The sequence below is a fragment of the Comamonas nitrativorans genome (genome assembly GCF_042654765.1).
Lineage (GTDB): Bacteria > Pseudomonadota > Gammaproteobacteria > Burkholderiales > Burkholderiaceae_C > Comamonas > Comamonas nitrativorans.
This window is the reverse complement of record NZ_JBHSEW010000008.1, coordinates 117,302-199,203: the sequence shown is the minus strand read 5'-3', so window position 1 is coordinate 199,203 and position 81,902 is coordinate 117,302. Positions and strand designations below refer to the sequence as shown.

The window sequence follows — 81,902 nt, the reverse complement described above, 5'->3', positions numbered from 1 at the left end:
TCTTGACTATTTTGTATTGTTCGACGGATTGCCTCCGTCGTCCTGGCGCTCCCGTGCAGAACCTGGCCCATAGCGCTTCCTTCCATTCAAGGGAAAAGATTGCACCATTAAAACCTGGGATCAAACAAGGCCGCTGCTGGATTCCCGCCTGCGCGGGAATGACGAGAGAAAGTGCCGAGATGACTGATGACTGAATTGGGCGATGGCCGCCAGCGCATCGTCCAATTTCTGCCGATACCAGTCGCTGGTTCGCCAGCGTGCGCGACAACAGGCTGACGGCCTGCTCGAACTCGATGCCGCGCTCGCGCAGGCGGCGTTCGTTGAGTGTGTAGCCCTCGACCAGATGCTGGCGCAGCACGCGGGTAGCCCATTGGCGAAATTGCACGCCACGCGGCGATTTGACCCGGTAGCCCACCGAAATGATCACGTCGAGGCTGTAGAAACGCACCGGCTTGTCGGAACCTGCAATGTGCAAATTCTGCACATTGCTTTTCTCGTCCAGTTCTTCCTCCTTGAACACATTGCCGATGTGGCGCGTGATGACGGATCGGTCACGCCCGAAAAGTTCAGCCATTTGCTCTTGACGCAGCCAGACGGTTTCCCTATCTAGCGCAACTTCAAGCCGTGCCTGGCCATCGGTGCTGGTGAAAATCTGAATCTGCTGCTTCATTTTCCATCCTTGAATACAAAAAAAGAGCTGCTACCGCTTTATTCTCAACATTTTCAAGGTAATTTGACTATAAAAACATTGATAAATAAGCGGTAGCAGCTCTCCTTAATGAAGCTTGAAGTGTTTTACCGCCCCATCACCCCGTATTGCGCAATCCGGCGGCAATGCCGTTGATGCTGATGTGGATGCCGTTCTTCAGGCGGTCGTCGTTCTGCCCGCTGCGCCAGCGGCGCACCAGTTCGACTTGCAGCAGGTGCAGCGGGTCGATGTAGGGGAAGCGGTGGCGGATGGAACGGGCCAGCGCCGGGTTGCTGGCCAGGCGGTCGTCCTCGCCCGTGACCAGGGCCAGCATGTCCACGGTGCGCTGCCATTCGGCGCTGATGGCGTCGAAGATACGTGTGCGCAAGGCCGTGTCGGCCACCAGTTCGCTGTAGCACGAGGCCAGGGCCAGATCGCTCTTGGCCAGCACCATGTCCATGTTGGACAGCAGGGTGCTGAAGAACGGCCACTGCCGGTACATGGCTTGCAGCAGTTGCAGTTGCCCTTCGCGCGTGGTGCCGGGCTGTTCCAGGAAGGCTTGCACGGCCGAGCCGAAGCCCAGCCACCCCGGCAGCGTCAGCCGGCACTGGCCCCAGCTGAAGCCCCAGGGAATCGCCCGCAAATCCTCGATGGCCTGCGTGGCCTTGCGCGAGGCGGGGCGCGAGCCGATGTTCAGCTCCGCAATCTCGCGGATGGGCGTGGCGGTGAAGAAGTAGTCGGCAAAGCCGGGGGTGTCGTACACCAGATGGCGGTAAGCGGCCATGCTGGCGTCCGAGAGCTGCTGCGCGGCGGCCAGAAATTCCGGCGTGGCCGGCTTGGTCGGTTGCAGCAGGGTGGCTTCGAGCATGGCGACGGCCAGCGTCTCCAGGTTGCGCCGGCCAATGTCGGGGTTGGCGTATTTGGAGGCGATGACCTCGCCCTGCTCCGTCAGCCGGATTTGCCCGCGCACGGTGCCCGGCGGCTGCGCCAGGATGGCCTGGTAGCTGGGGCCGCCGCCGCGCCCCACGGTGCCGCCGCGTCCGTGGAACATGCGCAGGCGCAGGCCGTAGTCGGCTTCGAGCCGGTCGAACACTTCGACCAGGGCCAGCTCGGCGCGGTACAGCTCCCAGTTGCTGGTGAAGATGCCTCCGTCCTTGTTGCTGTCGCTGTAGCCCAGCATGATGTCCTGCTCCCCGCCGCTGCGCTGCATGAGCTGGGCGACGCCGGGCACGGCGTAGTAGTCGCGCATGATGCTGGCGGCGGCCCGCAGGTCGCCAATCGTCTCGAACAGCGGCACGACGATGAGCTGCGCCTGGGACTCGGCACTGTCCAGCGTGCCCTGCATCAGGCCCACTTCCTTTTGCAGCAGCAGCACTTCGAGCAGGTCGCTCACCGTTTCGGTGTGGCTGATGATGTAGTGCAGGATGGCCTCGCGCCCGTAGGTTTGCAGCATCTTGTGCGCCATCTCGAAAATGGCGATTTCGCTGACGGTGAGCGGCGCGTACTGCGCACCGACCACGCGCAGCGGCCGGGCATCGCACAGCAGGCGGTGCAGCAGGGCGCAGCGCTGGGCTTCGTCCAGGCTGCTGTAGTTGTCCTCGACGCGGGCGGTGCGCAGCAGGTCGGCCAGCACTTCCTCGTGCTTGTCCGAGCTTTGGCGCAAGTCGACCGTAGCCAGGTGAAAGCCGAACACCTGCACGGCGCGGATCAGCGGGCGCAGGCGGTGCAGGGCCAGCGCCTCGCCGTTGTGGCGCGACAGCGAGGCGTCGATGGTCTGCAAGTCCTGCAGGAACTCGGCAGCACTGCCATAGGGGTTTTGCGCGGCGACGGCGTGGCGCTCGGCCTCGCGCCCGCCGGTCAGTTGCGTGAGCGTGGCGGCCAGCCGGGCATACACGCCGGTCAGGGCGCGGCGATAGGGCTCGTCCTGGCGGTGCGAGTTGGTGTCGGGCGAGGACAAGGCCAGCACCTGCATGGCGGGCGTGACCTTGACCAGCACGCTGGACATGGACAGCTCTGCGCCCAGGGCGTGGACTTCATTCAGGTAGTGGCGCAGCGCCACCTCGCTTTGGCGGCGCAAGGCCAGCTCCAGCGTGGGGGCGGTGACGTTGGGGTTGCCGTCGCGGTCGCCGCCAATCCATTGGCCCATGCGCATGAAGCTGTGGATGTCCTGCCCCGGCAGGGCCTCTTCCAGGCTGGCGTAGAGCTTGGGCAGTTCGTGCAGGAAGGTGGTTTCGTAATAGCTCAGGGCGTTTTCGATTTCGTCGGCCACCGTCAGCTTGGAGTGGCGCAGCAGCCGCGTCTGCCACAGCTGCTCGACGCGGGCACGCAGTTGCGCCTCGTTGGCGGCCAGCTGGCGCGGGGTCAGGGCATCCTTGCTGCCGGCAAACAACTGGGCGCGGGCGCTGATGTCGTCGCGCTCGGCCAGCAGGCGGGCGATGTCGCGCTCGGCCTGCAGAATGCTCTGGCGCTGCACCTCGGTGGGGTGGGCGGTGAGTACCGGGGCCACATAGGCCTTGGCCAGCGTCTGCGCGATGGCACCGGGCGTGATGCCGGCCTGCTGCAAACGGGCAAAGGCCACTTCGATGCTGCCTTCCTGGGCGCTGCCCGCACGCTCGTGGATGGCACGGCGGCGCAGGTGGTGGCGGTCTTCGGCCAGATTCGCCAGATGGCTGAAGTAGGTAAAGGCGCGGATGACGCTGACCGTCTGCCCGGTACTCAGGCTGGTGAGCAGGGCTTTCAATTGCCGATCGGCCTCCGGGTCGTGGTCGCGGCGAAAACCTACCGAAAGCTGGCGCACCTGCTCGATCAAGGTAAACGCTGCCGCACCCTCTTGCTCCCGAATGATGTCGCCCAGAATCCTGCCCAGCAGACGGATGTCTTCCTGCAAAGGCTTGTCCTTGTCCTGGGATGGGGGGGGTGTCGTACCCGCAGCGCTATGGATGGCTTGCATTGTTAGAAATACTCCAAAGTCCGGATGTTGCAGCGCCACATGCTAGCATCCCAGGTTGCTTATTCTGGCCTGCGCTACTGAACAAAATGCACCCATCGCTGAAAAATACCCCCCTCGTCATCGCCACCCGGGAAAGCCGTCTGGCCCTGTGGCAGGCCGAACACGTCCAGGCACTGCTGCGCCAGATGGGCCATGCGGTGGAGCTGCTGGGCATGACGACCAAGGGCGACCAGATTCTGGACCGCACCCTGTCCAAGGTCGGTGGCAAGGGCCTGTTCGTGAAAGAGCTGGAAGTGGCCCTGGAAGAAGGCCGCGCCCACATTGCCGTGCATTCGCTCAAGGACGTGCCCATGGAACTGCCCGAGGGCTTCGCCCTGGCCTGCGTGATGGAGCGTGAAGACCCGCGCGATGCCTTTGTCTCGCCCCGTTACGCCAACCTGGCCGAACTGCCGCAAGGCGCAGTGGTGGGCACCTCCAGCCTGCGCCGCCAGGTGCTGCTGCACGGCCTGCGCCCGGACTTGCAGATCGTGCCCCTGCGCGGCAACCTCGATACGCGCCTGCGCAAGCTCGACGAAGGCCAGTATGACGCCATCGTGCTGGCCGCTGCGGGCCTCAAGCGCCTGAAGATGGACGAGCGCATCCGCAGCATCTTCGAACCGGAAGAAATGCTGCCCGCCGCCGGCCAGGGCGCCCTGGGCATTGAAATCCGCAGCGACCGCGAAGACCTGCGCACCGCCCTGGCCCCGCTGGTCGACATGCCGACGTGGCTGCGCGTGACGGCGGAACGGGCCGTCAGCCGGGGCATGGGCGGCAGCTGCTCGGTGCCGCTGGCCGCCTACGCCACGCTGGAGGGCGACACCCTGTCCATCCGCGCTGCCTGGGGCGATCCGGAAGGCCAACAACCCCTGGTGCGGGCGCAGCAGCAGGCCAGCGTCACCACCCTGGCGCAGGCCGACGCCCTGGGGCTGGCCGTGGCCCAGGCGCTGCAAGCGGGCGGCGCCAAAGTGCAAAGCCACTGAACCGCCATGGCCGCCCTGCCCCTCATCGTCACCCGGCCCGAACCGGACAACCAGCGCTGGGTGCAAGCCTTGCAAGCCCGGGGCTACCGTGCCGAGGGCCTGCCGCTCATGGACATCGGCCCCAGCCGCAGCCCGCAGGCGCAAGCCGCCCTGCAAGCAGCGCTGGCGGGCATGGCGCATGGCCTGCACTACCGGGCGCTGATGTTTGTCAGCGCGAATGCCGTGCGCTACTTTTTTGCCCATCCGCTGGTGCAGGCCGCCGCCGTCACGCCGACGACGCTGGCCGCGCGTTGCTGGTCGCCCGGGCCGGGCACCACGCAAGCGTTGCGCGAAGCCGGCGTGGCCGCCGCACAGATCGACGCGCCCCCGGCCGATGCCGCGCAGTTCGAATCGGAAACCCTGTGGGCCGTCGTCGCCCCCCAGGTGCGCCACGGCGACCGCGTGCTGATCGTGCGCGGTGCCGACGGGCTGAACAATCCCGAACCGGCCCAGGGCACGGGCCGCGCCTGGCTGGCCACGCAATTGCAGGCCCGAGGCGCCCAGGCCGTGTTCGCCCCGGTGTATGAACGCCATGCGCCCGCGGCCACGCCCGCCTGGCAGGCCCGGCTGCACCAGTTGCACGCCCAGGGCGCGTGCTGGCTGTTCAGCAGCAGCGAGTGCCTGCAGCATCTGGCCGCCCTGGCCCCCGAACTGACCTGGCAGGCGCACGCCGCGCTGGCCACCCACCCCCGTATCGCGCAGCAGGCGCAGGCCCTCGGCTTTGGCCGGGTGCTGACGACCCGCCCGGCACTGGACGACATCCACCGCTTTATACAATCGCAGTCATGAGTGCTGACGGCCCCACCATCCCCTCCCACGCTGTGCCCTTCGACGCTGCAGCGCCCCGCACCCCGGCCCCGGCGGCCCCCGGCTGGACGTGGCTGGCCCTGTTGCTGGCTGCCGCCGGATTGGCCAGCAGCCTGACGGCCTGGAACAAGGTGCAGACCATGCAGGAGCGGCTGGCCCAGCAAAGCGCCCAGGCCAACGCCCAGGCGCAGGAAGCCCGCACCCTGGCCAAAGAGGCGCAGGAGCAGGTGCTGGCTGCCAACGCCCGACTGACCGTGGCCGAAGCCCGGCTGGCCGACGTCAGCCTGCAACGCGGCCAGTTGGAAGAGCTGGTGCATAACCTGTCGCGCTCGCGCGAGGACACTTTGGCCCTCGATCTGGAAGCGGCCATGCGTCTGGCCGTGCAGCAGGCCCAGCTCACCGGCAGCACCGCCCCGCTGATCGCCAGCCTGAAAAGCGCCAGCAAGCGCATCGAAGGCGCGGCCCAGCCCAGTCTGGCCCTGGTGCAACGCGCCATGGAGCGCGATCTGGAGCGCCTGCGCCAGACCCAGTCGGTCGATACCGCCAGCCTGCTCACCCGCCTGGACGAGGTGCTGCGCCAACTCGACGAGCTGCCCCTGCAAAACGGCAAACCCACCACGGCGCAGGAAGCCCTTCCGCCGCGCCACGCCACGGCCCCCCGTACCGATGCCGACGCTGCGACGGCCACCGCCCCGTCCTGGTGGCAAGGCTGGCAGGCGCAGGGCCGGGCGCTGTGGGGCAGCATCCGCGCCGAAGCGGGTGACCTGCTGCGCGTCAGCACCATCTCCGGCCCGGAAGCGGCGCTGCTGGCCCCGCAGGAAGGCATCTTCCTGCGCGAAAACCTCAAGCTGCAACTGCTCAACGCCCGGCTGGCCATCCTCGGGCGCCAGTACACCGCCGCGGCCTCCGACCTGGGCGTGGTGCAGGCCAGCATCGGCAAATACTTCGTGGTCAATGCCCGGCGCACCCACAGCGTCCAGGCCACCCTGGCCCAGTTGCAGGAGCAGTTGCGCAACAACCAGCAGCCCAGCCTGGACGACACCCTGACCGCCCTGGCCAACGCCACGGCCCGCCGGGAATAACGAGAAGGAAATCACCGCAATGATGCGTGCCGCACTGTGGTTTGTGGGCCTGTTCGCCCTGGCCGTCGCCCTGGCCCTGTTTGCGGGCAACAACCAGGGCATGGTCAGCCTGTTCTGGCCGCCGTACCGGGTCGATATTTCACTGAACATGGCGCTGCTTGCGCTGCTGGCCCTGTTCGTGCTGTGCTACGCCAGCCTGCGCGGCATCGCCGTGCTGGGGCAATTGCCCGCGCAGACGCGGCGCTGGCGCCAGCAGCAAAAGGAGCGCCAGCTCTACGCCGCCCTCATCAGCAGCCTGGCCCACCAGCAGGCCGGGCGCTTCGTGCGGGCCGGCAAATCCGCGCAGGAGCTGCTGGCGCACAGCGCCAGCCTGCACCACAGCAACGCCGCCGTACCGCTGGATAGCAGCCTGCGCTCCATCGCCCACCTGCTGGCCGCCGACAGCGCCCATGCCCTGCAAGACCCCGGCGCCCGCGACCGGCACTACGCCCAGCTTCTGGAGGACACCAGCCAGCAGCCCAGCCCCCTGGCCCAGGAAGTGCGCGAAGGCGCCCAGATGCGGGCCGCCCGCTGGGCTCTGGACGACCGCAACCCGCAGGAAAGCCTGCACCGCCTGGCCCAGTTGCCGCACGGGGCGGCCCGGCGCACGCTGGCGCTGCGCATCAAGCTCAAGGCCGCACGGCTGGCGCGGGACAACGCCACTGCCCTGGAAACCGCCCGCCTGCTGGCCAAGCACGGCGGCTTCACCCCGGACAGCGCCAGCAGCCTGATTGCCAGCCTGGTCGGCGAGGAAATCCGCGCCTGCCACGATACCCAGCAGCTGGAAAAACTCTGGCGCAGCCTGCCCGCCACCGAGCAGCAACATCCGGACATTGCCCTGCCCGCCGTGCGCCGGTGGATCGCCCTGGCAGGCGATGCTGCCCAGGCCCGGCAATGGCTGCTGCCCATCTGGGAGGCTTACATCCAGGGGCAACTGCCCCACTACCAGGCCCAGCGCCTGTTCCTGGCCTTGCAACACAGCCTGGAAGACCTGGACGGCGCCTGGCTCAAACGCATCGAACAGGCCCAGCACCAGTACCCCAAGGAAGCCCTGCTGCAATACCTGGGCGGCATGGCCTGCGTGCAGCGCCAGCTGTGGGGCAAGGCTGAACAATTGCTGCGCCAAAGCCTGCCCCGGTTGAACGACAACGCCCTGCAGGCCAGTTGCTGGCGGGCGCTGGCCGTGTTGGCCGAGCAGCGCGGCGACCCGGCAGCCGCCGCCACTGCCTGGCGCAAGGCAGCTTTGGCACAGGATTGATAAAAGAAGTAGCTTCTTCCGCCCGATATACAAGGGTTTCAGGTATTTTTATATCTGAAACCTTCTATTTATCAGCGCAAAAAGCTTCATTTTTTATAAACAACTGCCGTTTTCAACGCTTCTGCGCTTCGGGGAACCGCATCTGCGCATAACGAACGAAGCGCGTCTTTTTCACCAGCCTGTAGCCCAGCCACACCGCCAGGAACAGCGGAATGCCGATGTAGGTGGCGATCACCTCGGCCCAGTTGATGCTGTCCTGCAGAAACGCCTGGTAGTTCTGCCCCAGCGAGAAGTCAGCGCTGGGCTATGGCCGCACCAGCGTGCTTTGGCCAAACAGGCTTTGCACCAGATCGACCACCAGCTCGGCCGTCTGGTTGCGCAGGTCCAGGGCCGGGTTCAGCTCCACGATGTCCAGTGACCCCAGGCGGCCCGTGTCGGCAATCATTTCCATGCACAGCTGGGCCTCGCGGTAGTTGGGGCCGCCGCGCACCGGGGTGCCCGTGCCGGGGGCGATCTCGGGGTCGAGAAAGTCCACGTCGAAGCTCAGGTGCAGGTGGTCGTCCGGCCCCAGGTCGGCCAGGGCGCGGCGCATGACTTCGCGCATGCCCAGCTCGTCGATGGCCCGCATGTCGTACACCTCCAGGCCCAGCTCGCGGATCATGTGTTTTTCATAGGCATCCACGCTGCGCAGGCCGATCTGGCAGAAGGCCGATGCGGGCAGCGCCGGCAGCTGGCCGGACATTTCGGCCAGCGCACGCGGCCCCAGCCCGCACAGGCTGGCCACGGGCATGCCGTGCATGTTGCCGCTGGGCGAGTTGTCGGGCGTGTTGCAGTCCGAATGCGCATCCAGCCACAGCACGCGCAGGCGCTGGCCCTTGGCGCGGCAGTGGCGGGCCACGGCGCTGATCGAGCCGGTGGCCAGCACATGGTCGCCGCCCAGCATGATGGGCAGGCGCCCCTGCTGCAACGCCTGCCACACGGCATCGTGCGTGATCTGGTTCCAGGCCAGGCATTCGGCCAGGTTGCGCATCCCGGCATCGTCGCGCTCGCCGCGCGGGTTGGGCGGGCCGGCCAGGTTGCCGATGTCGTGCGCCTGCACGCCCAGGTGGGCCAGCGCCGAGCCGAGCTGGGCCACGCGCAGGGCGTCCGGCCCCATGGCCGCGCCCAGGCGCGATGCGCCGACATCGGTGGGGACGCCGATCAGGGCGACCTGGGTTGCTTGCTGGGATGGTTGTTGGTGGTTCATGGCGTAACTCCAGAGTGGCGTGTTCGACAAATTCAGGCGGCCTTGCGGGCGGCATTCAGGCTGGCCTGCGTGGCCTGGGCTTGCCGCACCACGGCAAACAAGTCCTTGGGGTCATCCAGCGAGGGAATCAGCTCGATCTGCGCCAGCAGCCCGGCGCTGCGGGCCAGGGCGTGCATGGAGCGCAGGGCGGAGTAATCCTCCAGCGCAAAGCCCACCGAATCGAACACGGTGACCTGCTGCGCCGAGGTGCGCCCCGCTGCCAGCCCCTGCAACACGCGCCAGAACTCGGTCACGGCGAAATCGGCAGGCATTTGCTGCAATTCGCCCTCGATGCGCGTTTGCGGCTCGTATTCGACGAACACGTCGGCGCGGTGCAGCACGTCGGCCTCCAGCTCCGTCTTGCCGGGGCAGTCGCCGCCCACGGCGTTGATGTGCATGCCCGGCTCGACCATGCTGGCGGGCAGGATGGTGGCGTAGGCCTTGTCCGCCGTCACCGTGGTCACGATGTCCGCGCCGCGCACGGCCTCCTGCACGCCGGGGTAAACCTGCGCCGTGGCGCCGAACTCGTGCAGGAAAGGCTCCAGATTGCGCAGCAGCTTTTGCGAGGTGGCCGGGTCGATGTCGAACAGGCGCAGCTCACGCACGCCCAACAGCCCCATGAAGGCCAGCGCCTGAAACTCGCTTTGCGAACCGTTGCCGATCAGCGCCATGCTGCGGCTGTCCGCGCGGGCCAGGCGCCGCGCCACCATCACCGACGTGGCGGCCGTGCGCAGCGCGGTGGTCAGCGTCAGTTCGCTGACAAAGCGCGGCATCCCCGTCGGCACGTCGGCCAGGGCGCCGAAGGCCATCACCGTCGGCAGGCCGTGGCGGGTGTTGATGGGGTGGCCATTGACGTATTTGAAGGCGTAGTCACGCGTGTCGGCCACGGGCATGAGTTCGATCACGCCGTTTTCCGAATGCGCGGCAGTGCGGGCGGACTTGTCGAAGTCCTGCCAACGCAGGTAATCGTCTTCGATGGCCTGGGCCATCATGCGCAGCACGCTGACGATGCCCACGCGGGCGACAAGCCGTGCCGCATCGCTGGCGCTGAGGAAATCGGTCTGCACGGACGGGGTGGGTTTGGTTTGAATGGTCATGGAAGTCTCCTGCTGTGTATCGACCACAAAAGTCTCCCACAGGCCCACGGCAATTCAAATCGGCAACACTGCACCATAATGCAGGCCTTTCTGGCAGATTGCACAAGGAAAATTGACACAATGAACAATCTGGATGCCATCGACCAGCGCCTGATCGCCATGCTGCGCCACAACGCCCGCGAAAGCGTCGCCACCCTGGCAGCGCGGCTGGGCGTTTCGCGCGGCACCGTTACCAACCGGCTGCGCAAGCTGGAAGACAGCGGCATCATCGTCGGCTACACCGTGCGCCTGCGCCCCGCCGTGGCCACCACCGCCCTGCAAGCCTGGATGAGCATCACCATCGAAGGCAACGAGGCCGGGCGCGTCGCCACCAGCCTGCTGGGCGAACCGGGCGTGCAGGCGCTGCACGCCACCAACGGCCAGTGGGATTTGCTGGCCGAATTGCAGGCCGACAGCCCGGCAGGCCTGTCGCGCGTGCTGGAGCGCATCCGGCTCATCAAGGGCATCCGCCATACCGAGACGAACATCCACCTGGAAACCCTGCGGGCCACGCAGGGCGACGGTGAATAAATACTTAGGCAGCCTGTAGGCGCAAACCTTGAATTTTTCGCAACGTCAATACAATTCCCAGTATACAAACCGCAAAACCGGCCATTTCCAGTATGGTTGGCAATTTCCCCTTATAGAGAAATACATATACCAACCCCAACAAAGGTTCCATAACGATAAATTGACCTGCCAACGTGATTGGTAATTTTTTCGCCCCTATATTCCACGCCATCGTACCGAGCCAGGACGATACGATGCCCAAAGAAGCCGTCCACAAGCAAAATGATAAAAAATCCTTGGTGGCAATGGAGGGAATCTGCGTATATCCAAAATAAAAATAATCCACTCCTCCCCACATCAGCACTTGCACCAAGGACATAATGCCAATCATATTCGTCCATGTTGAAGAATTGATGTCACTATTGCGCTTCAAAAAAGCTGCATTCGTCACACCGTACCAAGACCAAAGCATGAGTGATGCACAGCTCGCCAGGATTCCAAAAACAGCCCCACCAGACACCCCTTCTCCAGCAGGCAGATAGGTGAAGTTCACGAAAAGCAACCCCACAAAGGATACAGTGAGTGGCATCGCAATCTTGGACAACGGAAATTCTTTCAGCAACCAGTTCCCAAGAATTGCAACCGCAACCGGCATCATGCCCCCAATCGGAATAGCGATCTCCGGCCCGGTGAGGTTGATTCCAATAACCAAAAGATAATAATATAAAACATTGCCTGTCAGGCCAAGGAAGAACGCCATCAGCCAATATTTCAAAGGAAAGCGTTTTCTACCACTGGCGGTAAAAAACAGGACGACCGACAACATTCCATAAAAGAAATATCTGGCAATCGCAATTTGCGTTGGACTATAGCCATGTAAAAAAATTGGTACGACAAACGCATATGCCCAGCAAGCACAAGCGACTGATACGTACATAACTCCAGCAAGGAGATGTCTTGTATACATATATATCCTGAATCATCCAAAGCCGCCATTGAAACGCATCGCATCCATACTGTGAAATACCAATATATAGTTCATCGATTTAAAATTGATATATCGTTGTGCGCCTGCCCTTGCTTTCCGCCACTCCCTCAACGGTGAAGGGCCAGCAGCAGCGCAGCGGCAAAAGAGATAGCGAACAGGCTCTCGAAGGCATGGCGGCTCCTCAGAGGGTTCCTCAGCTCGCTATGAACACGCTCTAAAATCCCGCCATCCGTCTCCCCTCCTTTCCCATCATTCGGCGGCATCCTGCGGGATGCCGTTTGCATGTATTACGCATACGAAGACAGCACCCATGAGCGATACCCCTGCCCAACCCGGCCTGGAGAGCCTCTCCAAATCCTTTGAACCCGCCGCCCTGGAAGCCCATTGGGGGCCAGAGTGGGAAAAACGCGGCTACGGCCACGCCGGTGTGCGCGGCACGGGCCAGCCGGATGCCGGCGCACCGGCCTTCGCCATCCAGCTGCCGCCGCCCAACGTAACGGGCACGCTGCACATGGGCCACGCCTTCAACCAAACCATCATGGACAGCCTGACGCGCTACCACCGGATGCTGGGCTGCAACACCGCCTGGATTCCCGGCACCGACCACGCCGGCATCGCCACCCAGATCGTGGTGGAGCGCCAGTTGCAGGAACAAGGCATCAGCCGCCACGACCTGGGCCGCCCCGAATTCGTGAAGAAAGTGTGGAAATGGAAGGAAAAATCCGGCAACACCATCACCACGCAGATGCGCCGCCTGGGCGACACGGTGGACTGGAGCCGCGAATACTTCACGATGGACGACAAGCTCTCCAAAGTCGTCACGGAAACCTTCGTCAAGCTGTACGAACAAGGGCTGATTTACCGCGGCAAGCGGCTGGTGAACTGGGACCCGGTGCTGCAATCGGCGGTGTCCGATCTGGAGGTGGAAAACGAAGAAAAAGACGGCTCGCTGTGGCACATCGCCTACCCCCTGGCCGATGGCTCGGGCCAGCTCGTCGTTGCCACCACCCGCCCGGAAACCATGCTGGGCGACGTGGCCGTGATGGTGCATCCCGAGGACGAGCGCTACCGGCACCTGATCGGCAAAAGCGTCAAGCTGCCGCTGTGCGAGCGCGAAATCCCGGTGATTGCCGATGAGTACGTCGATCGCGCCTTCGGCACCGGCGTGGTGAAAGTCACCCCCGCGCACGACCAGAACGACTATGCCGTGGGCCAGCGCCACGGCCTGCCGATGATCTGCGTGCTGACGCTGACCGCCACCATCAACGACAACGCACCGGAAAAATACCGGGGCCTGGAGCGCTTTGCCGCCCGCAAGGCCGTCGTGGCCGACCTGGAAGCGCTGGGCCTGCTGGTCGAGACGAAAAAACACAAGCTGATGGTGCCCATCTGCACCCGCACCGGGCAGGTGATCGAGCCGATGCTGACCGACCAGTGGTTCCTGGCCATGAACAAGGTCGCCAAGGACGGCACGGGCGACGCCACCGGCAAATCCATCGCACAAAAAGCCATCGACGCAGTCGCCAGCGGCCAGGTGCAGTTCGTGCCTGAAAACTGGGTCAATACCTACAACCAGTGGATGAACAACATCCAGGACTGGTGCATCAGCCGCCAGTTGTGGTGGGGCCACCAGATTCCCGCCTGGTACGACGAGGACGGCAAGGTCTACGTCGCCAAGAACGAACAAGAAGCCCAGGCGCAAGCCCCCGGCAAAACTTTGAAGCGCGATGCCGACGTGCTGGACACCTGGTACTCCAGCGCCCTGGTGCCCTTCTCTACGATGGGCTGGCCCAACCAGGGCGATGCGGCCACGGACGACTACAACCTCTACCTGCCCAGCAGCGTGCTGGTCACGGGCTACGACATCATCTTTTTCTGGGTCGCCCGGATGATCATGATGAGTACGCACTTCACCGGGCGCGTGCCGTTCAAGCACGTCTACATCCACGGCCTGGTGCTGGACGCACAGGGCAAGAAAATGAGCAAGTCCGAAGGCAACGTGCTGGACCCGGTGGATTTGATCGACGGCATTGCGCTGGAGCCCCTGCTGGACAAGCGCACACAAGGCCTGCGCCGCCCGGAAACCGCGCCCAAGGTGCGCAAGGCCACGGAAAAAGAGTTTCCCGACGGCATCCCCGCCTACGGCGCCGACGCGCTGCGCTTCACCTTTGCCGCGCTGGCATCGCTGGGCCGCAGCATCAACTTCGACAGCAAGCGCTGCGAGGGCTACCGCAACTTCTGCAACAAGCTGTGGAACGCCAGCCGCTTCGTGCTGATGAATTGCGAGGGCCAGGACTGCGGCCTGGACACCACCCAGGGCTGCCATGACGGCTACCTGCACTTCAGCCAGCCCGACCGCTGGATCGTCTCGCGCCTGCAAAAAGTGGAGGCGCAAGTGGCCCAGGGCTTTGCCGACTACCGCTTGGACAACGTCGCCAACACCATCTACGACTTTGTCTGGAACGAGTTCTGCGACTGGTACCTGGAAATCGCCAAGGTGCAAATCCAGACCGGCACCGAGGCCCAGCAACGCGCCACGCGCCGCACCCTGATCCGGGTGCTGGAAACCATCCTGCGGCTGGCCCACCCCATCATCCCCTTCGTCACCGAAGCGCTGTGGCAGGTGGTGGCCCCCATCGCCGGCCTGCAAGGCGCATCCATTGCCATTGCCGCCTACCCGCAATCCCAGCCGGAAAAAATCGACGAGGCCGCCGAAAGCTACGTGCAGCAGCTCAAGGCCATGGTCGATGCCTGCCGCACCCTGCGCGGCGAAATGGGCGTCTCCCCCGCGCAGCGCCTGCCGCTGCTGGCCGTGGCCGATACGGCGGAAGATGCGCAATTCCTGCGCACCAACGCCGCCGTGCTGAAGAACCTGGCCAAACTCAGCGACGTGAAAGTCTTCGACGATGCCGCCGCCTGGGAAAAAGAAGCGCAGAACGCCCCGGTCAGCGTGGTCGGCAACGCCCGTCTGGCGCTGTTCGTGGAAATCGACGTGGCCGCCGAAAAAGCCCGCCTGGGCAAGGAAGCGGCCCGCCTGCAAGGCGAAATCGCCAAGGCCAACGGCAAGCTGTCCAACGAAGCCTTCTGCGCCAAGGCCCCCGCCGCCGTGCTGGAACAGGAGAAAAAGCGCGTGGCCGATTTCAGCGCCACCCTGGCCCGCATCCAGGAACAACTGGCCCGCCTGGGTTGATCTATAAAAACAGGAGCTTCTTGCGCTTGAATACCCTGGATTTCAGCATTAAAACCATCTGAAGTCCTTATATATTCTGCGGAAACAGCTCCCTTTTTCATAAAGAAACATTCATCATGAACACCACCCGCGTACGCAAAGCCGTATTCCCCGTTGCCGGGCTTGGCACCCGTTTCCTGCCCGCCACCAAGGCCAGCCCCAAGGAAATGCTGCCCGTGGTCGATAAACCGCTGATCCAGTACGCCGTGGAAGAAGCCTACGAGGCCGGCATCCGCGACATGATTTTTGTCACGGGCCGCAGCAAACGCGCCATCGAAGACCACTTCGACACCGCCTACGAGCTGGAAAGCGAACTGGAAGCCGCCGGCAAAACCGCCCTGCTCGACCTGGTGCGCAGCATCGCCCCGCAGGACATGAACTGCCTGTTCGTGCGCCAGCCGCGCAGCCTGGGCCTGGGCCACGCCGTGCTGTGCGCCGAGCCGTTGGTGGGCAACGAAGCCTTCGCCGTGCTGCTGGCCGATGACTTGATGGTGGGTGACTCGGGCGGCCCCGGTGTCATGGCACAAATGACTGCGGCCTTCGAAAAACAGGGCCGCTCTTTACTGGCCGTGCAGGAAGTGCCGCAGGAACACACCAAGCGCTACGGCATCGTCAAGGGCGAGGCCGCAGGCGGGCCGCTTATCCGCGTCGATGAAATCGTCGAAAAACCCGCCCCCGAAGTGGCCCCCTCGCGCATGGGCGTGGCCGGGCGCTATGTGCTGACGCCGCGCATTTTTGAAGAAATCCGCAACCAGCCGCGCGGCGTGGGCGGCGAAATCCAGTTGACCGACGCCATCGCCCGCCTGATGGCGCACGAAACCGTCTACGCCTTCCAGTACGCAGGCAAGCGCTACGACTGCGGCAGCAAGGAAGGCTTTCTGGAAGCCACGGTGGAACTGGCCTTGCAGCATCCGCAAGTGGGCGAGGCCTTCCGCCAGTACCTGAAAACACTGGCGATCTGAAAGCCCCGGAACACTGCCCCCTCCCAACGCAACAAGCCGCTTTTCAGCGGCTTGTTTTTTGGCGCTTGTCGCGCAGTTGCCAACCGTTTCAGCGGCGGCGCAGCAGGTGGATGAACTCCCCGCCCACGGTCTTTTGCTCCAGCAGCTCATTGCCGGTCTGCTTGGCAAAGGCCTTGAAATCGCTGAGTGAGCCGGTGTCCGTGGCAATCACCTTCAGCACCTGGCCGCTTTCCATCTGCGCCAGGGCTTTCTTCGCTTTCAAAATGGGCAGCGGGCAGTTCAGGCCCCGCGCATCAACTTCTTGGTGGATATCCATGGTTCGAACCTTCTCTGTGCAATGCGGGCGTTATACCGGAAACACCCCGGTGGAAAGGTAGCGGTCGCCCCGGTCGCACACCACGAACACGATCGTCGCATTCGTCTCGCGCCGGGCGATCTGCTGGGCCACCCAGCACGCGCCTGCAGCGGAAATCCCGGCAAAAATCCCCTCCTCCCGCGCTAGGCGGCGGGCCATGTCCTCGGCATCGTCCTGGGTGACGGTCACCAGCTCATCGACCAGGCTGGCGTCGTAAATCTTCGGCAGATACTGCTCGGGCCACTTGCGGATACCGGGGATGCGCGAACCCTCGGCAGGCTCGGCGCCGATGATGCGGATGGCCGGATTTTTCTCTTTCAGGAACTTCGCCACGCCGGTGATCGTGCCCGTCGTCCCCATGGCGCTGACGAAGTGGGTGATCTGTCCCTCGGTCTGCGCCCACAACTCCGGCCCGGTGCCGGTGTAGTGCGCCAGCGGGTTGTCCGGGTTGGCAAACTGGTCGAGAACCACGCCCTTGCCCTGGGCCACCATCTGGTCGGCCAGATCGCGGGCGTACTCCATGCCGCCGCTCTTGGGCGTCAGCACCAGTTCCGCACCATAGGCCTTCATGGTCTGCGCCCGCTCGATGGACAAGTCCTCCGGCATGATCAGCACCATGCGGTAACCCTTGATCGCCGCAGCCATTGCCAGCGCAATGCCGGTGTTGCCCGAAGTGGCCTCGATCAGCGTATCGCCAGGACGGATTTCGCCGCGTGCCTCGGCCTGCTGGATCATGGACAGCGCGGGCCGGTCCTTGACCGAACCGGCAGGGTTGTTCCCCTCCAGCTTGCCCAGCAACACGTTGCCGCGCTGCGCATTTTCCGGCGCACCCAGGCGCTGTAACGCCACCAAAGGGGTGGCCCCGATCGTCGATTCAATCGTTGGGTATTTTTTCTGCATACCCGTAAATGTGCCATAATTGCCGCTTGTCTGATTGATCGCCCGGGTGGTGAAATTGGTAGACGCAGGGGACTCAAAATCCCCCGCCGCAAGGCGTGCCGGTTCGATTCCGGCCCCGGGCACCAGATCGACGGATGGAAAAAACAGCCGCAGGTTTAATAACTTGGCGGCTTTTTTGTTTCCCATCATTCCATAGCGGCAATTGCTAAAAATAAAAACCGCAGATTCCAAGATCAAGGTCGATGCCGCCCAGCGATTTTTTTACGCTTGGGTTTTGCCGTAGCTGGCCGATAAGGAAGAGGCTTTCCTTGCCTGCTCCACGCCCATGCCATCCACGCCCGTTCACACCGTCGCCCATCCTGCACTGCAGGCCATGTATACCCCGCGCATCACCGATCGCCATGGGGCTGCCGCCACGCAAGCCCGTGCTGACGGTACCGACACCGAGCGCCAGGAGTCTGCAACGGGGGTCGTCCTGCATCTCTCCCCCGCCGGGATCAAGCAGGCCCAGGCCAGTCAGAAAAACCAGGACATCGACGACAGCGACCTGCCCGACACCATCAAGGATTTGCTGAAAATGATCCGCGAACTCAAAGCCAAGGTGCAGGAACGCACCCAGGCGCTGCAGCAACTGATGGCGGACACCAGCCTGTCCGACGAGGAACGCAGCCTGCAAACCCAGCAGCTGCAGGCCGAAATTGCAACCCTGAGCGGGGCGCTGGCCACCGCCATGGGACAGCTGACCAAAGCCATCAAGGAGGCCAACCTCTCCGATACACAGGCCAGTGAAGTGGCCAAGCTCCTGGCCTAGAAAACGGGCGGATGGCTAGGGAAATTCCCTGACTACCCTGCAACGGAATTGGCGCAAGCGGGGCAAACCACGGTTTTTTACTGCCCAACCTTCCCCGATTGCACAACATCCGTGCAAACCGCAGGTGGGAGGGTGAACGCAAACTCTTACAATGGCCCGCATCCCGCGCCCTGTGCAGCACAGGGCCGGAATTTTTCCTTCTTTCCATACCCGCACCAAAGGAAGACAACACCATGACCAAAAAACTGCTGGGACTGGCATTGCTGGCAGCCTGCACCTTCTCCGCACATGCGGCGGACGGCAAGCCCCTGAAGGTCGCCATCGACCCCACCTACGAACCCTTCACCTACAAAACTGCCGACGGCAAGCCCACGGGCTTTGACGTGGACATTGCCGAAGCCCTCTGCGCCGAGATGAAGCGCAAGTGCGTCTTCGTCGAGCAGGTGTGGGACAGCATGATTCCCGGCCTGCAAGCGCGTAAGTACGACGTGATCGTCAGCTCCATGTCGATCACCGACGAGCGCCGCAAGGTGGTGGACTTCTCCGACCGCTACTACAAGACCCCCAGCGCCATCGTGGTGAAGAAGGGCACGGAATACACCGGCCCGGCCTCGCTCAAGGGCAAAAAGATCGGCGTTCTGAAAGGCAGCACGCAAGAGAAATGGGCCATGGGCGAGTTGAAACCCGCCGGTGTCACCGTGGTGCCCTATGAAGCGCAAGACCAGGTGTACCTGGACATCAACGCAGGCCGCCTGGATGGCACCGTGGCCGACAAGGTGGAAGTGCATGGCGGCTTCCTGCGCAAGCCCGAAGGCCAGGACTACGGCTACGTCGGCCATGACCAGTACGAAACCAAATACTACGGCGACGGCATCGGCATCCCCGCACGCAAGGGCCAGAAGGAGCTGATCGGCCAGATCAACGCCGCCATCAAGGCCATCCGCGCCAACGGCACCTACGACCGGATCGCCAAAAAATACTTCGACTTTGACCCCTACGGCAACTAAACCCTGACCGGCCCCGCCACAGCCCGCCGCTTGCCTGCAAGCTGGCGGGCTACGTTGTTTTTACTGACCGCATCACGCATGGACAGCATGAGCAGTTACTACTATTCCATCTTGCAAGGGGCGCTGCTGACGGTGGCCGTCTCCCTGGCCTCCCTGTTCGTCTCCACCATCCTGGGGCTGCTGGGCGCAACGGCCAAGCTCTCGGGCCGCCGCCCCCTGGTCTGGCTGGCCACCCTCTACACCACCGTGGTGCGCGGCATCCCGGAGCTGGTGCTGATGCTGCTGGTGTTCTACGGCGCGGCCATCGGCATCAACAACCTGTTCGAGGCCATGGGCTCGGACTACGTGCTGGACCTCAACCCCTTCATCGCCGGCGTCGCCACCCTGGGCTTCATCTACGGCGCGTACATGACCGAGACGTTTCGCGGCGCCATCCTGTCCATCCCCAAGGGGCAGATGGAAGCGGCCTGGGCCTTCGGCATGGGGCCGGTGCGCACCTTTTTGCGCATCACCCTGCCGCAAATGGTGCGCTACGCCCTGCCCGGCTACACCAACAACTGGCTGGTACTCATCAAGGCCACCGCCCTGGTCAGCCTGATCAGCCTGCACGACATGACCTATATGGCCAAACAGGCCAGCGCCGCCACGCGCGAGCCGTTCATCTTCCTGATGTTCGCCGCCGCCCTGTACCTGGTGTTCACCAGCATCTCGCTGAGTGTCCTCAAGCGCATCAACGCCCGCTACAGCCTGGGCACCGAAAAAGTCCAACTCTGAGTCCCTGAAGACCTGAAGAAAGCGCCACACCATGAGTTGGGAAATCGTTTTTGAGACCGAGCAGCTGCTCGCCTACTGGCACGGCCTGCTCACCACCCTGTCGCTGCTGCTGTCCAGCCTGGGCATCGGCGCCGTGCTGGCCGTGGCCTGCGCCCTGGCGCTGACCAACGGCCCCTGGATCGTGCAGAAGCTGGTCGGCAGCTTCACCTACTTCGTGCGCGGCACGCCGCTGCTGATTCAGGTCTACCTGATCTACTACGGCCTGGCGCAGCTCGAATGGATTCAATCGCGCTGGGACGACGTCTGGCCCTGGACGCACTTCAAGGAACCCTTCTTCTGCGCCCTGCTGGCCTTTGCCCTGAACACCGGCGGCTACACCGCCGAAATGCTGGCCGGTGCCATCCGCGAAACCGATCCTGGCGAAGTCGAGGCCGCCCGCGCCATGGGCATGGGCCGCTGGCAGATCATGGCCCGCATCGTCCTGCCCAGCGCCATCCGCCGCACCCTGCCGCCCTACAGCAACGAGGTGGTGATGATGCTGCACTCCACCAGCCTGGCCAGCACCGTCCCGGCGCTGACCGACATCACCGCCGTGGCCAGCCAGATCTATTCGGACTACTACCTGCCGTTCGAGGCCTACCTGGCCGCAGCCGCCATCTACCTGTGCGTCACCTTCGCCCTGATCGGCTTCTTCCGCCTGCTGGAAAAACGCTATCTGGCCTACCTCGCCCCACGCAGCAACTAAGCACCGCCGACCCCATGACCCACCCGATGACTGATACAACGACCTTCAAACTCCAGGCCGAGAACATCCACAAAAGCTACGGCAGCCACCAGGTACTCAAAGGCGTCACCCTGAACGCCCGCGCGGGCGACGTCATCAGCCTGATCGGCAGCTCCGGCTCGGGCAAATCCACCCTGCTGCGCTGCATCAACCTGCTGGAAAAACCCCAGCAGGGGCGCATCATCGTCGCCGGGGAAGAGCTGCTGCTCAAGGCCGGGCGCACCGGCGAACTGGATGCCGTGCAGCCCAGGCAACTGCAACGCCTGCGCACCAAGCTGGCCATGGTGTTCCAGCACTTCAACCTGTGGGCGCACAAAACCGTACTGCAAAACATCGTCGAAGCGCCCATCCACGTCCTGGGCCTGCCCAGGGACGAAGCCATCGCCCGCGCCCGCAAATACCTGCAACTGGTCGGCCTGGAAGGCCGCGAAGACGTCTACCCCAACCACATGAGCGGCGGCCAGCAGCAGCGCGTAGCCATCGCCCGCGCCCTGGCGGTGGAGCCGGAAGTGATGCTGTTCGACGAACCCACCAGCGCCCTCGACCCCGAACTGGTCGGCGAAGTGCTGCGCGTCATGCAGGTGCTGGCCCAGGAGGGGCGCACCATGGTCGTCGTCACCCACGAAATCGGCTTCGCCCGCGAAGTCTCCAACCACGTCGTGTTCCTGCACCAGGGCTTGATCGAGGAACAGGGCGACCCCAAGCAGGTACTGATCCACCCGCAAAGCGAGCGGCTGGCGAAGTTCTTGTCGGGCAGCTTGAAGTAAAAGATAGCTTCTTGCGCTTTTATTTATTAGGTTTCAGGTGGTTTTCTGCCTGAAACCTTTGTTTTATAGGCGGTAGCAGCTATATCTTCTATTTTTTCCTCTGATTAGGAGGGTGCCATTTAAAATTGATAGCACCCTTACAATGCCTAGAAATTTTTGTCCAATGGGCAAGAAGTCAAATGGCTGCAATGTGCGACGATGGAAGGTGACAGCATGACTACCGTAACCCCCTTAGACCCCCGTGTCTCCGAGTTCGAGACACAAGAGCAGGCCGACAGTTATGACCGGTGGTTCAAAGCCAAGGTGCAAGAGGCCATTGACAGCAAAAAGCCGCGCATTCCGCACGATCAGGTAATGGCCGAAATGTGGGCCGTTATCGATCAGCACGTACCGAAGAAAGCCATGGCCTGATGTTGTCCATCGTCTGGGCCGATGAGGCGCAGGCCGATCTGCTGGACATCGTGCGCTATGTGGCCGAGCGTAATCCGGCGGCGGCTGTGCAATTGGGGCGCAGCATCGAAGAAAGCGTCTGGCCGCTGCCAGAGCACCCCTATCTGTTTCGTCCTGGCAGAATGCCTGGCACACGCGAGATCGTGGCCCATCGGAACTACATCGTTGTGTACCGCGTCGAGCTGGCCTGCATTGAGGTGCTGCGCGTAGTACACGCCCGCCAAGAGTACCCCTGAGAAGGCTGCCCACGCCCCCTAAAATCCCCCCAGCCGCACTTTGCGGCTGTTGTCGTTGGCCCCGCGCCGTTTGCTTTGTTCCTGCGCCTTGCCTGGCGCCCTGTTTCTGCCTGCCATGCTTTTGCCCAAACTCACCCCCGGCCAACGCTTTGCCCACCCTCTGCCCGCTGCCAGTGCGGATGCGCTGTTGCTGGCCCAGCTGGCGCGGCGGGAGAAGGCGGCGGGGCAGGTTACGGCCATTGTCTGTGCCGATGCGGGCGATGCCCGGCGCCTGCAGGAGGAGATCGGCTTTTTCCTGCCGGGCCTGCGCTGCGCCCTGTTCCCGGACTGGGAGACGCTGCCCTACGACCAGTTTTCCCCGCACCAGGATTTGATCAGCGAACGGCTGGCGACGCTGTGGGCCATCCGCCAGGGCGAGGTGGACGTGGTGCTGCTGCCCGCCAGCACCGCGCTGTACCGGCTGGCGCCGCCGTCGTTTCTGGCGGCTTACACGTTTTCGTTTGCCCAGGGGCAGCAGCTGGACGAGGCCAAGCTGAGGGCGCAGCTCACCCTGGCGGGCTACCAGCACGTCAGCCAGGTGGTGGGGCATGGCGAATACGCGGTGCGCGGCAGCCTGATCGACCTGTTCCCGATGGGCAGCAGCAGCCCCTACCGGGTGGATTTGTTCGACGACGAGATCGACAGCATCCGCACCTTCGACCCCGACACCCAGCGCAGCCAGCACGAGGTGAAGTCCGTGCGCCTGCTGCCGGGGCGGGAGTTTCCGATGGACGAAGCCGCCCGCAGCCAATTCCGCAACCGCTGGCGCGAGCTGCTGGAAGGCGATCCGACCAAGAGCCGCATCTATAAAGACATGGGCGCCGGGCTGGCCACGGCGGGCATCGAGTATTACCTGCCGCTGTTCTTCGAGGACACGGCCACGGTGTTCGACTACCTGGGCGAACACGCCACCCTGGTGCTGCACGGCGACCTGGAAGCGCCGCTGCAACGCTTCTGGCAGGACACGCGCGAACGCTGGCGGATGCTGCAAGGCGACCCGGAACACCCGGTGCTGCCGCCCGAGGCGCTGTTCCTCAGCGCCGAGCAGTTCTACACCCTGTCCAAGCCCTACGCCCAACTGGCCCTGCGCCCTGGGGCCAGCGGCAGCCTGGAGGCGATGGCCGAAGTGGCCGCCCTGCCACCCCTGACCGCCGAACGCAGCAGCGAAGAGCCCTTGCAGCGCCTGCAAGACCACATGCGCCAAAGCGGGCGGCGCACGCTGATCCTGGCCGAAAGCGCCGGGCGGCGCGAAAGCCTGCTGGATTTTCTGCGGGCCAGCGCCATCGCGCCGACGGCGTTTGCCAGCCTGCAAGCCTTCCAGCAGGGGCAGGCGGCGGTGGGCATGACCGTCGGCCCCCTGGTGCGCGGCTTTGCCTGGCTGGAAGCCGGACTGGACCTGATCACCGAAACCGAGCTGTTCGCCGCCAGCAGCGGCGGCGTGCGCCGGCGCAGAAAGCAGGAGCAGGTCAGCGATGTGGACATGCTCATCCGCGACCTGTCGGAGCTGAAGATCGGGGACCCCGTCGTCCATAGCCAGCACGGCATTGGCCGCTACCTGGGCCTGATCCACATGGACATGGGCCAGACCGACCCGGACGGCAATCCGGCCCTGCAAGAGTTTTTACACCTGGAGTACGCCGACAAGGCAGCGCTGTACGTGCCGGTCAGCCAGTTGCAGCAGATCAGCCGCTACACCGGCGTCACGCCCGAATCGGCCCCGCTGCACAAACTAGGCGGCACCCAGTGGGAAAAAGCCAAGCGCAAGGCGGCAGAACAGGTGCGCGATGCTGCCGCCGAGCTGCTCAACATCTACGCCCGCCGCGCCGCCCGCCAGGGCCACGCCTTTCGCCTGAACGCGCAGGATTACGAACAGTTTTCCGAGGACTTCGGCTTCGAGGAAACCGCCGACCAGCAGGCCGCCATCACCGCCGTGATTCACGACCTGATCAGCCCGCAGCCCATGGACCGTCTGGTCTGCGGCGACGTGGGCTTCGGCAAGACCGAGGTAGCCCTGCGGGCCGCCTTTGTCGCCGCCATGGGCGGCAAGCAGGTGGCCCTGCTGGCGCCGACCACCCTGCTGGCCGAGCAGCATTACCAGACACTGGTCGATCGCTTCGCCAGATGGCCGGTGCGCATTGCCGAGATGAGCCGTTTTCGCACCACGAAAGAGATCAACGCCGCCCTGCGCGGGCTGGAGGAAGGCAGCATCGACATCGTGGTGGGCACGCACAAGCTATTGAGCGCCAACACCAAGTTCAAAGACCTGGGCCTGCTCATCATCGACGAGGAACACCGCTTCGGCGTGCGCCACAAGGAGGCGATCAAGGCCCTGCGGGCCGAGGTGGACGTGCTGACGCTGACCGCCACCCCCATCCCCCGCACCATGGGCATGGCGCTGGAGGGGCTGCGCGATTTGTCGGTGATCGCCACCGCGCCGCAGCGGCGGCTGGCGATCAAGACCTTTGTGCGCTCCGAGAGCCAGGGCGTGATCCGCGAAGCGGTGCTGCGCGAGTTCAAGCGCGGCGGGCAGGTCTACTTTCTGCACAACGAGGTGGAAACCATCGAAAACCGCCGCCAGAAGCTGGAAGAAATCCTGCCCGAGGCCCGCATCGCCGTGGCCCACGGCCAGATGCCCGAGCGCGAGCTGGAGCGCGTGATGCGCGACTTTGTCGCCCAGCGCTTCAACCTGCTGCTGTGTTCGACCATCATCGAAACCGGCATCGACGTGCCCACGGCCAACACCATCATCATGGCGCGGGCCGACAAGTTCGGCCTGGCCCAGTTGCACCAGCTGCGCGGGCGCGTAGGCCGCAGCCACCACCAGGCCTATGCCTACCTGATGGTGCCGGACGTGCAAAGCCTGACCAAGCAGGCCCAGCAGCGCCTGGAGGCGATTCAGGAGATGGAGGAGCTGGGCAGCGGCTTCTACCTGGCCATGCACGACCTGGAAATCCGTGGCGCGGGCGAGGTGCTGGGCGACAACCAGAGCGGCAACATGACCGAGATCGGCTTCCAGCTCTACAACGAAATGCTGGCCGAAGCTGTGCGCAGCCTGAAAGCCGGGCACGAGCCGGACTTGCTCTCGCCCCTGCAGGCGGCCACCGACATCAACCTGCACGCCCCCGCCCTGCTGCCCAGCGACTACTGCGGCGACGTGCAACTGCGCCTGTCGCTGTACAAAAAGCTGGCCTCGGCCAGAACCAGCGGCCAGATCGACGCGCTGCTGGAAGAAATCGTCGACCGCTTCGGCAAGCTGCCGCACCAGACGCAGACCCTCATCGACACCCACCGCCTGCGCGTACTCGCCGAGCCGTATGGCGTGCTGAAGGTCGATGCCGCGCCGGGCATGATCAACATCACCTTCAAGCCCAACCCGCCGATCGACCCGCTGCACATCATCCAGCTCATCCAGAAAAACAAGCACATCAAGCTGGCGGGCAACGACAAGCTGCGCATCGAACGCGCCCTGCCCGACCCCGCCACCCGTGCCCACCTGGTGCGCGACGTGCTGAAAAACCTGGGCACGCCCACCCCGGCCCCCGCCCCGCAGCCGCGCGAGGCCGCCCATGCTTGAAAGCGCCTGCGCCCTTATCGCCCTGGCCGTGGCCCTGCTGCTGCGCCCATGGCGGCAACTGGCCAGCCGCCGCCCGCTGGTCACGCAGGAAAGCGGCGACGCCAGCGGACTGTGGACGCCACTGCTGGCCACCCTGGTGGTGCTGCCCTGGATGTGGGCGCTGCCCACGCTGCACCAGATGCCGCTGCAACTGCAATGGTCGGGCGCCTGCCTGGTGCTGCTGATGCTGGGCTGGCCGCTGGCGGTACTGACGCTGCTGGCCGTGGGCGGCATCGCCTGGCTGCTGTCGCCCAGCCTGACGCCCTGGGCCACGCTGTCGCTCACCGTCTGGCACGGGCTGGTGCCGGCCACCCTGGCCCTGGGCTGGGGGGCGCTGCTGCGGCGCTTTCTGGGCACCAAGGTGTTCGTCTACATCTTTGGCCGGGGCTTTTTCGGCACGGTGCTGTGCCTGTTCATCGCCGGGCTGCTGGCCCAGGCGGGGGGCGAGCAACTGCCCGGCGTGCAGCAGGAGCTGGGCAAGATCGCCCGCTGGCTGATGGCCTGGGGCGATGCGGTGGTGACGGGGATGATGGTGTCGGTCTTTGTCGCCTACCGCCCGCAGTGGCTGGCCACCTGGTCGGACGACCTGTATCTGTACCAGCAGAAAAAGCGGGGAGAAAAGTAAGTATTGATAGCTGCTTCCGCTGACCAATAAACAAATTCAGACATAAAAGGCATTGAATCTGTTTATTGATCAACGAAAGGAGCTATTTTTACTATAGCTCTTCGATCGGCACCGGCTTGCCGAACAGGTAGCCCTGGTAGATCAGGCAGCCGTTGGCACTCAGGGCCTGTTGCTGCTCGGCGGTTTCCACCCCTTCGGCAATCACGTCCAGGCCCAGGTTGTTCGCCATGGTGACGATGGTGCGGACAATGGCCGTGGCCCGGTCGTCCTGCCCCAGGTTGTTGACAAAGCTTTTGTCGATTTTCAACTGGCTGAGCGGCAAGTCGCGCAGATACGCCAGCGAGGAATAGCCGGTGCCGAAGTCGTCCAGGGAAAAGCGCACCCGGTACTTTTGCAGGGCGGCCATTTTCTGGATGGCATCCTGCGGGTTTTCCAGCAGCAGGGTTTCGGTCAGCTCCAGCTTCAGCAGCTCGGGCGCCGCGCCGGTCTGCGCCAGCACCTGCACGACCTGGGCCACGAAGTCGGGCTGGCGCAACTGCCGCCCGCTGATGTTCACGGCAATGCACCAGTCGCGGCGCTCGGGCACCTGCGCCCAGCGCACCAACTGCTCGCAGGCAGCTTGCAGCACCCACTGGCCCATGGGGACGATCAGCCCGGTTTCCTCCGCCAGGGGGATGAACTCCCCGGGCGGCACCAGTCCGCGCTGCGGGTGCTGCCAGCGCACCAGGCCTTCCACCCCGGTGATGCGCCCCTGGTGGTCGACCTGGGGCTGGTAGAACAGGCGCAACTGCCCCTCCTGCAAGGCAATGCGCAGGGATTTTTCCAGCGCCAGGCGCTCCAGCACCCCTTGCTGCATTTCGGGGTTGAAAAAGCGCACGGTGTTGCGCCCATCCTCCTTGGCGCGGTACATGGCCAGGTCGGCGTACTGCATCAAATCCTGAATGACGACGGTCGAGCCGGTAAACAGGACAACGCCGATGCTGCCGGTGACCTGCACTTCCTGCCCTTGCAGCTCGACCGGCTGGGCCAGCACGGCCAGAATATCCTGCGCGACCACTTCGGCCTGGGCAGCGGCTTTCAATTCCTGCACGTCCAGCCCCTCCAGCACCACGACGAATTCGTCGCCCCCCAGCCGCGCGACGGTGTCGCCTTCACGCACCGCAGCCCGCAAACGCTGCCCCACCTGGGAGAGCAGCACGTCCCCCTGCTCGTGCCCCAGGCTGTCGTTGATGATTTTGAAGTTGTCCAGATCGATGAACATCAACGCCCCGGACACGCCGGAACGGGCGCTGTTTTCCACCGCGTGCTGCAACCGGTCGAGCAGCAGGCGACGGTTGGGCAGCCCGGTAAGCAGGTCGTAGAACGCCAGATGGCGGATTTCATCTTCCGCCGCCTTGCGGTGCGTGATGTCGACCAGGGCGCTCACGTAGTGCGTGACTTCCTGCGCTTCGTTCTTGACGGCGGTAATGGTGAGCCATTCGGGAAAGATTTCGCCGTTCTTGCGGCGGTTCCAGATCTCTCCCGCCCACGCCCCGGTCGTGTCCAGCGCCGACCGCATGGCCGCGTAGAACTGCGGCCCATGCCGCCCGGATTTCAATAAATCCGGGCCTCGGCCCACAGCCTCCTGCGCGGTGTAGCCGGTAATGTCGGTAAAGGCGCGATTGACCCGCAGGATCACGCCCTGGGGGTCGGTGACGAACATCCCCTCCTGCGATTCGAAGGCGATGGCGGCAATGCGCAATTTCTCCTGCGCATCCGACCATTCATGGTGGTAGCGGGCAAACAGGCGGCGCGACCAGCGCGAGAATCCCAGCGAACCGAGCACACCGGCCAGCAGCGATCCCAGCACCACCAGCGCCAGCTCGACCCGCTGCTGGTTGACTTTGCGGGCCTGGGATTGCACCTCGGCCTGCCACGTCGCCTCCAGTTCGTCGTTGAACATGGAAGTGGCCAGCACCCAGCCCCAGGGGGCATACGCCGTGACCAGGGCGGTCTTGCGCCCCAGGGGGGCATCCGGCGCGGCGCCAGGGCGGGGCCAGTCATATTCGACAAAACCGCCGCCGGCCTGGGCCGTGGCACGCAGCCTCTCCAGCGCCTGGCGCTGTACGGGCTGCATCTGTTCGGGCAGCAAGCCCTCCAGAGAAGCATTGTTGGGACTGAGCAGCGAACGCCCCTGCATGTCGATCAGCCCCACCGTTCCGGTGCTGCCGAAGCGCAGGGCACGCAGACGCTGCATGGCCTCTTTTTTCTGCTGCTCTTCCCACTCGAAAAAATAGTCTCCCGTGCCGATCAGCCAGTCAAAAGGGGCGAAGTGGCGCACGTAGGCGATTTTTTGCGCCATTCCCTGCGGTTTTTTCGGGTGGTACCAGCGGTAGTGGAAAAAGCCGTTGCCCCGGGGCACCAGGGCCGCATTGATCAGTCCCTGCATGACGTAGGAGCCGGTGTCGTCCCGGTTGTCCAACCCGGCCCGCCCTTCATATTCGGGGGCTGTGGGCAGCAGGACGAAATCGCCCTGCATCGAGTCGATGAAGATGTACCCGCGCCCATCAAAAAAGCGCAGGGGGCGCAAGGCTTCGACGATCAAGCGTTTGACCTCGGCAAGCGGGCGCCTGGGCGCTTCCTGCGCATAAATGGCCTCGGCCACATGCAGGGCCGCATCCGTCTGCTCGGCAATGTTGTGGCGCATCACCTCCTCGGTGCGCTTGCGCAGAAACTCCAGGTAGCCGATGGCCGATTGCAGCTCCGCGCTCAGGCGCTCTTGCTGCTGCTGGGCAATGGCCTGCGTCAGCCGCTCCCGGAATGCCTGCTGCTGATGCTCGTTGCGCCACGAATAGAAGCTGGCCAAAGCCAAAGTCACGGCCAGCAACAGCCCCAGCGTGCCGATCAGGTGCAGCCGGGGCATGACGGTTTCATTGACCGAAAGAAAAGTATTTTTGTGTTCAGACAAGTTCGTGGACCTTCCCCCGACTACACCACCACCGGCTCCGGCTCCAGCCGGATGCCGAAGCGCTCGTACACGCTGGTCTGGATGGCGGCGGCCAGGGTCATCACCTCGCCACCGGTCACGCTGCTGCTGCGCGTGCCGCGATTGACCAGCACCAGCGCCTGCTGCTCGTACACCCCGGCGCGGCCCAGGCTCTTGCCCTTCCAGCCGCAGGCGTCGATCAGCCAGCCAGCGGCCAGCTTCACGCTGCCGTCCGGCATCGGGTAGTGCACGATTTTCGGCTCGCGGGCGATGATGTCGCGGCACTGGTCTTCGGTCACGGCAGGGTTCTTGAAGAAGCTGCCCGCATTGCCCAGCACGGCCGGGTCGGGCAGCTTGGCACGGCGGATAGCGCACACCCACTCGAAAATCTGCCGCGCATCCGGCGCGGGGTTGCCGCTGGCCTCCACGCGGCGTTGCAGCTCCAGGTAGCCCAGCTCGGGCCGCCACGCCTTGGGCAGGGCCAGCCGTACCTGGGTAATCACGGCCCGGCCCGCCAGCCCGAAGTCGCCCGGCTGCGCCGCCGTGTGCTTGAACACCGAATCGCGGTAGCCGAAGGCGCACTGCGCCGCATCCAGCGTAAACGCCTGCCCGGTGTGCAGGTCCACCGCATCCAGGCTGTGAAAGCGGTCTTGCAGCTCCACCCCGTACGCGCCGATGTTCTGCACCGGCGCCGCGCCCACGGTGCCGGGGATCAGCGCCAGATTTTCCAGCCCGCCCCAGCCCTGCGCCAGCGTCCAGGCCACCAGATCGTGCCAGCGCACCCCGGCACCGGCCTGCACGATGCGCTGCGTGGGCGTCTCACCGACCAGGGCGATGCCGGGAATCTCCATCTTCAGCACGATGGCGTGGACGACATCGCCGCTCAGCACCAGGTTGCTGCCCCCGCCCAGCACCAGCGTCGGGCGCAGCGCCCCCTGCGGGCTGCGCAGCAGGCTGCTGGCGGCAAAATCCTGCACCGCCTGGCTGCTGCGCAGGCGCACCAGCACATCGGCGCTGGCGGCAATGCCAAAGGTATTCAAGTCCTGCAAAGAGGTGTTTTTCTCGACTAACATCCCCCGGATTGTCGCACCGCGCCTGAGCAGGTCAGGTTTGCCGGCTGCGCCCCCATTCATCGATAGACAGAAAGAAAACCGTCATGCCTTCTTTTGATACCGTACTGGAAGCCGATTTCGTCGAAGTGAAAAACGCCGTGGAAAACTCCGCCAAGGAGATCGGCACGCGCTTCGACTTCAAAGGCACCTCGGCCGGCCTGGAACTCAAGGACAAGGAGATCACCCTGTTCGGCGACGCCGAGTTTCAGCTCCAGCAGGTCGAGGACATCCTGCGCAACAAGCTCACCAAGCGCAACGTGGACGTGCGCTTCATGGACGTGCAGCCGGCGCAGAAAATCGGCGGCGACAAGGTCAAGCAGCTGGTGAAGATCAAGAACGGCATCGAGTCCGAGCTGGCCAAGAAAATCCAGAAACACATCAAGGACAGCAAGATGAAGGTGCAGGCCGCCATCCAGGGCGACACCGTGCGCATCACCGGCGCCAAGCGCGACGACCTGCAGGCGGCCATGGCGCTGATCCGCAAGGAAATGGCCGACCACCCCCTGTCGTTCAACAATTTCCGCGACTGAATACGGCTTGGCTGCGCGGCCCACAGGCCAATAAGCCAACAGGCATCCGATAGGCATCCATGGACTACGACACCTACGAAGATTTGCAGGGTTTGTGGGCCGACCTGGAAACGGCCTTGGCCCTGGTGCTGGCCCATCCGGGGCAGATCAGTCAGTTTGAAGCCAAGGTCATGCAACTCGATGCCTGGATGCAGGAACTGGTCGCGCACGACAGCGATGCGGGCCTGTACCTGATGTACCAGCTGGCGGCCAGCTCCAACATCGGCTACAGCGCCGCCCACGCTCTGGTCTGTGCCACCCTGAGCCACATCCTGGCCGGCAGCTACCACCTGCCCCGGCCCGAGCGCGATGCCCTGGTCTACGCCGCGCTGACCATGAACGTGGGCATGACCCAGTTGCAAGACCAGCTGGCCCAGCAGCGCGAACGCCCCAGCGCCGCCCAGCAGGAAGCCATCCGCGTCCACGCACAGGAAGGGCGCAAGCTGCTGGAGCGGATGCAGATCACCAACGCCCTGTGGCTGGACGTGGTGGCGCTGCACCACATCAACACGGCCCCCACCCTGCCCCTGCTGCAACAGCCGCCCGCCGAGCGCCTGGCCCGGCTGCTGGCCACGGTGGACCGCTACGCCGCCATGATCAGCCCCCGGCGCACCCGTGCCGGGCGCAGCGTGGCCGAATCGGTGCAGGCCGTGACCGGCCCGACCTCGCAGCTGTACCAGAAGGCGGGCGACGCCCTCATCCACTGCGTGGGCATGTACCCGCCGGGGGTGTTCGTCATGCTCAATGACGAAACCACCGCCGTGGTGCTGCGGCGCAGCCCGCAGCCGCAGCAGCCGCAAGTGGCCAGGCTGCTCGACCCGCGCAAATACCCGCTGCCCGGGCCGGACATCGTGCGGCTGACCGAGGCGCCGCAACTGCGCATCACCCACAGCCTGCCCTCTGCCGAAGTGCGCCCCCTGCTCGATACCAGCAGCCTGCTGCACCTGGGTGCGCTGATGACGAACAGCACCCCCACGCTGCGCCAGGTCACGCACACCCCGGGGCAGCGCTAGCTATTTTTCAATAGCTGCCAACGCTTACCCCATCAGGGGAAACGTCATTTTTTATGCTTGTTCTTTTTGGTGCTGCGCGGCTTGGGTGATGCCTTGGCACCCATCTCGGCCATGACCTGTGCGGCGTTTTTCACCGGCGGCTTGGGCTTGGTCTTGCGAATGGTCAGCACCGGCTTGGGCGGCTTTTTCTCCTTGGGCTTGCCGCCGCCGATTTTGCTTTCCTCGCCGCGCAGCAGGCGGCCAATGTTCTGCGCATGGCGCCAGATGAGCAGGGCCGACATCCCCATGATGGCCACCAGCAGCGGCTGCTCCATGTCCCACAGCGTGCCGCCCAGCAGGATGTAGAGCACCGGCGCCCCCAGGCTGGCCAGCAGCGCCGCCAGCGAGGAATAGCGCGACACCAGCGCCACCGCCAGCCACACGCCCAGCACCGCCAGCCCCAGCCAGCCGCTGATGCCCAGCAGCACGCCCAGGGCCGTGGCCACGCCCTTGCCGCCCTTGAAGCCGAAGAACACCGGGAACAAATGCCCGACGAAGGCGCCCAGGGCAACCAGGGCCAGCGCCCCGTCGCCCAGGCCCCACTGCGGCCCCCAGATCTTGACGACCAGCACGGGGATGAAACCCTTGACGGCATCGAGCAGCAGCGTCAGCACCGCCGCTGCCTTGGAGCCGGAACGCAACACGTTCGTCGCCCCCGGATTGCCACTGCCGTAGGAGCGCGGGTCGTTCAGACCCATGACGCGACTGACGATCACTGCAAACGACAGCGACCCCACCAAATACGCCAGCACAGCCGCCAGCACAGGAGCGAAAACGTTCAACGCAACATCCTTGCCCGCAAACGGCGGGCGCAAAAACAAAGGCGCTTATTGTGCCAGCGCACACTGCACCGGCCGGGCTTGCAAAAGCTGCACACACACCTGCGGGTCGAGCTGCAGCAGGTAGCCGCGCCGCCCGCCGTTGATGGTGATGCGCGGCAGGTCGAGAATCGACGCCTCGATATACACCGGCATGGCCCGGCGCGTGGCAAACGGCGAGGTGCCGCCCACCAGGTAGCCGCTGTGCCGATTCGCCACCTCGGGCAAGCAGGGTTGCACGCTTTTGGCGCCGATCTGGCGGGCCAGGTTCTTGGTGGAGACAGTGCAGTCGCCGTGCATCAGTATGACGAGGGGCTTGGCATCCTGATCCTGCATGATCAGGGTCTTGACCACCGTATGCTCGTCCAGCCCCAGTTGCCGCGCCGATTCGTGGCTACCGCCGTGTTCCACGTAGTCGTACACCAGCTCGGCAAACGGCACCTTGTGCGCTTTCAGCAACTGGGTCGCCGGAGTTTCGCTGACATGGGATTTATCTTTTTTTGCCATGGGCGCGGTTATAGCGTTTTTCCTGCCGTTTTCATGCAGACTTGCGCCTTTTCCTCCCACCACTCCTGCTGTTGCTGCGATGCCTGATACTGCGCCCCCCTTCGACCCACGCCAACTGGTACTGCCTTCCGTACTGGCCATGCTGCAAGAGGTGGGGCCGCAACTGACGGGCGCGGGGCACGGCCCCGCCTCCCCCACGGTACAGGTACTGGAGCAGATCGCCCAGGCCCTGGACAGCGTGCAGCTGCCCGGCCCCGTGCGGCTGGTACGCAGCCTGGCGCAGGCCTGCCAGTTGCCCGACCCGTCGCACGATCTGGATGCCGAACAGGCCCAGCGCCTGCCCCAGCTGCTGCAACTGGCGCATGGCGACGTGCTGCGCCACCTCGGCGCCCTGGCACAGAACGCCCCTGCCGACAGCGCCAGCCTGTTCGACAGCTACCGCGCCCTGACGCGCCTGGGCGGCAAGGACACGGCCCACCCCGCCGACCTGTGGCAGCCCCACGGCGATGCCACGCAGGCCAGCCTACCGCCCGCACTTACCAGCAGCTACCCCACGCTGGTGCCGTGCGATGCCGTGCGCAGCGAACTGGATCACGCCATGCTGGGCTGGGTCAAGAGCAACGACATCGCCCTGGCCACCATCCTGCGCCAGATCTGCCTGGGGCTGGGGCACAGCGCCCCCACCCCGGCGCTGCGCAGCGCCTGGCAACTGGCCGCCGGCTGGCTGGATGCCCAGGCCCACGGCCTGCTGGCCCCGGACATCTACGCCAAGCGCCTGGCCGCCCGGGTGCTGATGCTGTACGGCCAGCAGATCAAGGGCGCCAGCGCCGCCACCGCGCCGCTGCTGCACGAGCTGCTGTTTTTCTGCGCCCAGGCCGCTCCCAAGCTGCAAACGGCGCCCCCGGATACCGCCCCCATCTTTGCCGCCATCTGCGCCAGTTGCCAGCTTCTGCCTGCCGCAGAAAACGCCGCCGCCTCGCCGCAGGAAACGCCGCCAGCCACGCCTGTGGCGCCGCCGCTTGAAAGAGCGCCCGCGTCCGCCCTTGCCATCCCCGACGCGGTAGAGCTGCAGCCCTTGGCCACGCTGACCCAGGGCATGGCAGCGCTGCCGCAAATCCAGGTCGAAACCAGCACCCTGCACCAGGCCGAACGCTACGCCCTGGCATTGCAGACGGCGCTGGCGCAATGGACGGACGCAGAGGCCGATGCAGCGGATGCCTTGCCGGACGCCGACATAGCCCCGGCTTCCCCGGCCTTGACTGCCGCCCAGCTCACCCGCCACGCCTGGGACGCCGGCTGGGCCGAAGTGGCCACCCTGGCCCACCTCATCCAGCGCGTGGCCGAGCGTTGCCCCGCCCCGCCGCCCGCCGACGTGCCCGCCCCCTGCCGCCACGCCGCCGCCGAAATCGACCGCCTGCTGCAATTCCTGGCCCAGGGCTTTCACCGCCGCGCCCAGCCGCAAGTGGTGCAGGCGCTGGAACACTGCCTGCAACGCCTGCCCGCCCCGCCCGCCGAAGAAACCGCCACGGAATCAGCAGAAACAGAAGCTGCTTCCGCTGATGAACAAACGATTTCAGCATCGAAAGATGCTGAAATGGCGTCAAACCAGCGCAACCAGCTACAACCTTTGCATTTCTACGTCCTCGAAGAAGAAATGCAGGCCCAATGGCCGCAACTGCAAGCCGCCCTGCAGCACTGGGCCGAACATGGCGCGGATGGCAGCCCCTGCCCCCCCGCCCTGCTGCGGGCGCTGCACACCTTGAAAGGCAGCGCCCGCCTGGCCGGTGCCGGTGCCTGGGCCAGCCAGGTGCACGCGCTGGAGACGCTGGCCTTCGCCCCCGACAGCAGCGCCGCCACCCTGGCCGAGCCGCTGGAAGCCCTGCGCCTGGGCTTTGCCGCCTTGCAGCAGGAGATGGCGCTGCACCATCCCCAGCAGCGCCCCGGCAGCAGCCAGCCGCTGGACAACCTGCAACGCCACACCCAGGCCCTGTGGGCCAGCCACAGCCAGGCGCAGGAAGGCACCGAACACGGCCAGGCCGCCGTCAGCGAAATGGCCGCCGGGCTGGAACGCCTGCACACCCTGGTGCAGGACTGCAAGGTGTGGGCCAACACCCTGATGGTGTATGGCGACATGGACTTGTCCTACGAATGGCACAGCGAACTGCAAGACCTGCTCGGCGGCCTGCTCAGCGCCACCGACGACCTGGGCACCGTGCAGCGCCAGCTCCAGCACCACCACCAGGAAACCGCCCAGGCCCTGCAGGCGCAGTCCGGCTACCTGCAGGCCATGCAGCACAGCCTGCTCTACGCCAGCCTGCAACCCCTGGGACAGCTCAAGGAACGCCTGCAGGAATGCCTGCGCCTGGCCGAACAGGACTGCCAGCGCCAGGCGCAACTGCACTGGCAGGGCGAGGCCACCCTGCTCGAAAAAACCACCCTGCAGGCCCTGGCCCCCTGCCTGGAACACCTGCTGCGCAACAGCCTGGCCCACGGCATCGAGGCACCGCACGAGCGCCTGCAACAGCACAAACCCGCCCAGGGGCAGATCACCCTGGCGCTGCGCGAAGACGCAGGCCGGCACATCCTCACCCTGCACGACGATGGCGCAGGCCTGAACCCGGCAGCCATCGGCCAGCGGGCCGCCGCCCTGGGCCTGTGGCCGCACGCCACCGCCCCGACGCCGGAAGAAGCCGCCCAGCTCATCCTGCACCCGCACCTGTCCACCGCCCGCGAACTGTCCGAAACCGCCGGGCGCGGCATCGGCATGGAGGCCGTGCAGGCGCAAATCCAGACCCTGGGCGGCAGCCTGCACATCGCCAGCCACCCCGGCCAGGGCTGCACGGTCACGCTCACCCTGCCGGCGCCGCCCGCCGTGCTGCCCATCCAGGTACTGCGGGCCGGCAGCTGGCAGGTGGCCCTGCCCGCTCAGTGGATCGAAGGGGTGCGGCGCATCCCCCTGGCGCTGGCCGAGCAGGGGCTGGCCCAGGCCATGCTGCACGGCGACCCGCGCGGGCCGCTGCCGCTGTTCTGGGCCGGTGCCCTGTGGCAGCAATCCACGCACAGCCAGGTGCCACCGCTGGACGGGCACGCCCTGGTCGTCATCGTGCGCAGCCCCACCCAGCGCTGGGGCCTGTGGGCCGATGCGCTGCAGCCCGAGCAGGAAGTGCTGCTGCAAGCCCCCACGGGCCTGAGTACGCCGATTGCCGGGCTGCTGGGCACCGCCAGCCTGCCCACCGGCCAGGTGGTGCAGGTGTACGAACCCGCCGCCGTCATCGCCGCGCACGAAACCCGCCAGCACACCCCGCTGCCCGAACCGGCGCCCGCGCCCGAACGGCCCCTGGTGCTGCTGGTCGATGACTCCATCAGCGTGCGCCGCCTGGCCCAGCACCTGCTGGTCAGCCACGGCTGGCAGGTCGCCACCGCCGCCGACGGCCTGGATGCCCTGCAGCTGTTGCAGGAAGGGATGCTGCCCCGCCTGATGCTGGTGGACATCGAAATGCCCGGCATGAACGGGCTGGAACTGCTGCGCCGCCTGCGCCAGGAGCCGCGCTGGCAGCAGCTCTCGGTCGTCATGCTCACCGCCCACGAAGCCGGGCCGGTCAGCCAGCAAGCGCTGGACATGGGGGCGCAGGCCTACCTCACCAAGCCCTACACCCCGCAGCAGCTGCTGGCCCAGGTGCGCCGCTACGCCAGCGCGGCGCTGCCCGAGGAAGAAGCAGCCCCCGCCACGATCCTTTCCAGCCGTCATTCCCGCGAAGGCGGGAATCCAGTAGCGGCCTTGCCTTGACAGTCGCCATGCCCGTCGCCAGGGCCGTCACTGGACACCCGCCTTCGCGGGTGTGACGGGTAGAGAAATGCTTAAAGCAACGCCTGGGCCACGCTGCAGCACGGCCCGGGCAGGTGCAGCCACCGCGCTGCGGCGGCCTGCAGGGCAGGCAATGCCCCGGTGGTGAACAGCTGCACCGGGCATGGCGGCGCCTCCTGCGCCGTGCTGGCCAGCAATTGCGTCTGCTGCAACAACCGCTGGGTCTGCTGCGCCACGGCCTTGCCGGTGTCCAGCAACTGCACCTGCGGCCCCAGCAGCCGTTGCAGCACGGGCTGGGCAAAAACATAGTGGGTACAGCCCAGCACCAGGGTATCGATCTGCCCGGGATGCAGGCCAAAATCCCCCAAAGCGCCGGTATAGCGGGCACAAAGCGCTTCTATTTCCGCAGCATTTCCATCCGCCTGCCAGGTGCTGGCCTCGATCGCCCGGGCCAGGCCGTCGCAGGCCTGCACCTGCCAGCGCACCCCGGCACCGAAAGTGTGCAGCAGGCTTTCGAAACGGGCGCTCGTCACCGTCCCGCGCGTGGCCATGACGCCGACGCAGCCCGTGCGCGTCAGCGCTGCAGCCGGCTTGATCGCCGGCTCCACCCCCACCAGCAGCAACTGCGGCCACAGCGCACGCAAATGGGTGATGGCCGCCGCCGTGGCGGTGTTGCAGGCCACCACCAGCACCTTGATGCCGTGCGCCTGCAGCAGATACTCGGTGATGGCCTGCGAGCGCTGGCGCACGAAGTCCGCACCGCGTTCGCCATAGGGGGCGTAGCCGCTGTCGGCCACGTAGACAAAGCGCTCGTGCGGCAAGGCGGCCCGCAGCGCCTGCAGGACGCTCAGACCGCCAATTCCGCTGTCAAAAATGCCGATCGGCGCCGCCGGTACTGCTTGCATGAGCCAGGAAAAAGAAAATGCACAGGGGCCGGAGTATGCGCCTACGGCAAGGAGGCGACGTAGGCCGCCACGGCTTTCATGTCGGCCTCGGTCATGCCGCGCACGACGGTTTCCATCTCGGTGCTGGAGCGCACGCCGTCCTGGGTGTTGAAGTGCTTGAGCGAGGCCAGCACATACCCCGGGTGCTGCCCCGCCAGACGCGGCATGTGCGCCGTGCCCCGGGCGTCCGCGCCATGGCAGGCAATGCAAATCCTGGCGAAGTATTGCCGTCCTTTTTCCACCAGGGCGGGCGCCTGGTTGGGTTGCGGGTCGGCCGACTGGGCGGCATAGAACATGGCCATGCCCGCCGTTTCATCCACGCTCAGAGCCTTGAGCACGCCTTCCATGAAGACGTTGCGGCGGCGGCCATCGACGTATTTACGCGCCTGTTCGATCAGGTAATCCGGGTTCTGCCCGGCCAGCACCGGAATCAGCTCGCTGCTGCTGTGGCCTTTGTCGCCGTGGCAGTTGGCGCAGACGGCGGCGGCCTTGCGCCCGGCGGTGAGGAGTTTTTTCTCCAGCTGCGGGTCGGTCCGCGCTGCCTGCACCCGCTCATGTACCGGCCCGGTGCCCGCAGCCGGCGCCTGGGCCAACGCTGGCGCAGCGCCCAGAACGGCCAGCCAGACAGCGCCCGCTACGGTCATTTTTTGAATCGAGGGAGCCCGGGAGTCCTGTTTCATAGCGTTTTCACAGTAAAGCAATCGGCGGAATCATAGGGGCAAGCGTGCCATCCTTTCGTAAGCACAGCAAAGTCGTCGTACTTTGGTCACACAGCCCGGTCTTCCAGAACCTGCGATGGCTTGGGATCGACGACCGCACGGCAGACGGCACAAAAAACCGCCCGAAGGCGGTTGGCAGTCTCGATCAAGCCTGACTGGCGCTTATGCGCTTTTGCTTTTGCTCACCGAAAACTCGCCCTGGGCAATGCGCTGCTTCCATTCCGCCGGGCCGGTGATGTGGGCGCTGGTGCCGCCGGCATCCACGGCCACGGTGACGGGCATGTCCACCACGTCGAACTCGTAGATGGCTTCCATGCCCAGGTCTTCAAAGGCCAGCACCTTGGCGTGCTTGATGGCCTTGGACACCAGGTAGGCGGCGCCGCCCACGGCCATCAGGTAGGCGCTCTGGTTGTCCTTGATGGCCTCGATGGCGACCGGGCCGCGCTCGGACTTGCCGATCATGGCGATCAGGCCGGTGTTCTCCAGCATCATGCGGGTGAACTTGTCCATGCGGGTGGCCGTGGTCGGGCCGGCAGGGCCAACGACTTCGTCACGCACCGGGTCGACCGGGCCGACGTAGTAAATCACGCGGTTGGTGAAGTCCACGGGCAGCTTCTCGCCCTTGGCCAGCATGTCCTGGATGCGCTTGTGCGCGGCATCGCGGCCGGTGAGCATCTTGCCGTTCAAGAGCAGGGTCTGGCCGGGCTTCCAGCTGGCGACTTCTTCCTTGGTGAGTTGGTTCAGATCGACGCGCTTGCTGGTTTCGGTGTTGGGCGTCCATTCCACCTTGGGCCACAGATCCAGGCTGGGCGCTTCCAGGTAGACCGGACCGCTGCCGTCCATGACGAAGTGCGCGTGGCGCGTGGCCGCGCAGTTGGGAATCATGGCTACGGGCTTGGAGGCGGCGTGCGTGGGGTAGAGCTTGATCTTGATGTCCAGCACGGTCGACAGGCCGCCCAGCCCCTGGGCGCCAATGCCCAGGGCATTGACCTTTTCGTACAGCTCCAGGCGCAGTTCCTCGACCTGGTCGAGCTTTTCGCCCCGCGCGGCCTTGGCCTGCAGCTCGTACATGTTCAGGTCTTCCATCAGGCTTTCCTTGGCCAGCAGCACGGCTTTTTCCGCCGTACCGCCGACGCCGATGCCCAGCATCCCCGGCGGACACCAGCCCGCGCCCATTTCCGGCACGGTTTTCAGCACCCAGTCCACCAGGTTGTCGCTGGGGTTCATCATGATGACCTTGGACTTGTTCTCGCTGCCGCCGCCCTTGGCCGCCACGGTCACGTCCAGCTTGTCGCCCGGGACGATCTGCACGTTGATCACCGCCGGGGTGTTGTCGCGGGTGTTTTTCCGCGCAAACAACGGGTCGGCCACGACCGAGGCTCGCAGGGTGTTGTCCGGGTTCAGGTAGCCCCGGCGCACGCCTTCGTTGATGGCGTCTTCCAGGCTCTGGTCGGCAGGAAAGCCGTCAAAGCGCACGTCCATGCCGATTTTCAGGAAGACGTTCACGATGCCCGTGTCCTGGCAGATCGGCCGGTGGCCAAAGGCCGCCATTTTGGAGTTGGTCAGAATCTGCGCCATGGCGTCCTTGGCCGCAGCGCTTTGCTCGCGCTCGTAGGCGCGGGCCAGGTGCTGGATGTAATCGGCCGGGTGGTAGTAGCTGATGTATTGCAGGGAAGCTGCAACGGATTCAACCAGGTCCTGGTAGCGAATGGTGGTGGTCATCGTCTCTCTACGGTAAAAGAAAGCGCTGTGCGCGGGAGGGTATCCCCGGATTATCGGGCCAAGACCTGACACGACCCTGGCTAAGGATCAAACTCTTATAGAAGAGTTATGAATTTTCAATGGCCCGATTCGTCGCCCGCACGCCTCCTGGGCTAGCATGGCCGCCATCGCAACAAGGAGTAGCACGATGACCGACACCCGCATGGAATCCGACAGCTTTGGCCCGATCGCCGTCCCGGCGCAGCACCTGTGGGGGGCGCAGACGCAGCGCTCGCTGATCAACTTCGCCATCAGCGGCGAAAAGCAGCCACGCGAAATCCTGCACGCCCTGGCCCTGGTCAAACGCGCCAGCGCCGTGGTGAACCACAAGCTGGGCCTGCTCGACGAGAAAAAGAGCAAGGCCATCACCGCCGCCGCCGACGAAGTGCTGGCCGACAGGCATCCGGACGAGTTCCCCCTGGTGGTCTGGCAGACCGGCTCGGGCACGCAAAGCAATATGAACATGAACGAAGTGCTGGCCAACCGCGCCAGCGAGCTGCTGGGCGGCGAACGGGGCGAGGGCCGCCTCGTCCACCCCAACGACGACGTGAACAAAAGCCAGTCGAGCAACGACGTCTTCCCCACCGCCATGCACGTCGCCGCCGTGGTGGCCTTGCAGCAGCGCCTGCTGCCCGCGCTGGAGCTGCTGCGCCAGACGCTGGCAGACAAATCCACGGCATTTGCCGACATCGTGAAAATCGGCCGCACCCACCTGCAGGACGCCACGCCCCTGACGCTGGGGCAGGAAATCTCCGGCTGGGTGGCCCAGCTCACCCACGGTGCGGCACACGTGCAGGCGGCCCTGCCCCACCTGAGCGAGCTGGCCCTGGGCGGCACCGCCGTGGGCACCGGCCTGAACGCCCCCAAGGGCTACGCCGAGGCGGTGGCCAAGGAGCTGGCCCGCCTGACCGGCGAAAACCTGGTCACCGCCCCGAACAAGTTCGAGGCCCTGGCCAGTTGCGACGCCCTCGTCCACGCCCACGGGGCCCTGAAAACCCTGGCCGCCAGCCTGATGAAAATCGCCAACGACGTGCGCTGGCTGGCCAGCGGGCCGCGCAGCGGCATCGGCGAAATCAGCATCCCGGAGAACGAGCCCGGCTCGTCCATCATGCCCGGCAAGGTCAATCCCACCCAGTGCGAGGCCCTGACCATGGCGTGCGCCCAGGTGCTGGGCAACGACGTGGCCATCAACGTGGGCGGCGCCAGCGGCAACTTCGAGCTGAACGTCTTCCGCCCCATGGTGGCGCACAACTTCCTGCAAAGCGTGCGCCTGCTGGCCGACGGCATGCGCAGCTTCAACGACCATTGCGCCGTGGGCATCGAACCCAACCGCGAGCGCATCGGCGAGCTGGTCGAACGCTCCCTCATGCTGGTCACGGCGCTGAACCCGCACATCGGCTACGACAAGGCGGCCACCATCGCCAAGAAAGCGCACAAGGAAGGCACCACCCTGCGCGAAGCGGCCATTGCCAGCGGGCACCTGACTGCCGAGCAGTTCGACCAGTGGGTGGTGGCGAAAAACATGGTGGGGAATTTGTAAACAGCCGGGCTGGATCGGCCATAAAAAACGCTACGCAGCGGTGGCTGTCGTAGCGTTTTTTATATGCCATGCAAGGTTTGAATCAACCGGAGCACTTTGGTATATCCAGTTCAGCCGTTCTGCAGCCAACATGCCTTGGAATCCAGATGGATATTCTGGATGCTCTTTGGTTGGAAACGGGTATCGATCAATGCCACAGCGATGGACACCCAATCGGGAAAATCGGCACTGCCGCTCCATTCGATATTCGAGCCACAAACGCTACAAAATTTTCTTATGACGCTTCCAGAGGAACGGTAAGAGGTAAGCAGCTCTTGGCCGGAGAGATATTCCAGATCCGCCCTGGGCACACTTGCATAGGTGGCAAATGCAGCGCCATGCTGCTTTTGGCACATTCTGCAATGGCAGTTCGTGACAGCCTTGGGTTCAGAGCGCAAGCGCAATACAACCGCGCCACACAAACAGCTACCCTGGTGCATCTTTTCTCTTGCAGCCATACAGCAACAGTATTTTTAATAGCTGCCACCGCTTGATATCAAACGATTTCAGATAATTTATGACAAAAAATCGTTGTATTTAAAGCAGTAGCAGCTATCAAATTATTCAAAGATACTTCACCGCCACCACTTCGTAGCTGCGTTCGCCGCCGGGGGCCATGACCACGGCGACGTCGCCCTCCTCCTTGCCGATCAGGGCGCGGGCGATGGGGCTGGAGACGTTGATCAGGCCCAGTTTCAAGTCGGCCTCGTCCTCGCCGACGATCTGGTAGGTGACGGCGGTGCCGGTGTCTTCATCTTCCAAATCCACGGTCGCACCAAAGACGATGCGCCCGCCGGCATCCAGGCTGCCGGGGTCGATGATCTGGGCGGCAGAAAGCTTGCCTTCGATCTCCATGATGCGGCCTTCGATAAAGCCCTGGCGGTCCTTGGCGGCCTCGTATTCGGCGTTTTCGCTCAGATCGCCCTGGGCACGGGCCTCGGCAATGGCGGCGATCACGGCGGGACGCTCCACGGTTTTCAAGCGCTGCAGTTCTTCTTTGAGCTTTTCAGCGCCACGCTTGGTAATGGGTAAGGTTGCCATAACTAGTTTCTCCACATACGGCTGGACGGCCCGGCAGGCCGGGCCATCACAAGGGCATGTCCAGAAGCGCAGCGGCTTGGATTGAACGCCCCAAAAGCAAACCGCCGCGCAAGCGATTCGCGCGGCGGTTTTCCTAGGTAACAGGTGGCTATTATGCCGCGTTTACTGCGGCACGCCCACCACCTTGGCAGGCTCAGGCCGAGGCCAGCAGCGTTTGCAGCTCTTGCACGGAAGTGACGCTCAACTGCCCGGCACGCATGGCCTTCATGCCATCGACGGCGGCTTCTGCGCCAAAGATGGTGGTGAAGGTGGTCACGCGGGCGGCCAGGGCGCTGGTGCGGATGGCCCGCGAGTCGGCAATGGCGTTGCGCCGGTCTTCCACGGTGTGGATGACCATGGCGATCTCGCCGTTCTTGATCATGTCCACGACGTGCGGGCGGCCTTCGGTGACCTTGTTCACGGCCTGCACGTCCAGCCCGGCAGCGGCCAGCGCAGCGGCAGTGCCCTTGGTGGCGACCAGGCCGAAGCCCATGCTTGACAGCTCACGGGCCACCTGCACGGCACGCGGCTTGTCGGCGTTCTTGATGGTCAGGAACACCTTGCCTTCGGTGGGCAGGACCACGCCGGCGCCGAGCTGGCTCTTGACAAAGGCTTCGCCAAAGGTCTTGCCCACGCCCATGACCTCGCCGGTGGACTTCATCTCGGGGCCGAGAATGGTGTCCACGCCGGGGAACTTGACGAAGGGGAACACGGCCTCTTTCACGCTGAAGTACGGCGGGGTCACTTCCTTGGTCACGCCCTGCTGGGCCAGGGTCTGACCGGCCATGCAGCGGGCCGCCACCTTGGCCAGCTGGATGCCGGTGGCCTTGCTGACGAAGGGCACGGTACGGCTGGCACGGGGATTGACTTCCAGCACGTAGATCACGTCGCCGTTGTCGGTTTCCTGGATGGCGAACTGCACGTTCATCAGGCCGACCACGTTCAGGCCCTGGGCCATGGCAGCGGTCTGGCGCTTGATTTCAGCGACGGTTTCGGCTTTCAGGTAGTACGGCGGCAGCGAGCAGGCCGAGTCGCCGGAATGCACGCCCGCTTGCTCGATATGCTCCATCACGCCGCCGATAAAGACGGCGCCGGTAGCATCGCGCACGCAGTCCACGTCGCACTCGATGGCGTTGGACAGGAAGTGGTCCAGCAGCACGGGCGAATCATTGCTGACCTTCACCGCTTCGCGCATGTAGCGCTCCAGGTCGCGCTGCTCATGCACGATTTCCATCGCACGGCCCCCCAGCACGTAGCTGGGGCGCACCACCAGGGGGTAACCCAGGGCGGCGGCTTTTTCCAGCGCTTCGGCTTCGGTACGGGCCGTGGCGTTGGGCGGCTGGCGCAGTTGCAGGTCGTGGAGCAGTTTCTGGAACCGCTCGCGGTCTTCGGCAGCGTCGATCATGTCCGGCGTGGTGCCGATGATGGGCACGCCCTCTTTTTCCAGGCCCAGGGCCAGTTTCAAGGGGGTCTGGCCGCCGTACTGGACGATGACGCCCTCGGGCTTTTCCAGATCGACGATTTCCAGCACGTCCTCCAGCGTCAGCGGCTCGAAATACAGGCGGTCAGAGGTGTCGTAGTCGGTGGAGACGGTCTCGGGGTTGCAGTTGACCATGATGGTTTCGTAACCATCCTCGCGCATCGCCAGGGCGGCGTGGACGCAGCAGTAGTCGAACTCGATCCCCTGGCCGATACGGTTGGGGCCACCGCCCAGCACCATGATTTTTTTCTTGTTCGTCGGAGCCGCTTCGCATTCCTCGTCATACGTGGAATACATGTAGGCGGTATTGGTGGCGAACTCGGCAGCGCAGGTGTCCACGCGCTTGTAGACCGGGCGCACTTGCAACGCACGGCGGGCTTCGCGCACGGCTTTCTCGGTGGTGTGCAGCAGCTTGGCCAGGCGGCGGTCGGAAAAGCCCTTCTGCTTCAAGGTGCGCAGGATGGCCGCGTCCAGCGACGCCAGGGCCTGCTCGCCCTTTTCTTCATAGAGCTTGTCCAGGTCGAGTTCGATCTTCACGATCTGCTCGATCTGCACCAGGAACCAGCGGTCGATCTTGGTCAGGTCGAACACTTCGTCCACCGACAGGCCCATCGCAAAGGCGTCGCCCACGTACCAGATACGTTCAGGGCCGGGCTCGCCCAGCTCCTTTTCCAGCACTTCGCGGTCCTGGGTTTTTTCGTTCATGCCGTCCACGCCCACTTCCAGGCCGCGCAGGGCTTTCTGGAAGGATTCCTGGAAGGTGCGGCCCATGGCCATGACCTCGCCCACGGATTTCATCTGCGTGGTCAGGCGGTCGTTGGCGGCGGGGAATTTCTCGAAAGCGAAACGCGGGATCTTCGTGACCACGTAGTCGATGGTCGGCTCGAACGATGCCGGGGTGGCGCCGCCGGTGATTTCGTTCTTCAGCTCGTCCAGCGTGTAGCCCACGGCCAGCTTGGCCGCGACCTTGGCAATCGGGAAGCCCGTGGCCTTGGAGGCCAGTGCCGAAGAGCGCGAAACGCGCGGGTTCATCTCGATGACGATGACGCGGCCATCCTTGGGGTTGATGGCGAACTGCACGTTGGAGCCGCCGGTATCCACGCCGATTTCGCGCAGCACGGCAATGCTGGCGTCGCGCAGGATTTGGTATTCGCGGTCGGTCAGAGTCTGCGCCGGGGCCACGGTGATCGAATCGCCCGTGTGGACGCCCATGGGGTCGAGGTTTTCGATCGAGCAGATGATGATGCAGTTGTCCGCCTTGTCGCGCACCACTTCCATCTCGAACTCTTTCCAGCCCAGCAGCGATTCTTCGATCAGCAGCTCGTTGGTGGGCGAAGCCTCCAGGCCACGCTTGGCGATGGTTTCAAACTCTTCGGAGTTATAGGCAATGCCGCCGCCCGTGCCGCCCAGGGTGAAACTGGGGCGGATCACGGTGGGGAAGCCCACGCGCTTTTGCACCGCCCAGGCTTCGTCCATGCTGTGGGCAATGCCCGAGCGTGCGGACTCCAGACCGATCTTGGTCATGGCGTCCTTGAACTTCAGGCGGTCTTCGGCCTTGTCGATGGCTTCGGGCTTGGCGCCGATCAGCTCCACGCCGTACTTTTCCAGCACGCCGTGGTGCCACAGGTCCAGGGCGCAGTTCAGCGCCGTCTGCCCGCCCATGGTGGGCAGAATGGCGTCGGGGCGCTCCTTGGCGATGATCTGCTCCACCGTCTGCCAGGTGATCGGCTCGATGTAGGTGACGTCCGCCGTGGCCGGGTCGGTCATGATCGTCGCAGGGTTGCTGTTGATCAGGATGACGCGGTAGCCCTCCTCGCGCAGCGCCTTGCAGGCTTGCACGCCGGAGTAGTCGAACTCGCAGGCCTGGCCGATGATGATGGGGCCGGCGCCGATGATGAGGATGCTTTGAATATCAGTACGTTTTGGCATTAGTTTTTCTCCTGCGCGGCTGCCATGGACGCAATGAAGCGGTCAAACAAATGGCCAATATCGTTGGGGCCGGGGGCGGCTTCCGGGTGGCCCTGGAAGCTGAACGCCGGCTTGTCCGTGCATTCCAGCCCCTGCAAGGTGTCGTCGAACAGGCTGGTGTGCGTGGGACGCACATTGGCGGGCAGCGAGGCCGTCTCCACCGCAAAGCCATGGTTCTGGCTGGTAATGCACACGTGGTCGTTCGCCAGCGTTTTCACCGGATGGTTGCCGCCATGGTGGCCGTGGGCCATCTTGAAGGTCTTGGCCCCCAGGGCCAGCGCCATGATCTGGTGGCCCAGGCAGATACCGAACAGGGGAATGTCTTTTTCCAGGAAGGTCTGGACGGCAGCAATGGCGTAGTCGCACGGCTGCGGATCGCCCGGGCCGTTGGACAAAAAGATGCCATCGGGGTTGAGCGCCAGCACCTCGGCAGCCGGGGTCTGTGCGGGCACCACGGTCAGTTTGCAGCCACGGCTGACCAGCATGCGCAAGATGTTGCGCTTGACGCCGAAGTCGTACGCCACAACGTGAAAGCGCGGGTTTTCCAACTGGCCAAAGCCCTGGCCCAGCACCCACTCGGTCTGCTCCCAGGCATAGGGTTGAGGGGTGCTGACCACCTTGGCCAGGTCCAGCCCGGCCATGCTGGGGGCGTTTTGCGCGGCCGCCACGGCAGCAACGATGCGCTCAGGCGTGGCTTCTTCACCCGCAGCCAGGCCGACGATGGCGCCGTTTTGCGCCCCTTTTTCGCGCAGCACGCGCGTCAAACGCCGGGTATCGACATTGGCAATGGCAACCGTGCCCTGGCTGACCAGAAACTCGGACAAACCTTGCTCGGAACGGAAGTTGCTGACGGTCAAGGGCAAATCACGAATGACCAATCCGGCAGCCTGCACCTTGGCAGACTCCATATCCTCGGTATTGACGCCATAGTTGCCAATATGCGGATAGGTCAAAGTAACGATTTGCTGACAGTAGCTGGGGTCTGTGAGGATTTCCTGATAGCCGGTCATGGCAGTGTTGAACACCACTTCACCCACGGTAGTACCTGTGCTACCGATGGAGTTGCCAATAAAGACCGTGCCGTCTGCGAGCGCCAGAATGGCGGATGGGAACGCTCCCTGAAGAGACAAAAGCACTGGGTTCTCCGATTTGAATTACGGTTACGCCCAGCGTGCACCCCTCACACTCGCAAGGTGAGCGGCACAAGAGCTTGTCAGCAGGTAGTAGCAAAAAAACGACGCCAGGCGCAAAGAAAGAATCGCTGAAAGCCTCTCATTATATTCACAAGCAGCGATTCTGTCCTTGATCTTCTAGGGATTACCCCCGTTTATTCATCCCCTGAACCGCGCTTGCATGGAGGCAAATGGCGGCAGCCGCCGCCACGTTGAGCGACTCTTCCCCCCCTGGCTGGGCAATGCGTACCCATTGGCTGGCCTGCCGGGCCACTTCCGCCCCCACCCCCTGCCCTTCGTGCCCCATGGCCCAGGCACAGGGCCACGGCAAATCGGCCTGGTGGATGAACGCCCCCTGGTGCGAACTGGTGGCCAGCAGCGGCAGGTTCAAGCGTGCAATATCCGCAGCCGTGGCCGATTCGACCAGGTGCAACCCAAAATGCGCCCCCATGCCTGAGCGCAGCACTTTCTGGCTCCACAAGGCTGCCGTGCCCTTCAAGGCCAATACCTGGGCAAAGCCGAAGGCACTGGCGCTGCGCAGCATGGCGCCCACGTTGCCCGCGTCCTGTACCCGATCCAGCACCAAGGTCGGCACCCCCGGGTGCAACGCTGCATCCTGTCCCGACCAGGGCAGGATGAATCCCATCCGGGCCGGGGATTCCAGGCCGCTGATGTCGGCAAACAAGGCATCGGAAAGAACTACCACTTTAGTAGCTGCTTGCGCCCACTCCACAGGCGTTTGAGACCAAAAAGATGCTGAAAATACGGCGGTATTGGGCCGGATTCCCCGCGCCAGGGCCGCGCGGCACAGGTGATCGCCCTCAAGCCATAGGTAGCCCAGACGCCGGTAGGCGCCCGCCTCACGCGCCAAGCGCCGGAGGTCTTTGACAAACCCGTTGTCCCGCGAGCTGATTTCCAAAACCTTCATCCCTTTTAACTCCCTGTGCCTGCTTGCACTGCCCGCGCCACCGGAGCGAAACTGCGCCGATGCTCAGGCGTCGCACCATAGCGGGCCAACGCCTGGAGGTGCAGCGCCGTGCCATACCCTTTGTGCGCCCCGAAACCGTAATCCGGGTAGCTCTGCGCAAACGTCTCGCACCAGCGGTCCCGCGTCACCTTGGCCAGGATGGAGGCCGCAGAAATGGCAGGCACCAGCAAATCGCCTTTGACAATCGCCTCGGCCTGCACCGTCAGGCGTGGCAACCGGTTGCCATCCACCTGCACCAGCGATGGCTTCAGGCGCAAGCCCTCCACAGCTCGCTGCATGGCCAGCATGGTCGCTTGCAGGATATTGAGACGGTCGATTTCTTCCACCGACGCCTGGGCCACGCAAAAACACAGGGCTTTGGCCCGGATTTCATCGAACAAGGCTTCCCGGCGTTTGGCCGTGAGCTTCTTCGAGTCGGTCAGTCCAGCAATCGGCTGCAGCTCGTCCAGAATCACCGCAGCGGCCATCACCGGCCCGGCCAAGGGGCCACGGCCCGCCTCATCGACCCCGGCCAGCAAGCCTTCGCTTTGCCAGGGCAAAATCGTTTGTTCAGACATACAAAAGTTTTTCAATGGCCTGGGCCGCCAGCGTTGCCGTGTCCCGCAACAGGGAATGGTGCAACGCGGTAAACCGCTGCGCCACTGCGGCCACCCTGGCGCCCGACTCAGGCACCAGCCACTGCTCCACGGTATCGGCCAAAGCGGCAGGCGTCGCTTGCTCCTGCAACAACTCAGGCACGACAAACTCGCCACCCAAAATATTGGGCAGCCCGACCCACGGCTGCAACTGCTTGCGCCGCATCAGACGCCAGCTGATGGGGTGCATCCGGTAGCTGATGACCATCGGACGCTTGAACAATGCCGCTTCCAACGTGGCCGTGCCGCTGGCAATCAAGGTGCAGTCGCAAGCGGCCAGCGCCTGGTGCGATTGACCACGCAGCAGCCGCACCTGACCTGCCAACCCCAGCTCCTGCACCAAGGCTGCAAGCGGGTCGAACAAGGCAGGAACCGCCGGCAGCACGACCTGCAACTGCGGCAAGCGTTGCAACAACAAGGCAGCGGCCTGCAGGAAAGGACGGGCAATGTATTGCACTTCTGCCCGGCGGCTACCGGGCAGCACGGCCAGCACCGGGGCATCGATATCCAGCCCCAATTGCTGACGGGCCGCCAGTTTGTCCGGCTGCATCGGAATGACCTGGGCCAGGGGATGGCCCACATAGCTTGCAGCGATGTCATGCTGTGCCAACAGTTGCGGCTCAAACGGGAACAGGCACAAGACATGGTCGGCCGCCGCCCGAATTTTGTGTACCCGCTCCGGACGCCAGGCCCAGATCGACGGACAGACAAAATGCACCGTCTTGATGCCGCTGGCGCGTAAGTCACGCTCCAGCCCCAGATTAAAGTCCGGCGCGTCCACTCCGACAAAAACCGCCGGACGCTCGGTTTGCAGCCGCTGACGCAAGGTTTTGCGGATCTGCAAGATATCGTGCAAGCGCAAAAGCACTTCCAGGCTGTAACCATGCACCGCCAGCCGCTCGCTGCTATAGAGAGCCTGAAACCCCCGCTGCTGCATCATCGGCCCGCCGATACCATAGGAATACAAGTCCGGCCAGCGCCGCAGCAACCCATCCAGCAGCAAGCCGGAGAGCAAGTCCCCGGAAGTCTCGCCCGCCACCATGGCAATGCGGGGCGGCACAGCCAGTGCCAAAGCCGGGTCTGCCATTACCGGGCAATACCGCGAGTGGCAGTGGCTAGAAAATCCTGCATCAAGGCAACGTCTTCCCTGGCGTCCGGGATTTCTTCGGCAATGGCAGGCAAGGCGGCAATGGCCGCCTGCAATGTCAGCCCCTGCCGGTAGAGCAGTTTGTGCATGGCTTTCACTGCACGGATGCGTTCGGCAGAAAATCCTCGGCGCCGCAGTCCTTCGACATTGAACCCACGCACGGCCAGAGGATTGCCATCGACCATCATGAAGGGCGGAATATCCTGAGAGATATGACTGGAGAAACCTGCCATGGCATGGGCACCAATATGAGTGAACTGATGCACCCCGGACAACCCGCCCAGGATGACCCAATCCCCCACATGCACATGACCGGCCAGGGTGGCGTTATTCGCCAGAATCGTATGGTTGCCAAGCTGGCAATCGTGGGCGATATGCACATAGGCCATGATCCAGTTGTCATTGCCTATCCGGGTGATGCCTCCGTCCTGGGCCGTTCCCGTGTTGAAAGTGCAGAACTCCCGAATCGTATTGCCATCACCGATTTCAAGATAAGTCACTTCCCCCGCATACTTCTTGTCCTGTGGCTGCGCCCCCAGCGAGGAAAACTGAAAAACCTGATTGTTGCGCCCAATCCGAGTATGTCCGTCAATCACGCAATGCGGCCCGATGCGCGAACCTTCCCCCACCTGGACATGCGGGCCAATCACGCTGTAGGGACCAACAGATACAGAAGGGTGCAGAACTGCACCCTCGGCAATGATCGCGGTTGGATGAATCAAATCCGACATTGGCAACGCACCGTTATTGCGCCGACTTGTCCGGCCCAACGTAACGCATGGTACACATCAGCTCGGCCTCGCAGGCCACTTCTTCGCCAACCCGTGCCACGCCCTTAAATTTCCAGATGCCGGCACGAATACGGTCAATGGACGCCTCCAGCAACAACTGATCGCCCGGCTCGACAGGGCGCTTGAAACGCGCCGAATCAATCCCGACGAAATAATAGATATTGTTTTCATCCGGTACCTGGCCCATGGCATCGAAAGCCAGCAAGCCAGCGGCTTGTGCCAGCGCTTCCAGCATCAAGACCCCGGGCATTACGGGACGGCCAGGAAAGTGCCCCATGAAGAACGGTTCATTGAAAGTCACGTTCTTCACCGCCAGAATGCGGGTATTACGTTCCAGCTCAACGACTTTATCAACCAGCAAGAACGGGTAACGGTGAGGCAGCTGCTTCAGAATTGCGTGAATATTCATCATGATTCTTATTTATCCCCAGTCAAAGCATCCAACGCTTTTTCAAGTTTCTTAATACGTTCGCGCAGCTGATAGAGCTGCTTGAACGATGCCGCATTTTTCTCCCATTCCGTATTGGTTTGGAGCGGGAAAATTCCAGTATACAAATCAGGCTTGTGAATGGAGCGCGTCACCATGGAAGTAGGGGAGATACTCGTGCCATCGGCGATTTCCAGATGGCCAAGAATATTGGCGGCGCCGCCGATAGAGCAATGGGCCCCAATCCGGGCACTCCCGGCAATACCCGTATTCCCGGCAATAACCGTATGCGCACCTATTCTGACGTTGTGCGCAATCTGCACCAGATTGTCGATCTTGACCCCGTCTGCAACGACGGTGTCATCCAGCGCACCGCGATCGATACAGGTATTGGCGCCGATTTCCACATCGTCGCCAATGGCGACCGCCCCCAGCTGCTCTATCTTGTGCCAGCGCCCTGCCTGTTTGGCGAAGCCAAAACCATCCGCGCCAACCACCACCCCCGGGTGCAATAAGCAACGCTGCCCGATACGGCACCTTTCGCCGACATGCACATGCGAACGCAGCACGGTATGGGCACCAATCACTGCACCACGCTCGACAACACACTGCGGGCCAATCGTTGCCGTGGGATCCACCTGTGCTTGGGGATGCACAATGGCCGAGTGATGAATGCCGACCGGCCAGGCCGCCGGCTGCTGCGCCTGCCACAGCTGGGTCAGACGGGCAAAGTAGACATAGGGATCCGGGGTCACGATACAGGTCCCGTGTGCCAGAGCCGCCTCGCGCATGGTTTCAGCCACGATGACACAGGCCGCCTTGGAGTGCGCCAGCTGCGTGACATAGCGCGGGTTGTGCAGAAAGCTGATGCTGCTCGCATCCGCCGTCTCCAGCGGAGCGATCCGCACAATCACCGTATCGCGGTCGCCGCCCTCCAGGCTCCCGCCCAAGGCATCGACGATCTGACCAAGCCGCAAACTCACTTGTTGTGCCCGCTTACTTGGCAGCGTTCAGGGCCTTGATCACTTTGTCGGTGATGTCGTGCTTGGGATTGACATAAACCGCTTCCTGCAGGATGACGTCGTACTGCTCGGCCTCGGCAACCTGCTGCACGACCTTGTTGGCCTGGTCCAGGACACGGGCCAATTCTTCATTCTTGCGATTGCCCAGGTCCTCCTGGAACTCACGGCTCTTGCGCTGGAACTCCCGGTCTTGATCGACCAGATCGCGCTGTTTGGCGATGCGCTGGCTTTCCGACATGGTCGGCGCGTCACGCTCGAAAGCGTCCGAGCTACGCTTGAGGCCATCACGCAGGGTGATCAGCTCTTTTTCCCGCTTGGAAAATTCCTGCTCAAGCTTGGTTTGTGCTGCTTTTGCTGCATTGGCTTCGCGGAAAACACGGTCCGTATTCACAAAACCGGCTTTGAAATCAGCAAAAGCGGAAAAGCTCAGGCCAGCCAGCAAGGATGCGGCGACGATGGTACGAGTGAATTTTTTCATTAGAAAGAAGTCCCGATTTGAAATTGAATTTTTTGCAATTTATCTTGCGGTTTTTTACGCAAAGGTGTTGCCCAAGCCAAACGCAAAGGTCCTAATGGAGAAATCCAGCTCAGACCAATACCGGCCGAAGCACGAAACTCTCCAGCCCGGATTGGATCATTTTCGGCAAAAACGTTCCCTGCATCCACAAAGGTAAACCAGCGCAGGGTCTTGTCATTGCCGTTGCCAGGGAACGGGGCAATCAACTCAAGGTTCATCACTGCCAGTTTGGCACCGCCGACAAACGAGTAAGAAGTGCAATTGTTCGGGGCCCCGGTTTCACCCTGGTAGCAGTAGGAGCGAGGCCCCAGACTTCCCTGGTCAAAGCCACGTACCGAACCCAAACCACCGGCATAGAAGTTCTTGAATACCGGGAAGTCCTTCCCGCCCAGGCCCTTGCCCCATCCCAGCTCGGTATTGAAGGCAAAAGTGATCGCCTTGGTCACCGGAATGTATTGCTGAAACTGGTAATTGGCCTTGATGTATTTGAGGTCACCAGCCATCGACCAATCGGCATTCAGGCGCTGGTAACGCCCCTCATTAGGTGCCAGGGCGCTATCGCGAGAGTCACGCCCCCAACCTAAGGTCAGAGGAATTGCCGTGTTGCTTTTCCCGGAATAGGGGCTGAAGTACATAGGCATGTACTGTCCGGACTTGATACTGGTCTGTTCGGCCCCGATGCCAAAGTAAACCGTATCCAATTCCGTGAAAGGGACGCCGAAACGAATCGAAGCACCTTTCGAGACGATTTTATACATGTCACTGGTACTGACTTCGCTGTCATCCACCACGTAGGAATAGGGACGCGACGTGCGGTAGTACAGGTCAATCGTGCGGGAAACACCGTCCTGTGTGAAATACGGATCCGTGGTACTCAACACCAGTGTCCGGTTGTATTTACCGGTATTGACGTCAATCCCCAAGTAGTTACCGGAACCAAAGGCATTTTCCTGCTTGATCCCGAAGCTCAGGGTGACTTTTTCAGCACTGGAGAAACCAGCGCCCAATGTGACCGACCCCGTGGGTTTTTCTTTCACCGTCGTCACCAAATCCACCTGGTCGGGCGACCCCGGAACTTCCTGGGTATCCATATCCACTTCGGTAAAGAAACCCAGACGATCGATGCGATCACGCGAAAGCTTGATCTTGTCGCCGTCGTACCAGGAAGACTCGTACTGACGGAACTCCCGGCGAATCACTTCGTCCCGCGTGCGTTCATTGCCGGCAATCTGGATGCGGCGCACGTACGCGCGGCGCGAGGGGTCGGCTTGCAGTACGAAGCTGACACGGTTGTTTTCCCGGTCAATTTCCGGCACAGCCTCGACATGGGCAAAAGCGAATCCGAAATTGCTGAAATGGTCGGCGAACGCCTTGGTAGTATCGGTCACCAGCTCTGCGTTGTACGGCTGTCCGGGTTTGATTTTCACCAGAGACTTGAATTCGTCATCCCGATCAAGATAGTTGCCCTCCAGGCGAATATCCGAAACAACGAAACGTTCCCCTTCATGAACATTGATCACCAGGGAGATGTTTTTCTTGTCCGGGGAAATCGCCACCTGGGTCGAATCGATGCGGAAATCAATATAGCCACGCTTGAGGTAATAAGAGCGCAGCGATTCCAAGTCCGCATTCAGCTTGCTGCGGGCATAGCGATTGGACTTGGTGTACCAGCTCATCCAGCCGCCGGTATCCTGGTCCATCTGTTTTTTCAGTGTCGATTCGCTGAACGCCTTGGCACCAACGATACGAATTTCGTTGATTTTGGCGGCCTTGCCCTCGACCACGGAGAACGTCAGGTTCACCCGATTGCGTTCCATCGGCGTGACCGTGGTCACGACTTCGGCACCATACAGGCTGCGGCTGATGTACTGGCGCTTGAGTTCCTGCTCGGCACGGTCGGCCAACGCCTTGTCGAAAGGACGGCCTTCGGCCAGGCCGACGTCACGCATCGACTGCACCAGGGCTTTCTTATCGAACTCCTTGGTGCCGACAAATTCCACGTTGGCAATCGTCGGGCGTTCCTCGACCACCACCACCAGCACGTCGCCATTGGCTTCCAGGCGCACATCCTTGAACAGCCCCAGCGCAAACAGGGCGCGAATGGCGGCAGCGCCCTTTTCATCGTCGTATTCATCGCCGACGCGCAGCGGCATGGAGGCGAACACGGTGCCTGCCTCGACACGCTGCAAGCCTTCGACGCGAATATCTTCGACTTTAAAAGGCTCCAGGGCCCAGGCCATTTGGGCCACAGTCAGCAGCGCCGCTGCCGCCACGGCAGTGCGGGCACCAAAGCATTGAACGGGTAGTTTCATGAGAATTCAAGACAGCCTGCACAGAACTGCGCAGGAAATTTTTGATAAAGCAACCAATTAGTTATGAAGCAAGAAGGCGGTATATATCATTAAACAGCGCAATAGCCATCAACAGTACCAACACGCCGATCCCCAACCGTTGCAGTCCTTGCATCCATCTTTCACTGACTGGATGCCCGGTCACCGCCTCCCATAGATAATACATCAGGTGCCCACCGTCCAAGACGGGCAGCGGCAAGAGATTGAGCACCCCCAGGCTGACGCTGATGAGGGCCAGAAACACCAGATACTGCGTCAGCCCCAGGCTGGCCGATTTACCGGCGTAATCGGCGATGGTCAAAGGCCCGCTCAGGTTTTTCACCGAAGCCTCGCCCACCAGCATCTTGCCCATCATGCGCAGGCTCAGGGCCGCCACATCCCAGGTCTTGGCCGCACCGGCGGCAAGGCCGTCCCACAGGCCGTATTCCACCGTCACCATTTCCGGCGCGGTGCCGATCATGGCGCCGATGCGGCCATAGGGGCCTTGCGGGCCCTCCAGCACCTGCGGCGTCACCGTCAGTTGCAGCGGCTGCCCGGCACGCTCCAGCGCCCAGGCTTGCGGGCGCCCCTGCGCATTTTTCTGAATTACCTGCCGCAGCTGGGCACCGTCCTGCATGGACTGCCCATCCACGCGCAGCACGGTATCGCCGGCCAGCAGGCCCGCAGCGCTGGCCGGGCTGTCCGGCAGTACCTCGCCGATGACGGCGGGCATCCACGGCGCGACGATGCCGATGCGCTGCATCAGGGCCGCGTCCACCTCGTCGGTCTGCACGTTCGACAGGGGCAGCAGCACCTGCCGCACATGCAGGCCGCGCGTGTCCGTGACTTCCAGCCGCAGATCGCGCCCCTGCAATGCGCCCTGGGTCAGTTCCCAGCGCAGGTCTTCCCAGGAGCGCAGCGGCTGGCGCTCCCCGTCGGTCTGCACGGCCTGCACCCAGTCCTGCGCCTGCAACCCGGCCCGCTCGGCCATGCTGCCGGCCACGGGGCTGGAGACAACCGCCTTGGGTGCCTGCACGCCCAGCCAATTGACCACGCTGTAGAGGGCCACGGCCAGCAGCAGATTGGCCAGCGGCCCGGCCGCGACAATGGCGGCCCGCGAACGCAACGGCTGGTTGTTGAAGGCCAGATGGCGCTCCTCGGGGGCAACCGCACCCTCGCGCTCATCGAGCATCCGCACATAGCCGCCCAGGGGCAGCGCGGCGATGACAAATTCGGTATCCGCGCCCTTTTTGCGCCAGCGCAGCAGGGGCTTGCCCATGCCGATGGAAAAACGCAGCACCTTGACGCCGCAGGCCACCGCCACGCGGTAGTGGCCGTATTCGTGGATGGCGATCAGCAGGCCCAGCGCCAGGGCAAAAGCCAGAATGGTCAGCAGCATGGCGCCCCCTTAGCCCACGGCCCAGCGCCGGGCCAGGGCGGCGGCCACGGAACGCGCCTGGGCGTCCAGTTCCAGCAAGGCGGCGACGCTGCCGGGGCGCTCCTGGGGCACCAGTTGCGCCAGCGTGGCCTGATTGACGGCCTGGATGCGGTCAAAGCGCAGGCGCTCTTCCAGAAAGGCGGCCACGGCCACCTCGTTGGCGGCATTCAGGACGGTGGTCGTGCCTTCCGGCGCCTGCAAGGCTTGCCAGGACAGGTGCAGGCCGGGGAAGCGCACGGCATCGGCCTCTTCGAAGGTAAGTGCCGCCAGCCGGGTGAAGTCCAGCGGTTCGACCCCGCTGGCGATGCGCTCGGGCCAGGCCAGCCCGCAGGCGATGGGCACGCGCATGTCCGGCGTGCCCAGTTGCGCCAGGATGGAGCTGTCCTGCAACTGCACCATGGAATGCACGATCTGCTCGGGGTGGATGACGACGCGGATCTGCTGCGGCGCCATGTCGAACAGCCAGCGGGCTTCGATCACCTCCAGCGCCTTGTTCATCATGGTGGCCGAATCGACGGAAATCTTGCGCCCCATGCTGAAATTGGGATGCTTGCACGCCTGCGCAGGCGTCACCGTATGCAGCGTGGCCGGATCGCGCTGGCGAAACGGCCCGCCCGAGGCCGTGAGGATGATGCTATGCACGCGCTGCGCCCAGGCGCTGCGGTCTTCGGGCAGGCACTGGAAGATGGCGGAATGCTCGCTGTCGATCGGCAGCAGCGTGCAGCCGTGGTGGCGCACCGTTTCCATGAACAGGGCGCCGCCGACGACCAGGGCCTCTTTGTTCGCCAGCAGCAGACGCTTGCCCGCCCGCGCCGCAGCCAGACAGGGGGCCAGGCCCGCCGCACCGACGATGGCACCCATGACGGTGTCCACATCCTCGTGCGATGCTATGGTTTCGAGTGCATCTTCCGCTTGCAGCACCTCGGTTTCAAGGTTGTTTGCCTTCAATTTCCGCGCCAGCTCTGCGGCATGTGCTGCACTTGCCATCACGGCATAGCGCGGAGCAAAGGCTTGGCACTGCGCCAGCAAGGCATCGACCTGGGTGGCGGCGCTGAGGGCGAAAACTTCAAACTGCTCGGGGTGGCGGCGCACCACGTCCAGCGTGCTGGTGCCGATGGAGCCGGTCGAACCCAGCACCGTAAGCCGTTGCTTCATAGGAAAACTCTTTGAAAAATCTGGCAATTCAAGCGATTCAGGCGGCATAGCTGACCAGCATCATGGCCAGCGGCAAGGTCGGCAGCAAGGCGTCGATGCGATCCAGCACCCCGCCGTGGCCGGGCAGGAGCTGGCTGCTGTCCTTGACCCCGGCGCTGCGCTTGATGAGCGATTCGACCAGATCGCCCAGGACGCTCATCGCCGTCAGGAACAGCGCGGACAGCACCAGAAAGCCGGTGCCGGCCTGTGCCAGATGGCTGTAAAGACTGAGGGACGCAGGCTGATTGCCGGCATCGCACCGCACCCACACCAGGGCCATGACCAGCACGCCGACGGCACCGCCCAGGGCGCCCTCCCAGCTTTTGCCGGGGCTGATGCTGGGCGCCAGCTTGACCTTGACCAGCCGCTGCCCGAAGGCGCGGCCCGTGAAATAGGCGAACACATCCGCCACCCACACCAGCAGCAGCACCGAAAGCAGGAAGTTCACCCCCAACGCCCGCGCCTGCACCATGGCCAGCCCGGCGACAGTCAGGGCCAGCAGGCCCAGCGGCCAGCGCAGCGCCAGCGGCAGCCGCGCCCATACCGGCACGCCGCTGCGCACCAGAAAGCCCGCGCCCAGCACCCAGGCGCTGCCGGCCACCAGCCACAGCAGCGGGTACTGGCCCAGCAGCCAGCCCTGCGCCCAGCCCAGGGCGCCCAGCCCGGCCAACAGCAATGCACTGGCCCAGGTGGCCACGGTGCCGACGCCGTTCAGCTGCCCCCACTCCCACGCGCCTGCGGCCACCATCAAGACCACGATGGCGTTGAACCCGGCGGTGTTGGGATGCAGCAGTGCCGGCAGGAATACCGCCAGCAGCACCAGGGCCGTAATAACGCGCTGTTTAAGCATCCGGGATGTCCTTCTGAAAAAATGGGCAGGATGGTAAAAATATAGCTTCTTCCACTGAACCAGCAACGATTCCAGGCATTAAAAGCATTGAAAACGTTATTTGATCAGCGGTAGAAGCTATCAATTTCACTATTCACCCGTAACCTGTGCGGAAGTCTGGCCAAAACGGCGCTCCCGCTGGGCAAATTGGGCAATGGCGGCATCCAGGTCGGCCGCATCGAAGTCGGGCCAGAGCCGATCGCTGAACAGCAGCTCGGTATACGCCGCCTGCCACAGCAGGAAGTTGCTCAGGCGCAGTTCCCCGCCGGTGCGAATCAGCAAATCCGGGTCGGGCACATGGGCCAGAGCCAGGGCCGCGTTGATATTTTCTTCGGTCAGCGCCAAGCCCTGGGCGGCCACCTGGGCGGCGGCCTGGGCCATGTCCCAGCGCCCGCCGTAGTTGAAGCAGATGTTTAGGATCAACGTCCCGTTCTGCGCCGTGGCCGCTTCGGCCAGGGCAAAACCGGCCTGCACCTTGTCCGACAGGCTGGCCCGCTCGCCGACGAAATGCAGGCGCACGCCCTCGCGGGCCAGCTCGGGCACCTCGCGCGTCAGCGCCAGGGCCATCAGGTCCATCAGGCCGCTGACTTCTTCCTGCGGACGATTCCAGTTCTCGGAAGAAAAGGCGAACACCGTCAGCACCGGCACGCCGCGCTCGATGCACAGGCGCACGCAGCGGCGCAGCGCATCCACCCCTTTTTTATGTCCCGCCAGGCGGGGCAGAAACCGCCTGGTAGCCCAGCGGCCATTGCCGTCCATGACGATGGCAATGTGCTGCGGCACGATACCGGCCCTACTGGCCTGGGAACTGGGCATTTACACCGCCATGATGTCCTGCTCTTTGGCAGCGACCAGGGTGTCGATTTCGGCGATGAACTTGTCGGTCAGCTTCTGGATGTCGGCTTCGCTGCGCTTTTGATCATCTTCGGAAGCTTCTTTGTCCTTGACCAGCTTTTTCACGCCTTCATTGGCATCGCGGCGCAGGTTGCGCACGGCGACCTTGGAAGCTTCGCCTTCGGTGCGGGCCAGCTTGGTCATTTCCTTGCGGCGTTCCTCGCTCATGGGCGGCATGGGCACGCGGATCAGGTCGCCCAGCGAGGCCGGGTTCAGGCCCAGATCGCTTTCGCGGATGGCCTTTTCCACCTTGGCAGCCATGTTCTTCTCCCAGGGCTGCACGCCGATGGTGCGGGCATCGATCAGCGACAGGTTGGCCACCTGCGACAGCGGCACCATCGAGCCGTAGTAATCCACATGGATGGTGTCCAGCAGCTGCGGGCTGGCCCGCCCGGTGCGGATGCGGGAAAGGTTGTTTTTCAGCGCCTCGATGGATTGCCCCATCTTGGTTTCGGCATTTTTCTTGATTTCGGCAATGGTCATTTGGCTTACCTCTGAAAACAAACAGCCTTCCATTGCTTGCACAAGGGAAGGCCAGGAAACGTAAAAAAGCGATCAGGCAGTCACCAGCGTGCCTTCATCCTCGCCCATCACCACACGCATCAGTGCGCCCGGCTTGACGATGGAGAACACACGGATCGGCAGCTTCTGATCCCGGCACAGCGCAAAGGCCGTGGCGTCCATGATGCCCAGATTGCGCACGATCGCTTCGTCGAACGACAGTTGGGCGTAGCGCGTGGCAGTCGGATCCTTCATGGGGTCGGCAGTATAAACACCATCGACCTTGGTCGCCTTCAGCACCACTTCCGCACCGATTTCCGCGCCGCGCAGCGCCGCTGCCGTGTCGGTGGTGAAGAAGGGGTTGCCCGTACCGGCGGCAAAAATCACCACCTTGCCCTCTTCCAGGTACTGCAGGGCCTTGGGACGCACGTAGGGCTCGACCACCTGCTGGATGTCGATGGCCGACATCACGCGGGCCGTCACGCCCTGCTTGCCCATGGCATCGGCCAGGGCCAGGGCGTTCATCACCGTGGCCAGCATGCCCATGTAGTCGGCCGTGGCACGATCCATGCCGGCCGAACCGCCGGCAATGCCCCGGAAAATGTTGCCCCCGCCAATCACCACGGCCACCTGCACGCCCACGCGGGCCACCTCGGCCACCTCGGCGACCATGCGCTCGATCGTGGCCTGGTTGATGCCGAAGGCATCCTCACCCATCAACGCCTCGCCGGAGAGTTTGAGCAAGATGCGCTGGTGTACGGGTTGTGGTTGGCTCATGGTGATTTCCTGCAAAAAGATGAAACGGGGGCAAATTCAGTACGCTTCAGGCCCGATCAGGCGCCCTTGGCAGCAGCCACCTGGGCAGCCACTTCGGCGGCAAAGTCGTCGGCCTTCTTCTCGATGCCCTCGCCCACCACGTACAGCACGAAGCTCTTGATGGCGGTGTTCTTGGCCTTGAGCATGGCGCCCACGGTCTGCTTGCCGTCCTCGGCCTTCACGAACACCTGGTCGGCCAGCGACACTTCCTTGAGGTACTTCTGCACGGCGCCATCGACCATCTTGGCGACGATCTCGGCGGGCTTGCCGGATTCTTCGGCCTTGGCGGCAGCGACGGAACGCTCTTTCTCGATCAGCTCGGCAGGCACGTCAGCGCTGGTCAGGGCCACGGGTTTCATGGCAGCCACGTGCATGGCCACGTCCTTGGCGGCAGCAGCGTCGCCGTCGAACTCGACCATCACGCCGATGCGCGAACCGTGCAGGTAGGTCGCCAGGTTGCTGTCGGCAAAGCGCTTGAAGCGGCGGAAGGACATGTTCTCGCCAATCTTGCCGATCAGGCCCTTGCGCACTTCTTCCAGGGTGGGGCCGAAGCCGTCCTGCTCGTAGGCCAGGGCGCCCAGGGCTTCGACATCGGCGGGGTTGTGCTTGGCGACCAGTTCGGCAGCAGCCTTGGCCATGGCGATGAAGCTGTCGTTCTTGGAAACGAAGTCGGTTTCGCTGTTCACTTCAATCAGGGCGCCCACGTTGCCGTCCACAAAGGAAGCGACCACGCCTTCGGCCGTCACGCGGCTGGCGGCCTTACCGGCCTTGGTGCCCAGCTTGACGCGCAGCAGCTCTTCGGCCTTGGCCATATCGCCTTCGGCTTCGGTCAGCGCTTTTTTGCATTCCATCATGGGCGCGTCGGTCTTTGCGCGTAGTTCAGCCACCATGCTTGCGGTAATTGCAGCCATTTTGATTCTCCGTATTCAGTTCAATGCTTGAAAAATTGCAGTTACAAAAAGGGGGCTACCAGAGCCCCACTTTGTTCTGCGGTGCATGTCATGCACCTGAGGGCAGCCGAGAGGCTTACCTTGTGTGCTTAGGCAGCGCTGCCTTCTTGCACTTCGACGAACTCGTCGGTGCCTTCGCTGGACACGGCCTGCACCACCTCGTTCAGGCGAGCTTCGCGGCCTTCCAGGACGGCGTCGGCGATGCCACGGGCATACAGCGCCACGGCCTTGGCCGAGTCGTCGTTACCGGGGATCACGTAGTCGATGCCAGCGGGGTTGTGGTTGGTATCCACCACGCCGATCAGGGGGATGCCCAGCTTCTTGGCTTCGGAAATGGCGATCTTGTGGAAGCCGACGTCGATCACGAAGATGGCGTCCGGCAGGCCGTTCATGTCCTGGATGCCGCCGATGTCTTTTTCCAGCTTGGCCAGCTCGCGGGAGAACATGAGCTGTTCTTTTTTCGACAGGGATTCCAGACCGGCTTCCTGCTGGGCCTTCATGTCTTTCAGGCGCTTGATCGAGGTCTTGACGGTCTTGAAGTTGGTCAGCATGCCGCCCAGCCAGCGCTGGTCGACGTAAGGCACGCCGGCGCGTTGGGCTTGCTCGACCACCAGTTCGCGGGCCTGGCGCTTGGTGCCGACCATCAGGATGGTGCCGCCCTTGGCCGCCAGCTGCTTGGCAAATTTCTGCGCATCCTGGAACATGGGCAGCGTTTTTTCCAGGTTGATGATGTGGATCTTGTTACGCTGACCGAAAATGAAGGGAGCCATTTTCGGATCCCAGAAACGGGTTTGGTGACCAAAGTGGACACCGGCCTCCAGCATTTCGCGCATGGTGACGGACATAGAGTTACTCCAGAAGGTTAGGTCTAAAATCCAGCTCGATTTTGCCGCTGCCCTGCCAAAAAACAGGGAGCAACAACACCTTATGGGAGCTGGTTTGCTATTTCGCTTGATGTGCTTTGCACGTCCCGCATAGCTGCAAGTAGCAAAGCCTGCCGAGTTTAGCATAAACCATGATTTCAGATTTCACTGTCCTGCGCTCGGCGCTGCTGCAGGGCCGCACCACAGTCGCCGCAGCCCTGGCGGCCAACCAGGAACGCGCCCGCAGCCATGCCTGCCGACACGCTTATACCTACCTGGAAGACAGCCTTGCTGCGCCCCTGGCGCTGCACCGGCCTTTGAGCGGGGTCGCCGTTTCGGTCAAGGCCCTGTTCGACGTGCAGGGTTGGGTCACGCACGCCGGCTCCAAAGTCCTGCGCGAACAAGCGCCTGCCATCAGCGATGCTCTGGCCGTGGCCCGCCTGCGGGCTGCCGGGGCGGCCATCGTGGGGCAGACGCACATGGTGGAGTTTGCCTTTTCCGGCGTCGGCACCAATCCGCACGACCCCACGCCCGCCGCGCTGGACGGGCTGTGGGGACACGATCCGGGGGAGGTGTACGTGCCCGGCGGCTCGTCCTCGGGCGCGGCAGTATCGGTGGCCAGCGGCAGCGCCTGGGTGGGCCTGGGGTCGGATACGGGCGGGTCGATTCGCATTCCGGCGGCGCTCAACGGGCTGGTCGGCTTCAAATCCACCGCCAGCCGGGTGCCGTTGCAAGGCACGCTGCCCCTGTCCACCACGCTGGATACGGCCTGCGCCATCACGCGCAGCGTACGCGATACCATTACGGCGCACGAAATCCTGGCGGCGCGGCGCATCACGCGCAGCCCCGCCCCGCTGCCCGCCTGGCGGCTGGCCGTTCCGCGCGATGTCATGCTGGACGACCTGGCGCCCGCCGTGGCGCACGGCTTTGCCCGCAGCCTGCATCTGCTGCGCCAGGCCGGGGCCGACATCGTCGAAATCGACCTGCCCGAACTGCGGGAACTGCCCGCGCTGAACGCCCACGGCACCTTCTCGGCGGCAGAAAGCTTTGCCTGGCACCGGGACCTGCTGGCCCTGCACGCTGCCGATTACGACCCGCGCGTGCGCCAACGCATCGAGGCCGGGGGGCGCATGTCCGCCGCCGATTACCTGCACCTGCAACGCAACCGCCAGGACTGGATGGCGCGGATCGACCGCCGCATTGCCGGGTTCGATGCCCTGCTCAGTCCCACCACGCCGATCACCGCACCGCTGCTGTCCGCCGTGGCCCCGGCCACCGGCGACGACCCGGCCCTGGATGCCCGGCGCGATGCCGCCTTCTTTACCGCCAACGGCCTGCTGCTGCGCAACACCAGCGTGGTGAACATGCTGGATGGCTGCGCCCTGAACATTCCCTGCCACCTGCCCGGCGAACTGCCGATGGGGCTGATGCTCTGGCACGGCGCCGAGCGCGACGACACCCTGCTTGCCCTGGGGCTGCTGGCCGAAAACTGCCTGCTCGGCAACGCCGTGCGCCAGGGTGCGCAGCCCGCCTGCCCGCTGTCCTTGCCGGATTGATCCCATGCCCGCCCTGCTCCCCCGCGCCGCCCATCCTTTATTCAACCAGCGCAGCACCCGCGCCCTGGAACACGCCGCCCTGGCGCTGCATCCCCAGCCCAGCCTGATGCAACGCGCCGGTACGGCCTGCGCCCAGGTGGCCCAGGCCATGGCCCCGCACGCCCGGCGCATCTGGGTGCTGTGCGGCCCCGGCAACAACGGCGGCGACGGTCTGGTTGCCGCTGCCGCCCTGGCTGCCCGGGGGCGAGCCGTTACCGTCACCTGGCTGGGCACGCGCGAACATTGCAGCGCCGATACCCTGCTTGCGCTGCAACAGGCCCAGCACCAGAGCATTCACTGGAGCAACAGGCCCCCCGCGCTGGACGGGCACGACCTGATCATCGACGCCCTGCTCGGCCTGGGCCTGCGCCCCGGCGCGGCGGACGAGCGCATCGCCGCCCTGCTCCAGCACAGCTACGCCAGCGCGGCGCACTGCCTGGCGGTAGACCTGCCTTCGGGGCTGGATGCCGACACCGGCCACTGGCAGGCCGGGTACGCGCCGCAAGCGCCGATGCACAACCGCAGCCGCCACACGGTCAGCCTGCTGGCCCTGCCGCCCGGCCTGTTCACCGCCGACGGGCGCGATGCGGCGGGCCAGGTCTGGTTCGATGATTTGGGCGTGAGCGACCTGCCCGTCCCCACACCCGCCCCGACGGCCTGGCTGCACCATCCCGCCCCCACCGCACCGCGCCGCCACGCCAGCCACAAGGGCAGTTTTGGCGATGTGCTGGTCATCGGCGGCCAGGGGCTGCACGCGGGCGCGGCCATGCAGGGGGCGGCGATTCTGGCCGCCACGGCAGCGCTGCACCAGGGCGCAGGCCGGGTGTTTCTGCACCTGCTGGACAACGGCCAGCTCGCGCACCTGCCGCAAACGCCGGAAATCATGCTGCGCAGCCAGGTGGCGGCTCTGGCGCAACTGGGCAGCAGCACCGTGGTCTGCGGCTGTGGCGGCGGCAGCAGCGTGGCGGCGCTGCTGCCCAAGGTGCTGGAACACAGCGCCCGCCTGGTGCTGGATGCCGATGCGCTGAACGCCGTCGCCACCGATGCCGTGCTGCGCCAGCGCCTGAAGAACCGCCAGGCCAACGGCCTGCCCACCATCCTGACCCCGCACCCGCTGGAAGCCGCGCGGCTGCTGGCCACCAACACGCAGGAGGTGCAGGCCGACCGCCTGACTGCCGCACAAAGCCTGGCCGATACCCTCGGCTGCACGGTGCTGCTCAAGGGCAGCGGCAGCATCATGGCCAGCCCGAACCAGCCGCCACGCATCAACCCCACCGGCAACGCACGGCTGGCGACAGGCGGCACCGGCGATGTGCTGGCCGGAATGATCGCCGCGCTGTGGGCCAGCCAGGGCCAGGACAGCCACACTACCGCCAGCGATGCGGCCTACCTGCACGGGCAACTGGCGGATGCGTGGCCGGCACACCGCCCTTTGACGGCCAGCGCCTTGGCGCAAATGCAGTATTAAAAAAAGAGCTTCTTCCGCTGATAAATAAACGATTTCAGATAGATAAATACCTGAAATCTTTTAAACACCAGCGGAAACAGCTCTCTTTTTTTGGAAATGTAATCTCAGCAGCTGGCCGCAATCGGCGCCAGCGCCACCTGCACGTCGCCGCACTGGGCGCGGTGGCGCAGGGCGTGGTCGATCAGCACCAGGGCCAGCAGCGCCTCGGCAATCGGTGCGGCACGGATGCCGACGCAGGGGTCGTGCCGACCCTTGGTGACGACTTCGACCGGCTGGCCGTCGATGTCGATGGAAGGGCGCGGACTCAGGATGGAGCTGGTCGGCTTGATGGCGATGCTCACCTCGATGTCCTGCCCGCTGCTGATGCCGCCCAGCACGCCGCCCGCGTGGTTGCTGGCAAAGCCCTGCGGCGTCATGGCATCGCCATGCACCGTGCCGCGCTGGGCCACGCTGGCAAAGCCGGCGCCGATTTCCACGCCCTTGACCGCGTTCAGGCCCATCATGGCGTAGGCAATGTCGGCGTCCAGCTTGTCGTAGATCGGCTGGCCCAGGCCCACCGGCACGTTGCTGGCCTGCACGCGGATGCGGGCGCCGCAACTGTCGTGCGCCTTGCGCAGGGCGTCCATGTAGTCTTCCAGCGCCTGCACGTCGGCCACCGGGGCGAAGAAGGGGTTGTGGGCGACATGCGCCCAGCTTTCAAAAGCGATGGGCAGTTCGCCCAGTTGGGTCATGCAGGCCCGCAGCTCGGTGCCGAATTTTTCCTTCAGCCACTTTTTCGCCACGGCCCCGGCGGCCACCGTGGGGGCCGTCAGCCGCGCCGACGAGCGCCCGCCGCCGCGCGGGTCACGCACGCCGTATTTCTGCCAGTACACGTAGTCGGCATGGCCGGGGCGAAACTGCCGGGCGATGTCGCCATAGTCCTTGCTGCGCTGGTCGGTATTGCGGATCAGCAGCGCAATCGGCGTGCCGGTGGTCACGCCCTCGTACACGCCGGAGAGGATTTCCACCTGGTCGGCCTCCTGCCGCTGGGTGACGTGGCGGCTGGTGCCGGGGCGGCGGCGGTCCAGATCGTGCTGGATGTCGGCGGCCGACAGCGCCAGGCCGGGGGGGCAGCCATCGATCACGCAGCCGATGGCCGGGCCGTGGGATTCGCCGAAATTGGTAACAGTAAACAGGGTGCCTAGGGTATTGCCGCTCATAGTGGCGCCGATTATCACCGATGCCCCGGCGGCCCCGGCCCGCTTATTTGGGCGCCGCCGCCCCCGTATCCGGTGCGCTGGCGGGGGCGTGCAAGGGCAGTTCCAGCAGGAAGCAGGTGCCTGCCCCCCGATGGCTTTCCAGCGCAATCCGCCCGCCCAGCAGCCCCGTCACCAGGGTGTAGACGATGTGCAGCCCCAGGCCGGAACCGCCCTGGCCCAGCCGGGTGGTGAAAAACGGGTCGAACACCCGCTTGTGGTACCGGGTGGGGATGCCGCAGCCATCGTCGCTGACGCGCAGGCGCACCCAGCCCTCCTCCACCGGTTCGCCCTGCAGCCAGATATTGCCTTGCGCATTGCCGGCAAAAGCGTGTACCAGCGCATTGCCGATCAGGTTCATCAGCACCTGCCCCAGGGGGCCGGGATAACTGTCCATGGTCACGCCGGGCGCAATCGTGCAGTGCAGTTGGTGGCGGGTCTTGCGGATGGCCGGACGCATGGTCAGGGCGATTTCCTGCACCAGCGCCTGCAGGTCGAAACGGCGCCGCTGGGTGCTGGTCTGGTCCACGGCCAGTTGCTTGAAGCTGCCGAGCAGCTCGGCAGCGCGTTGCAGGTTGCGCTCGATAATCTCCCCGCCCTCCTGCACGTCGACCAGGTAATCGTTCAAAGCACCGCGCGTCAGCCCGCTGGCCACCTGCTGCTGCAAGCGCCGGTGGGCCTGCAGCAGGGTCGAGGCCAGGGTGACGGCATTGCCGATCGGCGTATTCAACTCGTGCGCCACCCCGGCCACCAAGGCCCCCAGCGATGCCAGCTTCTCGCTTTGCAGCAGCCCTTCCTGGGCCTGCTCCAGGCGTTGCAGTGCAGCCTGCAGCTCGGCAGTGCGCTCCTGTACGCGCTGCTCCAGCCGCGTGTTCAGGGCAAAGATTTCCTGCTCGTGCTGTTTGCGTTCGGTGATGTCCATCTCGATGCCGTCGAACACGATATGGCCGTTGTCCAGCCGCCGTGGCGAAGAACACACCATGAACCAGCGCAGGCTGCCATCGGGCAGGCGGCTGCGGGCCTCGACCTTGAAATGGCTGAAGTTGGCAATGCAGGCACGCTCCATCTCCTGCAGGTGTACGGCATCCTCGGGCAGCAGCTGGCGGTACAGCAGCGTCACATCCTGCTGCACCGCCTCGGCAGTCAGGCCGTGGGTACGCTGCACGCCCTGGCTGATGTAGGTCATGCACCGCTGTTCGCCCGCCAGCCCGCAATCGAGCTGGAACACCATGGCATCCGGGATGTTGTTGCTGATCAGTTCCAGTTGCTGCTGGCTCTCGCGCAGGTGGGCGCGGGCCTGCTTGAGGCTGGTGATGTTGATGTGCGTGCCCACCACGCGCCCCTGGGGCAGCCCATTGGCATCGGACAAACCGCTGCCGCGTGACCAGATCCAAACCCACGAGCCATTGGCGTGCAGCATCCGGAACTCGCTCTCGTACATGCCGATGGCCCCACCGGCCAGGTAATCGGCAAAGGCCTGGGTGGCACGCTCCAGATCGTCCGGATGCAGCCATGGCACCCAGACCTGGGCCAGGGTCAGGTGGCCGACGTAGTCCCCCGGGTTGCGCCCGAGCATGGTGAAATACTCCGGGCTGGCCCATAGCAGCCTCTGCGTCTGGCTCCACTCCCATACCCCGGTGTTGGAAACCCGGGCCAGGGCCAGAAAACGATCCCCTTCGCTGCGGGCCAGTTCCTCGGCCTGCTTGCGCTCCGTGATGTCCTGGCGCACGCCCACCAACTTGACGGGCCGGCCTGTGCCGTCGCGCTCGACGATGCAGCCGCTGTCACGCACCCAGACCCAATGCCCCTGCTTGTGGCGCAGCCGAACCTCGCTGTCGAACCGCGGCGTCTGCCCGGCAAAATACGCCATCATCCGCTGGCTGCTGTGGCTCAGGTCCTCCGGATGGCACAGCGCCACGCTGGTTCGCCCCGTGACCGGCTCCAGCTCCTGCAGGGTATAGCCGACGATTTGCGCCCAGCGGTCATTGACGATGACGGTATCGCTGGGAATGTGCCACTCCCAGGTGCCCGCTTGCAGGCTGTCCAGAATGCTGCGCAGGCGTTGCAGTTCTTCATCCATGGCGGCCTCAGGGCTGCTGGGCCAGCCAGACCAGGAAGTCATCCTGCGGCAGCGGACGGGAAAACAAATACCCCTGCCCCAGCTCGCATCCGGCAGACAGCAGGGCCTGGCGCTGGGCCTCGGTTTCGATGCCCTCGGCCAGGGTGGCCAGTTGCAGGTGCCGGGCCAGGCCGATGATGGTGTGGGCGATTTGAAAGTTGTCCGCCGCCGACGGCCCCCCGCTGACGAAGCTGCGGTCGATCTTGAGCTTGTCCACGGCCAGGCGCTGCAGAATGCTCAGCGACGAATAGCCCGTCCCGAAATCGTCCATCGCCACCCGGATGCCCGCCCTGCGCAACTGCGCCAGCTTGGCCTCCAGCTCACGCACATTGCCCACGGCGACCGATTCGGTCAGCTCGATTTCCACCTGCTGCCCCGATACGCCGACCGCCTCCATGGCCGCCAGGAAATGGGGCACGAAGTCCGGCTCGGCAAACTGCACCTGCGACACATTGATCGCCACACGGAAATCGTCGGCCACCTGCGTCGACAGCTGCTTGCGCCAATGCAGCGCCGTGGACACCACCCAGCGCCCCAGGGCCAGCATCAGGCCGGACTGCTCGGCCAGGGGGATGAACTGGTCCGGGGGAATGAATGTGCCCGGTGCCGTCTGCCAGCGCAGCAGGCACTCGGCCCCCACCACGCGCCCGGTGCGCAACTCGACGCAGGGCTGGTAATACAGACACAGCCGCTGCTCGGAAAAAGCCGCCCGCAAGCGGTTGAGCAGCTGCATCCGCTGGCCGGCGGCCTGGGACTGGGTCGGGTCGAAATACAGGCTGCCTCCCCGGGCCATGCCCTTGGCCTGCTTGAGCGCCACCCCCGCATCCTTGAGCGCAGCAACGCCACCCGCCCCCGGCGATTGCACCAGCCCGGCCGTGGCCGACAGGCGCAGCGGCTCGCCGTCATTGACGGCAAACGGCTGGGCAAACACCTGCGCCAGGCGTTGCGGCGTAATGGCCGAGGCCAGGCCGTACACCCCGAACAAGTCCCCGCCGACCCGGGCCACCACGGCTTCACGGGCAGGGGCAAACTCGGCCTTCAGCCGCCGGGCCACGGCTTGCAGCACGGCATCGCCAAAATGTGCATCCAGCACGCTGTTGATATCGGCAAACCCGTCCAGGTCCAGCAGGGCCAGCACCCCTTGCGGGTATTTCTGCGCATCCAGGGCCGCCACCATGGCATTGCGGTTGGGCAGGCCCACCAGGTCATCGACAAAGGCCAGCTCGTTGATGTCCAGGTACAGCTGCAGATTCTCGAACGCTACCGAGACATTGCTGGCAAACACTTCCAGCAGCCCTTGCTCCAGCGGCTGCAGCGGGCGGGGCAGATCGACCCACACCGCCAGGGCCATGGCGTGCGCACTCGGGATGAACAGCTGGATGCCGTCGTCAAAACAGTGGTCTTGCGCCTGCAAGGTCTGCTGCAATTGCCGTATGCCCCGCTGCAGGCCCAGGCTGTCCAGCGCCTGCCCGGCCCAGTCCTGCCAGGGGGCCGTGGCGACCAGCACGCAAGGCGCTGCGCCCTCCTGCTGCAAGGCGATGGCGATGCGGTTGGCGTCCGGCCTGCGACGCTCCCCGCCCGCCTCGGTCTGGCCTGCCAGCAGGGCATCCAGCCGCGCCAGCAGGTTTTGCGCAAACCCCTCCAGGGTGGTGGCCTTGCCCAGCGCCAGGGTGGCCTCCAGAATCCGCGCCAGCCGCCGGTGGCCGGATTCAAGCTGCTGGATCTGCGCATAGGCCCGGATGGCGATGGCCAGGCTGGTGAACAACCGCACCTGGGTCAGCTCCGACTTGGTGCGGTAATCGTTGATGTCGTACTGCTGAATCGTCTGCAGTTCGGGGGCATAACCGGGCTGGCCGGTACGCAGCACGATGCGCAAGGCGCTATTGGCCAGTTTGTCGCGCACATACCGCACCAGCCGCAGGCCGGCGTCCTCGGTTTCCATCACCACGTCGATCAGGGCCACGGCAAAGTCATTGGGCGCATCCAGCAGGATCTGCGCCTCCCGAACCGTATGCGCGTGGCTGAACGCCAGGGAACGCCCTTCGATCTCCAGTCCCTTGAGCGCCAGCCTGGTGGCGGCGTGGACGTCCGGCTCGTCATCGACCACCAGAATGTGCCAGGCAGCCCGCGGCGGGGCGGCAGCGCTGCCATCCGGCTCGTCTACGAATACAAAGTCTTCATGGGCTGCGCAATCGGTCATGGAACTGCTTTCGGTAAGGCACTTGGTAACCATTGATACCTATTTTTTCTACCATCTTAAAGGCGTGAAAACCGGTATTTAGTTTTTTTCAATGGCATACCCTCTGCAGCGGATACCCACGGCCATGCCGCTACGATGCAGCCGTCTGCCTTTCAGAACCTGTTCACAGAACGTTTTTACGATCTTTTCCGCTCACTGCCATGCAACTTCCCCTGATCACCGACGAACTGGACATCCTCACCGCCCTGCTGCCTCAGCCCGGCCCGGCCATCATCGAGCTGGGCTGCGGCAGCGCCCGCCTGGCCCAGGGGCTGCTGGCCCGGTTTCCCCATTGCCACTATCTGGGGCTGGAGGTGGACGCCATCCAGCACGCCCGCAATCTGGCGCTGGGCCACCCCCACATGCGCTTTGCTGCTGCCGGTGCCCAGGCCATCCCCGAGGGCGATGCCGGTTTTGACCTGGCGCTGATGCTCAAATCCCTGCACCACGTCCCGCTGACGGCCATGGACACCGCCTTGCACGAAGTGGCCCGGGTGCTGCGCCCGGGAGGCTGCCTTTATGTCTCCGAACCGGTCTACGTGGGCGCCCTGAACGACATCGTGCGCCTGTACAACGACGAAGGACTGGTGCGTGCCGCCGCACAGGACGCGCTGGAGCGGGCGCTGGCCACCGCCAACAGCCCCTGGCGCGAAGTGGCCCGCCGCCGCTTCGACACCCCCGTTCACTTTGCCGACTTTGCCGAGTACGAGCGCCGGATGCTCTACCCCAGCTTTGCCGACCACCGCATCACCCCCGAACTCACCGCCCGGGTGGCCGCCGCGTTTGCCCCCCACTGCGGCGCAGACGGTGCCCACTTCACCCGTCCCATGCTGGTACGGCTGCTACAGAAAATCAAGTAAGACAAAAATCCCGCAGGCTATCGTGCTGCCCGGCCTCCAGGGCCAGCAGCGCCTGCTTGCGCGGCAGGCCGCCGCCGTAGCCCGTCAGGGTGCCATTGCTGCCGATCACCCGGTGGCAGGGCACGATGATGCTGATCTTGTTCTGCCCATTCGCATTGGCCACCGCCCGCACCGCGCTGGGCTGGCCCAGCACCTGGGCCTCCTGCGCATAGCTCCAGGTCTGGCCGAACGGAATGCGCAGCAGGGCCTGCCAGACGCGCTGCTGGAAATCCGTCCCGACCAGATCCAGGGCCACATCAAACGCCTGGCGCTGTCCGGCAAAGTATTCGGCCAACTGCGCCCGGGCTTGCACCAGGATCGGGGTCTGCCCCGGCACCTCGGCAGCGCCCCGGGCCTTGCGCACCTGGGCGACTTCCCGCTCCAGCCTCTCCTGCCCGGCAAACTCCAGCAGGCACAGCCCCCGGTCGCTGGCAATCGCCAGCATTTCACCCAGCGGGGTGGGAATGGTCATGGAATGCAAGTGGGTCATGGCATCAATCCTCAATCCCGCGCTGGGCGGGCACACCGGCGTTGAACGCGTGTTTGATCTGTTTCATTTCGGTCACCGTATCGGCCAGCGCAACGATCTCCTGCGGGCAATCGCGCCCGGTCAGGCAGACATGCACGTCCCTGGGCCGCTGCTGCAAGGTCTCCAGCACCTCCTGCAGCGGCAGCCAGCCGAAGATCAGCGGGTAGGTCACCTCGTCCAGCACGACCAGAAACTGCTCGCCCGACAGGATATCCGCCCGCGCCTTGGCCCAGCCGTCGCGGGCCAGTTGCGCGGAATGCGCCAAATCCTTGCTGTCCCAGGAAAAGCCATCGCCCAGCCCCTCCACCGACAGGCCCACGCGCTCGGCCAGCCGATGCTCGCCAAAACGGGCGCTGGGCACCTTCATGAACTGGTACACCTTCACCGCCTTGCCCCGCCCCAGGGCACGAAACGCCAGGCCGAACGCCGCAGTGCTTTTGCCCTTGCCGTCGCCGGTATTCACGATGACCAGCCCCCGGCGCTCGCCCTCGGGTTTTTCATAGGGTTTTTCGGTGGGAGGTGCAATGGTTTCCATAGCTATTAGCGCTTGTCTTTCAAGGGGTTGATCGGGTTGTTACGGATATTGCTGGCCGCAGGCGCCGGGCGGCAGACCGCCATAAGAACGTGTTTACGATCTCGGCGCGAAGGGGTGCGGGAAGCGGATCGGGATGGGCTGCTAGACGCAAACCGCAGCCATGGCGAGGATTTGCAACGCCGCAGACCGCCCGAGGCCGCGACTGCACACCCGCGTGGAGATCGTGAACACGTTCTAAGGCACAGATTGTCGCCCTGATTGGCGATTGGCGCTGCATCCGGCTTCCCCTGCCACACCCGCGCAGGCCGCGCCACGACCAACAACGTGCCGATCGACGCGCCCAGTATGAAGGGCGACAGCGGTTCTGGTGGAGCTGGGGCTGAACGTACGCCCGCTGAAAAACAAGCGCTGACGCTGGGCGTGGGCGTGCAAGGCTACTTTGGGCAGAAGGAAGGGGTGACGGGGACTTTGCAGGCGGGGTACAAGTTTTAAGAACCTGTCCAAGCTACCAATAAAGGAGCTTCTACCGCTGGTATTTAAATGGTTTCAGATACAAAAATATCTGAATCCTTTGAATAACAATCGGTAGAAGCTTCTTTTTTTGATTTTTATCTCAACAACGCCATCCACCCCCCCTCCATCCACCGCACACGAATCCGGTGATCGAACACCGCCTCCAGCGCAGCACGGGTGGCCGCATCGGCAGTGGCCCCCTGGTGCAGCACACGCCCGGCCTGCATGACGATGAGGCGGTCGGCCTGCAAGGCAATGCCCAGCTCGTGCAGCACGCTGACCGCAGTGGCGCCCTGGGCGGTGCGCTGGCGTACGGTGGCCATCCAGTCGCTTTGGTGCGGCGGGTCGAGATTGGCCAGGGGTTCGTCCATCAGCAGCACCGGGGCCTGCGTGGCCAGGGCACGGGCCAGCAGCACGCGCTGGCGTTCGCCGCCGGACAGTTGCGCCAGGGGCCGTTCGCGCCACGCCCAGGCGTGGGTGGCGTGCAGCGCCTGGGCGACGGCGGCATGGTCGGCCGTGCTGGGCGTGGCCAGCCAGCCCTGGTGCGGCAGGCGGCCCAGCATGGCCACGTCATAGCTGCTCAAATCGGTGGGAACGGCTTCCCCCTGCCCCAGCCAGGCCAGTTGTCGTGCCTTGGCCCGGCGGCCCCATTGCACCAGGGGCTGGCCCAGCAGTTCAACATGGCCCCGGGCCAGCGGCTGCAACCCCGCTAGGGCACGCAGCAAGGTCGATTTGCCCGCGCCGTTGGGGCCGACGATGGCCGTCCAGGCAGCTTGCGGAATGGCCACATCCACCCCTTCCAGAATCCAGCGCTGGTGCATCCGGACGCCCACCGACGCGGCGCGAAGCGCGTGTACGGCAGCCTTGCTCATGACGACCAATCCCGCGCACGGCGCCGGTACATGAGCAGCAGCAGGTAGCTGCCCCCCAGCAAGGCCGTCAGCACGCCCACCGGCAGCTCCTGCGGCGCCAGCAGCGCCCGGGCCAGGATGTCCGCCGCCAGCAGCAGCACCGCCCCCATCATGCTGGCCAGCAATACGCTGCTGCGGTGGGGCGCCTGCACCAGGCTGCGCACCACATGCGGCGCAGCCAGGCCGACAAAGGCAATCAGCCCGGTCTGCGCCACCGCCGTACCGGTGGCCAGGGCCAAAACGCCAATCAGGCCCAGCCGCATGGGGACCAGCGGCAGCCCCAGGCTGGCGGCAGTGGCCTCGCCCAGGGCCAGGCCGTCCAGAGCACGGGCCAGCACCCAGGCCGCCCCGGCACACACCAGCCAGACGCCCAGCATCAAGGCGCAGGCCGCCCAGCCGACAAAGGCCGTGCTGCCCAGGCCAAAGGCTTTCATGGGTTGCAGGATGTCGGGATAGCGCAGTTCCAGGACATCACGCACCGCCCCCAGCACAACGCCAACGACCACCCCGGCCAGCAGCAGACGCAACCCCTGCTGCGCCCCCTGGGCCAGCAACAGCGCCAGGAAAACGGCGGCAGCGGCGCCCAGGAAAGCCATCCCCGTCATCCCCAGACGGGCCAGCCACAGCACCCCGGCAGGGGCTGCGCCTGCCAACACCAAGGCCACAGCGCTGCCCAGGGCCGCCCCCGAGGCGCTGCCCAGCAAATACGGATCGGCCAAAGGATTGCGAAACAGCCCTTGCGAAACAGCCCCGGCCAGCCCCAGCAAGGCCCCCGCCAGCCAGGCGCCCAGGCTGCGAGGCAGGCGGATTTCCCAGACGATTTGCCGGGCAATGGCATCGCCCTGCCAGTGCCACAGGCTCTCCAGCCCGGTGCTGCCGACCGCCGCCCCGACGATCAGCAAGCCCACGCTGGCCAGCACCAGGGCGATGCCCAGCCCCCGCACGTGCTTAATCGCTGGCCGGGGCATGGCGGGGGGCTTTCTCCAGCAGGCATTGGGCGAGCAGCTGGGCGGCTTCATCCATCCGGGGGCCGGGGCGCAGCAGGATATTGACCTGCTCCGGCGCAAAGCGGCAAATGCGCTGCGCCTGCACGGCCTCCAGGCCTTCCCACCCCGGCGGCCGGGGCGTATCGGCATCTCCCTGAATCATCACCTGGGGGGCCGAGCGCAGCACGAATTCGGGACTGACCAGGGGGAAGGCCCCCATGTCCGGCGAGACGATATTGACCGCCCCCATGCGGGTCAGGATTTCACCGATGTAGGAGCTGGTGCCGGCGGCATACGGCCCACGACTGACCTCCACATACACGCGCACGCCCCGGATATCCGCAGGCAGGGCACGGGCCGTGGCATCGATGGACGCCTGCACGCGCTGCCACAGTCGCTCGCCCGCCCGGGGTTTGCCCAGGAGCAGCGCCAGGGAATGCACCATGCGCTCGACCCCGGCCTGGTTTTCTGCATCCAAGGCAAGCGTGCGCACCCCCAGGGCCTCCAGGCGCTGACGAATCGGCGCCGCGCGGGTCAGCAAGACCACATCGGGCTGGAGCGCCACGATCGCCTCCAGGCTGGGGTCCAGCCCGCCACCGACCACCGGCAGGGCAGCGATCACCTCGGCAGGCCAGCTCGAATAACGGTCTACCCCGACCAGGCGCTGGCACTCGCCCAAGGCGCAGACCACCTCGGTCAACGCCGGTTGCAGGCTGACGATACGCTGAGGCACTGCACCCTGCACGACCGGCCGCCCCAAGCCATCCACGCCAGCGCCATGCACCGCTGCCTGCACTGGCTGCGCAAAAGCAACAACGGTTTCACAAAAAAACACAATTGATAGCAACCACCGCAATATCTGATTGTTTTTTCTATTCATTTAATCAATATTTCCTAATAAAATCAGCGGTGCAAGCTATTCTTTTAGATAAAAATCACCATGGGAGATTGTAGAAGCACCGTCCTGGCAGCGACGGCCCGCGTGTGCTGCGGCGCACAAAAAATCTTCACAGCACCTACAATATGCCCCCTGCATGACCACACCTCTTTCCCTCGACGATCTGGCACCGCGCGTGGAAGCGCTGCTTGCCCAGCATGAGCAGCTTCAACAAGCGCACCGCCATCTGCAACAGCAGCTTGCGGCCATCACGCAGGAGCGCGATTCCCTGCGCCTGCGCCTGCAAGCCGCCCGTGCCCGGATTGATGCCCTGATCGTCCAACTGCCCGCCAATCAGCCCCCGCACCAGGAGCAGGCATGAGCCAGGTATCCGTAAAAATCCTGCAGCAGGACTACGTTCTGAGCTGCCCGGACGGGCAGGAAGAAGCGCTGCGCGAGGCCGTCGCCAAGGCCAATCTGGCCATGCTGCCGCTGTGTGAATCGGCCAAGGTACGCACCCGCGAGCAGGCCGCCGTGCTGGCCGCAGTGAATTTCGCCTTCCAGAACCAGGCACTGCAAAAGCACATCCAGCAACTGCCGCTGCAAGCCCAGGCCATGCCATTCGTGCCCCCTGCTGCCGACAACGCCCGCCTGCGGGCACTGATCGAGCGCCTGGATCAGGCCCTGGCTGCCCCAGCAGCCCAAACCAACGCATAACCAACCGCTTGGTTTTTTTACACGCCTTCGCCCGCACAGCGAAGGCAGGCTTGGTAAAATGGGGGCGTCTGCAATTCTGTCAGGCTTTATATTGCCTTGAACCAATGCTCATTGAGCACGGGCTTGGTACATTGCCTGGGGAGCGTGATCGTCTCGCGTCAGATGAACCCAACGCCGGGCTGCCCTCGCCCACCTGAACCCCCGGTTCAGGTTGACGGCCTGGCAGTTTTGCAGACACCTTGCCTGCCCGTCAGGCTAGGTCGCACACCACAATTCCGGGCCATGCACCGCATCCAGCCACAACGCCCACAAAGCCACCCCCACCAGCATCGCACCGGCCGCCCGCGTGCCCCAGTCACTGCGCCAGCGGGCCACTGATCCCTGCAGAAAGCGCCAGGCCACCGGCGCCAGCCACAGCCACAGCCCCGAGCCGACGCCAAAAGCCAACATGCTCAACGCCCCGAACCCGGGATTGGCCGCCAGGGCTGCCGTCAAAACCGCGGAATACAACAGGCCGCAAGGCAGCAAGGCCCAGGCCATCCCCGCCAGCACCGTGCCGCTGGGTCGGCGCACCAGGGGTTGCACCCACCCCCACACAGTACGGCCAGCCGTTTCCAGCCAACGCGGCTGCTGACCCTGCAGCACCATCAGCCCCCCCCAGAACAGGATGGCCAAGTGCATCCCCGTCCAGACCGGGCGCAGCCAGGCGGTATTCGTGGCCAGCCACGCCATTTCCCCCATGGCCCAGGCCGCCAAAGCCCCCAGGCCGCTGTAGCCCAGCAAGCGCCCACCATGAAAGCCGAGCCAGCGGCTGCGCGATGGCGCTCCGCCGCCGGAGGCAACCACCGCACAAGGCGCAGCGCACATGGCAAGACAATGGGGCCCACCCACGAGCCCCATGATCAAAGTAGTCCACAGCAAAGAGGTCAGCATAGGGATCAGATGATCCGCGAAAAGCGCTCCCGGCTGCGGTCGGCCTGCAGATAACGGTCAAACACCAAGGCCACTCCGCGCACGAAGAACCAGCCCTTGGGCGTGACGCGGATGCAATCCTCAAGCACTTCGACCAAGCCTTCCTCCTGCTGGGCTTGCAGCAGTTCGAACTCCGCAGCGAAATACTGTTTGCAGTCAATCAGCCAGGCATTGTTGATCGACTCGAACAGCAGTTCCCCCTGGCACATGATGGACATGATGACTGCGCGGCGGATCAGATCATCCTTGCTCAAGGCCAGCCCGCGCACGATGGGCAGCAGCCCCTGGTCGATCAGGTCGTAATACTCGTCCAGGGTTTTCGCGTTCTGGCTGTACGTGGCACCGATACGGCCAATCGCCGAAACCCCCAGGGCGATCAGGTCACAGTCCGGCTGGGTGCTGTACCCCTGGAAGTTGCGGTGCAGGCGCCCCTGGCGCTTGGCAACCGCCAGGGCATCGTCGGGCAAGGCAAAGTGATCCATGCCGACGTAGACGTAGCCTGCGTCAATAAAGCTATCGATGGCGGCAGAGAGCATTTCCAGCTTGTCGCCTGCCGTAGGCAAGTCCGGCCGCAGAATGCGCCGCTGCGACTTGAAGCGCTCGGGTAAGTGGGCATAGCCATACAGCGCGATGCGATCGGGCAGCAGTTCCCCGACCTGCTGCAAGGTGCGGGTAAAGGATTGCGGGGACTGCTTGGGCAACCCGTAGATCAAATCGACGTTGAGTGACTTGAAACCCATTTTGCGGGCCGCATCGACCAGGGCAAAGACCTGCTCGGCAGGCTGGATGCGATGCACGGCCTGCTGCACATCGGGATTGAAGTCCTGCACGCCAAAACTCAAACGGTTCAACCCCAGGTCCCACAGCACCTGAAGGCGTTCGGGCGTGACCGTGCGCGGATCGACTTCGACCGAATACTCCCCGTCGGCAGCAAACTCGAAGCGCTGGCGCAGCATGTCCATCAGCCCGGCCAGTTCCTCGTCGGACAAAAAGGTGGGCGTACCGCCGCCCAGGTGCAACTGGCTGACAACCTGCCCACGGCCCAGGTGCTGGACGTGCAGATCCACCTCGCGCTCCAGGTACGCCAGGTACTTGGCCGCCCGGTCATGGTGCTTGGTGATGATCTTGTTGCACGCGCAGTAGTAGCACAGCGATTCGCAGAACGGAATGTGGATGTACAGCGACAGCGGCTGCACGGCCGTGGCCGACTGCACTTTGCGCTGCTTGAGCGCCACGATGTAATCTTTCTCCCGGAAGGCTTCGACAAAACGGTCAGCCGTAGGGTAGGAGGTATAGCGTGGCCCAGGTACATCGTAACGACGCAACAGATCGGGCGTGACAATACTCATGGGCAATCTTCTCCTTAGTAAGCCCGCTATTCTGGAGTAAATCACTAAAGCGCTTCCTTGACGTGTGTCAATTATTTCTTTAAAAGAAAACGGGCGATAATTTGACTCAGGTCAGCGTATTGCGGGCTTGCCCCAATGTTCTGCGCCCTCCTTTGTTTGCGCCACACTTACCCCCTGGGCAATTGCGACCTTTGTTCAATGACACCTACCACCGCCTCCATCCAAGTTACCTGCTCCAACTGCAACCTGCGTGAACTGTGTATGCCCATCGGGCTGGATGCGCAGCAGATGCAGCGCATCGAGGAAGTGGTGGCCACCCGCCGCAAAATCAAGCGCGGCGAAATGCTGTTCCAGAACGGCGAGATATTCAACTCGCTCTATGCCATTCGCACCGGGTTCTTCAAGACCTGCGTCGCCACGGAAGACGGGCGCTACCAGGTGACAGGCTTTCAGATGGCAGGGGAAATCATCGGGCTCGACGGCATCGTGCAGAACCACCACACCTGCGATGCCATTGCGCTGGAAAACGCCGAAGTCTGCGTGATGCCGTTCAACCGCCTGGAAGAGCTTTCGCGGGAAGTGACCGCCCTGCAGTCGCACGTCCACAAGGTGATGAGCCGCGAGATCGTGCGCGAACACAGCGTGATGCTGCTGCTGGGCAGCATGCGGGCCGAAGAGCGCCTGGCGGCGTTCATCCTGAATCTGGTGCAGCGCCTGCATTCACGGGGCTTTTCCTCCTCGGAGCTGATCCTGCGCATGACCCGCGAGGAGATCGGCAGCTATCTGGGCCTGAAGCTGGAAACCGTGAGCCGCACTTTTTCCAAGTTCGTCGAAGACGGCATCGTTGAAGTCAAGCAGCGCCACATCCGCATCCTCGACCAGGAGGCACTGCAGCGCCTGGTCAATAGCTCACGCGAAGGCCGCTGAGACATCGGTTGAGCACCGCGCAAATGGCCAAAGAGGAAACCGTGCCCCTTTGGCCATTTTTCTTTGGAACGTATTGACGATCCTACAGGTACCAATTGAGCGCTTGCGGACGCCGCTCGGTCGTGAACCACAGCGGCTCCAGATACAGGCGCTCCGGCTTTACCGGTTCATCCTGCCCGACCAGATACACCATCATTTCCTTGCGGCGCAGCACCACATGGCTGACGGTTTCTTCCCGCCCCCCTTGCAAGACGCGGGTTCCGGGCTTGAACAAGGGCATTTGGAACAAATGGCCCCGAGGCGAAACGTCGGCCCCCGGGGCCGCCTGGGTAAAAGTCGTACTGTTCATCATTGATGACCTTTTCAAGCTTTTTCATTGCACACAATAAACGCTTGGTGTATCGGCAGATGCCCACCAAAGTTGAGCCACTTTTTCAACCTTCCTGCTCTTTCCCGGTTTTTCAAGGACTTCCCCGTGCGCTTCAAGCCCGACACCTTCACCCTTGCCCTGCTCTCGACCGTCGTCCTGGCCAGCCTGGCCCCGGCCACCGGGCAGTTTGCCCGCCTTCTGGATCAAGCCACGACCTGGGTGATCGTGCTGCTGTTTTTCCTGCATGGCAGCAAACTGTCCCGCCAGGCCATCTGGGCAGGTATCGGGCATTGGCGCCTGCACCTTGTCGTCACGGCCACCACTTTTGCCATCTTTCCGCTGATCGGCTGGCTGGCACAGCCTCTCCTTGCCTGG

At 64.1% G+C, this 81,902-nt stretch carries 71 protein-coding genes, 1 tRNA gene and 3 pseudogenes (1 of these 75 cut by a window edge); 29 read left to right on the top strand and 46 right to left on the bottom strand.

Features of this window, described 5'->3' with window-relative positions:
* Window positions 1-358: 358 nt before the first annotated feature.
* Together rhuM and ppc are read right to left on the bottom strand one after the other, a co-directional pair.
* Window positions 359-574 (bottom strand): annotated as a pseudogene (gene rhuM / locus ACFO3A_RS10710) (RhuM family protein); the annotation flags it as partial.
* A gap of 232 nt (window positions 575-806) precedes the next feature.
* On the bottom strand, window positions 807-3,638 hold the full coding sequence (ppc, locus tag ACFO3A_RS10705; protein ID WP_377726217.1) for a phosphoenolpyruvate carboxylase: 2,832 nt from the start codon (window positions 3,636-3,638) through the stop codon (window positions 807-809).
* Window positions 3,639-3,724: 86 nt separating this feature from the next.
* Between ppc and hemC the strand changes: the two genes are divergently transcribed.
* From hemC to ACFO3A_RS10685, 4 genes are read left to right on the top strand one after another with little or no spacing between them, the layout of a single operon-like run.
* Complete coding sequence (hemC, locus tag ACFO3A_RS10700) at window positions 3,725-4,657, top strand: hydroxymethylbilane synthase (protein ID WP_377726215.1); 933 nt, start codon at window positions 3,725-3,727, stop codon at window positions 4,655-4,657.
* A gap of 6 nt (window positions 4,658-4,663) precedes the next feature.
* Window positions 4,664-5,485 (top strand): uroporphyrinogen-III synthase, encoded by an 822-nt coding sequence (locus ACFO3A_RS10695; RefSeq protein ID WP_377726213.1) that lies wholly within the window; start codon window positions 4,664-4,666, stop codon window positions 5,483-5,485.
* Window positions 5,482-6,585: a uroporphyrinogen-III C-methyltransferase gene (locus tag ACFO3A_RS10690; RefSeq protein WP_377726211.1), complete on the top strand. Its 1,104-nt coding sequence runs from the start codon at window positions 5,482-5,484 to the stop codon at window positions 6,583-6,585. Before ACFO3A_RS10695 ends, ACFO3A_RS10690 begins: the two co-directional genes overlap by 4 nt.
* Window positions 6,586-6,607: 22 nt before the next feature.
* Window positions 6,608-7,882, top strand: coding sequence for a heme biosynthesis protein HemY (locus ACFO3A_RS10685; protein WP_377726225.1), 1,275 nt, complete (start codon window positions 6,608-6,610; stop codon window positions 7,880-7,882).
* Window positions 7,883-7,994: 112 nt separating this feature from the next.
* Here ACFO3A_RS10685 and ACFO3A_RS10680 read toward each other — a convergent pair.
* From ACFO3A_RS10680 to ACFO3A_RS10670, 3 genes and pseudogenes are all read right to left on the bottom strand, one after another.
* Window positions 7,995-8,171: pseudogene (locus ACFO3A_RS10680) on the bottom strand (amino acid permease); the annotation flags it as partial.
* Window positions 8,172-8,186: 15 nt separating this feature from the next.
* The gene (gene rocF / locus ACFO3A_RS10675) at window positions 8,187-9,128 is read right to left on the bottom strand and encodes an arginase (RefSeq protein ID WP_377726210.1); all 942 of its coding nucleotides are present in this window, start codon (window positions 9,126-9,128) and stop codon (window positions 8,187-8,189) included.
* Window positions 9,129-9,160: 32 nt separating this feature from the next.
* Window positions 9,161-10,264: an ornithine cyclodeaminase gene (locus tag ACFO3A_RS10670; RefSeq protein WP_377726209.1), complete on the bottom strand. Its 1,104-nt coding sequence runs from the start codon at window positions 10,262-10,264 to the stop codon at window positions 9,161-9,163.
* Window positions 10,265-10,393: 129 nt separating this feature from the next.
* On the opposite strand from ACFO3A_RS10670, the gene ACFO3A_RS10665 reads away from it, so the two are divergent.
* Window positions 10,394-10,834 carry an Lrp/AsnC family transcriptional regulator gene (locus tag ACFO3A_RS10665; protein ID WP_377726223.1) on the top strand — a complete coding sequence of 147 codons (441 nt, stop codon included), beginning with the start codon at window positions 10,394-10,396 and terminating at the stop codon, window positions 10,832-10,834.
* Window positions 10,835-10,838: 4 nt separating this feature from the next.
* Here the strand turns inward: ACFO3A_RS10665 and ACFO3A_RS10660 are convergent, their stop codons facing one another.
* The gene (locus ACFO3A_RS10660; protein ID WP_377726207.1) at window positions 10,839-11,750 is read right to left on the bottom strand and encodes a DMT family transporter; all 912 of its coding nucleotides are present in this window, start codon (window positions 11,748-11,750) and stop codon (window positions 10,839-10,841) included.
* Between the two features lie 361 nt (window positions 11,751-12,111).
* Between ACFO3A_RS10660 and ACFO3A_RS10655 the strand changes: the two genes are divergently transcribed.
* Together ACFO3A_RS10655 and galU are read left to right on the top strand one after the other, a co-directional pair.
* Entirely contained in the window at window positions 12,112-14,991 is a 2,880-nt protein-coding gene (locus ACFO3A_RS10655) for a valine--tRNA ligase (protein WP_377726206.1), read from the top strand.
* Window positions 14,992-15,107: 116 nt separating this feature from the next.
* Window positions 15,108-15,992, top strand: coding sequence for a UTP--glucose-1-phosphate uridylyltransferase GalU (gene galU, locus ACFO3A_RS10650; protein WP_377726204.1), 885 nt, complete (start codon window positions 15,108-15,110; stop codon window positions 15,990-15,992).
* 88 nt (window positions 15,993-16,080) lie between these two features.
* On the opposite strand, the gene ACFO3A_RS10645 is transcribed toward galU, so the two are convergent.
* Window positions 16,081-16,308 (bottom strand): sulfurtransferase TusA family protein, encoded by a 228-nt coding sequence (locus ACFO3A_RS10645; protein WP_377726203.1) that lies wholly within the window; start codon window positions 16,306-16,308, stop codon window positions 16,081-16,083.
* Window positions 16,309-16,338: 30 nt separating this feature from the next.
* On the bottom strand, window positions 16,339-17,247 hold the full coding sequence (cysM, locus tag ACFO3A_RS10640; RefSeq protein WP_377726202.1) for a cysteine synthase CysM: 909 nt from the start codon (window positions 17,245-17,247) through the stop codon (window positions 16,339-16,341).
* A gap of 40 nt (window positions 17,248-17,287) precedes the next feature.
* Between cysM and ACFO3A_RS10635 the strand changes: the two genes are divergently transcribed.
* The 10 genes from ACFO3A_RS10635 to ACFO3A_RS10590 all read left to right on the top strand — a co-directional run bounded on the left by ACFO3A_RS10635 (window position 17,288) and on the right by ACFO3A_RS10590 (window position 26,353).
* Window positions 17,288-17,372: transfer RNA gene (locus ACFO3A_RS10635), tRNA-Leu, on the top strand.
* Window positions 17,373-17,572: 200 nt separating this feature from the next.
* The gene (locus ACFO3A_RS10630) at window positions 17,573-18,058 is read left to right on the top strand and encodes a hypothetical protein (RefSeq protein ID WP_377726201.1); all 486 of its coding nucleotides are present in this window, start codon (window positions 17,573-17,575) and stop codon (window positions 18,056-18,058) included.
* 233 nt (window positions 18,059-18,291) lie between these two features.
* Complete coding sequence (locus ACFO3A_RS10625; protein WP_377726200.1) at window positions 18,292-19,065, top strand: lysine/arginine/ornithine ABC transporter substrate-binding protein; 774 nt, start codon at window positions 18,292-18,294, stop codon at window positions 19,063-19,065.
* An 87-nt stretch (window positions 19,066-19,152) separates the two neighbouring features.
* The gene (locus ACFO3A_RS10620) at window positions 19,153-19,839 is read left to right on the top strand and encodes an ABC transporter permease (RefSeq protein WP_377726199.1); all 687 of its coding nucleotides are present in this window, start codon (window positions 19,153-19,155) and stop codon (window positions 19,837-19,839) included.
* A gap of 31 nt (window positions 19,840-19,870) precedes the next feature.
* Window positions 19,871-20,584 carry an ABC transporter permease gene (locus tag ACFO3A_RS10615; protein ID WP_377726198.1) on the top strand — a complete coding sequence of 238 codons (714 nt, stop codon included), beginning with the start codon at window positions 19,871-19,873 and terminating at the stop codon, window positions 20,582-20,584.
* A gap of 26 nt (window positions 20,585-20,610) precedes the next feature.
* Window positions 20,611-21,390 carry an ABC transporter ATP-binding protein gene (locus ACFO3A_RS10610; RefSeq protein WP_377726197.1) on the top strand — a complete coding sequence of 260 codons (780 nt, stop codon included), beginning with the start codon at window positions 20,611-20,613 and terminating at the stop codon, window positions 21,388-21,390.
* A gap of 213 nt (window positions 21,391-21,603) precedes the next feature.
* The gene (gene relB, locus ACFO3A_RS10605; RefSeq protein ID WP_377726196.1) at window positions 21,604-21,801 is read left to right on the top strand and encodes a type II toxin-antitoxin system RelB family antitoxin; all 198 of its coding nucleotides are present in this window, start codon (window positions 21,604-21,606) and stop codon (window positions 21,799-21,801) included.
* Entirely contained in the window at window positions 21,801-22,076 is a 276-nt protein-coding gene (locus tag ACFO3A_RS10600; RefSeq protein ID WP_377726195.1) for a type II toxin-antitoxin system RelE/ParE family toxin, read from the top strand. The genes relB and ACFO3A_RS10600 overlap by 1 nt, the downstream gene beginning before the upstream one ends.
* Before the next feature lie 115 nt (window positions 22,077-22,191).
* On the top strand, window positions 22,192-25,689 hold the full coding sequence (gene mfd / locus ACFO3A_RS10595) for a transcription-repair coupling factor (RefSeq protein ID WP_377726194.1): 3,498 nt from the start codon (window positions 22,192-22,194) through the stop codon (window positions 25,687-25,689).
* Window positions 25,682-26,353, top strand: coding sequence for a hypothetical protein (locus ACFO3A_RS10590; RefSeq protein WP_377726193.1), 672 nt, complete (start codon window positions 25,682-25,684; stop codon window positions 26,351-26,353). The genes mfd and ACFO3A_RS10590 overlap by 8 nt, the downstream gene beginning before the upstream one ends.
* Before the next feature lie 91 nt (window positions 26,354-26,444).
* On the opposite strand, the gene ACFO3A_RS10585 is transcribed toward ACFO3A_RS10590, so the two are convergent.
* Complete coding sequence (locus ACFO3A_RS10585) at window positions 26,445-29,300, bottom strand: bifunctional diguanylate cyclase/phosphodiesterase (RefSeq protein WP_377726190.1); 2,856 nt, start codon at window positions 29,298-29,300, stop codon at window positions 26,445-26,447.
* Between the two features lie 20 nt (window positions 29,301-29,320).
* Window positions 29,321-30,391 (bottom strand): UDP-N-acetylmuramate dehydrogenase, encoded by a 1,071-nt coding sequence (gene murB, locus ACFO3A_RS10580; RefSeq protein WP_377726188.1) that lies wholly within the window; start codon window positions 30,389-30,391, stop codon window positions 29,321-29,323.
* Between the two features lie 83 nt (window positions 30,392-30,474).
* Between murB and ACFO3A_RS10575 the strand changes: the two genes are divergently transcribed.
* Entirely contained in the window at window positions 30,475-30,960 is a 486-nt protein-coding gene (locus tag ACFO3A_RS10575; RefSeq protein ID WP_377726187.1) for a YajQ family cyclic di-GMP-binding protein, read from the top strand.
* Window positions 30,961-31,019: 59 nt separating this feature from the next.
* The gene (locus ACFO3A_RS10570) at window positions 31,020-32,012 is read left to right on the top strand and encodes an HD-GYP domain-containing protein (protein ID WP_377726185.1); all 993 of its coding nucleotides are present in this window, start codon (window positions 31,020-31,022) and stop codon (window positions 32,010-32,012) included.
* A 179-nt stretch (window positions 32,013-32,191) separates the two neighbouring features.
* Here ACFO3A_RS10570 and plsY read toward each other — a convergent pair.
* Window positions 32,192-32,833, bottom strand: a pseudogene (plsY, locus tag ACFO3A_RS10565) (glycerol-3-phosphate 1-O-acyltransferase PlsY); the annotation flags it as partial.
* 45 nt (window positions 32,834-32,878) lie between these two features.
* Complete coding sequence (locus ACFO3A_RS10560) at window positions 32,879-33,376, bottom strand: aminoacyl-tRNA deacylase (protein WP_377726184.1); 498 nt, start codon at window positions 33,374-33,376, stop codon at window positions 32,879-32,881.
* Between the two features lie 79 nt (window positions 33,377-33,455).
* Between ACFO3A_RS10560 and ACFO3A_RS10555 the strand changes: the two genes are divergently transcribed.
* Entirely contained in the window at window positions 33,456-37,163 is a 3,708-nt protein-coding gene (locus ACFO3A_RS10555) for a response regulator (RefSeq protein WP_377726183.1), read from the top strand.
* 71 nt (window positions 37,164-37,234) lie between these two features.
* Here the strand turns inward: ACFO3A_RS10555 and murI are convergent, their stop codons facing one another.
* The 3 genes from murI to ACFO3A_RS10540 all read right to left on the bottom strand — a co-directional run bounded on the left by murI (window position 37,235) and on the right by ACFO3A_RS10540 (window position 40,566).
* Entirely contained in the window at window positions 37,235-38,086 is an 852-nt protein-coding gene (gene murI, locus ACFO3A_RS10550) for a glutamate racemase (RefSeq protein ID WP_377726181.1), read from the bottom strand.
* 41 nt (window positions 38,087-38,127) lie between these two features.
* On the bottom strand, window positions 38,128-38,769 hold the full coding sequence (locus ACFO3A_RS10545; protein ID WP_377726180.1) for a c-type cytochrome: 642 nt from the start codon (window positions 38,767-38,769) through the stop codon (window positions 38,128-38,130).
* A 237-nt stretch (window positions 38,770-39,006) separates the two neighbouring features.
* The gene (locus ACFO3A_RS10540; RefSeq protein WP_377726178.1) at window positions 39,007-40,566 is read right to left on the bottom strand and encodes a fumarate hydratase; all 1,560 of its coding nucleotides are present in this window, start codon (window positions 40,564-40,566) and stop codon (window positions 39,007-39,009) included.
* A gap of 187 nt (window positions 40,567-40,753) precedes the next feature.
* Here ACFO3A_RS10540 and fumC point away from each other — a divergent pair, with 187 nt between their 5' ends.
* Window positions 40,754-42,145 (top strand): class II fumarate hydratase, encoded by a 1,392-nt coding sequence (gene fumC, locus ACFO3A_RS10535; protein WP_377726177.1) that lies wholly within the window; start codon window positions 40,754-40,756, stop codon window positions 42,143-42,145.
* Window positions 42,146-42,255: 110 nt separating this feature from the next.
* Here fumC and ACFO3A_RS10530 read toward each other — a convergent pair whose 3' ends face one another.
* The 20 genes from ACFO3A_RS10530 to rpsB form a co-directional block, all read right to left on the bottom strand.
* Entirely contained in the window at window positions 42,256-42,624 is a 369-nt protein-coding gene (locus ACFO3A_RS10530) for a GFA family protein (RefSeq protein ID WP_465251381.1), read from the bottom strand.
* Window positions 42,625-42,748: 124 nt separating this feature from the next.
* Window positions 42,749-43,225, bottom strand: coding sequence for a transcription elongation factor GreA (gene greA, locus ACFO3A_RS10525; protein WP_377726175.1), 477 nt, complete (start codon window positions 43,223-43,225; stop codon window positions 42,749-42,751).
* Window positions 43,226-43,418: 193 nt separating this feature from the next.
* The gene (gene carB / locus ACFO3A_RS10520; RefSeq protein ID WP_377726173.1) at window positions 43,419-46,673 is read right to left on the bottom strand and encodes a carbamoyl-phosphate synthase large subunit; all 3,255 of its coding nucleotides are present in this window, start codon (window positions 46,671-46,673) and stop codon (window positions 43,419-43,421) included.
* Window positions 46,673-47,848: a glutamine-hydrolyzing carbamoyl-phosphate synthase small subunit gene (gene carA, locus ACFO3A_RS10515; protein WP_377726172.1), complete on the bottom strand. Its 1,176-nt coding sequence runs from the start codon at window positions 47,846-47,848 to the stop codon at window positions 46,673-46,675. Before carA ends, carB begins: the two co-directional genes overlap by 1 nt.
* Before the next feature lie 181 nt (window positions 47,849-48,029).
* Window positions 48,030-48,812, bottom strand: a complete 783-nt coding sequence (locus ACFO3A_RS10510) for a TrmH family RNA methyltransferase (protein ID WP_377726171.1) — start codon at window positions 48,810-48,812, stop codon at window positions 48,030-48,032.
* 5 nt (window positions 48,813-48,817) lie between these two features.
* Window positions 48,818-49,429: a ribonuclease HII gene (gene rnhB, locus ACFO3A_RS10505; RefSeq protein ID WP_377726170.1), complete on the bottom strand. Its 612-nt coding sequence runs from the start codon at window positions 49,427-49,429 to the stop codon at window positions 48,818-48,820.
* Window positions 49,422-50,594, bottom strand: coding sequence for a lipid-A-disaccharide synthase (lpxB, locus tag ACFO3A_RS10500; RefSeq protein WP_377726169.1), 1,173 nt, complete (start codon window positions 50,592-50,594; stop codon window positions 49,422-49,424). The genes rnhB and lpxB overlap by 8 nt, the downstream gene beginning before the upstream one ends.
* Complete coding sequence (lpxA, locus tag ACFO3A_RS10495) at window positions 50,594-51,385, bottom strand: acyl-ACP--UDP-N-acetylglucosamine O-acyltransferase (protein ID WP_377726168.1); 792 nt, start codon at window positions 51,383-51,385, stop codon at window positions 50,594-50,596. The genes lpxB and lpxA overlap by 1 nt, the downstream gene beginning before the upstream one ends.
* Before the next feature lie 13 nt (window positions 51,386-51,398).
* Window positions 51,399-51,857 carry a 3-hydroxyacyl-ACP dehydratase FabZ gene (fabZ, locus tag ACFO3A_RS10490; protein ID WP_377726166.1) on the bottom strand — a complete coding sequence of 153 codons (459 nt, stop codon included), beginning with the start codon at window positions 51,855-51,857 and terminating at the stop codon, window positions 51,399-51,401.
* 5 nt (window positions 51,858-51,862) lie between these two features.
* Window positions 51,863-52,855 (bottom strand): UDP-3-O-(3-hydroxymyristoyl)glucosamine N-acyltransferase, encoded by a 993-nt coding sequence (gene lpxD / locus ACFO3A_RS10485; RefSeq protein ID WP_377726165.1) that lies wholly within the window; start codon window positions 52,853-52,855, stop codon window positions 51,863-51,865.
* A gap of 13 nt (window positions 52,856-52,868) precedes the next feature.
* Window positions 52,869-53,372, bottom strand: a complete 504-nt coding sequence (locus ACFO3A_RS10480; protein ID WP_377726164.1) for an OmpH/Skp family outer membrane protein — start codon at window positions 53,370-53,372, stop codon at window positions 52,869-52,871.
* Window positions 53,372-55,723: an outer membrane protein assembly factor BamA gene (gene bamA, locus ACFO3A_RS10475; RefSeq protein WP_377726163.1), complete on the bottom strand. Its 2,352-nt coding sequence runs from the start codon at window positions 55,721-55,723 to the stop codon at window positions 53,372-53,374. The genes ACFO3A_RS10480 and bamA overlap by 1 nt, the downstream gene beginning before the upstream one ends.
* A gap of 61 nt (window positions 55,724-55,784) precedes the next feature.
* Complete coding sequence (gene rseP, locus ACFO3A_RS10470; protein WP_377726161.1) at window positions 55,785-57,140, bottom strand: RIP metalloprotease RseP; 1,356 nt, start codon at window positions 57,138-57,140, stop codon at window positions 55,785-55,787.
* Window positions 57,141-57,149: 9 nt separating this feature from the next.
* The gene (ispC, locus tag ACFO3A_RS10465) at window positions 57,150-58,334 is read right to left on the bottom strand and encodes a 1-deoxy-D-xylulose-5-phosphate reductoisomerase (RefSeq protein WP_377726159.1); all 1,185 of its coding nucleotides are present in this window, start codon (window positions 58,332-58,334) and stop codon (window positions 57,150-57,152) included.
* A 37-nt stretch (window positions 58,335-58,371) separates the two neighbouring features.
* Entirely contained in the window at window positions 58,372-59,223 is an 852-nt protein-coding gene (locus ACFO3A_RS10460; protein ID WP_377726157.1) for a phosphatidate cytidylyltransferase, read from the bottom strand.
* Window positions 59,224-59,352: 129 nt separating this feature from the next.
* Complete coding sequence (gene uppS, locus ACFO3A_RS10455) at window positions 59,353-60,078, bottom strand: polyprenyl diphosphate synthase (protein WP_377726155.1); 726 nt, start codon at window positions 60,076-60,078, stop codon at window positions 59,353-59,355.
* Window positions 60,079-60,639, bottom strand: a complete 561-nt coding sequence (gene frr / locus ACFO3A_RS10450) for a ribosome recycling factor (protein WP_377726153.1) — start codon at window positions 60,637-60,639, stop codon at window positions 60,079-60,081.
* Window positions 60,640-60,711: 72 nt separating this feature from the next.
* The gene (gene pyrH / locus ACFO3A_RS10445; protein WP_377726151.1) at window positions 60,712-61,434 is read right to left on the bottom strand and encodes a UMP kinase; all 723 of its coding nucleotides are present in this window, start codon (window positions 61,432-61,434) and stop codon (window positions 60,712-60,714) included.
* Window positions 61,435-61,490: 56 nt separating this feature from the next.
* Window positions 61,491-62,384 (bottom strand): translation elongation factor Ts, encoded by an 894-nt coding sequence (gene tsf, locus ACFO3A_RS10440; RefSeq protein ID WP_377726150.1) that lies wholly within the window; start codon window positions 62,382-62,384, stop codon window positions 61,491-61,493.
* Window positions 62,385-62,512: 128 nt separating this feature from the next.
* Complete coding sequence (gene rpsB, locus ACFO3A_RS10435; protein WP_377726148.1) at window positions 62,513-63,268, bottom strand: 30S ribosomal protein S2; 756 nt, start codon at window positions 63,266-63,268, stop codon at window positions 62,513-62,515.
* Between the two features lie 170 nt (window positions 63,269-63,438).
* Here rpsB and ACFO3A_RS10430 point away from each other — a divergent pair, with 170 nt between their 5' ends.
* Together ACFO3A_RS10430 and ACFO3A_RS10425 are read left to right on the top strand one after the other, a co-directional pair.
* On the top strand, window positions 63,439-64,842 hold the full coding sequence (locus tag ACFO3A_RS10430; RefSeq protein ID WP_377726146.1) for an amidase: 1,404 nt from the start codon (window positions 63,439-63,441) through the stop codon (window positions 64,840-64,842).
* A gap of 4 nt (window positions 64,843-64,846) precedes the next feature.
* Window positions 64,847-66,349, top strand: a complete 1,503-nt coding sequence (locus tag ACFO3A_RS10425; RefSeq protein ID WP_377726145.1) for an NAD(P)H-hydrate dehydratase — start codon at window positions 64,847-64,849, stop codon at window positions 66,347-66,349.
* Window positions 66,350-66,453: 104 nt separating this feature from the next.
* Here ACFO3A_RS10425 and aroC read toward each other — a convergent pair whose 3' ends face one another.
* From aroC to ACFO3A_RS10410, 3 genes are read right to left on the bottom strand one after another with little or no spacing between them, the layout of a single operon-like run.
* Window positions 66,454-67,548, bottom strand: coding sequence for a chorismate synthase (gene aroC / locus ACFO3A_RS10420; RefSeq protein WP_377726143.1), 1,095 nt, complete (start codon window positions 67,546-67,548; stop codon window positions 66,454-66,456).
* Window positions 67,549-67,591: 43 nt separating this feature from the next.
* Window positions 67,592-69,706: a PAS domain-containing sensor histidine kinase gene (locus ACFO3A_RS10415; RefSeq protein ID WP_377726141.1), complete on the bottom strand. Its 2,115-nt coding sequence runs from the start codon at window positions 69,704-69,706 to the stop codon at window positions 67,592-67,594.
* Window positions 69,672-71,903 (bottom strand): two-component system response regulator, encoded by a 2,232-nt coding sequence (locus tag ACFO3A_RS10410; RefSeq protein WP_377726139.1) that lies wholly within the window; start codon window positions 71,901-71,903, stop codon window positions 69,672-69,674. Before ACFO3A_RS10410 ends, ACFO3A_RS10415 begins: the two co-directional genes overlap by 35 nt.
* 200 nt (window positions 71,904-72,103) lie before the next feature.
* On the opposite strand from ACFO3A_RS10410, the gene ACFO3A_RS10405 reads away from it, so the two are divergent.
* Window positions 72,104-72,802: a class I SAM-dependent methyltransferase gene (locus tag ACFO3A_RS10405; protein WP_377726138.1), complete on the top strand. Its 699-nt coding sequence runs from the start codon at window positions 72,104-72,106 to the stop codon at window positions 72,800-72,802.
* Here ACFO3A_RS10405 and ACFO3A_RS10400 read toward each other — a convergent pair.
* Together ACFO3A_RS10400 and cobO are read right to left on the bottom strand one after the other, a co-directional pair.
* A complete protein-coding gene (locus ACFO3A_RS10400; RefSeq protein ID WP_377726136.1) occupies window positions 72,795-73,331 on the bottom strand; it encodes a methylated-DNA--[protein]-cysteine S-methyltransferase in 537 nt (178 codons plus the stop codon). The genes ACFO3A_RS10405 and ACFO3A_RS10400 overlap by 8 nt on opposite strands.
* A gap of 4 nt (window positions 73,332-73,335) precedes the next feature.
* Complete coding sequence (cobO, locus tag ACFO3A_RS10395) at window positions 73,336-73,905, bottom strand: cob(I)yrinic acid a,c-diamide adenosyltransferase (RefSeq protein ID WP_377726134.1); 570 nt, start codon at window positions 73,903-73,905, stop codon at window positions 73,336-73,338.
* Between the two features lie 258 nt (window positions 73,906-74,163).
* Here cobO and ACFO3A_RS10390 point away from each other — a divergent pair, with 258 nt between their 5' ends.
* Window positions 74,164-74,397, top strand: a complete 234-nt coding sequence (locus ACFO3A_RS10390) for a hypothetical protein (RefSeq protein ID WP_377726133.1) — start codon at window positions 74,164-74,166, stop codon at window positions 74,395-74,397.
* Between the two features lie 116 nt (window positions 74,398-74,513).
* Here the strand turns inward: ACFO3A_RS10390 and ACFO3A_RS10385 are convergent, their stop codons facing one another.
* From ACFO3A_RS10385 to ACFO3A_RS10375, 3 genes are read right to left on the bottom strand one after another with little or no spacing between them, the layout of a single operon-like run.
* A complete protein-coding gene (locus ACFO3A_RS10385; protein WP_377726131.1) occupies window positions 74,514-75,290 on the bottom strand; it encodes an ABC transporter ATP-binding protein in 777 nt (258 codons plus the stop codon).
* Window positions 75,287-76,297: a FecCD family ABC transporter permease gene (locus tag ACFO3A_RS10380; RefSeq protein WP_377726130.1), complete on the bottom strand. Its 1,011-nt coding sequence runs from the start codon at window positions 76,295-76,297 to the stop codon at window positions 75,287-75,289. Before ACFO3A_RS10380 ends, ACFO3A_RS10385 begins: the two co-directional genes overlap by 4 nt.
* Window positions 76,278-77,048: an ABC transporter substrate-binding protein gene (locus ACFO3A_RS10375; protein ID WP_377726128.1), complete on the bottom strand. Its 771-nt coding sequence runs from the start codon at window positions 77,046-77,048 to the stop codon at window positions 76,278-76,280. Before ACFO3A_RS10375 ends, ACFO3A_RS10380 begins: the two co-directional genes overlap by 20 nt.
* A gap of 301 nt (window positions 77,049-77,349) precedes the next feature.
* Here ACFO3A_RS10375 and ACFO3A_RS10370 point away from each other — a divergent pair, with 301 nt between their 5' ends.
* Window positions 77,350-77,574: a DUF904 domain-containing protein gene (locus tag ACFO3A_RS10370; protein WP_377726127.1), complete on the top strand. Its 225-nt coding sequence runs from the start codon at window positions 77,350-77,352 to the stop codon at window positions 77,572-77,574.
* Window positions 77,571-77,909 carry a cell division protein ZapA gene (locus ACFO3A_RS10365; RefSeq protein ID WP_377726125.1) on the top strand — a complete coding sequence of 113 codons (339 nt, stop codon included), beginning with the start codon at window positions 77,571-77,573 and terminating at the stop codon, window positions 77,907-77,909. Before ACFO3A_RS10370 ends, ACFO3A_RS10365 begins: the two co-directional genes overlap by 4 nt.
* A 255-nt stretch (window positions 77,910-78,164) precedes the next feature.
* Here the strand turns inward: ACFO3A_RS10365 and ACFO3A_RS10360 are convergent, their stop codons facing one another.
* Window positions 78,165-78,842: a sulfite exporter TauE/SafE family protein gene (locus ACFO3A_RS10360; protein ID WP_377726123.1), complete on the bottom strand. Its 678-nt coding sequence runs from the start codon at window positions 78,840-78,842 to the stop codon at window positions 78,165-78,167.
* Between the two features lie 5 nt (window positions 78,843-78,847).
* Window positions 78,848-80,230: an oxygen-independent coproporphyrinogen III oxidase gene (gene hemN / locus ACFO3A_RS10355; protein WP_377726122.1), complete on the bottom strand. Its 1,383-nt coding sequence runs from the start codon at window positions 80,228-80,230 to the stop codon at window positions 78,848-78,850.
* Window positions 80,231-80,428: 198 nt separating this feature from the next.
* Here hemN and fnr point away from each other — a divergent pair, with 198 nt between their 5' ends.
* Entirely contained in the window at window positions 80,429-81,157 is a 729-nt protein-coding gene (gene fnr / locus ACFO3A_RS10350) for a fumarate/nitrate reduction transcriptional regulator Fnr (RefSeq protein WP_377726120.1), read from the top strand.
* A gap of 82 nt (window positions 81,158-81,239) precedes the next feature.
* On the opposite strand, the gene ACFO3A_RS10345 is transcribed toward fnr, so the two are convergent.
* On the bottom strand, window positions 81,240-81,506 hold the full coding sequence (locus ACFO3A_RS10345) for a hypothetical protein (RefSeq protein ID WP_377726119.1): 267 nt from the start codon (window positions 81,504-81,506) through the stop codon (window positions 81,240-81,242).
* Window positions 81,507-81,632: 126 nt separating this feature from the next.
* Between ACFO3A_RS10345 and ACFO3A_RS10340 the strand changes: the two genes are divergently transcribed.
* Window positions 81,633-81,902, top strand: partial view of a bile acid:sodium symporter family protein gene (locus ACFO3A_RS10340; RefSeq protein ID WP_377726117.1) — the beginning only. It continues 708 nt past the right edge of the window; the window shows 270 of its 978 coding nt (coding positions 1-270); its start codon is at window positions 81,633-81,635; its stop codon lies off the right edge, out of view.

Excerpts from the sequence above, each read along its gene's own strand:
- ppc (WP_377726217.1), bottom strand. The coding sequence starts at position 3,638 with ATGCAAGCCATCCATAGCGCTGCGGGTACGACACCCCCCCCATCCCAG.
- hemC (WP_377726215.1), top strand. The coding sequence starts at position 3,725 with ATGCACCCATCGCTGAAAAATACCCCCCTCGTCATCGCCACCCGGGAA.
- ACFO3A_RS10695 (WP_377726213.1), top strand. The coding sequence starts at position 4,664 with ATGGCCGCCCTGCCCCTCATCGTCACCCGGCCCGAACCGGACAACCAG.
- ACFO3A_RS10690 (WP_377726211.1), top strand. The coding sequence starts at position 5,482 with ATGAGTGCTGACGGCCCCACCATCCCCTCCCACGCTGTGCCCTTCGAC.
- ACFO3A_RS10685 (WP_377726225.1), top strand. The coding sequence starts at position 6,608 with ATGCGTGCCGCACTGTGGTTTGTGGGCCTGTTCGCCCTGGCCGTCGCC.
- rocF (WP_377726210.1), bottom strand. The coding sequence starts at position 9,128 with ATGAACCACCAACAACCATCCCAGCAAGCAACCCAGGTCGCCCTGATC.
- ACFO3A_RS10670 (WP_377726209.1), bottom strand. The coding sequence starts at position 10,264 with ATGACCATTCAAACCAAACCCACCCCGTCCGTGCAGACCGATTTCCTC.
- ACFO3A_RS10660 (WP_377726207.1), bottom strand. The coding sequence starts at position 11,750 with ATGTACGTATCAGTCGCTTGTGCTTGCTGGGCATATGCGTTTGTCGTA.
- ACFO3A_RS10655 (WP_377726206.1), top strand. The coding sequence starts at position 12,112 with ATGAGCGATACCCCTGCCCAACCCGGCCTGGAGAGCCTCTCCAAATCC.
- galU (WP_377726204.1), top strand. The coding sequence starts at position 15,108 with ATGAACACCACCCGCGTACGCAAAGCCGTATTCCCCGTTGCCGGGCTT.
- ACFO3A_RS10645 (WP_377726203.1), bottom strand. The coding sequence starts at position 16,308 with ATGGATATCCACCAAGAAGTTGATGCGCGGGGCCTGAACTGCCCGCTG.
- cysM (WP_377726202.1), bottom strand. The coding sequence starts at position 17,247 with ATGCAGAAAAAATACCCAACGATTGAATCGACGATCGGGGCCACCCCT.
- ACFO3A_RS10630 (WP_377726201.1), top strand. The coding sequence starts at position 17,573 with ATGCCATCCACGCCCGTTCACACCGTCGCCCATCCTGCACTGCAGGCC.
- ACFO3A_RS10625 (WP_377726200.1), top strand. The coding sequence starts at position 18,292 with ATGACCAAAAAACTGCTGGGACTGGCATTGCTGGCAGCCTGCACCTTC.
- ACFO3A_RS10620 (WP_377726199.1), top strand. The coding sequence starts at position 19,153 with ATGAGCAGTTACTACTATTCCATCTTGCAAGGGGCGCTGCTGACGGTG.
- ACFO3A_RS10615 (WP_377726198.1), top strand. The coding sequence starts at position 19,871 with ATGAGTTGGGAAATCGTTTTTGAGACCGAGCAGCTGCTCGCCTACTGG.
- ACFO3A_RS10610 (WP_377726197.1), top strand. The coding sequence starts at position 20,611 with ATGACTGATACAACGACCTTCAAACTCCAGGCCGAGAACATCCACAAA.
- relB (WP_377726196.1), top strand. The coding sequence starts at position 21,604 with ATGACTACCGTAACCCCCTTAGACCCCCGTGTCTCCGAGTTCGAGACA.
- ACFO3A_RS10600 (WP_377726195.1), top strand. The coding sequence starts at position 21,801 with ATGTTGTCCATCGTCTGGGCCGATGAGGCGCAGGCCGATCTGCTGGAC.
- mfd (WP_377726194.1), top strand. The coding sequence starts at position 22,192 with ATGCTTTTGCCCAAACTCACCCCCGGCCAACGCTTTGCCCACCCTCTG.
- ACFO3A_RS10590 (WP_377726193.1), top strand. The coding sequence starts at position 25,682 with ATGCTTGAAAGCGCCTGCGCCCTTATCGCCCTGGCCGTGGCCCTGCTG.
- murB (WP_377726188.1), bottom strand. The coding sequence starts at position 30,391 with ATGTTAGTCGAGAAAAACACCTCTTTGCAGGACTTGAATACCTTTGGC.
- ACFO3A_RS10575 (WP_377726187.1), top strand. The coding sequence starts at position 30,475 with ATGCCTTCTTTTGATACCGTACTGGAAGCCGATTTCGTCGAAGTGAAA.
- ACFO3A_RS10570 (WP_377726185.1), top strand. The coding sequence starts at position 31,020 with ATGGACTACGACACCTACGAAGATTTGCAGGGTTTGTGGGCCGACCTG.
- ACFO3A_RS10560 (WP_377726184.1), bottom strand. The coding sequence starts at position 33,376 with ATGGCAAAAAAAGATAAATCCCATGTCAGCGAAACTCCGGCGACCCAG.
- ACFO3A_RS10555 (WP_377726183.1), top strand. The coding sequence starts at position 33,456 with ATGCCTGATACTGCGCCCCCCTTCGACCCACGCCAACTGGTACTGCCT.
- murI (WP_377726181.1), bottom strand. The coding sequence starts at position 38,086 with ATGCAAGCAGTACCGGCGGCGCCGATCGGCATTTTTGACAGCGGAATT.
- ACFO3A_RS10545 (WP_377726180.1), bottom strand. The coding sequence starts at position 38,769 with ATGACCGTAGCGGGCGCTGTCTGGCTGGCCGTTCTGGGCGCTGCGCCA.
- ACFO3A_RS10540 (WP_377726178.1), bottom strand. The coding sequence starts at position 40,566 with ATGACCACCACCATTCGCTACCAGGACCTGGTTGAATCCGTTGCAGCT.
- fumC (WP_377726177.1), top strand. The coding sequence starts at position 40,754 with ATGACCGACACCCGCATGGAATCCGACAGCTTTGGCCCGATCGCCGTC.
- ACFO3A_RS10530 (WP_465251381.1), bottom strand. The coding sequence starts at position 42,624 with ATGCACCAGGGTAGCTGTTTGTGTGGCGCGGTTGTATTGCGCTTGCGC.
- greA (WP_377726175.1), bottom strand. The coding sequence starts at position 43,225 with ATGGCAACCTTACCCATTACCAAGCGTGGCGCTGAAAAGCTCAAAGAA.
- carB (WP_377726173.1), bottom strand. The coding sequence starts at position 46,673 with ATGCCAAAACGTACTGATATTCAAAGCATCCTCATCATCGGCGCCGGC.
- ACFO3A_RS10510 (WP_377726171.1), bottom strand. The coding sequence starts at position 48,812 with ATGAAGGTTTTGGAAATCAGCTCGCGGGACAACGGGTTTGTCAAAGAC.
- rnhB (WP_377726170.1), bottom strand. The coding sequence starts at position 49,429 with ATGTCTGAACAAACGATTTTGCCCTGGCAAAGCGAAGGCTTGCTGGCC.
- lpxB (WP_377726169.1), bottom strand. The coding sequence starts at position 50,594 with ATGGCAGACCCGGCTTTGGCACTGGCTGTGCCGCCCCGCATTGCCATG.
- lpxA (WP_377726168.1), bottom strand. The coding sequence starts at position 51,385 with ATGTCGGATTTGATTCATCCAACCGCGATCATTGCCGAGGGTGCAGTT.
- fabZ (WP_377726166.1), bottom strand. The coding sequence starts at position 51,857 with ATGATGAATATTCACGCAATTCTGAAGCAGCTGCCTCACCGTTACCCG.
- ACFO3A_RS10480 (WP_377726164.1), bottom strand. The coding sequence starts at position 53,372 with ATGAAAAAATTCACTCGTACCATCGTCGCCGCATCCTTGCTGGCTGGC.
- bamA (WP_377726163.1), bottom strand. The coding sequence starts at position 55,723 with ATGAAACTACCCGTTCAATGCTTTGGTGCCCGCACTGCCGTGGCGGCA.
- rseP (WP_377726161.1), bottom strand. The coding sequence starts at position 57,140 with ATGCTGCTGACCATTCTGGCTTTTGCCCTGGCGCTGGGCCTGCTGATC.
- ispC (WP_377726159.1), bottom strand. The coding sequence starts at position 58,334 with ATGAAGCAACGGCTTACGGTGCTGGGTTCGACCGGCTCCATCGGCACC.
- ACFO3A_RS10460 (WP_377726157.1), bottom strand. The coding sequence starts at position 59,223 with ATGCTTAAACAGCGCGTTATTACGGCCCTGGTGCTGCTGGCGGTATTC.
- uppS (WP_377726155.1), bottom strand. The coding sequence starts at position 60,078 with ATGCCCAGTTCCCAGGCCAGTAGGGCCGGTATCGTGCCGCAGCACATT.
- frr (WP_377726153.1), bottom strand. The coding sequence starts at position 60,639 with ATGACCATTGCCGAAATCAAGAAAAATGCCGAAACCAAGATGGGGCAA.
- pyrH (WP_377726151.1), bottom strand. The coding sequence starts at position 61,434 with ATGAGCCAACCACAACCCGTACACCAGCGCATCTTGCTCAAACTCTCC.
- tsf (WP_377726150.1), bottom strand. The coding sequence starts at position 62,384 with ATGGCTGCAATTACCGCAAGCATGGTGGCTGAACTACGCGCAAAGACC.
- rpsB (WP_377726148.1), bottom strand. The coding sequence starts at position 63,268 with ATGTCCGTCACCATGCGCGAAATGCTGGAGGCCGGTGTCCACTTTGGT.
- ACFO3A_RS10430 (WP_377726146.1), top strand. The coding sequence starts at position 63,439 with ATGATTTCAGATTTCACTGTCCTGCGCTCGGCGCTGCTGCAGGGCCGC.
- ACFO3A_RS10425 (WP_377726145.1), top strand. The coding sequence starts at position 64,847 with ATGCCCGCCCTGCTCCCCCGCGCCGCCCATCCTTTATTCAACCAGCGC.
- aroC (WP_377726143.1), bottom strand. The coding sequence starts at position 67,548 with ATGAGCGGCAATACCCTAGGCACCCTGTTTACTGTTACCAATTTCGGC.
- ACFO3A_RS10415 (WP_377726141.1), bottom strand. The coding sequence starts at position 69,706 with ATGACTTCCTGGTCTGGCTGGCCCAGCAGCCCTGAGGCCGCCATGGAT.
- ACFO3A_RS10410 (WP_377726139.1), bottom strand. The coding sequence starts at position 71,903 with ATGACCGATTGCGCAGCCCATGAAGACTTTGTATTCGTAGACGAGCCG.
- ACFO3A_RS10405 (WP_377726138.1), top strand. The coding sequence starts at position 72,104 with ATGCAACTTCCCCTGATCACCGACGAACTGGACATCCTCACCGCCCTG.
- ACFO3A_RS10400 (WP_377726136.1), bottom strand. The coding sequence starts at position 73,331 with ATGACCCACTTGCATTCCATGACCATTCCCACCCCGCTGGGTGAAATG.
- cobO (WP_377726134.1), bottom strand. The coding sequence starts at position 73,905 with ATGGAAACCATTGCACCTCCCACCGAAAAACCCTATGAAAAACCCGAG.
- ACFO3A_RS10385 (WP_377726131.1), bottom strand. The coding sequence starts at position 75,290 with ATGAGCAAGGCTGCCGTACACGCGCTTCGCGCCGCGTCGGTGGGCGTC.
- ACFO3A_RS10380 (WP_377726130.1), bottom strand. The coding sequence starts at position 76,297 with ATGCCCCGGCCAGCGATTAAGCACGTGCGGGGGCTGGGCATCGCCCTG.
- ACFO3A_RS10370 (WP_377726127.1), top strand. The coding sequence starts at position 77,350 with ATGACCACACCTCTTTCCCTCGACGATCTGGCACCGCGCGTGGAAGCG.
- ACFO3A_RS10365 (WP_377726125.1), top strand. The coding sequence starts at position 77,571 with ATGAGCCAGGTATCCGTAAAAATCCTGCAGCAGGACTACGTTCTGAGC.
- ACFO3A_RS10360 (WP_377726123.1), bottom strand. The coding sequence starts at position 78,842 with ATGCTGACCTCTTTGCTGTGGACTACTTTGATCATGGGGCTCGTGGGT.
- hemN (WP_377726122.1), bottom strand. The coding sequence starts at position 80,230 with ATGAGTATTGTCACGCCCGATCTGTTGCGTCGTTACGATGTACCTGGG.
- fnr (WP_377726120.1), top strand. The coding sequence starts at position 80,429 with ATGACACCTACCACCGCCTCCATCCAAGTTACCTGCTCCAACTGCAAC.
- ACFO3A_RS10345 (WP_377726119.1), bottom strand. The coding sequence starts at position 81,506 with ATGAACAGTACGACTTTTACCCAGGCGGCCCCGGGGGCCGACGTTTCG.